Here is an 80,926-nt window from a genome sequence, read left to right on the forward strand (position 1 = left end):
CGACAGTAACGCTGAAGGATGCGCAGGGCAATTCAATAACAACCGGTGGCGAGACGGTAGTCATTACCGCAACGAAGGGCACGATTAGTGCCGTAATAGATGAAGGCGATGGTACGTACACAGCAACGCTGACTGCGCCGACGACAGTGGGTACTTCAACAGTTAGTGCCACAATTGGTGTTAATGCAATCACATCGACAGCTAGCGTACAGATCGTCCCTGGTACGCCATCAGCAACGATAAGTACTGTTACAGTAGACAATAATACGCTGACAGCAGATGGGACAAGTCAGGCAACAGTGACAGTAACGTTGAAGGATGCGCAAGGAAACGCAATAACAACCGGCGGAGATACGGTAGTCATTACGGCTACGAAGGGCACGGTAAGTGCCGTAATAGATGAAGGCAATGGCACTTACACAGCGACGCTGACAGCACCGACGATAGTCGGTAATTCCACGGTCAGTGCCACAATAGGCGGCAACGCAATCGCATCGACAGCTAGCATAACATTTGTAGCTGGTACGCCATCAGTAACGACAAGTACAGTTGCAGTAGATAACAATACACTCACGGCAGATGGAACGAGTCAAGCGACGGTGACGGTAACGTTGAAGGATGCGCAAGGAAACGCAATAACAACCGGCGGAGATACGGTAGTCATTACGGCTACGAAGGGCACGGTAAGTGGCGTAATAGATGAAGGCGATGGCACTTACACAGCAAAGCTGACTGCTCCGACGACAGTTGGTACTTCAACAGTTAGTGCCACAATAGGCGGCAACGCAATCGCATCGACAGCCAGCGTACAGTTCATCCCAGGTACGCCATCAGCAACGACAAGTATCGTTGCAGTAGACAACAATACGCTGACAGCAGATGGGACAAGTCAGGCAACAGTAACAGTAACGTTGAAGGATGCGCAAGGTAACGCAATAACACCCGGTGGCGAGACGGTAGTCATTAACGCTACGAAAGGCACGGTAAGTGCCGTAACAGATAAAGGTGATGGTACGTACACAGCAACGTTGACTGCGCCGACGACAGTTGGTACTTCAACGGTCAGTGCAAAGGTAGGCGGCAACGCAATCGCATCGACAGCGACTGTACAGTTTGAGTCCGGTACGCCATCCGCGTCGACCAGTACGGTCGCAGTGGGCGTTGGCACACTGACAGCGGATGGAACAAGTCAGACGAACGTAACGGTGACGTTAAAGGATGGACAGGGCAATGCAATAACAACAGGTGGTACGTCTGTTGCTATTATCGCAACGAAAGGAATAATAAGTGCAGTAACAGACAATGGCAACGGTACCTATACGGCGACGTTGACGGCTCCTACGACGGTGGGCACATCCACTATCAGTGCAACAATTGGTGGTAGCGCAATTACATCGACGGCGACTGTACAGTTCATCCCAGGTACGCCATCAACAACGACAAGCCTCGTTTCAGTAGACAACAGTATGCTGACAGCAGACGGAGCAAGTCAGGCAACAGTGACAGTAACGCTGAAGGACGCGCAAGGCAACGAAATAACGACCGGTGGTGAGACGGTTGTAATTACAGCAACGTCAGGAACTGTGAGTGCCGTAACAGATAAAGGTGATGGTACGTACACAGCAACGTTGACTGCGCCGACGACAGTGGGTACTTCAACAGTCAGTGCAAAGGTAGGCGGCAACGCAATCGCATCGACAGCGACTGTACAGTTTGAGTCCGGTACGCCATCCGCGTCGACCAGTACGGTCGCAGTGGGCGTTGGCACACTGACAGCGGATGGAACAAGTCAGACGAACGTGACGGTGACGTTGAAGGATGGACAGGGCAATGCAATAACAACAGGTGTTACGTCTGTTGCTATTAGCGCAACGAAAGGGACGGTAAGTGCAGTAACAGACAATGGCAACGGTACCTACACGGCGACGTTGACGGCTCCTACGACGGTGGGTGCATCCACTATCAGTGCAACAATTGGTGGTAGCGCAATTGCATCGACGGCGACTGTACAGTTCATCTCTGGTACGCCATCAACAACGACAAGCCTCGTTTCAGTAGACAACAGTATGCTGACAGCAGACGGAGCAAGTCAGGCAACAGTGACAGTAACGCTGAAGGACGCGCAAGGCAACGAAATAACGACCGGTGGTGAGACGGTTGTAATTACAGCAACGTCAGGAACTGTGAGTGCCGTAACAGATAAAGGTGATGGTACGTACACAGCAACGCTGACAGCACCGACGATAGTCGGTACTTCAACGGTCAGTGCAAAGGTAGGCGGAAACGCAATCGCATCGACAGCCAGCGTACAGTTCGTACCAGGTACGCCATCAGCAACAACAAGTATCGTTGCAGTAGACAACAATACGCTGACAGCAGATGGGACAAGTCAAGCAACAGTGACGGTAACATTGAAGGATGCGCAAGGCAACGCAATAACGACCGGTGGTGAGACGGTGGTAATTACAGCAACGTCAGGAACTGTGAGTGCCGTAACAGATAAAGGTGATGGTACGTACACGGCAACACTTACTGCACCAACGACAGTCGGCACAGCAACACTCAGTGCGACAGTAGGCGGCAATGCAATCACATCGACAACCAGCGTACAGTTCGTCCATGGAACGCCGTCAGCTTCGACAAGCACCATTGCAGTAGATAAGACGACAATGATGGCTGATGGAAAGAGCCAGACCAATGTAACGGTAACGTTGAAAGATGCCCAAGGTAATGCCGTTACAGTCGGAGGCGATTCGGTTTCGATTACAGTGTCAAAAGGAACTGTAGGAACAGTAGTGGACAAAGGTGATGGTACTTATGTCGCGACACTGACATCACCAACTGCACCTTCTAAGGTTTCGGTCACTGCCAAAGTCAACGGAAGTGCAATTGTTTCTCAGGTTGAAGTCCAATTTACAGCTGTTCCTAGCGTATACCCAATGCCTGGGAGCGATAATTCGGTTCCAGTTTCGATTAACGCTTCTCAAGTGTCGGGAATGGCAACAGTCCGTACCAATTCAGATGGAGAGAAGTGGTTGGATATTCAGATCGATTCCACTTCCATTACACAAGCGCTTGAATCACTTACGAATAGCGCTAAGCAAGAAGTAATGGTATCGACTCAATATGAAGCGGACAACTATGTACTGCAGCTTTCGGGAATGGCGGTGAAGTTGCTCAACGAACATGATGCTTCAATTATTTTAGCTACGAAACTTGGCCAGTACAGTCTGCCTCTCAATGAAATAGTGAAACAAGGCTCCGAATGGAATAATGAGGATGTCATTCAAATCACGATACAGACAAGCCAGCTCGATGAGTTGTCTGGACTGCAGGAAGAGGCAGCTGAGAGCGGTCTCCACTTGATTGGCGATCCCGTTCAATTCGAGGTTTACGTGCTTCATAATGGTGAAAGCAAAGAAATCACCACTTTTACAGGTTACGTTGAACGAATCATGTTCCTGCCGACGAATGCAGGAGAAGCATCGACGGTTATGGTGTGGGATGCAACAAAAGGTCTCCGTCCGGTTCCAACACAGTTTGTCGAAGTGGATGGACGTTCGGCTGCTGTTGTTCACAGTATTACAAACAGTGTGTATGTACTTGTATCTAGAACTTCAACGCTTACTGACATTCAGGATCATTGGGCTGCAAATGAAATTAGCGATATGAACCGCAGAATGATCATTAATGGGGTCAATGGCAGCGAATTCGCACCAGATAAGGCGATTACGCGTGCAGAACTTGCTGCATTGCTCGCAAGGGCGTTAGGATTGCCGCAATCGGATCAATCTGCGGGCTTCACTGACGTAAGCGATTCAAGCTGGTACAGTGCGTCCATTGCTGCGGTGAAAGCTTATGGACTAATGGATGGCTATAAGGATGGGACATTCAAACCGAACCAAGAGATCTCGCGTCAAGAAGCGATTGTTACCATGATCCGGGCACTGCAATTGACCAAGGGCGAAGCGGCATCAAGCTCTATTGGGTCGGAAGTTGATTTAGGTGCTTATTCCGATAACGGTCAAGTAGGTGAATGGGCGCGCACAGCCATTCAGACGGCAATCCAAGAAGGCTTAATGAAAGGTTATGGAGACGCACTATATCCGACAAAGTCGTTAACTCGCGCGGAGACAGCCGTTCTCCTGTACCGGATGCTGCAAAAAGCAGGATTTATTAACGAGTAGACGAAATCTTTCAACCAGATTGTTCTATATCTTATTTTGTAAAAGGCACCTAATTTGGTGCCTTTTACTTTTTCCGAAAACAGTAAATGAAGATGAAGTGATGACTTATATATAACGACTTCTAATTTTTCCTTTTGCATCATTTTGGGTATAATACTTGGTAGAAACGACTTGAAGTCATTAAGTTTGTGATTACTAATGATAGAGAATAAAGAAGAGAATGGGGATAGATATGGCGTACATCGTTGATTTTAAAAATGTGTCTACAGTTGGTCTCGAGTCATCGCCTGTAGTTGATGCACTTGCGGGTTTACGTGCGAATGAAGCCCGTTATTTCATGAACAAATACAAGCATGAATTCACGACGGTCCCAGCTAGCGAGGGTCAGAACAACATTGATCGAGTGACTCGTATTTTGAAAGAAGAACGCAATATTGAGTTTGCGGCTAAGCCATTAGAAACGACGAGATTCCAAGTGGAAAATATCGATTGGACCTTCGTGTTCTACGAGGATGGTCTCGCGGTTAACGTCCTGTACACGATTGATGATCCGAAGAAGCGGGCGGTTGGATTCAAGCTTTCAGAGGGAATGGAAATACCGCAGGAGCTGGAAAGTAAGTTTAAGTTCGCTAGACAGAAGTCTAAGCTTGCCGGAACGATCCGTGGCTCGTTTTTTGTGATTAAGGGTGAATATTAATTATTATAAAATCCTCTATTTCGTGTAATGGAATAGAGGATTTATTTTGGAGATGTATCCATGAACAATACCAATTGATTATGGAGAGGACTGATCCTATGAGTAGAATCCATCACGAAGTTCCGATCAGATGCACTGGAATTGCAGCGGTACTGCTTAGACGAACGGATAATGACCACAAAGTTCTTTTATTAAAACGTAACTCTGCAGTCCTTAGGGATACTTGGTGCTATATTGGCGGCGGTATTGAGGAAGGTGAGAAAGCTTGGGAAGCTGCTCTGAGAGAGATTCGAGAAGAAACGAGCATTACCCAAGTAGTCTTATACAATACCAATAAGTTCGATCAATTCTACTCGGCCCAAGCGGACTACATCTATGTTGCACCTGTATTTGTTGGATACGTGGATGACGATCAAGAGGTCATACTGAACCATGAGCATAGTCAATACGAGTGGTTGACGTTTAATGAGGCAATGGATAGAGTCAGTCTACCGGGAAACGATGAGGTACTTGCCTTTATTGAGAAGCATTTTGTAAGGAAGGCTCCTTCTGAATGGCTGCGTGTTAGCATGTAGCACAGTAAAGTGCATGGAATTAACGGTCGCGTGATTTTATAATAAAGAAACCAAAACCGAGTGGAGGTGGAAGGCTGTTGTCAATGGAGAAGCAGAAGGCCAGCTTAATGGGCGATTTTCTCTGTTTCGAGCGAATTCGAATTTATCCGTACTGCCCACCGTTTCAATGATGCGGCCTGCCCCTAACGCACGAGCCACTTGACCAAGCGAACTGCCCACACCGCCAGCAGCGGCGTGGATTAGAACGGTATCACCAGGCTGCATACGTGAGATATTCGATAGAATCATATACGCGGTTGTTGCATTGGAAGGAATCGGCCGCAGCTTCTGCAAGAGAACGACCTGCATGGAAGGCATCGTCAAGCGGGAACGCGAACAACCTCCGCATAACCACCGCTGTCTACAATGGATAATGCCGCGACATGTTGACCCACATGTAATCCGGTGACGTGCTCACCAACGGCGCGAATCGTACCGGATACCTCGATGCTGGGGCTGTATCGCGAACCGTCAAAACTTGAGAATCGCCGAACTGTGGGATAACAATAGCTTTCATATTCATCTTTCATACCTCCGTATTGGAAATGTTCTCGAAGTCCAGTATGGTTCATGGAAGACAAGTCAAACAGTTAAGCATTATACTGGTATTGAAAGTAATAGGCAGTTCATTAAGTCTCAGTCTCAGCATTTTGCTGCTGAGGCTTTTTTTATTTCGGCAGCAAAATAGTTGTTGACTGGACACTGTTCGGTGTCCTATAATCCAATCAGACACCAAATGGTGTCTGATTAATGAAGGTGAACCAATCGCGTAAGAGAGGGAATATGAAATCCATTAAGGAGGAATAGTCATATGTATATCATGTTTGTCATTCTTCAAAGCTTTCTGCTCGTTGCTATGTCATTTGGAGGTGCTACTAAGCTAACCGGTTCGAAAAATTTTGTAGAAATGTTCGATTCACTTAAGCTGCCGCAATGGTTTCGCGTCGTGACGGGAATCGTTCAACTAGCTGGAGCTGTCGGCCTTGTCATTGGTTATTGGGATCGTGAAATTGCGGCTTGGGCCGGGATCTGGCTCGGCGTCACCATGTTGGTTGCATTCCTGACGCATCTCCGGGTGAAACATCCAGTAGGGCAAGCCTTTCCAGCATTATTCCTTACATGCATTGCTGCTGCATTGGTAGTTGTGCAAGCCGTTTAAACCAATAAGAAGGCCCATCCATTGTGGATGGGCCTTCGCATTTAGCATACCTCTTACGTATGTTGGTCGTCTGTAGGTGGATTCAGATCATCACTAGTTGCGGTTTGATCATTCTGCTGCGATGTAGGGCTTGGTGCGGGCTTGGTGCGTTTCTTACGGCGATTTACAATGTAAATGATAAAGATGATGACGCCTATAACTGGGAGCAGCGGGACTAAGAAGGCAGCAACAATAACGATGGCTTTCCCGAGTTCGACAAGCATATCAGCGCTTTTATTCAGTGCATTGCCGGCTTTTTTCATAAGACTTGGCTGCACATCCAAGCTAACTTCGGAGCTATCTCCGTTAAGCGTCTGATACATTTTAATGTTAATAGTTGAGTATTGGACATTCTGGTCGATGTAGCGCATTCTGCCTTTTATCCGTTCAATATCCTCTTGAACCTGGGCAAGTTCATTGGAGAAGGCGACAAGATCTTTGGACGTTTTAGCGCTTTCCATAAAAGCGAGCAGACGAGCTTCGGCTACTTCTTTCGCTTTTAAGCGAGCGGTGAGGTCTGCATACTCTTCGGTTACGTCTTCGCCGTTAATGCTTTTGCTCAGCTTCTTATCTGGCATCTTGTCGATCGCATCGATGAACGTATTGAAACCATTGGCCGGCACCTTGATTTTGAAAGAGCCGCTCATTTCATTGGAGGATTGATCCTCGGTGAACGATAGCAAGAAACCGCCGCTGTTAGTAATTAACTTGTCAATTGTATTGCGTGCATTGGCAAAATCTTTGACCTGCATCCGAAGATCCGCCGTATAAATGACCTGGCGATTGAAGTCCGTCTGTGTGGACGTATCGGCTATTCCGCTGCTCGTCTGACTTGTTTCAGCTGCGGCCGTATCGGCATCGGCTGTTTCCGCTGTTGTTGTATTACTCGTTCTAAATCCATCCACTACTTTAGAATCTGCTTTTGACATCGGTGCTTCCGTAGCTGCTGTTGCTTCTGATTTCGATGAATCCTGACTACTGCTGCAGGCTGCAAGACTTGCTGTAAGCATGATGATTGCAAGCCAAACGCCGATCTTTGACGCAAACCTTTTTCTCTCTGTTCTCATATGGCGCCCCCTATGGCATGATTCGAGATGGAATTATCTAGCTGCATACCTTACAGACGTATGAATTACCATTAGGTTGCAATTCGTAAGTGAAAGATTGGCTATAGAGCATACGTTCTGTTTAAGGGGGACGCAAAAACCCACTCCGTATTTGAAGTGGGTATTGATCATAGATCCTATGAGATTAATGCACTCAGCTCAATGCGGCAGCAGTTTTGTACGGTCTAATGATACCGAATAACAGATGGAAGATGATACAGCCCAGCATGCCGCCGGCTGTGTTCAGAATCAAATCGTCGACGTCGAACATTCCGATACTGCACAGAAGCTGAATACTTTCGAGCAGTAGACATAGCGCAAAGGATAGGACGAATACCCATACATACAACCGAATGCCATGCATGCGACCATTCATGAGGAACGGGATAAACATGCCGAACGGGATGAACAAGCCAATATTTCCGTAGAATTGAATCGAATCGTATAGGGAATGACTATTCAAATTTTCTGTGATCGTACGGAACGGGATCAAGTTCGCCATTTCCCATCGATAATGGAGCCGACCCATGTCAGCAATAGCCCATTTAGCTTGTTTTAATAAAAACATAAGATCCACATGGGCAAATTTGAACAAGATGATTTTTACCAAAATGTACATATATACGACGAACAGCACCGCAGTCGGCATTGCTTTAATCGCTCGTAAACTTCTCATCGATGCATCCCGCCTTTCATAAAGACAGTATAGAGCAAGGCCCTAAATTAAAAATAAGTAAATCCTTAAATTTTCATAAAAATGTTATTCAGCTTGGATTTGACTTTGATGATCGAAGCGGAAATACGCGGAAGCTCACGAAGGACTGAAGAGGTCCTAAGTGAGCTTTTTTGCTGATTGCAAATATAATGCTGCGAGATCGCAAATTTCGATATTTTTCATAGAAGTGAACTAGTTAAATAGTCGCTAATAGTAGGTAAAATTATTCGGTATGATTATTTATGAGGGGGAAGTCGCGAGAAAAACTATTTATTTGCTGTAATAGATTACTAGGTCATCCTCACCAATATCTACATCTAAAGTTTCCACTCCTGCGTTGATCGAGTGTCTATTGCGCAGAAGGAGCGCCATGATGCGAACCATCGGGATGATAGCAGCTGCAATGCTGCTTATGCTCGGAACCGCCTCTTCCATAACTGTTATGCTAGTAATCGATATGTTGGAATTAGATGCAGCTTTAAAGGCGTTGTTAATGAATAGTCTTCTGCTACTAGATATGACCTTTCTCTTGCTTCCTGTGTCTATGTTCTGCTTCATAAATCCAAGTATTCGCAAATGGCTGAAGAATGGAGGGATCGCTGATGTAAAAGACCGTGCGAATGCCGCTCTTCTCGCACAGTTCAACGAAACGCTTCAAAGTCAATCCCGGCATATAGCGCTCGCGAATGAGCGATTGCATCAATTCGCCGAGCAGTTGATTCGTAATGTTAATACTGGGCATTCGGATCGCTGCAAGGATTACGATGCTGATTCAAATCAGATGTACACCGCTGCCGCTATGGAGGAGCTGACCCAATGCCAAGCGGAGGAAGCTGCTGCCGGCGTTGAGGTTGAGCCTCAGATCGAGACCAAACTTCCGGTCAATCTGAACATGGTCGATTGGGAATACAGCGATGTACAAATTCTTGTCGTAGACGGAGAAGTACATCAGCTGCATACGATAACGAGCTATCTAGAACCTCTTCGGTGGACAATAACAACCGCAATGAGCGACGCAGATGCGTTTAGTCAGCTCGAACAGAATCGATATGATCTTGTGCTGTTGGACACCTCGCTGCCAGGGTCTGCGATGTCGGGTTATGAGACTTGCGAGCACATTCGTCAGAAGTATTCGTCCGCGGAGCTGCCGATCATTATGATGATGCCGATGTGTGTGCCTGAGGAAATCATGCACAGTTTCAAATCGGGCGCCAATGATTATCTGCCTAAGCCATTCATCGGTCAGGAGCTGATTGCACGCATGGAGGCACGGCTCCAGCTGCGCAAGCTTGAGCTCCGATCGAAATCGATTTTGTCTAAAGTCGAGGTAGAGGTCCTTCGCTATTACAGCAGCCATCCGGGCTCAACACGTAAGGCCATGCTTGATCGAATAAACATGGAGCGGGAGCATCCGATAACGGAGAAGACATTGGCGAACCATATTACGAGCATTTTGCGCAAAACAGCCGCTTCCCGCATGAACGAAGCTGTCGCTGCTGCGAAGCGTAACCATTGGATTTGAATGTGATGTAGTGGAGTGAAAGATGAAAGCTGTCCCTAACCGGGTCAGCTTTTTCGTCGTTCAATCAGTCCTATTCCGACTAGGACTCCCTTCCGGAATCGCGATCCTAGCAGAATTGGGACTAGAAGGGGGAAGAGGTCCGCCCGTATGATTCGGAAATGGAGGAGCGTGATGCTATGAAGCTATCGGTCATCATACCCAGCTACAATTCAGACCGACTGCTGCTCATGGGTCTGGAGCTGCTTGTGAAGCAGCAAATGAATGAGCGTGACAGCTATGAAATCATCGTCGTGGATGATGGCTCGGACGACAATACAAGAGCCTATGTCGAGCAGCTTCAAGGTCAGTTTGCACAACTGCACTATGTATTCCGCCCTCGGGACAGCGCATCTTGTAGATCGAGAGCGCGAAACCTAGGCATCCAAACAAGTACAGGAGATGTGCTTTGTTTCTTTGACAGCGGAATTCTTGTGCCCTTGGATGGACTGGCCCGGATCGCAGCGTTCTATCGCAATCGTTCGATGGGTCGTCAGGTGTTGATGCATTACACGTATGGATTGAAGGTGGACCCAGCTGAAACCGACATTTCGATTGTGGATGGACTCAGCTATGAGGCAGCCGATAGCTATGTCCCTGTACTGACAGGAGAGGAATGGCAGGACTTCCGTCATGACTTGTTTTGCAGGGATGTAAGTGTTGTCGCCTCGCCATGGTATTACGGTTTCACCTGTGCGATGACCGTCCCGGCGATGCTCGTGGAGGAGGTCGGAGGTTTTGATGAGGCCTATTTGGGATGGGGCGTAGAGGACATTGATTTCAGCTATCGGCTGTACAGGCATGGTGCCTCGTTCCATCATCCGAAAGGGTTAGTTGTGTTTCACTATCCGCATCCGATTCACCATTCTGAGGAGAAACGGCACAATGAGATTCGCAACAAAGCGTATATGCATGCGAAGTTCGATGAATTGGAATCAGAGCTGTATTTGTTCTACGAAGGACCGTACTACACGTTTGTGATGGAGAAGCTGCGAGCGCTGCAGATGACGGATGTACTGCCGGCTCCTTATTCGGAGCGTTCATTGGCAGAGCTGGCTCGCACACATTTGCCAGGAGCTAAGCGATCGTTGTTGATAGGTCCTGATTGTCTGCGAACTGCAGAGCTATTGGGCACAACGCACCTATTCGCACACAGTCGTCCGCTAGTGGAGATGTATCAGCAGCAATTGCCGGATTGTCATGTTGCTTATTTACTCGGCTGCCGAACGTCATACGAGAATCAATATTTCGATGTTGTGATTGTTACGGATCTGTTTCGGTTGTTCTCGGTTGAACTGCAGGAGCATTGGCTGAAGGAGCTGTCGAGAATTGCCAAGCAAGTGGTGCTGCTCGTCTCCGAGCGTTTCAATGATCACCTCAATGTTGTTCTAAATAGTGGAACAGGGGAGGAATATGCCGTCGTCCCCAATCCGTTCCAACGCAAGTTGTTCATGGAGAGAGTGTATCAAACGACCGAGACTGAGCTAAGGCAGCGGATTGCTGCATGGCCTCGTGTTAGTGTCTGGGTAATGCCGAATTCTCATTTTATGGAAAAGGAAGGAGTTGCACATTATGAATAAGCTTGAAGAGCTGCAGTCTTTTATTACGGAAGTATGCGTAACGAAGATGAATATGGAAGTCCCACAAGAGATTAACCCGGAAGACAGTGTGGAGAAGAGCTTTCAGCTCGATTCGATCTCGATGATGGAGCTTATCGTTAATCTGGAGGAGCGCTACGGATGTAAAGTTCCGGATGAGGACCTAGCAGAATTGGGACTGAAGAGCATGCCTGCGCTGCTTGCCTACTTGGAAGGCCGAAGCGTGCATGCGTAATCGAGTTGTTGTTACTGGCTATGGCGTTATTACGCCGTTCGGGTATGGTGATTCGTTCATCCGTTCGCATGTATTCGAAGGCAGACATGCATTCTCGCCGGTTCGGAGCTTCGATACGAGGGGGACTTGTGCCAAATGGGGAGCAGAGGCGCCAATCAAGGAGCGTTCGTACCGGGCATTCAATCAGTACTGCTTGGAACAAGCGCTGAGTATGTCGGGACTAGATCCTGCAGTCGATCGTGAGCTGCTAGAAGATGCGGTCGTTGCAGTAGGCAATCTGGGCGAAGGCAACGTGTTGCTGCCGTATTATGCGCAGTTTCAGACGGATGAGGCGGCAGCTTCGGCGAATCGCGAAATAAGCGGTCGGGACCACGAATTCCAGACGGTTCATGCTAGCGAGCCGCTGTCGATTCATGATTCCATCCCATCTGTTCATGCCGATGAAATTGCCGCTCGGATCGGCTCGAGCGGCAGCTGCGTTGCCTTTACTAACGCGTGTGTAGCTTCGGCGAATGCGATTGGTTATGGCTTCGACCAGATTCGTAACGGAAGAACGAATTGCGCGTTCGTCGGAGGCATTCATGTTCTTTATCCGAAAAACTTTTATCAGTTCGACTCCAGTCGGGCGATGGCTGATCATACGGTTAGGCCGTTCTCGAAGGGACGGACGGGACTGTTGATCGGAGATGGTGCCGCCATACTGGTCCTTGAAAATCTGGATTGCGCCTTGCGGCGCGGCGCTAAGCCACTGGCCGAAATCGTCGGCTGGGGCGTCAGCTCGGATGGCTTCCATGTGACGCAGCCGGAGCCAGAAGGACGCGGACTCGCCTGTGCGATGGAGACGGCGCTGCGCAAGGCAGGCCTTGCACCACGCGACATCGATTATGTGAACGCGCACGGAACAGGCACCCCGCTGAATGACCGCTGCGAGACGAAGGCGTATAAACGAGTCTTCGGCGATTACGCCGGTCAAGTTCCAATCAGCTCGACGAAGTCGACAACTGGCCATATGCTCGAGGCGACTGGAGCGGTCGAGGCGATTATTAGCGTAATCAGCCTGCTGGATCAGCGAATCCCGCCAACTGCCAATTACGAGGAACAGGAAGAAGGAATGGACTTGGATTATGTGACTGAGGGGGCACGTAAGCTGCCTCTGCGGACGGTGATGTCCAATTCCAGCGCGTTTGGCGGGAACAATTGCAGCTTGATTGTGCAAAGGGGGGATTGGAATGTTGACAGTCGGGCTTAGCAGACAGCAGCAGGCCGATCTGGCATGGATGGACCACATGTTCGCGCTGACGGGCTGTTCATTCGTACCGGCTGGCACGGAGGTGCCAGCGATTCGCGGCTTCGTCCGGTCTCCGTTCAACCCACTCATCCATTATTCTGTCATGAACGCGGTAAGAGAATCAGGCGTGCTGGAATGTTCCATTCCTCCGACGCAGCGCGGCATTGTGCTGGGAAGCCAGTTTGTCGACGCTGTTACGGAAGAGGCGACAAGCACGGAGCTGCTGCTCAAGCAGCGAGTCAGTCCGATCCTGTTCCCGCAATCGGTGCCGAGCGCAATCATTGGCTATGTCGCAAAGGAGCTTGAACTGCACGGTCCGATGTCATGTATAGGGGCGACCAAGCTCGGTACGTTCAGCGTACTGCTGCAAGCGGCGGATTGGCTGGAGGAACTGTCCGCGTCATTCGTAGCAATCGTCATGTGCGATGTGCCATCTCGCAAGGCGGAGCAATGGATCAAGGACCGATTGGATTCGAAAGGGTCTGACATCGCCTTCGGTGGAGGCAGTGTCTGCGTGGTAATGGAGAAGAAAGAGACGGCAGCGCTGCGGAACCAGCCGATTCAATCGGTTCAGTCGTTCTATGACCGAATGAATCAACCAGCTGAGACGGTATTCCACGGAATGGCGGGCGGATTCCAGTCGGAGGCGTCATATGCGCATCCATGAGGGAGCGTTTGAACGAGTCGCGCTGCGCTGTGGCTCGGAGCAGCGAACCTACCGTCAATTGATTGATGTAGTTAAATCGAAGGTGAATGAGCTCGATCGGCTCGCGTGCATAAGGAAGCGGGTTGTGGTGGACTTACCGGACTCTTTCACGATGCTGGAATGGGTGTATGCCTTATGGCAAAGGGAGAACAGCTTACTGCTGCTTGATCCAAGACTTACGGCAGCGGAGAAAGCGGATCGTGAACGAATGTTCCGACCTGAGGCTGGAGTGAGCGTGCAGAACGGTGTGGCTTCCGCCGCATTTGGCGTATTCAGCCCTCAAGTCGATGCTGAGCTGGCGCTTTATCACGTAGAGGAGCAGATCAGTCAGACGGAATCGCCAGAACAGGATGCACTCATCCAGTTCAGCTCCGGATCGTCAGGCATTCCGAAAATGATTGTCCGTTCCAAACATTCAATCCTTGCAGAGCTTGAGGACTATGCAACTGAACCGTATTCACCCGGCACTGATAGTATGGTTCTCTGTTTGGTGCCGTTATGCCATTCCTTCGGTTTGCTGTCTTCAGCCATTCATACGCTAAGCCATGGCGGTACGCTCGTGTTTCCTGAGATGCTCAAGCCAGGCATCATCATGCAGACGATCGTCGAACAGCAGATCACCCATGTCTATGGCGTCGCATTCCATTATCAACTGTTAGCAAACGAGTGGGATAAGCAGCTGGAGACAGAGCATCGTTGGCACCCTGAACTCCGTCTTCTTTGTTCCGGTGGACCTTTTCCTGAGACGCTGCTGCAGACGATGTTAAGCCGCGGTTTGCCAGTCGGCCAACAGTACGGAATGAGCGAGGTCGGTTATATCGCGGTACAGTGGTCGGGCCTACCCATAGGCTCTGTCGGTTCCATCGCGAAACGCTTGCAGGCTGAGGTGACTGACGAGGGAGAGCTCGTACTTGCATTGAACCAGTCTCCGTATCGGTTCGAGCAAGCGCAGTGGGTTCCGCATTCAGGTACTGATCGAGAAGCGTATGCGGGAGGCAGACTGTTCACGCAGGATTTGGTTTCCTTGGACGAACTAGGCCGGTTGTATATCGGGAAGCGGAAGAATGACCAAGTGAGCATTGGCGGACTGAAGGTAGCGATATCGGAAATCGAGCAGGTGTTGCGTACACATCCTCAAATTGTTGATGCATGTGTTGTCAGCTATGAGCAGCCGTCGAGTGGTACCGTGCTTGAAGCGTTCGTTGTAAGCCATGAAGCGGCGGAGTTGGCGGAATCTATCATTAAAGAGTGGCTTAGTGACAGGCTGGCTCGTTATAAAATCCCAAGGCGCATTCGATTCATCAACGAAATTCCAGTATCGCCAGCTGGCAAAATCATACGTGGCGTCTTGCTAAAGGAGTATTGCCATGAACCTGCTGCAGCAAATTAGAGAGCTTGTCAGGCAAGCTCGGTTATTCCCGCAAGAGGTGGAGGTGGACGATGATGACGCACCGCTGCTGCTCGATTCCATGTCGACGATTCTTCTTATTACTTCGTTCGAGGATAAGTTCGGGGTTAACATCGATTACCGCACGGTGGATCTGAACAGCTTCCGCTCGATTCGTACGATTGAGCAGCTTATAGCCTCCCATGTGCAAGAGGGCGTCCGATGAAGTGGGCGCTGGCGACGGTTTCGTTCCGCTACCACCTGTATGCGTTGGACGCCATTGAGCAAATGGCGCGGTCATGTGGGTTTCAAGGGATTGAACTATGGGAGCCGCATTATATTCGACATCAGGCCGAGCTAATGCGACGTATCCATGGTGGCAGCGCCACAACGATGCTGCCCTTTGGCGTTCTTAGCGGCTACCTGGATACGACTGATTTCAGTCAGAATGATGCGAAATGGCGGTCAGCACTACAAGTCAAACTCGACAGCTGTTATGCCTTAGGTATTCCGACGCTGCGATTGTTTACGGGCACGAAGTCGAGTGCAGAAGCCACGCCTCGGGATTGGGTACAGTTCTTCGAGCGGATCGCGCAGATGAATGAGCTTGCAGCGCAAGCTGGGACAACCATCGTATTGGAGACACATCCGAATACGCTGCTGGATGCTCCGTCAGCGGTCGACCGTTTGGTCGCCATGATCCGTAGAGAAGGCTGGTCACGAATCGGGATCAACTTCGATGTGTTTCATGTGTGGGAGTTCGGTGACGGTGCCGTCGCACAGCGGCTGGCGGATTGGTATGACGTCGTGAAGCATGTCCATCTCAAAAATGCGGTACGTCCTACAAGGGACTTCGACATGCACAATGTATACCATCCGATGGGGCGGCTGCAAGATTCGGATTCCATCAGTACAGGAGTGGTAGAACTTGCGCCACTGCTGCAGCTGCTGCAGGACCGAGGGTATTCGGGTTACGCCACATTGGAATGGTTCGGCGAGGTGAGTGAGACGTTCTTCCTTCATGAGCTGGACAAGCTGAACCGAATGATACTTGTCGCAAAGGAATGAAGACAATGATCGCGATTACACAGCAATTGCCGCACCGGTATCCGTTTCTGTTCGTGGATCGGATTGTCGAGCAGGTGAATGGACAGCTGGTTCGTGGCTACAAGAATATTACGCACAACGAATGGTTTCTGGAAGGACATTTCCCCGATGAGCCAATTGTACCGGGGGTCATCATTACCGAAGCGATCGCGCAGCTGGCCGCCTTCGTGAACCTTCCGATTGAAGAAGTGGGCAGCAAGCCGAAGAAGGGTATGCTCGTGTCCATGAAGGCAGTCAAATTCTCGAAGCCTGTCGTTCCAGGAGACCGACTGGATCTGCAGTTCGAGGCCACGATGCTGCGGGGACCGTATCTGAAGGGCAATGGCCAAGCTTCCGTTGACGGTAAGGTTGTGTGCACGGTTGATGAAATGCTCATCTATACGCCCGAGCTGGTGGTAAGGAAGGAGACGGCGCGTTGCTGAAGCCAACATGGATCTTAATTTCGCCCGATGCTTTCCCGTTCAGTAAGGCCGGAGGAATCAGTGATTACGTCTACTCGCTGGCCTGCGCGCTGCGCGATAGCGGCTATGAGGTGGACATCTATACACCGTACTATGAGAAGCTGATGCGCGAGCCGTTCGAGCGGCAGCCATTTGAAGTGGTTTCGGATTCTATTTCATTTCGCCGCGAGCAGGTTATCTATGCGATTCATCGGACGAGCTATGAGGGGCTCCGATACCATTTTGTCCGCCAGCCCGAATTTTTTGGTAGAGATGAGATTTATGATCGGGGAGGCCGCTACGACCGGAACCTGAACCATTTCTCTTTACTTGGCAAAACGATGCTGCAAGACCTCGCACGACGTGGGATCGGTACAAGCGAACGTCCGGCGGTCATTCAAGGGAATGACATTTACGCTTCTCTGTTCGCCGCTTATTTGGATGAAAGGATCAGTGCGCAGAATGCTGGCATTACGGCGGTGTTCTGTATTCACAATCTCGGCGAGGGCTACATCGCGAAGAAGGAAGTGTACGACTATTTCAATGTCGATGAGGAGCTGAAGATGCGTTTTCGCGATAGCCATCGAAACTATGCTAGCTGGTGTGAGCTGATGCTGCCGCTCTTCGATCGAGTCGTAACCGTGAGCGACACGTATGCTCGTGAATTGATCGGCGGCCCGAGTGCGTTACACGCCCTGCTTCGGCATCGGTTCGAACAAGGCGACTTCCGAGGCTTTCTCAATGGTATCGACAACCGTTTCTGGTCGATCACCGGCAGTCCGCTGCTTCAAGCGTATCGCGCTGGCGCTTCCGATATACGCGAGATCAAGCATCGCTGCAAGGCTGAAGTGTGCGAACAGACAGGGTTTGATATCGATAAGCCGCTGTTCATCTTCGTTGGACGTATTTGTCGGCAAAAAGGGCTCAACACCATCGGCGCGATTGCCGCTGCTTGTCCCGAAGCCCAGCTGCTGCTGCTCGGCGATGGTGAGCCGCTTGACGCATTCATTGACTTTGAAGCGGACAGCGGGCATAAGCTCGTGCACCTCCGTCCCTATAGCGAGTCTCTGTGCCATCGCGTCATGGCGGCGGGGGATTACATGATCGTCCCTTCGCAATATGAGCCATGTGGACTCGTCGCGATGTACGCGGCGAGGTTCGGTACGATGCCGATCGTGAAGCATACCGGCGGACTGATCGAGATTGCTGCGCGGATTGGGCGGCATATTGGAATCGGAAGCTCCTATACGTTCCACAGCGATGATGAAGTGCTGGAGATTGTGCGTGAAATACACGCCTCAGGTAGAACAATCTCAGTGCCCGTTGAAGCGCTCGCTGCGCTGGAATGGAAATGGACCGACTCGATAGCGGGCATGGAACGTTTTGTATATGGGGGAGAGCAGCTCGTTCATGCTGCTGAGCGTACACAGCCATGACACAGGACATCACAGCCCATACACGATTCCGCACGTTGACGACTGCTGCACTGCTGCTGGCGATGCTGCTCGCTTCGCTGGATCAGGTTATCATCGCCACATCGATCCCTCAGATTGCCGCTGATCTGGGCGATTTGCAGCATTACGCCTGGGTGTTCTCAGCGTACATGATCGCTGAGCTGCTCGGTATGCCGATCTTCGGCAAGCTTAGCGATATGTACGGAAGGAAGCCTTTTATACTAGCAGCGATCGTCATGTTCATTATCGGCTCTATCTTATGCGGCATCGCGCAGTCGATGCCTGCGCTCATCATGTGCAGGGTATTGCAAGGACTCGGCGCGGGCGCGATTATGCCGATTTCGTTCGCGATTGTGTTCGAGATTTACCCACAGAAGCTGCGCAATCGAATGCAATCGGTGATGTCCGCCGTATATGCAATCTCCAGCGTGATGGGGCCGATTATCGGAGCGGTGTTGACTGACTATTTGAACTGGCGATGGATTTTCTACGTCAATCTGCCGCTTGGTCTTGTATCTCTGCTGCTGCTCAAGTTTTATCGCGAGATGAAGGTACAGGAGGAGAAGCCTGTCATTGACTGGCCGGGACTGCTGCTGTTGTTTGCATCGATCGTTAGCCTGCTGCTCCTGTTCGAGCTAAGTGGCAAAACGTTCAGCTGGTATTCATGGCAGATGATCGCTCTCGGTACGGCAGCTATAGCTGCACTTCTTACTTTCATCAGGGTGGAGTTAAGACGACGTCATCCATTCCTTCCAATCGAGCTGTTTCGCGGCCGGATGTTTGCGATTTGTCAGACGATTGGATTCTTCCAGGGAATGGTTATGATGGCGGCCTTTACGTTCATTCCGCTGTTCATTCAGACTGTCAATGGCGGCACGGCAACAGAGACAGGCAGCATGATCATGCCGCTGAGCATCAGCATTGTCGTCAGCTCCTTTCTTGGCGGCAAGCTGGTCTCCATGGTTAGCTTTCGCAACGCCTTGCTCATCTCCAACGGGCTGATCGTCATCTCGCTGCTGCTGTTCGGAAGAATGGATGCAACAACGCCAGATTGGCGCGTCGGTATGGATATGGTGCTGCTTGGACTCGGGATCGGGTTGTCGTTCCCGGTTATTTATAACGTCTCGTTGTCACGGATTAACCCTTCTCAATGGGGGACCGTGAATGCGCTCATCCCGTTCTTCCGCTCGGTCGGCGGCATTATGGGTGTTAGCCTGCTCGGCTCCATTCAATACCGTGATTTCCGAAGGGGTCTAGAGCAGCTGCCAGACACGATTGACCTATCTGTCGATATGACGGATGCGAGCAGCTTGCTGCGTCATATCGGAGAGCAGGGACAAGCGGCAACAGCTGAAGTGTGGCATATCGCTGCGGAGGCATTAATGCGCTCGATCGGTCATGTGTTTGATTGGTCCGTCGTTCTCGCGCTCGTGCCGCTCCTTGCTGGCTTGTGGATCGGCAGCAGCAAGCTACTGCCGGCTCCCGAGATTCCGCCAGAGCTGGCTGGACTGCCGCCGGAAGAGCTGCTGAAGCTGCTGCATCAGCGAGAGGCCTGAAGAGGTACAGCTGTACAAGGCGGCATGTCTTGCAATTACAGAGACAAGGGAGGAAACCGATTGCTGTTCAGCACCTATAACTGTGTGTTGGCGTCTGTGTACAACTACTTGGAGGGCGTTCATAAGCTTACGCCGTCACTTGAGGCTATTTGCTTCGAGCCGTCGCTGTTCGCCCTGCACAGCGTCGAAGGCATCGCAGCCATTGCACATCCGCTGCATATTGCGGAGCGCTATATGGCGAGGATCGGAGCCGACATTGCGTTCCCGGCGTTCGATGACATAGACGAAGCGCTTGCTTATGCCGATGAGCATTTGGCGCTGCGAGGCGGCTTGTCGTTCAGCATAAATTTGCGCTATGACGTGTTGGAGCCGCTGTCTTTCGACAACGATTTGTGGCATTTTCATTGGATGGTCGCGAGTCCGCGCACGCGTACCGGTCCTGACCTTGTTCGCAGCATCGTACCCGAACCGATTCGTGGTACAGGCGATTATCTTATGTTCGATCAATATGAGAATGAGTACTACCGAATGGACGAAGTGCAGCTTCGCCATGCGATCGATACGTCTTTTAATTATCGGGAAGATGGACGGTTCAAGCCATTCATGGAAATCCATTTGCCCGATCCGACACGTACAAAAGCCTTGATGGAGGCGGACACAGATATGCGGGGCAGGTTAGCCGCAGCTGTTGAGCGCTATCCGCTCGCGTTGAATCAAGACGTCTGGAATGCATGTCTCAAGGAGCTTGACCGCTATGCGATGGAGAAGCCTGATCAAGGCGCAATCTACCGTTACATGAACTTCGCTCAAATCATGATTCGCTGCCGTGAGGTCGTATGGCAGTATCTCGACCGGGAAGGATTAGGCGATTTCGAACCTCTGCAACAATGGCGCAATGGCTGGACGCAGTACCGCAGCGTGCTTGGCATTACGTTGTCTCGGAGAACAGCAGACGAGTTCAGACGACTCGTGGACAACTATGAAGGGATGATTGAATTGGAGCACTATGCGCTTGCAGCGATTGTAGAAGAGCTTTCGAGAACGAACAGCGCAATCGTACAAGGAGGGGGGACCACATGAAGCTAACGGGAGCTTATAACTGTGTACTAGCGAGCATCTACAACGCGCTTCGAATCAACTGCAGGCTAGAGTTTCCGATCCAAACAATGGTCGTAGTACCGCAGCTGTTCCGTCTGTACAACTGGAATCATTGGCTGTCTTCGCCGCCGCCGATGGAGATTGCTGAGCCGTTCCTTGCACGAATTGGCGCAGATCTTGGTTTTCCAGAGACAAAGGGGCTTGATGATGCTATTCAACAGGCTCGAGAACGATTACGGCAAGGCGAAGTCATTCCGGCTTCCATTAATCTTCGGTATTCGTATTTTGATCCGACGCCATTCGATAATGACTTCTGGAATTATCAGCTCATCACTGGCGTGACGAAAGAGGATCGCTTCTTGATGTTCGATATGTATCACGCGGAGGCTTACGAGGTGGATGAAGCGCGACTTCGCAGCATGATGGATACGTCATTCAACTACAGGAATGCCGGGGCCTTCACGCCTTTCATGGAGCTGATCGTGCGCAGCGATGAGCATGCGCACGCCGTGCTGCAAGGGATGAATGATCAAGTTGGGATGCTCGCCGCGGTGACTGCATATGACGCAGACGCGAATCTAGAGGCGGGACAGCTGTGGCTGGATCGGCTGCAGGCTCATCTTGCCAAGGTGGAGTCGGATCAATTCCATGCGGAGGTCTATCGGCTGATGGGGCATCTGATGCTTATTCTCAAGAGCCGAACGCAATTCATTCAAGCCGCTGCGACAATGGGACTATACGGAGACGCGGACGATGCGTTCGATGAGGGCTGGAACACGTTCGTGCATGCGGTACCGATGAACCTGTTCCGTCGCAGTCACGAGGCCTATTCGGACATGTTAACAGCCTATCGGGAGCTGATCGGCAGGGAACGAGATGGGCTGAATAGGATCAAGGAGCGGCTGGTTCGGCATGGCGCGATTAGCGGGGGCGTGACGAGTTAATCGGACAGTCGATTAGGAATAGGTGGTGTGAGCTGAATTTGTCATGACCATCGGCATAACCGTCTGCGGGTGAGCCGGATATTCAATCAGGGGGTAAAGCAATGTTCCATACGATCATACAATTCGGCGATCATCGCTATCCGTTCATGACAGGCGTCGGGGTGCTGGCTGAAGCGGGCAACTATGTGCAGGAGCTGCACATTCATCAATATATGATCATTACAGACGAGCATACGCCGGACCACATCGTGAAGGAGACGGAGGCGGCTTTCGGCCGATTAGCTCCGGTTCGCGTACTGACATTCCAGCCAGGGGAAGAGTGGAAAAATCTTAGCACCGTACACGAGCTGTGCAAGCAGGTGATCGATCTTGGCGCTGACCGGAGAACGGCCATCGTCGCACTGGGCGGTGGTGTTTCCGGTAATGTGGCAGGGATGGTGGCGGGCTTGTTATTTCGTGGCTTGCCGCTTATTCATGTGCCTACGACACTCATGTCAGCCTCCGATTCGGTGCTGTCGTTGAAGCAGGCGGTCAATCTAACGCAGGGCAAAAATCTTGTCGGCATGTTCTACACGCCGAAACTGATCTGCGTGGAGCTGCCATTCTTACAGTCGCTTGCAGAGCGGGATCTTCGATCGGGCATGTGTGAGCTCGTTAAGAATTTACTGGCGATATGCCCGGAACGGATTAACGAATATCGAAGGAAGCTTCGCCCTAACAATCAGTATGAACTGGACGAGCTGCAGCAGTTTATTGCGTTTTGCATCGAGGCGAAAACGAAGGTAATGGCGGACGATCCGTATGAGAAGAAGGACGGACTAGTGCTGGAATATGGCCATACGATCGGACATGCGCTGGAGTTGACGTGCAAGGGCAAGTACACGCATGGGGAGTGCATCTCATTCGGGATGCTCTGCGCCGCTTATATCTCACAGCGGCTAGGACTTCTGACTGCAGAGGAGACTGCGATGCATCATGAACTGCTTGAACGAATCGGGTATCAGGTCGAGCTGGAGCCTGAATGGCTTCCGATTATCGAGCAGTATGTGCAGAACGATAACAAGCGTGGATATCGAGAACGTCGTCCTGGCTGTACAGGGATGGTATTGCTTAACGGATTAGGAACCATTCACAGAGAGGATGACGCGTGGATTACGATGGTGGACAACTCGCTCATTAGCGAGGCGATTCGATCGGTGCAGGAGAGGAGGGCAATCATGCATGGAAGCCGAACATAAAGCAGCTGCAGCAACAGTCGTATTGCCACAATGGCCTCAATGGCCTCAATGGCCGATCGCGGATGAACGTACGCTGGAAGCGCTGCAGGAGGTGCTCGACAGCGGACGATGGGCGATTAGTGGTCCGCTGAATGATCCGGCGAAGTACGGCAAAGCGAAAGAGCAGCAGTTCGCCGAGCAATTCGCAGACTATTGCGGTGCCCGACACTGCGTCACGATGGATCACGGAACGTCTGCACTTATTGCAGCTCTAGAGGCGCTCGATATCGGCTTCGGCGATGAGGTGATTGTTCCAGGCTTGATGTGGGTCGCGCCAGCAATTGCGGTTTTATCCGTCAACGGAGTACCCGTGATGGCGGACATCGATCCCGCTACACTGTGCATTAGCGTCAATTCCGTCGAAGCGCATATTACACCTCGGACACGCGCTATTATTGCCATCCACATGTATGGCTGCATGGCAGATATGGATGCGCTTCGGGAGCTGGCGGACAAGCATGGGCTCGTTATTGTGGAGGATGCAGCCCATAGTCACGGGGCAGTATGGCGGGGGAGGAAGGCTGGCACGCTTGGTGATATCGGTGTGTTTTCTATGCAGCAGGGGAAGGTGCTTACCTGTGGCGAGGGCGGTGCTGCGGTCACGAATGATCCTGTGTTGAAGGGACGAATGGAAGCTTCTGCGTGGAATGCTCGTAAGCGAATCGAGGATACCCCGACGTTGCCGTTCTCGATGGGGCTGACCGAAGGCCTTTACCGATTCGGCACGAATCGCTGTCTCTCCGAGTTCCAAGCCGCAGTGCTGCTGGATCAACTGCCTCGACTAGATGGACAAAATGCGCTCCGCGAGTCGAACGCCCGTTATCTGGATCGTGAATTGTCCCAAATCCCAGGCGTGCTCACGGTGGAGCATCCCGAGCAGATCGACAGCCGCACCTATTACGGCTACGTCATTCGTATAGACTCGGAACGTTTCGGCTGCACAGCAGAAGAGCTTATCGATCGATTGCAGTTGCTGCTTGGCATGGGGGACTTCCTGCTTCATCCGGTGTATAAGCCGCTGTATCGCAATCCGTTGTATACGCCACATCCTAGGCGTCATGCAGCAATTGGCGAAGCGTACGCTGATGCGCTGGCAACAGCGGATATCCACCTTCCAGGCTGCGAGTTAATCTACGAGCAAGCCGTTGTGTTCCATCACTCGGTGCTGCTGGCAGCGCGTGATCAGTTGTCGCTCATCGTGGCAGCGATACGGGATTTGCACAAATAGATTGACAGGAATCCAACATATGGATATCGTAGTGGAGTATCACCTATCATTTATTTAATAGAAGAGAGGCTTACGTATGTCACCAGGCATTCATTTCATGAAGTTGAGGAAGTAGAACGATTTTCCTGAAAATCCCGATGAAGTTGGGGTTTATTTGGGTTACCGTTCTAGCTCAATGAATGAGATGGAGGCCTTTTTTGCGTCCAATAATCGATGCAAAGGGACTGTAACGCCCTCGGACTAGCTGTGAGTGACGCTGCATGAAATGCGGGATATTTCCGTCTATTTCGTGGGCTTTATCGATCATCCTCCATCTCATTAAGAAGTAGTTAATAGGTTTCTATAATGAATGAAGGGGAGATCAACAATGGAACAACGTAACAAACAATTAATCATTATCGATGGAATGCCGGGCTCAGGCAAGACCACTTGCGCAAGCATGCTTGGAGAGAAGCTAACGGCGTGGAACATCCCAAGCAGATGTATTCTGGAGCAGGAACCGCAGCATCCGCTCTTCATTCATGGCTATCGGTTTGAATCGCTTGAAGAAGAGGAGCAGGCAGATTTGTATATTGGCCTGCTTCAGCAGCGTTACCGGGATTTCGTGGAGGAGCGGCTTCAGAGCGAACAACAAGTGACGATCATCGAGAGCGTGATGCTTCAAGATACGATTAATTGCGCGCATCATATGGGGATGAACCGCGAGAAGCTGATTGATTTTGTAAACAGCTTGCAGGAGACCCTTGCGCCATTATCGCCGATGCTCGTGTACTTCTACCATCTGAATGTTGAAGGTCAATGGCGATTCATCTGCGGCGTTCGTGGCAATGAGTGGGGACCTGTTTCCTTGCATACGGATGAAGATTTCAGAGAAGCAGGAGCATTGTGGGGAGCCAGTCAAGCCTTCGTGAGATCTGTTGTCGACGAGTGGGATATTCCGAAGCTCATTATCGAGAATCGTGACTATACGTGGGACGAGTATACGAATCGCATCGTCCAATTCGTTGAGGCGAACGTACGTTGAGTTTTTGTTTTAACTAATAATGGTAGAATTCAAGCCATCCTGATAAGGGGTGGCTTTTTCGATTATGTCCGTTTGGCTAATAAATATGGGCAATTGGTTTATCGGATAATATGACAGAATCTTCATCCCTTATGCTATAGACGACGCTGCCGACAGCCACTACACTAGGTAAAGTGTAAAGACTAGACATAATAGGAGCAGGGAAACAACGTGACAACTTTAGATCGCATTCCATCTTGGAAGAAATTAAGTTTATTCGCCGTCACCTGGCCGATCTTTATCGACTCGGTGCTTCGGATGATGTTAGGTACAGTCGATGTGTTCATGCTCAGCCGCATCTCGGATAAAGCGACCGGGGCGGTAGGATTAGCGAATGAAATTATTTTCTTCTGTATTCTTATGTTCGGCTTCGTTGGCGTTGGTACCAGCGTCGTCGTGTCCCAGTACATCGGTGCAGGACGCGAGAAGGAAGCAAGCAAGATCTCGGCGCTCGCGATTACGATTAACCTGGTATTCGGTATTCTAGTGAGCATCGCACTCGTCTCATTCGGCGAGCCGCTCATGCGGTTGATGAATTTGAGTCCCGAACAGATTGATATCGCAAGTAAGTATCTCAAAATCATCGGCGGATTTATTTGGATTGAAGCATTATCCTATGCGGTATCGTCCGTTATTCGCTCGAATGGCAATACGAAGAGTGTTATGTTCGTGACGCTGGGCGTGAACATTGTTCATATGACCGGCAACTATTTGCTTATCTTCGGTAACTTCGGCTTCCCGGAATGGGGTGTAACAGGGGCGGCGGTCTCGACCGTAGTTAGTCGACTGCTCGGCATCATTGTACTGTTCGTCATTCTTTACCGTCGTATTCCTTCTCCAATAATGAAGCGGGATTATGTGACGTGGAACAGCTCTTATGTGAAGTCGATTTTGAGTGTTGGTCTGCCGGCTGCCGGTGAGCATCTATCGTGGCAGTCGCAGTATCTGATGGTCGTTAGCTTCGTCAATATGATCGGCGTTACGGCGCTCAATACGCATGTGTACGTCATGAATGTATCCAACTACTTCATGGCGCTTGCGCTTGCGATCGGGGCAGGAACGGAGATTATCGTTGGCCAAATGGTTGGTTCAGGCGATATGCAAGCAGCGTATAAACGGCTTATGCGGAGCGTGAAATTTAGCTTCCTCGTTACATTCGTCATCGTTGGCATTGCCTCACTGTTCCGGCATCAGATTATCGGGATGTTCACCGATGACCCTGATATCATTACGGTCGGTGCAACGATATTCTTGCTGTCTGTCGTGCTTGAGCCGGGGCGGACATTCAACATCGTCATCATCAACTCGCTGCGTGCCGCGGGCGATGCACGCTTCCCTGTTATGATGGGTGTGGTGTCCATGTGGGGCGTTTCCGTACCGCTGTCGTATTTGCTGGGGGTTCACTTCGGAATCGGGCTGCTCGGCGTATGGATTGCGTTCACCATTGATGAATGGCTGCGCGGGGTCCTGATGCTGCTCCGCTGGAGAAGCCGGAAGTGGGAAAGCAAAGCGCTCGTAAAGCCTGTTTCGACATCGGATACGGCTGTTCCGACGCAAGGATAATCGCTTCAGCGGAATTTACGGTAGTCGTGCAATAAGTGACGAAAGAGACATTCCTGCGAAGGGATGCCTCTTTCTTTGCGGTGTAACGTGCGCTAGCGCTTTTATAGCTCATTAGCGGAGAGAAGTCACTTTGTAAAATCAAACGATTGTCGGCTCACGGGCAGTGTACCGCTCCGACTCCAATCGACCGCTTGCAATACAAGTGGAGAGGCAAGAACGGTACTGCCCGTTTCCTCGCGGAACTCTCTAATATGTAAGGATTCCGCGTTTTCCAGCCTTCCACCTGGCAGATCGTATCGCCCCTTATAAGGACCGCACATTTTTCGAATAACGAGAAGGTGATTATTCTCCATACAAATGCCATAAACACCTATGTGACGATGAAAAAGAGCTTCTTTCTCTGCCATACGATGGCCTCCTGGATGGTCATAAGGAACGACTAAGGTTGGTCGTAATGTGAATTTGATTATAACAACTCCAGAAACTCCAATCGGTTGCCGAACGGATCGGTCATATAGAACCTCTTAATATTCTCATCCAATCTGGCGTTGTCGTCGATGACTTGAACGCCTTGTTGAAGGACATGTTCGCGCAGCGCTTCGATATTGTTTACTTGAAACGCAGGGTGGGCCTTGGTTGCAGGCGTAAAGTCTTTCTGAACGCCAATATGCACCTGATGCGAACCACATTGGAACCAAACGCCGCCACGAGCTTGGAGTGGTTCGGGTTTCGGCAGCACCTGCCAGCCTAACAAGCCAGTGAAGAAGACGCGAGCTTCCGCTTCGCAGCCCTCTGGAGCGGCCAATTGCACATGATCGATTCCAGCGAATGTGAATGACATAGAATCACCTCGTAGTTTTATTTAATGAAACATAGTTTTATTTTTTAATCCTATTGTAATCCAAAATTCCCCAACAGGCTATATCAAAATGTAATTACGAGCACAAGCAAATGATGACCGTGCAAATGCATCGGGTGATGACTTGAGCTGTGATTAACGAACGCCGTCCGAACCAAGTCGCCTTCACGCACCATGAGCATCGGCGTATCCTGGATACTTTGCCGTTGATCGTCAGCGCATAGGAGAAGCTGCCATCATAGGACTCAGGGAATGTATCGAAATGGTGAAGCCTCACTTCAAGGCTTGTTACGTGAACGTGCCGAGTGGTAAAATGCATGAAGTCGTATCATTCGAAATGAAATACATATTTGCATAAAAGGTGGACATATATTGTGGGGAAAATGGACGAGATTATATTAGTGGTACCAAGAGAGAAGCTGTTCGCGAGCGAGACGCTTCATTTTCATGGTGTAGAGCAGGAGGAGTCGAAGATTGCTGTTCTAGCCGCTAACCTTGCAGACAACTATTCCACGATGCGCCGCGGAGATGCAGAGGAGAACACTGCATTCAAACAGCCGATTCCATACTGTGTCATTCGGAGAGGCAGCGAGATTTTCATGTACCGGCGACTTAGCGGTGGTGGGGAAGCGCGTCTGTTCGACAAGCTCTCGATCGGTGCAGGCGGTCATATGAATGATAATGCCGAGCTGCCAACGTTCCAAGCCGTGCTGCAGGATAATCTGTCTCGTGAGCTGGAAGAAGAGCTGGAAATTAAAGCGGCGACACGTACGTTCACGACGGTGGGCTTCATTAATGATGATGAGAACGAGGTTGGCAAAGTTCACATCGGTCTTCTCGTCATTCTCGATATTGACGCTGAAGGTGAAGTGAGCGTTCGCGAAACGGATCAGCTGGAAGGCCAATGGGTAACGGTCGCACAGCTGCGGGAAGAGCCAATCTACTCGAAGCTGGAGTCTTGGTCGCAGATCGTCACGAAAGTATTAGGTTAATGAAGCATGCTAGGGTTAGCACAGATGGAGGCGCAGCAGAGTGATGACAGAACTGACCGTTGAACAACAACAGCTCATGGATCAAGCGGCGGCCTTCATCCGTCAATGTTATGGAGAACTAGCTAGGGACGAAGCTGATACAGAACGGCGGATCACAGAAGTCATGCAGCAAATTGCACGGACTGGGACTTACCGTCATACGACAGATGAACTAACGCATGGTGCGAGGCTTGCCTGGCGCAACAGTAATCGGTGCATCGGCCGATTATTTTGGCAATCCTTATCCGTCTTGGATGCGCGTGACGTCGAGACTGCGGATGAAGCGGTAGAGGCGATTTACGAGCATATGGCTTTTGCTACGAATAATGGACGCATTAGACCGGCGATTACCATCTTCGCACAGGAGCAGGCGTTTAAGCAGGAGAAGGGCCGCAATCTTCGCATCTGGAATCATCAGCTTGTGCGATATGCGGGTTATGAGCAGCCGGACGGGACGATTATTGGCGACCCGCACTCTGTGCCTTTCACGCGTGTGTGTGAATCGCTTGGTTGGCGAGGGAAAGGTACGCCATTCGATGTACTGCCGCTCGTGATCGGTACGGAGGAAGGTACGGCGTCGTATTATGTGATTCCGGAGGAGCTGGTGCTGCAAGTGCCGCTCACGCATCCGACGGAGCCGCGATTCGCAGAGCTTGAGCTGCAGTGGTATGCGGTGCCTTTTATCTCGGAGATGGTGTTAGAAATTGGCGGTATCCGTTATCCGGCAGCGCCTTTCAATGGTTGGTACATGGGGACGGAGATTGGTGCGCGCAACCTGTCGGATGCGAATCGATACAATATGCTGCGACCCATTGCGGAGAGATTCGGCTTCGATATGACAACGAACACGTCGCTCTGGAAGGATCGGGCACTCGTTGAATTGAATGCTGCGGTGCTCCATTCGTACAAACGTGCAGGGGTCAGCATCGTGGATCATCATACGGCAGCCGAGCAGTTTGGACGGTTTGAACAGCAGGAGCATGCGGCAGGACGAACGATTACAGGCAGATGGTCGTGGCTCATCCCGCCTATGTCGCCATCGACGACAGCCGTTTGGCATCGCGGGTTCGACAACACGGAGCGGGACCCTAAGTTCGGCTACCAGCCAAAGCCATATGCAACCGAATGATAACAATGCTTGTCATTATTCGTTATACCGACCGATTCACTGGATTGGGATTCGGGTAAACGATATAGGCACTTGAGCTGCGTACAATGCGAAGCAGGACACTTCACAAACCTATATCGTAGACGTACAATGCTTGTATAACTATTAATGATGCAATTATCGATGTAGGAGGATTCTAATGGATGATCTCGTAAAAGCGGTCATAATGGGCATCGTGGAAGGATTAACGGAGTTTCTGCCGGTATCCTCAACGGGCCATATGATCGTAACAGGCAACATTCTTAATTTCTTAGGCGATCCAGAAGGCAACCGGGCGACAACATTCGAGGTTGTCGTACAATTAGGCGCCGTACTTGCCGTGCTGGTGCTCTATTGGAAACGATTCTTGAAGCTGCTTACCTTCAATCTGAAGGCGCCGGGTTTGAACATTTTACATATCATTATCGGTATGTTCCCTGCCAGTGTGCTCGGCTTGCTGCTGCATGATTTCATTAAAGATTATTTGTTTGGTCCCAAAACGGTCGTTGTCAGCTTAATAGCTGGTGGTTTATTGCTTATCGGGGCTGAGAAGGTTCGTCGAAAACCTTCTTCGGAAACATTGGACGATATTACGTATCGGCAGGCGTTCGGAATTGGCTGCTTCCAGATCTTATCCCTATGGTCTGGCTTCTCGCGTTCCGGCTCGACGATGGCTGGCGGTATCTTCTTCGGTGTAAGTAAGGCTGCTGCGGCAGAGTTTACTTTCCTCATGTCCGTTCCCATTATGCTTGGCGCAAGCGGCGTCGATCTGTTGAAAAACCACGATGCGTTGGTAGCTAGTGACGCTGGTCTGTTCTTGGCAGGTCTGTTCACATCGTTTGTTGTTGCAATGATTGCTATCGTAACGTTCTTGAACCTGGTTAAACGTCTGAGCCTCACTTGGTTCGCATACTACCGTTTTGTACTTGCTATTCTTGTGTTCCTATTGGTTGTGTAATTCAGGAAATGACGAGTTCCTTGAAAGCTGCGTTCGGCTTATGCCGATCGCGGCTTTTTTTGTATTGCGTAGGTTAGATGAGGTGGAAGCAACATTTTCCATGTTCATCCGTCTATGGAGATAGGGTGCGTGAGGGAGGACAGATGGATGAGTGCGAGAGCGATTCTTTTATCGATAGGGATGACCATCGTATTGAGCTCTTGCGGCAGCAACGAAAAGGTGCGGCCGAATGGAGATCGTTCTAGTGAACATCAGACTGCAACGACGATAGATACAGCACGTGACAATGCTGCTCCTACGCAGAACTTAGATGAATGGATGAAGCCGGAGTTTAATTTATCCTACCAACCGATTGAACTTTCGCCGCTGGAGCAGGTGGAGGTTAAGGATAGTTGGAAGCTGACGAAGACGCAGTCTTTTGGTCAAATCAATGGGGAAACGGTTACGTTGTCTGTCTACCAAGAGCAAGATGAGGCTTCTATATGCGGCGCGGGCTATGAGCGGATCGTGCTGCTTGATTATAGGGAAGGGCATTACAAATATATGGGCTGCGGTAATACGAGTCTCGAGTCTGACGATCCTGTACGGGAAGGAACACTGATACTTCTTGACTATAGGTCTGCGGACAAAGCCGCTTCAAAGATCGTTCATGGGGCTATAGATGGTGGAGTTAATGGACCTGGTTTGATGACCTACTATGTATACGATCCTGTGCAAAATCGTTGGTATGGCTTCGATCAGTGGGGCTTGCCAAGTGTAAACGATCTAGACGGGGATGGTACGGAGGAGCTTGTTTTTCAATTTCAGGGTCTGCATATGAATCCTCCGGACGTATCGATCGGGAGATGGAATGGACCAGGGTTGGAGATAAGCGCAACAGTAACTTCACTGTTAGAGCTGCCAGGTCAATATAGAGCAGCCGCAACGGTAGAGGATCATCAGATTGCGTTTTCTATTGATTCAGGTGAAGAGAGTTCCGAGCCGCTATCAACTAGCTATTCGTACAGTCCGGAACGGCTGACTCGAATGGATGTGAGGTAAAGCGGATGCCCTGCAACCTTTCCGCAGCTAATGTCGTTTGGTTGAATAACTGGAAGAGAGAGGGGCAGGGGGAATGAGAAGGCTGCTTGCCGGTGTGCTCGTTGTTTGTATGCTGTTAGCTGCCGCGGCATGTTCGAACGCTTCGAATGCTAACACGAGGGCAGCGGATCGCGGAGAGCTGTACAGCTTGGCATTAGACGCGATGATGCCAGAAGACGAAGGTATGAACAGCGGGATGAAATATATCGCCATCGACATGAGCATGTTAGTAGGCCTCGATGCGGGGGATAAGGCGCAAATGATTAAGTATTTTGCAGAAAAATATAAGATTGAAGCAATGGAAGCAACCTATGAACAGCTAATTGAACAGGGGCGGCGCAACGAGCAGACGCAGGTGCTGGATGGTGTGCTGTTACGTGTGGAGAAAACGGAGATGACAGCGAAGCGATTTACGGTCGAAAGCTCCAAATATCGTGCTGGTGACGGTGCGATAGGAATGAAAGTCGTTGTGGAATATACGCAGGGCAAATGGAAATTGACGCGTGCCGAAAGAACCTGGGTTAGTTAACCCGTTTAGACGCAGATAGAAAGGACGATGCGTTCCAGTGAAGAAGAGAGCCATAAGTATTGTACTGATGCTGACTGCCATGTTTATTGTAACTCTTGTGTTCCCACTCGTTGGAGCGGAACGGGTATATGCCTGCTCCTGTGCAGCATATCCGGATTTGTCTAGCGAACTCGATGCCAAATCAGCTGTATTCGCTGGTGAAGTGACGAGTATGGATACGGTGAGTAGAGGTGATGTCGTGAGCTCAGCCGATCCAGTTTTTGTAACGTTTGAAGTTGCGAAGGTCTGGAAAGGTTCGATCAAGAAGGAGACGGTCGTTCGGACCGTCCGTGACAGCGCTAGCTGTGGGTATGAGTTTTCTTTGGGTCAATCCTATCTCGTATTCGCCAATGAAGAGGACGGCGTCATTCGAACCGGAATGTGTACGGGAACACAGCCGTTGAACGATTCGAGCGCTCAGCAGCTGGACGATATTGTCCGGTCTTATGATCCACAAGATAATGGCGGGGACACATCAGGTCGTGTCGATTCGGATGAACCCATTTATGATCAAGGACGGCAAGTTGCTGGTGTTCATCAGAACATCCGTCCGGTCGATTTCGTTCATGAAGTCGGCGCTGTTGCAGCGATGCATGAGGATAACGAGAGCGAGAAAGGAACGCCACAGGGCTATATTTTCCTTGGATTTGCGTTTGTAGCGATGCTGTCTGCATTAGTGGGGTTTAAGATTGGCAGTAATCGAAAATAGGGTAGAGCGGCGTGAGTGCCGTTCTACCGTTTTTTTTGTGTGAGCTAAGTTATGCGATTATACGAGGAACATGACGATGATCGTAGTGACGACTAACCCGATGAGTACGGGCTTCAAGTTGCGGCGCGCAAGTTCGAACGGACTGACGCCGCAGATAGCGGCTGCTGGGATGAGTGCGCAAGGCACCAAAGTACCTCGGCCAACCCAAATCGCAGCGATCTGGCCTAGTGATGTGAGCGTCGCCGCTCCATGGCCAAGCGAGGAACATTAGTTCAACGACAGAAGGAGCAGAAACCTTTGAACTGCTCCTTCTGTTATTAAGCTAACGGACAGGATAGCGTGGTTGCGCTATTAAATTACTTGCAGGTCTTTGTTGAAGATACGAACGGTTAGGTAATGAATGCATGAGAGAAAGAACTGGGATGCAACGCAAGTAACGATCTATCTGTTTGTGCTACGTGCTAACAAATGTTTTAGGTTATCATCGATAAATTGATTATCGGCACTGTTGATTCCGCGACCGGCAAAATGGCCCCAGATCGACGGGATTGGTTTAAAGATAGCATTAGGTATAAGCTTAGCTTCGTATTCATTATCATCCGCTGTGCAGAAAAGATCTGTGCTTCCAGGCATGATGCAGGCAAGAGCTTTAATACTCTTAAGTGCCTTATCGAAATCGCCATTATAGGAGGGGTTTGCACTAATATCTGCATGTTGGCCTGTCCATAACATGGCTAGGACATTATGCGGATCCATCTTCATAAAGCTATCTTCCCAGACGCTAGTTACGAAATTTTCCAAGGAGTCAAATCCCATCTCACGATAAAGCTCCTGTCTATAAAACGCATGCGATAATCCCCATCCCGCATAGACCCGGCCAACGGCGCGCATGTCTGCAAAAGTCAGCTGGTTTAGTTTACTTGAATCGAAACCAACTGCAGATAGCAGAGCAGCTTTCATACCGTTCAAGACAACAAATGTATGGGGCCACGGCTTGGCAATTCCTGCGAAAGGTGCAATTCGTTCCACCATCTCTGGATAACTTGCACCCCATTGGAATGCCTGAATCCCTCCCATGGACCATCCAACTACGAGTGCAATCTTTTGAATGCCGAACTTTTCGGTAATCAGCCGATGCTGGAGCTTAACATTATCATAGATGGTCACCTGCGGAAAGTTAGCACGGTCGAATGGCGGAGGCGTGTTACTAGGGGATGAAGATAATCCGTTTCCAAGCAAATTTGGAACGATAATGAAATATTTCTCAGGATCAAGTGCCATCCCACTCCCAATTAACCACTCATTTTGAACATGCTGGTCGCCAAATGCAGTTGGATAGACAATGACATTATCTTTCTTTTCATTTAATTTTCCATAAGTCTTATAAGCAAGAAAAGCGTTCGGTAACGTCACTCCTGTTTGCAAAGATACGTCGCCCAAATCAAAAATTTCATACTCCATCGTGTTGTTTGCTCCTCTCCAAATGAAAGCTTAGATATAAATTGTATTTCTTGTTGTTAGTATAGATCCGTGATATTCTCAATAAAAGTGAATGTAATTCATAGTAGCGTTCAATAATATTGAAAGTTAAGGGGGATCGTATATTGGAGTTGCGCCAACTAAATACGTTCCGCACGGTTGCATCAACATTAAATTTCACAAGGGCTGCTGAAGTGCTGAACTACGTCCCTTCCAACGTCACGATGCAAGTTAAAGCATTGGAGGATGAGCTTGGTGTCCGCCTCTTTGATCGCTTGGGCAAGCAACTCGTTCTCACTACTGCGGGTAAGCGCTTTTTAACTCATATCCAAGGCGTTCTTGATAAATTGGACGAGGCTCATAGCGTCGTTCACGACAATGAAAATTTAAGCGGCACCATAACAATAAGTGCCAATGAGGTTATTTGCGCCTATCGGCTTCCAGCTGTCTTTCAACAGTTTCGTTCGCAGCATCCGGGAGTACGTCTGATTTTTCGATCCGTTCCAAATCAAGAGCTCAAGCAGACACTCTTTGAAGGAGCCGCAGATATCGTTTATATGTTGGACGAACCCATTCGCTCGACCGGACTCACCGTGGAACCGTTGCTTGAAGAAACTTTTCGCTTGTTCGCTGCTCCAGATCACCCGCTCGCAATACGAACTGTGCTAAAGCTGGAGGATTTTCACGGGCAAGTTTTCCTAACAAATGAGAAAGGTTGTCCCTATCGAACCATGTTTGATCGGTCATTTGAGAAAGAGGGCATTGATAGCATTACTTATTTAGAATTTCAAAGTGCTGAGGCCATTAAACAATGTGCAATTTCAGGAATCGGTATTGCCTTTCTTCCAGAAATCGTAACGGTAGCCGAAGTTGAACGCGGGGAACTAGTTCCCCTTTCATGGCAAATTCCTGACTTGCACGTGTATACACAGATGTTGTGGCATAAGGACAAGTGGCTTTCACCAATCGTGTTATCTTTTATAGAAGCAGCAAGGGAAGTACTTACCTTTCAAAATGAAAATAAAACCGTTTAGTATATGTATATAATATCTTTTAAGTTGGCACCGTTCGAACCTGGATAAACAAGAACTATTCTCTTCCTCTGTGGTGCAACTCTGCTTTCCCAGCAGGGATATAAGGTGCGTCAGTTCAATAAGACAGCAGCAAAACTTTAATCTCCCGTCTTTGGCTGCGCTTTTTTTATTGCAGGATAACTAGTGGAGTAACAATCGGATAAAAGTTTCGGACATATCCTATCCTGTTATTAAGAAATAAACTGCAACCCGTAAGATAGATTCAACAATAGGATTGACGTCGGTAAGAAATTGAAAATTTTTGTTCTGTTAATGTTGATGTGCCACGACTTGTCTATCGTCTGTATGGTTGTGAGGGGTCTCATTGAGACGGAAAGTTTAAGCGATTCTATTAGCAGTGTGTACGATTGACGGCAATCGAAAAACGGGTAGGACGGCGACATTGCCGTTCTACCCGTTTTTTCTTGTGTGCGCTAGGTGTTGCGGATTATACCAGGAACATGGCGACGATGGTGGTGACGACTAACCCGATGAGCACGGGCTTCAAGTTGCGGCGCGCAAGTTCGAACGGACTGACGCCGCAGATAGCGGCTGCTGGGATTAGTGCCCAAGGCACCAATGTACCTCCGCCGACCCAGATCGCAGCGATCTGGCCTAGCGATGTGAGCGTCGCCGCTCCATGGCCGAGCGCAACGGCGAACAAGTGAGCGACGGAGCCTGCAAGCGAGATGCCTGAGAAGCCGGAGCCGTCAAGACCGGTAATCGCGCCGACCGTTGTCAGCGTTGCGGAAGCGACGGCGCTGTTCATCGGTGCTTGATGAGCGAGTGCTAAGCCGAGATCGTTGACGATACCTTGCGAGCCCTGCGGCAGTGCGTCGCCGAAGATAGCGGTAAAGCCGGAGTCGCCGAGATAGAAGAATGCTGCGATTGGAATGACGGGACCAAATACTTTGAAGCCAAAGATGAAACCATCAATAAGGTAGCTCGTAGTTTTTTCGAGTCCTGCATTACGATGTGCAAACAGCGAGACGAGCAGAAGGATTAGAATCGCAGTTCCGCCAATCAGTGCTGTTGCGTCTCCACCTTGCAAATCGAACATGAACATGGCGACGACATCGCCTGCGAAAAGGAGCGGGATCAGAACAGCGAACATCCGGCGTAAGCCGAGCGATAGTTGGATCGTTGCCCCCGTACCGCTTCCCGTTCCTGGAACAGTCGAATCATCACTAGCCTGTTCGGCTGTTGCAACGATTCCGTCTCTCCACTTGCCAAGGCGCATATCGCGGCGCATGAACCAGAAGGCAGCAATTGTGGTGACAAGGCCCATCACAATGACGAGTGGAACGCTTGCTTGCATGACATCGGTGATGGGAAGGCCGGCAGCATCGGCAGTGAGCTTGGGCGCACCTTGAATAATATAGTCGCCGGATAGGGCAATGCCATGACCGAACAGGTTCATTGCCATGGCGGCGCCAAGAGCCGGGAGGCCGACACGCACGGCAACCGGCAGCAGCACTGCCCCGATGAGCGCAACGCCTGGTGATGGCCAGAAGAACCAGGAGGTCACCATCATAATGATCCCGATTCCCCAATAGGCAAGCGCTGGCGAGCGGAGGAAGCGGGTGAGCGGGGCAATCATGACATCGTTAATGCCCGCCGCAATTAAGACTCGGCTCATCGACACGATGACGGATATGATGAGAATGGTGCCGATGAGCTCTTTTATCGCATAGATGAAGCTGTTAAAAATACCGCTTATGGAATCGCTTAAACTTTCGGTCGCAAGAAGACCGATGACAAACACGCCTGCTATGCAGACGATGGACGTATCGCGGCGCATGAGCATGAAGCCGATGATACCGACGATGAACGCCAAATAGACCCAGTGAAGCGCTGTTAGTTCAACAGCCATAAGATTCGCCCTCCCGTGTGTACGGTACTGTATCGTATGCATGGGTAGGCATGGGCGTGTGTCCATCTATAACAAAAGCACATCGTCCGTATTTGGACGATGTGCTTCATCGTTGTAACCAAATTTAAGATAATCTTCTTCGTGCGCGGTATTGCTTCCATTGAAAATACATAAAGCAGCCGAGGCAGAAACCCGATAGTGCCAACACGACAGCTGCAGATAGAAAGGCGAGGCTAATGTAGCCAATGATCGGGATGCTAAGCGCAAATGCGATAAGCGCGACGAGCAGGAACAGAATCGCCAACAGCTGATTGAATCGAAGCAGCTCGCGGCTTTCTGTCTTTGTGCTTCTAGGAAACACTGGGGAGAACAAACGGACAAACAGGTTATATTTGACGCCATAAGTGCGGCTAATAAGTAGAACGACCAGTGGAAGGACGAGAATCCACAACTGCTGAGTGACAACTGCAACGATAACGCTGATAAGAATACCAAGCTGGTTGCCGCGTACACGGTGAAGCGGTACTTCATCTACGCAGTCAAAATCGGATGAAATCGGTCGAGTGGTCATGGGCAATCCTCCATTAAGGATAGAAGAATGAGAAGATGATCCCATTATACACTAAATCCGATTAATCGGGTGGGTTTTGTGCAAAACCTTTTAAAACGATTTTTCTACCCACCAAGGATTTCTACCCACCCAAACCCTCTCTGCTAGGAAGGGGGCGGAGGGTTCCACCCCCTGACCCCGGAAAGGGGGCGAGAGTGGGACAGAGGTGGTTGGAACGAGCTGCGTGCTTGGGGTCGAGCGTGTTACTGCGATAGAAGTATCGTCATTCGTAAACCGATATGTAAGGGCTCTGATAGACTACTCTTCGTTTGTTGCCAGTTCTAATGGAAGAAACGCATATTCATTGTGTCTTATGACCTCGCCTTTGCGGACTGCGATTGGGTGTTTGAAGAGGGGGCCGTTAATGACGGTTGTATGGAACTCGCCGCCTTCGCCGCATGGGTCGATGCCGCGGGCTTCGAGCTCATTGATGTAATCCAGAGTGAGTGTTCGTCCAAGATCATCTTCACGCATGCCAAGGGATAGATTTACAGTTACGATCAACGTCTCGAACCCAAGGTTGATGAACGTCTCGACCGCTTCGCGGTGATTCATTTCCCAGAGGGGCATGCCAAGAGAGAGGCCGACCTGTTGGGTTACTTTGTCATGCCAGCAGCCATGCTCGGGCATGTCCAAATCTCCATTCACGAGTACTTCTGCTCCAAGCCGCTTCGCTTCGGTAAGCAGGCCGATGAACTTCTCTTCGTAGGCTTCCCAGCTTGCGGCGGCCATATAGACTGGCAAGCCAATCGACTCGGCTTGTGCGCGAATAAGCGCAGGCGGCATGCCGTGGGAGCGGGAGCGTTGGCCTTCCTCTTCGAGCATGACGATAAGTCCAATGGCTTCTCCGACCTGCATCGATAGATAAAGCGCGAGTGTACTGTCTTTGCCACCGCTGAACGAAGCGATAAACTTGCGCCCGTGAGCGCCATTTTTCCAAGTGGTGCTAGTAGAAATCATCATAAACTCCTTATTGTTTGGTGTGAGATTGATTCCCATGAAACGCTTGCATAATGAATTGGCGATCGGGAACTTGGAGCAGTTCATAAGAGGCAAGGAAATGACTGTTGTCGTAGACAGCATGTCGACACTCCACCTCGATTTGTCCACGCTCAATCGTCAAGATAGCATAGGGCGCAGTTGGTGCAGTGCTGCATCCGAGTGAACCGGGATTTAAATAGATAGTCGTATCGCTCTTGAAATGATGAATCGGATGGTGGTGTCCGAAACAAACCAGATCTGCCGCGTAATCGATGAATAAGGAGGAGAGCTGGTCAAGACTTGGCTGCAAGATTGGACTAAACGGATCTTCACTGATAGGCCTGTCCAATTTGTCATGTTCTATATGATAGTGGATGAACAAGACCGACAAACCATCAATCGTTCTATGGATCACTCTCGGGAGCTTAGCTAGCTTATTTATGTACCGCTCATCAAGTCTCTCGGCTATCCACTGGTGATGCTCTCTTACATGCGCGTGACTCAGTGGGTACGGATCGCCTCTTCGAAGTGCGAGCACGGCCTCGTCATGATTGCCAGTTAGCATGGAAATATCGTCTCTTGCAAAAAGAATTGATAGTACCTCGTTTGTATCTGGTCCGATTCCAATCATATCACCGAGACAGAAGATGTGTGAGATTCCAGAATTGCTGTCAAGCTCATGAAGGACAGCCTGTAGAGCAGCGGCATTGCCATGAATGTCGGTGATGACGCCAAATTTCATCTCACTAACTCTCCTTTTGCCATTGTGGTATGAGAAACTATACCATAAAAACGATGTGTACACCCGACTGTCAGTTACAAACGGATGCAATCCGGTTGTCCACCATCCATCAGATGTTCAGTTTCGGCCCTGCAACGAAAAGTTTTGAATGAAACCTTCTTGACTTAAACCATGGTTTAAGTCGTATCCTATTCATGTCGACATTGAAATGCACAATTCGGAGGCCTCCAAATGAAGTATAATTCCATCGGCGAAGTGTCAGCCCAATTCAATATTCCAGAATCAGCATTACGTTATTATGAAAAACAAGGGCTGCTGCCGCTAATCGAGCGTGATGATGCAGGCAGACGCTTATTTTCAGAACGTCAAGTAGCGCTTCTTCAAGCTGTCGTTTGCTTCAAAAACACGCATATGCCTATAAAAAGCATTAAGCAGTATATGGAAATGATTGTAGAGGGAGATGCAACCCTTAAACGTCGGCTTGCCATGATGAAGGAACACAAACAAAGAATACTGGATGAGATTGCAACATTGACCGAATATTTGCCGGCAATCGATGAAAAAATTGAACGTTATATCAAACAGATTGGGGAGGAACGACCATGAAGCTTTCGGGAAATACGCTATTGATTACAGGCGGAGGCACTGGAATAGGTCTAGCTTTGGCCGAACGATTTGTTAACAACGGCAATACCGTGATTGTATGCGGTAGGCGTGAAAATGTCCTTCAAGATGCGAAAGACAAAGTTCCCGGTCTGATCACTCGCGTATGTAATTTGGAAGAGGTATCTGATCGTCTAGCACTATTTGACTGGGTAACGGCGAACTATCCGGAAGTGAACGTGCTGGTCAATAATGCCGGCATCCAGCAGCGTTTTAATGTGCTCCAATCGGATGCCAGAGACAATTGGGGCTACTTCAGCAAAGAAATCTCGACCAATCTTGAAGCACCATTCCATTTGACGATGCTGTTCGCTCCTTATTTTGCTGCCAAGGATTCGGCGGCAATCATTAACGTCACATCCGGACTGGCCTTTACACCGTTTGCGATTGCTCCCATGTATTCGGCGACCAAGGCGGCGCTTCATTCGTTTACCGTAAGCTTAAGACACCAGCTATCCGAAACGTCAGTCGAAGTTGTTGAAGTTGCTCCCCCAGCGGTAGCAACGGATTTAGGTGGGGCGGGATTGCATACGCAAGGAGAACCGTTGGATGCTTTCGCGGATGCCATTTTCAACGAGTTGGCTTGGGACAGCAAAGAAATCGGATATGGTACTTCTGTAGCCCGCTTGCACATGTCTCGAGACGATATCGACGGGTATACCGAAAAAATGTATCAGTCAACGAAACATTTGATCTAACGATCCAATACGGATGCTCCGCTTTACCATTATTTATCATGCGATTCATCGGACTGTCTATGTTGAACGTTAATTAAAACGGCCCCTTCCACCAATAAGCGGAGGGGGCTGCTTGCTGCAGCAAACAACTCGGGTATCTCCGAAAAACTTGCCGTTACTTATCTTTTGAGAGCTCCTTATTCAAATAATTACAACAAATCAACACAACAATGTCCGCCACTGATAAATAATATAGATCCCAAACGAACTTAAATGTAAAGATATGCAGATGAATAAAAAATAGATAACTTGCCAGCAGAAGAATCGGAGCCAAAGCTTGGAGTGTCCAGTTGAACCTATAGAAACAAACAATTGCAATTAAACATGCTCGTATTGTCTGATATAGTACAATAACCGCTAGGGAGCTTCTGGTAGGATCATTAAACCAATCAACATCAAAATGATAATGGTCGGAAAATACAGGGATAACAATAAGGTCTCCATTCATACTATAGGCAATACAAACCACTGTAATGAAACGAATAAAACGAGAGGATGCTTGAATGATAAAGTTGTACCATTTTTTTGAAATCCAGAAAAAGAGCAGCAAGCCGACGAAGGTATAGCTTGTATCCCACCAATTATTCTTATATATATCCAGTCTAAGAAACAACAATTCAATTGCGGCAATGATTGCCGCAAAAATAAAACTCCATCGAGATGTAAGCCGAAAAGCAACATAATATAAAGAGATAGCTGGAACGAAAAAGTATTGGGAAATAAAGGCGCCCAGCGTCATATCATAATAGGGATTTTTCAATAACTGAGGGTAATACTCGTAGGCATTAAGCCCAAGATAGACCACATTCTCAAAAAAAGCGCCCAAGGCATCTAAGCCCAAAAATAACACCAATAGCTTTAAGTCCTTTTTTTTCCAAAGGGTATAGAAGATAATCATAATGCTCAATACAGCCAATCCAATAAACCAAACAGCATTCGCTTTGATCATAAATTCAATTAGCTGATTTATCTTTTGCAACTCGAATATTCCTTCTCTCGGTTAGTTCGATTTCTATAAGAGAAGTATTGGAGCTTTATTACCAAAGTATGCGTATGAATACTCGCTTTTAGGCATGGCTACTTGAACGGAAGCTTCGTAAACGCGGGAGGGGGAAAGCTAACTGTCGTGGCATCAATAAAAGCAGCCATCCATGCGATGGCTGCTTTTATTGATGAAACATGACGTATGATTACTTGCCTTTAGGCACCGTTACTTGAACGGAAGCTATTGTCGTGTTGCCAGCAAGGTCCGTGATTGTGTACGTAATCGTATAGATGCGGCCATTGCCGTTGCCCGAACGCTCAGCGCGGAGGCTGATGGAAGTGTCGAACGTGCCGAGCGCTGCATCTTGAATGTCGTTCGCCGTATTGCCGTCGCCCGTACCGTTATCCGACTCATTGGATGTGACGGAAGTGAGCACGATTGATGCAATACCAGAGACGTTGTCTATAGCGTTAACGGACACTTTGACAGGAACCATCTTGTGATTGTTCTGGTTAATGACTGGTGTATCGACCGAGAGCGTTGCTGTAGGTGCAGTCTTATCGATATTGTTCACGGTTGCTGTCGCCGAACCAATGTTGCCAGCCGCATCAACAAATTCGAACGTAAAGCTGCCATTATCAGTGAACGTATAGCTCGCGGAACCGCCGTTGTTCGTAATCGTTACCGGCTCACTAGGCGTGATCGTTGCGACTACGTCTTGATTCGTAGGAGCTGTCGTACTGTAAGTAACTGTTGCAGTTGGAGCCGTCGTATCTACAGCCGTTACATCCGATAGCGAGAGCGGCTTCAATTGATACGTACCTTTGAAGATCGACGATACACCTGAGATGTTTACTACCGAACCTGCAGGGTATTGAGCTTGAAAATCGGTTTGGCTAATGCCCGTGCGGACGTCGATTCGAACATGAGTGGAAGTAGAGTCGTTCACGGCATCGAACTCGAAGGAGCCAGCTGGCGTTCCTGTAATATAGTTCTCAATCGTGACGTTATCGAGTTGAACAAGTTGACCTTGATTGTCTTCGCTGAGGGATGAAACAGGACGTACGGCTGGAATTGCGTCAGTTCCTATTTTCTCCAATGCTACAGAATCGCTCAGTTCAACTTCAGTGTTATACACCGTCTTAATTGCGCTGATCTTGATTTTGTCACCGATATGGTAGCCCGTTGAGGTTTGATAGACATAGATACCTGCTGTGCTGTCTTGCAGGTAGAAGCCTTGTCCGCCAAAAGCTCCCGGTTCCGACGTAATAACGCCTTCAATCGTTACTACCGAGTTATCTGCTTTCAGACGTGCATCCGCGATCGAGATCGTTGCCGGAACTGGCGTTTGATCCGCTGGGAGCGGCTCAGCTGCTACATTACCTGCCGTTACGGACTCGGTAATGATGTTGGTGCCATCAACACGAAGTCGCAAGTTTGCACTTCCCGTTGTGGAAGGGTTCAATTGAACAGTCAGGTCTTTGTAGGCATGTCCAGCAGAGTCGGCCGTTAACGAGAAGCTGGCGCTGTAGCCATACGATGTTGGCCAAGTGCCATCCGCATTTTGAGCCTTCGCAACCTGCGTACCACCAGTCAGGTAGATGCCTGCCGTCAGTCCGGAAACCGTTTGGCCAGGAAGAAGATTATCAGCCGTTACGCGGATTTGGAACGGTACTGCGTTTGGCAGCGTCGCTTGATGCACGAGCGCATATTGCGCTTCAACCGCTGGAGCTGTAGTGGAACCATAAGAACCTGGTTTGAACGTGGTAGGATCGTACCATTTGTAGCCTGCATCAGGAGCGGCCCAAGGTTCAGCTTGTGGTTCAGTCGATTGAGCGGGTGCTTCCGAAGCGAGCAGTTGTGTCGGCTGGTCGAGCTGCAGGCCAGATACTTCCGATAAAGTCGTGTAGCTTTCATGATTCGCGAGCCATTTGACCGTATTGACGAGGAACGTCGCATCGTTCGCTTCACCGTTGAAACCGTCGTAGGTCGTTTTCTTTGCGCCATTTTCCTCACGGAGATATTTCGGTGTTGCATCTTCAACAGGGGAGGAGTCGCCGATAAATGCAGCTTTACCAGCACCAACCTTAGATACTGCCGCGAATGGACCTTCGGCACGACCGCCGCCGCTGTACACGCCATTGTCAACCGCGTTTGCCCAAGCTGAAACATTCGTTGGTACATAAACAAGACCTTTTGCCTTGGATGGATCGAGAATCGCTAGTGTTGAACCTGCGTGCATAGCAACAGACGTTACACCAGTCGTAATGCCGAATGCTTGGTTAGGTGCAACAACGTCCGTCATATTGTCTACATCACCAAGCGCATTGTAACGGAAACGTACACCGAAATTCGTTGCAAGCCAGTCGGAGCTTTGAACATCTTGCATGGCAGGGGAAGCTGCTTCCTCTGCGGTCATTCCTTTAGCAGGGTTGGTCCAAGCGCCACGCCGGTAGCCGTTCATAACCTCCGAAGCGTCCCAACGATTTTTGTTGCGGTCGGCATTGTAGTGGTCGGCGATGAAGAAAATACTGCCGCCATTTTGTACATATTGGAGCATTGCGGCTTGTTCTGATGTTTTGTAAGGGATGTTTGCCTCCCCGATAACGAATACATCATATTGACTCAGCTTCTCATAGGTCACTGCCTGCTCACCGAATGTAAAAGGAACAGCACGTTCAAGCGATTCTACCGCAAAGCCAGCACCACGCAAACCGTCGGCGAAGTCCGAGAAGCCGCCATCGATCACCCAGTCCGCTGCACCAGCCGTCTGTCCATGGGATTGGTCGAATAGTACTTTTTTGCCCGTACCGTCTGGCAGTGGAGTGACGACTGGATCGGTTGTACCGCCACCAGTGCCTGGATCTGTCGTGCCACCGCCTGTGCCTGGGTCAGGCGTCATTGTCGTTGTATCATCAATGAATGACAAGGAAGTAGGCGATTTCAAGCCAGCGTAATTGTTGTAAGCACCGAGTGTGCCTGTTACCTTGATTTTCTTGCCGATGAGGCTAGGATTCGTTTGCAGACCGTATTGTGAACGGTATGAAGCTGAGATTTGTACGTCCAGCAGCTTCCCGTTCGTCTGTTCTGTTGTAGAATCTGCGATGAGAACGTTAAAGTCGTTACTGAATGGTGCCTGGAAATTTGCTGTCAGAGATCCTGTCGCATGTCCAACGATGTAGCCTTCAACGGTTTGCGTTCCGGTGTTGCTGGCAATCGCCTCTGCAACCGTCAGCGAACCATCAGCATTAGCAGCGTAAACGGCATTAGGCGCAAAGCCGAGCACGCTCGTCAACAGTAAAGCAGCAGCTAGTACGATCCCAGCCCATTTGTGATGCAAGCGGTGTAACATTGTGTTAATCTCCCTCCGATTCTATTAATTGTTGCGTTGATAGAATAGAGGAGTAACATTTTGAATCTATTAAATAGGCGTTAAACAATTCTAAAGGGTGTATCACTTTGTAACAGAAAACGAGTAATTGAGATGGAAATGATGAATGCTAATGATGGGTTTCCTAAATAAAACAACGGCAGCCGCTGATTGCGACTACCGTATGTGGCTCACTTGACGGTACCCATGGAATTGATTGTGACTTTAACTTCACATTTAATCTCTGCATCCGAGAAGGCTTCTCCCCAATTGTTCTCATTTTCCTTGTAATGACGATACTGATAGGCCCTTGCATAAATGCCAAACCCTACGGGATCAATTTGGTGCTTTTGAAACTTACGAATCAACTTTTCCAATTGTTTTTGCATCTGTTGCGACAGTTTTCTCTCCAGGATATCTGCATGCTGCTGAATATCGAGAGTGAACAACTGTTCGGTCATGGCGGCTGACACCTTCATCCGGATTAGGAAATGGAAATTATTATTTGAATAGGAAGATTTAATTTTTGTATCGATGTCCCGAACGCTGAAGCTAGCTCTATTCAAAGAGAAGAAGTCGGAATTTGGTTCTCCAGGGATAGCGAAGGACAGAGAAACTCCTTTTGTCGCATCTTTCTTTAATAGGTTCAGGAGCACGCTTTCTTGAAATCCAATGGAGGTTGCATACTTTCCTTTGTGTGTTAATAATGTTGTTCCTGATAATCGAAAACTCTTCTGCTTAGCATCGTAGGTTACTTCGCTTAAACTAGGGGTAAGGGCTTCTTCAAAAATCTGCCGATGCATGTCTTGAACGGTAGTAAGTACCGTTGCTCCTCGTTTGCTTTTGGAATCGACCATCCCACGCAATATAACGGGAAGGGGAGGCTGATTATCCGTCTTAACGGTAAACATTTCCTCAAGGGGACCATTGAATGCAACCATGCGGTCAAGAACGGTGTTTCGTGCATCCCTGAAGACGACATCCAGAATTTTGAACCAGTTCTCGTGCTGAAGAAGCTTTCGGCCAACGACGTAAACCTGATAATTCCTTCCTTCCAGGGCTCCTGACGTATACGCATCTTGAATGCTTCTTGATTCACGAAGACTGGTTACCGGGATATTGTATTGTTGTTCTTCATTATTCTTATCCCCGAATACGGGATTGGATACGTAAAACCGAAGCTGATTGTTGTCATCTAGATCAATGCCTGCGGCTAGTGGGACTGCTGCTGCTTCTAGATCAATCTTATCTCCGCACCCTCCAATAATGAGAGCAAGGAAGAGCCAAGTTCCCCTGATTATTGTCTTCATCCCAGCTGTTCCTCTCTACGTACTTTCTCTCTGATTACGAGATAAATCCAAATCACAATCGGAAGTATATATTCAACGACAATTCCGATTCTGGTCATCATATACTCCAGCCAGACACTCTGATTAAATGTCGGAAGGTAAAAGTAAGTTCCGATCCCGATAAAGGCAAGCAGACCGATCAGGTAGCTTCTGACTCTTGCGCCATTCGTTGTCCATTTCAGACAATAAGCCATGAAGTAAAGCGCGGGAATCCAGCTAAGGGAATAAAGCCCGATGTAGAGCGAGATAAAAATAATCTCGATTCTCTCTAAGAATTTGAATTGTATCGTCTTAAGTACGGAAATGACGGGCTGATTGACTTCAATCATTTCGCTTGGGCTGAAATAAACAAAGCAAACAAGCGTAATAAGCAAATTCATCATCATCGTAATCGTATTTGCAAGCAGTACCCCGGCGCCTGCATGCTTCTTATGCGTTAGATGAGGATACAGGAAAAAAACGGCGATAAAGCCCAAATAGGCAAAGAGAACGGTCGGAACGGCAGACAGGATCGGTAGCCAGCCTTCCTTTAGGATAGGGATAATGTTTAACCATTGTCCCTCCTTCAGCGGCAGTAAATAGATAAAAGGAAGCCAGCATAGAAAATAGAAGATCGCCTCGGCAAATCTTCCGAGCATGTTCGTTCCTTCTCTTGTGACGATGTAGGTTGGGATGAACAGAAGTACCAATACGATGAAGGGCGACGTATTCTGCAAGAGCCAAACCCGGATAATTAACAGCGTTCGAAGCAGTCCGATATAGGCCATCCCTCCGAGGTAAGCTGCAAAGACGAGAGCAAAGGGGATGGCCAGCCATCTTCCTAGTTTTTTCTTAATTAAATCCAGGATGGTGCCATCAGGACTTCCTTTCATAATTTGGACGGTCAGCAGGCTTGGGATGCTTGTAATCAACCACCCGAGTACGATTGCGATCCAGCCATCCGTTCCGGCAAAACGCGCCATCTCCCTCGGTATAGATAGAATAGCGATGCCGATTTGAATGCCGGCAATGATAAATACATATTGAAGGAAAGATAGGGGGGACTTAACGAATGGGCTCAATGGCGCTCATCCTCTCTCGGGTGACCGGTATCACCTTGTCTTGTATCCTGCTGTGCATTCGAGCTCGTTGGACGATTCTTCATCAACCAAATCGGTATTCGCACCATCGTATCTTTCCAATCACGGAAACGCACTGGCCCGAATGGCGTGCTGTACGGTACGCCAAGGGATTTCAGGGACAGAAGATGAGCGATCAAAGTCATTAGACCGACGACGATTCCTACAAAACCAAACAGCGAAGCGAATAGCATCATCGCGAAGCGGACAAGTCGAACTGCTGCCCCCATATCGTAGTTGGGCAAAATGAAAGATGCAATTGCGGTAAAGGCAACGACGACGACCATAATATTGCTTATAAGGCCAGCTTGTACGATAGCTTGACCAATGACGATACCTCCGACGATGCCGACCGTTTGTCCGACCGGCGCGGGTAGACGGACACCAGCCTCGCGTAACATCTCAAGCGTCAGTTCCATGAAGACGGCCTCCATGTAAGGAGGGAAGGGGACCTTTGCCCGCGATTGTCCGATCGTCGACAAAAGCTTCATCGGAATGACCTCGAAGTGAAACGATACGACCGAGATGTAGATCGCGGGCAGTAGAATGGCGATGAAGAAGGCGAGCAGCCTCAGCATTCGAATGAATGTCGCGATTGTCCATCGCGTGCTGTAATCATCGACACTCTGAAAGAAAGAAATGAAATTGACAGGGCCGACAAGCGCGCTTGGCGAACGATCTACCACTATGACGAATTTGCCTTGAAGAATCTGAGATGATGCAGCGTCTGGGCGTTCCGTCAATATGAATTGAGGAAAAGGCGAGAAAGGCGAATCTTCGATTAGCTCCGCCAGCTCTCCCGTATTAATGACTGCATCAACGTCCAGCTTGCTTAATCTTTCTTCCAGCACATTCAGAGTTTGAATATTGGCAACGTCAGACAAGTATAGAATAGAAAGCTTGGTCTGACTTCTGGCCCCGATCGTGAATTGTTTAATTTTGAGCTCTCGATTCGGAATATATCGTCGAATTAATGCAACATTGGCGCCTCCTGTTTCGACGAAGCCTTGATGTGCCCCTTTCAGCGAAGTTTCTAATTGAGGGTCCTCAATCGCACGCTGAGGCCACCCTTGAGATCCACAAGCATAAGCGACCTTTTCTCCGTCGATGAACAGGATGCTGTAACCGGCGAATAGCATGTGCTCGACCTGTCCCCAATCTGTTAACTGATGAAATTCGCCGATCGTTGCCGGAAAATCATTGATACCGTTAATTTCAGCTGTTCCTTGTTTAAGCGGTGTAAGGATGTCGCGATTGATGGAGCTTTTGTCCGATAATCCTTCGAGATAAGCGAGAAGAGCTTGACGATTGTCTGCCTTCAGAATAAAACGCCGATTGATCAGGTCCGGAGTATTCGAAAAGATTTCCTTAAGCTTTTCAAAATTTTGTCTAAGATCGACTTCTAAAGGATCGGTTCTCGCAGGCTCCACGCGGGTAGCAACATCACGATATTTTCGAAATCCTCTCGTTAAAGTTTTGTTATCCATACCAGCCACCATCTGTCCCTTAATTTTCCTTATTATCTCCGTGGTGTGGAGGAATATGTATCACGGAGGGGTGTAAAGCAAAAAGGCCAGCCAGAAATCGCTGGCTGACCTGATCATACGAAAGAAACCCGACGTTTTTAAGAAAACGTGGGTTTCGGTTCCGCTGTCTGAAGCCCTCTCGAAGTGGGCTTGTGTATGATTGAATTACACTTTCTCGTACAAATCCTCACTCACACCAACAACAAATAGCGACCAAGCGTCAGTTGGATTATACATACGCAGTCGGTGCATCGGACGTGTACATGCCGTGTAGAAAAGCTTGCGTTCGGACTCTCGGCCATAGCAGCTGGCAGATGCATCATAGATAAGTACCGCATCGAACTCAACACCTTTAGCAAGATACGCCGGGATAATAAGCAGTCCATGCTCAAACTGAGGTGTCGTTTTGTTCACGAGACGCAGTGATTCACCGATAGCAGGAACGGAGCGGAGGCGCTCGTATGCTTCAATCGCTTCTGCCTGTGATTTTGTAATGATAGCAATTGAACCGTAGCCCTCAGCTTGCAGCGCAGCGATATCCTCTACAATCCGTCGATCGCGATCAGCAGCATCTAAGCATTGAATAGCAATTGGCTTGCCGCCAGTTCGATCGAACGGTACGATGCGGTTGCCGTCCGCCAGCATTGCGCGTGTGAAATCGACGATTTCACGCGTCGAGCGGTAGCTTCTCGTTAAGTTCAACCATGCGGTGTCATCTGGTCCGTAAAGATCTTCTAAAGGAGATCCGCTGCGTTCATGCAAGTCACTCGCTTGTGCGAAGATCGCTTGGTTGAAATCGCCAAGCACCGTCATGCGCGCCCGCGGGAACAATCTTTTCACAAATTCGAATTGGAAGGCGGAATAATCCTGCGCTTCGTCCATCAACACATAACGGATGCTGCCGTTCATTTGGAATCCTTCGATAAGTTCCTTCAAATATAAGTACGGCGTCGCATCCTCGGCGGCCAGCTTGCCTTCATCCATCAACCGAATCGTGCGAGCACAAATCTGTTTCCAAAGCTCTTCATTGGGGAAGCCGGATGGATCGTTCGACAAGGCCTCATTCTCATGAAGCAGCGAGGCAACAAGCGAATCATCTTCAAACAACTGCCGATATAACCCTTTCGTATCGACAAAACGGAGCGCCCTGACCTTACGATACAGCGGTCTGAAGTGCGTCCGAACAACACCTTCTCTTAGGAGCTCTTCTTCCTGCTGCGCATCGTCGAACGCTGGGTTTTTGGCTTGCTGACGTTTGGCTAATCGGTTGAAAGCATCCTGATACTGCTCTTGATCCAAATAATCGAGCTCTTCCTTAACCCATTCCGCAGAACGTTCCGCACGTTCGAGCTTGCGCAGCTGCTGCAGAATCCAATCTTTCAGTTCATCGATGCGGTAGGAGAGGGAGGCTGCCGACTTCGAGTTATAAAATTGCGTTTCGATCGCTTGTCGTGACAGCACCGTGCGTCCCTTGAACCGGATGCCTCGGAACTTCATGCCCTCCGTCAGCAGTCGATCGCGGTAGCCGCGCATAAGATGAAGGAAGCGGGAGGATGCCTTGAAGGCAATGCCTGCAATGACTGCGTCATAGTCCGGATCATCTTGTTTCGTCAGCACATATTCCATCTGATCGAACGGGTCTTCTACATCAAAGCTGCTGCCGAGTCGGCGATTGAGATACTCTTGGAACGTCGTCTGCTGAATGTTGTCTTCACCAAGCTCCGGCAGTACCGTTGCGACATAGCTGTTGAACATCGGGTTTGGCGAAAATAGCACCATCTGCTCCGCGGTCAATCGCTCGCGATGTTTATATAGAAGATACGCGGCGCGCTGCAGCGCTGCCGATGTTTTGCCGCTGCCAGCGGCACCCTGCACAACGAGCAGCCTGCTGCTGTCGTTGCGAATAATTTGGTTCTGCTCTTGCTGAATCGTAGCGACGATGGACTGCATTTGCGATCCTGCGCCTTTGCTCAGTACATTTTGCAGAAGCTCATCGCCGATTGTCATGCCGGTATCGAACATCGTTCGAATAACGCCGTCACGGATCGAGAACTGACGCTTCAGTTCGATCGTTCCGCTAATTTCACCACCTGGCGTGTTGTACGCTGCCGGGCCAGGCGGGAAATCATAGTACAAGCTTGCGATGGGCGTCCGCCAATCGTATACGAGAAACGTCTCGTCGTCGTCCGCAAGGAAGGAGGCGACGCCTATGTACAGCTTCTCGCTTGCAGGTGTACCTTTCTCATGAAAATCGATCCGTCCAAAATAAGGCGAAGGCAGCAGTCTGCGCGTGCGCTTCAATTGATTCAATAAATGCCGATGACTGTGCTCGCGCTCGGACAAGATCTGCGCCTGTTGTTTCATACTCATGAATGTCTCAAGAATATCGTCATCATTGCTCAAGTTGACCGTCACGTCATCCCAGAAATTGGTGCGGAAGTCGACAACCTCCGTACGCAATTCGCCAACGTTCGGCTCATACTTCGCGATCCGTTTCTTGAACGCAGCAATCACTTCGTTAACGCGCCGCTGCTCTTTGTCCCATTCCGTAGACCATTCGCTCATCTATATACGACCTCCATCTGGGCGATAGGTAACCTTTATTCAAACCATAATTATATCCGTAAAAAGCCAACCCATGCAAGGTGAACCACCTTGCTGCCTAGGGGCTTGGCCCCTTGGGACCCCAGCTGTTAAGGGGCTTCGCCCCTTTGACCCCATTTTTTATTTACCCGTTACTGAAACATTTCTACCCACCCAAACCAAGCGTTCTACCCACCCAAACCAAGAGTTCTACCCACCCAAACCCTCCCTGCTAGGGAGGGCCCCGGGGGTTCCACCCCCTGGACCCCGGAAAGGGTCGAATGAGGTACGAATGATGAAACAATCTACTCCTAGCAAGGAGTCGCGTGCCCCTTTAGGGCAAAGCTTTTGTTCGTGCGTGCTGCGCTTTTATTTAAGTCTATTCTACCCACCTGAATCCTTCCTGAAAGAGTACCGGGCGGGAAACTTATGGACTCCGGATGGGGGAAATGAGGGGTAAAGTTATTCAAACATGTTCGCGCTAATTATCAAGTAAAGCGTGTCCCGCAGGGACGAAAGCGAGTATTGGCACGATTGATGGGATTGATCGAACAAGTAGGGAAGTCCACTAACCCACCTAGTCACCACATACCTATAGCGTGTCCCGAAGGGACGAAAGCGAGCACGCGTTCAATCGTATCTATACCAGTCCTTCGGGGGTCCAGGGGGCAGAGCCCTTGGGGCCCTCCCTTCCAGGGAGGGTTTGGGTGGGTGGACAATAGAAGATATACGGACCAAGGGGGCGAAGCCCCCTATATTTTATGGGGTCATAAGGGGCAGCGCCCCTCATCCCCGGTAATCGCTTTCATTGGGAGCTAGCCTGCGATCGGGGACGTTTTTTCTATTATTAAATACATTATCCAAATTCATGTAATTATGCAAAAGGGGTTCAAATCTGTAACTGTGCTGTGCTAAACTCAGTCCCAAGCAGCGAGCCGACCATAACGACCGATACGAACAACACAATTCGCATCCTAAGGAAAAAGGGGAGCTCACAACATGAATAACAACATGACGATCAACACAAAGAAGAAAAACATGCCGAAATGGCTGATTGCGGTTTGCAGTATGATGATTGCGTTTAGTGCGATTTTGCCAGCTGCGCAAGCGGCATCGCCATCGACGCTTAAGTATGGTATTACATCGCTTGATGTACCTGACTTGCAATTCCGTCTGAAGGTACTCGGCTACTTCAATAATTCAACGGTTACGACGTACTATGGTTCGATGACGCAAGATGCCGTTGAACGTTTCCAAGCTGATTATGGTATTACGTCAGATGGTGTCGCTGGATCGAAAACATGGTCGCTGCTAAAGAAAGTCTCGGTCAATCAAGAAGAACTCGATCTGCTCGCACGCATCATCTATGCGGAAGCGCGCGGTGAATCATATCAAGGTCAAGTCGCTGTCGGTGCAGTTGTTATGAATCGAGTCCAGTCGTCGGAATTCCCGAATACGGTCCGTGAAGTCATTCTTCAAGCGGGCGCATTCACTGCAGTAGATGACGGCCAATTCAGCCTGACGCCTGATAGCACAGCTTACCAAGCTGCAACAGACGCTGTTCGTGGTGTTGACCCAACGGGTAATGCGTTGTATTACTTCAATCCGAACACGGCAACGTCGAGCTGGATCTGGTCGCGGACACAAACCGTTAAGATCGGCAATCATATTTTTGCCGTATAAGATTAACATCATCCAATAGGATAAGCTGTATAAAAATAGGCCTTGCGAGTCTCCGACTGGAGTATTTCGCAAGGCCTTTTCATACGTTAAGCATACCTATTAGTGCAGGATCAGCAGCCATACATACAATCCGCATAGCGTTATGAATAGAACCGGGATGGTCAATACGATGCCCGTCTTCATATAATCCAACCACGAAATCGTCACACCCTTGCGGCTCAGTACATGGAGCCAGATGAGAGTAGCGAGCGAGCCGATTGGCGTCATTTTGGGACCAAGATCCGAACCGATAATGTTCGAGAATATGAGTGCTTCCCGAATTGCGCCAGTTGTTTCTGTATCCGCGGTCGCAAGTGCGTCGATCATAACGGTTGGCAGGTTGTTCATGATCGAGGATAATATCGCTGCCACGAATCCGCCGCCTATTGAAGCGACGAACAGCCCTTGATCAGCGAACCATTGCAGCAGATCGGCTAGGTGATCGGTTAGACCGACATTGCGCAGCCCGTAGACGACCACGTACATCCCGATCGAAAATACGACGATGGACCACGGCGCCTGCTTCATAATCTCGCTTGTCTTAATGTGTGGGCTTCGTCTTGCCGCCAGAAGCAGCGCAGCGGATGCGATGCCTGCAATTACACAAACCGGAACGGATAGCCACTCGCTCGACATGTAGGCTGCCATCAAGACCGCTAATATGATCCATGACAGCTTAAACAATCGCATATCTTTAATAACCGAATTTGGTTCTGGCAGATCCGATACCGAATACGGATTGCCGATTGAACGGCGATAGTACAAGTAAACGACAAGTAAGCTCGCGCCAATCGAGAAGAGGCCAGGAATGATCATGCGTCCGGCATATTGCGCGAACCCGACGCCGAAGAAGTCCGCTGCAACGATGTTGACGAGATTGCTTATAATGAGCGGGACGGATGCGGTATCCGCGATGAAGCCGCAGGCCATTACGAACGGAAGCACCATGCGATCCTTCATATTTAATGCTCGTACAGTGGCGAGTACGATTGGGGTTAGGATGAGTGCCGCACCATCATTCGCGAAGAAGACCGATACGCCAGCTCCGAGCAAGACCATATAGACGAACAATCGTCGTCCGCTGCCTCTTGCAAGACGAGCCATATGTAAGGCCGACCATTCGAAAAATCCGATTTCATCTAATACGATCGAAATGATAATGATGCCGATAAACGTAAATGTTGCGTTCCACACAATGGATGTAACTTCAACGATGTCCCGCCATCCGACGATTCCGAGTATGACAGCGATTAATGCGCCGCCGCTTGCTGACCAGCCAATGTTAAGCTTGCGCGGCTGCCAGATGACCATACTGACGGTTAATGCGAATAATAAAGGTGCCAGAACTCCCATGTGACTATAGTCTCCCTATCCGTTTGCAATGCTGTCTCCTTAAGCTATTATACGGATTTCCTACCGGACGTAAATGATTTTCGTACAGGGCGCTGGCGACGGCCTAACAGGCAGTGGTATGATGGAAAATGAGATGAATCGATTATCGGTCCAATGGAGGGTACAACCAGTAATGAACTTGAACGTATTGAAGGCAGGAATGACATTTTCGGATGAGGACGGTTACGTTGGCTTCGTCCATTTCGAAGTAGAAGGCCATGTACGCAAGTACGAAATGGCGCTGCAAAGCAAGAAGGGCCGCGACTGGGGCTACAGCCTGTTCTTCCTCGATGGCTCGGGACCAGAAGAACAGATTGAACTCGTCGAGGACGCGATTGAAGAAGATGACGACCTGTATTTCCGACTGATCGGCGAAGCGAAGGCACAGCTTGTGGAAGCGACGCCGGCGTCTGAATAATAGCTGACGGATTGGAAGGGAGCGTGGGCGCATGCTGAAGGTGGTCGTCGTTTCCGACACCCACATGCCGCGAATGGCGAAGAAGCTGCCGGAGCGACTCGTAGAGGCGCTGAAGAAGGCAGATGTTATTTTGCACGCGGGAGATTGGACGGATGTTTCGGTTGTAACGATGCTTCGCAAGTATGCGCCTGTGTACGGCATATGCGGCAACAACGATGGGCCGGAGCTTGTTCGTATGCTCGGTCTGCGCCGTATTGTGACGCTTGAAGGTGTAAGAATCGGCATTGTGCACGGGCACGGACAGGGGAAACGGGAGGAAACGGAGTCGCGTGCTTTCCGTGCGTTCGAGCCAGGCGAGGTGGATGTCATTGTATTCGGCCATTCCCATATTCCGCTGCACAAGCAGCGCGACGGAGTGCTCCTATTCAATCCGGGATCGCCGACGGACCGGAGACGGTCCACGCACTATGCATTCGGACTATTTACGATTCATGAAGGCCGTTTAACGGCCGAGCATGTGAAATATTTGAACAAATGACAGATGAGTGAGGGACTGGACAAGATGCAAGAGATTCGACATTTTTTCTTCGATATGGATGATACGTTGTATGATCAGATGGAGCCGTTCCGCATGTCGCTAATACGCGAGGGGATGTGGACGGACAAGGAATGGGCGGAGTTCGATCGCTTGTTCAAAAAAGTGCGTCATCACAGCGACGAGCTGTGGGACGACTATGTTGCAGGGAAGATGTCGCTGGAGGAAACGCGTCGCTTGCGGCTCATTCTTGCTTTTGCCGAATATGACATCAAGGTGTCCGATGAGCTGGCCGATCGGCTGCAGCTCGCCTATGAAGCAGAACAGCGCGTCATTCAGCCTTCCGAGGGCATCGTGCCGCTGCTCGAAGCGATCCGGGCCAAAGGGCATGACATCGGCATTATTACGAATGGACCGGTCGTCCATCAGACTCGCAAAATCGAGGCGCTTGGCGTTGAACGTTTTGCGAATAAAGGCTGGGTATTCGTCTCCGATGCGCTTGGCATGGCGAAGCCGGATCCTAACCTGTTCGCTGAGGTAAACCGCCGTACGGGTACGAAACCAGAGAACTGCATCTATATTGGCGACAACTGGCGTAACGATGTCGTTGGTTCGTGTGAGTCCGGCTGGAGCTGTGTATGGCTCAACAACCGCGGACGTCAGCCTGAGTCGCATCACCGCCCTACGCACGAAGTGAGCACGATTGAGGACATGGCCCGCAAGCTGCTTGGTGTGGAAGTAACGTCGAAATAGACGTTGAAATAGGCTTAGATCAAAGCTCGTCCTTGCGGACGGGCTTTTGTTTGTATATTTGATGAATAGGTGACTGGCAATGGAACGAAAGGAGCTTAAGGTTGTAACGGTTGCTGAAGAGCTTATTGTGATAGTAATGACCACATTTCAAATCTAATGGTTGCCGTCGAGCTTATTACGTCGTTATTGAGTAAAAGGGGTTCCCTTTATCCGAAATACCCTTTACCACAACCGTTAGCGAACAAATCAACGTATTTTCCATCAAATAAACACGTTGGCAACCATTGCGTCCCCCATTTAAACTCTCGTTTAAATCCTCATTGCTTCATCCATTAGCTCCGCTTCGCACGTTAATTAACGCAAGTTTAACTTCAAGATAGCACTCTTTATACCTATGATGTATTGTAAATGGTAGAATATAATGGTGATATTTACAATAGGAGGTCTGATATGAGTCGGAATCGCAAAATTTTAATTATTGAAGATGATCTGGATATTTCCCGGATTATCAAAGATTACATAGAGAGGAATGGATATGACGTCTATATTGCTAATGATGGTAAAGAGGCTTGGCAATCCATAGAGTCGCTTAATCCTGATTTTATTATTCTCGATATTATGCTTCCCGATATTGATGGCATTGAGATGTGCCGTCAGATTAGGGGGAACAACAATGTCCCTATTCTTATTCTCAGCGCCCGTGGCAGCGATACGGATAAAGTACTGGGTCTCGGGTTTGGGGCGGATGATTATATGACCAAACCGTTCTCTCTCAGTGAATTGCTGGCAAGGGTGAAGTCGAACTTGCGGAGAGTGGAAAGCATGAATCCCACTCCGCAGTTGATGCCGCCTGAATTGGAGGATGTCCTGCGGTTCGGCAATGTTACGGTGGACCGGAAAGGATACAAGGTGTCGAAAGACGGAAAGGAGATATCGGTTCCCGTCAAAGAGCTGGAGCTGTTGTTCTATCTATCCAAGCACAAAAATCAGGTGTTTTCGAAGAGCCAGCTTTTGGATGCCGTCTGGGGTTATACGGCTTATGGAGATGAGAGCACGATTACCGTGTATATCCGCAGATTACGAGAGAAGCTGGAGGATGATCCGTCCAATCCCACCTATATTAAGACCGTCTGGGGAATCGGTTATAAATTTTGCAGCGATGTTTCAGAAGAATAGGGATTCCTATGTACTTGAATGAGTGGATAAGACAATGGCTATTAAAGGTCGTGATTTGTTTGCTTCTTGTGTTTGCGTGCACGACTTATTTCTTTTGGAATCGTGTGAATATCGAACAGGGAACGGAGTCCAAGGCGGTCATCAATCAAGTGAGGTTGTATGTCAATGAGATGCTCTTGTTCTTAGATAACCATTATGCTGAGATCATGAATGATGTCGAACTTCAAGCGTCACTACGTGCCATGGCAGAGGCTTCTGATACAGGCGTCGTCTACACGGATCTCACCGGACAGATTGTGTTTAATTCTTACAGTAACGCTGTCGGCGCTCGGATCAATCCGGGCACGGATCTGCATTATGATCTGTATCAGGCTAGATTGTCGGATCAGCGTTACCGGATCGCCTTTCCTGTAGTTGACGAGGTAACGCAAGCTCAAGTGGGCAATGCTATTTTTACAATACCCGCATCTCTAGTGTTTGCCGGCAGAACGAAGCTGCAAGTGCTTGCACCGTACCTCACGATCGCGTTACTGCTGGTGATTCTGGCATTGCTCGTGATCCAGATTCACAGAAAAATGAGCAGAGATATGGTGAAACCGATTCATCAATTGAAGGATTTCTCCGAGGCGATTCTAAAGGGGGATTTAGAACAAAAATTCACCTATCAGAACATGGATGAAATCGGTGAGGTATATGCGATGTTTGATCAGATGAGGCTGGAAATTATGCATCACAGCCATCGAAGGGATGAACAGGAGCAAGCACAAAAGGAATTGATATCGAACATTTCTCATGAATTGAAGACCCCTTTGACAACGCTCAAAGCGTATATTGAAGCGATCCGAGAAGGCAGCTGCTCGAATATGCAGGAGGTCATGGAATATGTGGAGGTCATGCATAACAGCACCGAAAAAATGAGCCGGTTAACAGAGGATTTGCTGCTTCATGCCTTAAAAGAGCTTGGTCAGATTTCTGTGACGCTGACAGAGCAATACAGTAGAGAAGTATTTGATAAGATATTACGACCGATCGGTCATTATATCCGTACCACCGGCGTTCATTATATTGAACCCGAGGGAATTCCTAATGTGCTGATTCACGTGGATGCGCAGCGGATGGAACAGGTTATCGCCAATCTGATTTCAAACGCGCTGAAGCATACCTCTGCAGGCGATACGATCCGGGTGAACATTGAACTGGAGCAAGGTCAATTGAAGATCACGATTGCGGATACGGGTAATGGCATCCTCCCTCAAGATATGCCATTTGTTTTTGACCGTTATTTCAAAGGAAAGTCCAACGAAGGAGCGCGGAGCAAGGGAACGGGCCTGGGATTGTCCATTTGCAAATACATCATTGAAGCCCATGAAGGCACGATTTACTTCAAAAGCAGGCAAGGGAGCGGAACGGTATTTTATTGTTTGATTCCGATGGGCTAGCCAGTGATACGAGCTCTATCAGCAAGTAATGTTTCATTAATAATTGAATAAGGATTTATCTATAAGTGCCCCTTAGAATAAGATCATCATCTTATTGAAGGAGGCACTTTTTGCGATGAAACGAGCGATCATTCAAGGGAAGAATCTGTGTAAAACCTATTCGACCGGCACGGAGCAATTTCATGCGATTCGGAATTTAGATATTGATGTGTACGAAGGCGATTTCACTGTAATCATGGGGAATTCGGGTTCAGGCAAATCAACTTTGCTCTACATGCTGAGCGGTCTGGATTCCGTTACCGTAGGTGAGGTGTATTTTCAGGGAAAACGTATAGATAAATACTCCGAACGACAATTAGCTGCGTTCAGGACCCGCCAGATCGGCTACATCTATCAGAGCATCAATCTTGTGCCGGATCTGACTTTATTTGAGAATATCGCATTGCCCGGATATATCGCAGGTCAGCCCAAAAACAAAGTGAAGAGTGCCGTTCATTCTCTGATGAATGCCATGGCGATCAGCGAGCAAAAAAACCGGCTGCCGTCACAAACCTCAGGGGGCCAGCAGCAGAGAGCGGCGATTGCCCGAGCATTGATTAATTCGCCGGATCTCATATTTGCCGATGAGCCCACAGGAAGCTTGAATTATGATCACGGGGTGGCTGTGCTCGATATTTTAACGGAAATGAACCGGAAAGGACAGTCCGTGGTCATGGTAACACATGATATCAAGGCGGCGTGCCGTGCGGACCGGCTGGTCGTTATTCGAGACGGAAAGATTGTGGATACATTGGAGTTTGATAAATTTGATCACTCCCAGATCAAAGACAGGGAAGCCGTCATTTTTTCCTGTGTTTCCGGAAAGGGGTAAGCGAGTATGACGGCTGTGCTTACACTTTGTCTTTCCAATCTGAGAAAGAAGAAATTTCACAATGGAATGATCGGCCTGTTGATCCTGTTGTCTACTCTGCTGCTTGCCACCTCTATTACGGTAATGATGAATTCCAACAATCTGTTTACGGATATGCACAAGAAAACGAATGGCTCCCATGAAATGCTGGAGATGCTGAAGGGGCTGCATGACCCTGATCAAGTGTATCAATGGTGGAACAAACAGGATGGTGTCAGTACTTCCAAGCTGCTCCCTTTCCGTAAAGTGGGTGGAATGAAGAAGGAAGGAGAACCTTCGTCTACGGAGCTATCCAGTCTGACGCTATATATGATGGATACCCCGGAACGTCCGTTTGTGGTCGATGAGCTATTGTTTGCACAAGGGAAGGAGAGCGCCGTTCCTGCGAAAGGAGAAATTTGGCTGCCTACTTCTATCGCCTATTTATACGACTTGGCTGTAGGAGACCGGCTAGAGTTCTCTACCGGTAACAAAAAATTTACTTTGCAGGTGTCAGCAGTCGTTGTTGATATTCCTTTCGGCGCACCTTTCCCTACCGACGCAAGAATTTGGATGAATCATGAGGATTATGCCCAGACCGTACAAGGTATTGAAGGAAAAGAGCAATATATGCTTGGTTTGAGATATGAGGGTTACAGCAGCAGCTCAAGCTATTGGGACAAATTCGAGCAAGAGATGGGCACCCCTTTTCTGGAAACGAAAATAAGCTTAGAGCAAATGTCTTCATTCTATTTGATTATTAATAAAATCATTGGTTTTATTATGATTTTTATGGGCATCGTTATGATTCTCGTCGCTTTGTTTACGATCGGATTTACGATATCGGATGATATTTTATCCAATTACAAAACCATTGGCGTGATTAAGGCGCTTGGACTAACTTCGAAAAAAATAGCGAGCGTTTATTTGATGCAGTATATTTTCATTTCAATCATCGGTATTGTTCCAGGTCTGGCCATCAGCCGTCTGCTTTCCGACCTGATTATTAAGAATACGCTATCTTCCTTGAAAGGCATACCGGTGCCTGGAGGTCTGGCCGAAAGTTTGATCACCCTTATTGTAGGTATCTTTGTCATCGTAATGGTCATTCTGTGTGTTGCTTATTACGCCAATAAAGCCCGTTCGATTCAGCCCATGCAGGCGATTCGGTTCGGAATGTCTGAAACGGATAACAGTAAATTGCTCAAGCGTTTCGGCGCCAAACAAAATTCGTTGCTCGCTTTCGGGAGAGCGCCGCTGTCAATCGTTCTTGGGCTAAGAAATGTAATGAAGAATAGGAAAGCTTCCATTCTGATGCTGCTGCTGGCAACTGTGATGTCGGCTGTCCTCGTTCTTGGTTTTGTTCTGCTATACAGTATCGGCAATATCAAGAAAACAGCCGCCGATTGGGGATATGATTCGTCCGATATTTCCCTTGTAGTGGTTAACTCTTCAAGCTTCCCTAAAGGCGAAGTCGACCAGCTCATGCGCTCGGACACGAGAATTAAAAATATAGGCTGGCTGGGGTATGTGAATGCGGTAGTGTCCGACGGGGGAGCTACAGATTTGGATGTAGACACAGTGGATCGCAAGTCTATGAATTTTAGCGTCACCGTCCTTGACGGCAGCTATGATGAAGTCGGTTATACGACGATCAAAGGTAGAAATCCTAAAAATAAAAATGAAATTTCGATTGGCATCCGTGTTGCCAAACAATTGAACAAAGATGTTGGGGATACGATTGAGATTTATATCGAAGGGCATAAACAGTCGCTTATCGTCAGCGGCATCTATCAGTCGATATCGAACCAATCAGAATCAGCCCGGATTATTGCGGACACCCTTCAGGTTAGTGACCCGGACTATGGCGACTATGCTGCAGCTTTTATCAATGTGAATGACCCGCTGGATGCGGACACGATCGTTAGCGAAATTGGAGAGAAATACAAGGATTCCGCTACGGTGGCGACGATGCAGACACTTCTGGACGCCACGTTTAAGCAGGCGTTTGCATCTATTATCCTCCCGATGAGCTTTATGGGGCTGCTGTTCACCGCCGTCACGATGGTCATCATTTACAGCATCAGCCGGACGAACATCCGAAAAGAAAGCAAGACTTACGGCATCTATAAGTCCGTAGGACTAACCTCGAGCCGAATAAGATGGTCCGTTACCAGGGGAATCGTTGCGGTATCGGCTATCGGTGCAGTGCTTGGAATGGTGCTCGGCGTATATTTTCTTCCAGTCATCCTTCGCAGTATTTTCTTGGATTACGGCATTGCGGATCTCCCGCTCATCATTAATTGGGGGGCGATTATTTCGATGGCGTGCTTTACGATGGCCGCGGCAGGCCTCGGCACGTGGGCTTCATCGAGAGTAGTGGCCCGCACATCCCCACGGATTCTGGTTATCGAATAAAGGAAACCCAAAATCACACTGGCGCTTAGCTGGTGTAATTTTGGGTTTCCTTGTATTTACATTTATGGAAATATATATTATTATAGCACTGACATAACATTATAGTTTCTCTAGTACACGGGTTCGATCAGGAGGTTCGTAATGAGGAAAGTGGTATTTCTGTTTCCCGGACAATCTTCGCAGAAACAGGGCATGTTACGGGAATTGTATCAGGAAAGCAGCACCGTACGACAAACGTTTGAGGAAGCTTCAATGCTTACGAACTATGATTTTCGCCGCATATGTTTTGAGGATCAGCAGGAGATGCTTCGTGACATTTCGATCAGCGCTCCGATTTTATTGACGGCAAGCTTGGCTACCTTCAGACATTTTATGGAAAACTATCAAGCAACCCCTTCCTTTATGGCAGGCCACAGCCTGGGTGAATACAGTGCATTGACATGTGCCGGCGTGTTTTCCTTTGAAACTGCACTATCCATCGTCATATTCCGCGCCAAGCTCGCGCAGAGCGTAATGGAAGAGAAGAAGGGGGTTATGACCGTTATCTACAATACTCCCTATCAAGAAATCGAAGAGTTATGCAGAACGATGCGGAGAAATGGAAGAAAGGTCTGGGTAAGCTGCAACAATTCCAGCGTTCAATGCTGTGCTTCTGGAACTGAAGAGGATATCGCTCTTTTGGAGAAAAAGGCTGCTAAGCGTGGAGCGTCGTATCGTAGAATCGTTGGCAACGCTCCGTTTCATAGTCCAATGATGGACAATGCTGCCGAGCCGCTGGCTGAATTTATCGGGCAGTGCAAACAGCATCCGCCCCAATACCCGGTCATTAGCAATTGGTCCCAGAAGCCGTACCATCAGTCGTCCGTGACGGGTAATTTATTTCATCAACTGGTCCATCCGGTGAAGTGGTTTCAAAGTATGGATTACATAAAACGGCAGCACACCGACATCTGGATTGAGCTTGGCAGCGGACAAGTCTTGTCCAAACTGATGAAAACGGACGACTACAAAGTACATAGCTATGAGTTAAGCGGGGATCGGAAACTGATCGAGACTGCTTTCCATGAGGGTAGGTGAGAATAGATGAGACTTTACGCGATACCTTACGCCGGAGGTTTCTCGTTTACCTACTTGAGATGGAAGAGATTATTGGATAGAAGAATAGAACTGTTTCCGGTTGAGTTTCCGGGAAGGGGGTCAAGATCGGAAGAGTCGCTATGTTACAGCATTGAAGATATGGCTGCAAGTGTAATCGATCAACTGGATACAAAAGATGATGAGTATACACTGTTTGGTCATAGTATGGGCGCCTATGTGCTTCTAGAATTGTACCGGCAAATACGCGTTGCTAAACAACCGCCCCCTAAACATATTGTGATATCGGCGATGCGACCACCTCATTTATACCAATGCCGAGGGTATCACTATCTTGATGATACAAGCTTTCACAGCAAAACCATTGAGATGGGGGGCATTCCGCCGGGCATTATGGAAGATCCTTCGTTTTCAGCGTATGTGTTTGATTTGTTGAGGAATGATTTCAGAGCGGTGGAACAGTACGTTTCCGCTGCAAAGCCCCCCTTTATAACGAGTAAAGTCAGTTTATTCAACAGCGAATTCGATATTCCCCGTGACCAAATGATGGAGTGGAATCATTACATCCTCGGAGAAGGCCGCTATCACTCATTTGAAGGTACTCATTTCTTCATTAATGAACAGATCGATGAAATTGTAAGCACGTTGAACCGTATTCTGGTCGGAAGCCAACATTTGATTAAACTCTGAATATGATCAAGAAGGATGATAACTATCAGAACATTTGAGAAATATGAATCCAATGTGCGTTCCTATTGCAGGTACTTTAACGATGTGTTTGTAAAGGCCAAGGGTTCGCTTATCTATGGCGAGTCAGGTAAAGAGTATATCGACTTTTTCGCTGGTGCCGGCGCTTTGAATTACGGCCACAATCCTGAATTTATTAAGGATCGGCTTATTGAACATATCCAAAGGGATGGGGTCTCTCATGGCTTGGATATGTACACGGATGTAAAACGGAGGTTTATCGACTATTTTGTCGAGCACATTCTTGAGCCGCGGGGATTGGATTACAAGCTTCAGTTCTGTGGGGCTACGGGCACGAACGCCGTCGAAGCGGCACTCAAGCTGGCGCGCAAGGTGAAGAAAAGAACCAATGTGTTCTCATTTATGGGAGCCTTTCATGGAATGTCGCTGGGAAGTCTGGCGGCAACAAGCAACAGGGATAGCCGGGAAGGTGCAGGAACACCACTGAACAATGTGACATTTATGCCGCATCCGTCCGGCCCTCTGCTCTATCTGGACACGATCGAATATATGGAAAGAGTCCTGTCCGACGACCATTCAGGAATCGACAAGCCGGCAGCGATCATTTTTGAGACGGTGCAGGCTGAGGGAGGAATCAATCCGGTTTCGGAGCAATGGCTTAGAGCTTTGGCAGATTTATGCGTCAAACATGATATTCTCCTTATCTGCGACGATATTCAGGTCGGTTGCGGCAGAACGGGAACGTTCTTCTCTTTTGAAAGAGCAGGAATTGTGCCGGATATGGTGACGCTCTCCAAATCCATTAGCGGATACGGCTTGCCGATGTCGCTATTGCTGCTGAAGCCCGAGTTGGATCAATGGAAGCCCGGTGAACATAACGGTACGTTCAGAGGCAATCAGATGGCCTTTGTCACTGCAATGGCAGCCCTGGAGCTTAGAGAAATGATGAATCTGGACCTTCTGGTGAAACAGCATGAACACTTTATTCGCAAATTTTTAGAAACGAACATAAAAACCGTCAGCGACAAGATTGAAATCCGCGGAACAGGGATGATCTGGGGGATTGATTTGTCCAACGTCGAAGACAGCGGTATCCCTAAGCAGATCGTTAAGGAGTGCTTCGCCAACGGATTAATTCTCGAAACAGCGGGCCGGGAGGATCAGGTCATTAAAATATTGCCTCCCCTGACGATTGAACAGAGCCAGCTCGAGCGCGGATTTAAAATTCTGAATGAGGCTGTACATTCTATTATTGCCGGCAGCAGCTTGCTTACAACCCATTGATGGAGGTGGATGCGTTGACTGAACATCAGCTAGGATTCGATACTCTGACCGAAATGTTTACGGCTAAAGATATCGAGACAGAAAGGGGGATTACTTTTGTCAGCGGCAAGTCCGAGGAGGTCTATTGTTCCTTTCATGAGATATACCGAAAAGCGCTCAGCATTCTCGGATATCTTCAGAGCGAAGGAATACGGAGCAAAGACAAGCTGGTCTTCCAGCTAGATGAAAATTATGAGTTTATTCATGTGTTCTGGGCATGCATGCTGGGAGGAATCATCGCTGTCCCTATCGTTTCCGAGGACAAGAATGAGTATAAGCGGAAGTTGTATAATGTGCTGACCCTTCTGGAGAACGCTTATGTCATCGGCCATGAGGACAGTCTTCCTAAGCTGCGTGAATACGCAGAACAGGAAGGTGCGGACTTTGAGCTCATCAATAAGCGCTTTGTTGATGTGAAAGAGGCGCTGCGTTATGTCCAGGAAGGTCAAATCTATCATTCACTGCCTGAGGATACGGCATTCATACAATTTTCATCCGGATCGACCGGCACCCCTAAAGGTGTAGTACTGACGCATTCGAATTTAATATTCAATTTTGATGCGTTCGGCAGGGGCATACAATTAACGCGGGATGATACGGTTGTCACCTGGATGCCTATGACCCATGATATGGGGCTGATTGGCTTTCACTTGACCATGACGGCGTACGACGTTGAGCAATGCTCCATTAATACGCAGCTCTTTGTCGTGAAGCCCTCTCTGTGGCTTGAAAAGATTACGAAGCATAAAGCAACGGTGCTAGGATCACCTAATTTTGGACTTAAGTACACGTTGTTGGCCTTAGAAAGGAACCGCAATAAAAGCGAATACGATTTGTCGGCTGTGCGGGTTATTATCAATGGCGCTGAGCCAATCTCTGTTAAAGTATGCGACGAATTTAATAGCAAATTGGCACCGTACGGATTACGAGAATCAGCCATGTTTCCGGCATATGGTCTGGCGGAAGCGACCCTTGCCGTCGCTTTCTCAGAGCTGAATGAACCTAAAATTATCAGGCACATCATCCACCGTCATTCATTAAAGATCGGGGAGCCGGTTCTTTACCTAGAAGATGCCGACCATCCGGCAGCCATTACGGTTGTTGATGAGGGATATGCGGTAAGACACTGTGAATTCCGTATTTGTGACTTGAATAATCAAGTGCTGGAGCAAGATTGCTTTGGAATGATTCAAGTCAGAGGCGCTTCTGTCTCGGGCCATTATTATTCCAATCAAGAGGCCACGGACGCAGCAAGAACTGAGGATGGTTGGTTTATTACAGGAGATCTGGGGTTTATGCGCAATGGAAGATTGGCATGTATCGGCCGTTCGCAGGAAATGGTTATCGTTAACGGACAAAATTATTACTCCAATGATCTTGAACGAATAGCAAGTGAAGTAGATAAGATCAGCTTGAACAGAGTGGCCATTTGTTCAACAATCGACCCGGATACACAGTTAGAGCAAATTCTGGCTTTTGTCGTACATAAAGGCAATCCTGCGAAATTCATACCCGTGATCCATTCGCTAAGAGAACATTTCACAAAAGCTGTCGGGATTCGATTGGATCATGTTATTCCCGTCACTCAAATTCCCAAAACCTCCAGCGGAAAGCTGATGCGCTTTTCGTTAAGGGATCAATTTAATAACGGTGATTTCACCGAAGTCATGGATGAGTGCAATCGCCTGATTGCGGAGGAGCGGCAATTCAAGAAGCGGGAGCAGGTTACGCATCCATCCGACACGGATGCTGCTGCAATGAAACCTCGTGCAGCATTGCGGGAGATAGAATTAGAGATTTTATCCATATGCAGCCTGGTCGCACCTGAATTAAACATTGGACTAGATGACAATTTCTTTCAGTATGGGATCAACTCCTTGTCACTGAGCTTAATTACTGCGCATCTAGATGACAAATATCCTGGCCGCATCACCAAAGAGGACTTCTTCAAATATTCCACCGTTCATAAATTAGCGAGTTATATGGCTGGAATTGAAGAACGACAAAGCCCAAAACCAAACGTTGCAGTAGCCAAAACGATCCCTAACAACGATAATCCGAGATTTGCAATCATCGGCATGTCCGCTATTGTGCCTGGGGCATCTAATATTCATGAATTTTGGGGAAACCTCTGCGGAGGCATCGAAAGTGTAGGTTCCCTTCCCAATTCCCGAGTGAAGGATATCGAAGACTATTACCGCAGCATGGGATATGAGAACGCCCCGAAGATGAAAACGGGCGGATATATCGATGACATTGACACGTTCGATTTTGAGTTCTTCAAGATACTCAAGAAAGAAGCTATTGCGATGTCCCCTACGCAAAGACTGTTTCTGGAGACGGCATACACGGCTATGGAAGATGCGGGATACGGCGGGGCGGCGCTTAAGTCAAGCAGAACCGGTGTCTATGTAGGCTATATCTCCGATTTGGACGGTTATCAATACCAGGATATGCTCAAGCACTCCTTGGATTCCCGTTCTGGAACAGGGGGGTTAAGCGCTAACATAAGCGGAAGATTATCCTATTTTATGGATTTCAAAGGTCCAAGCGTGCTCGTGGATAGTGCTTGTTCTGCTTCGATGTCAGCTCTGAGCATGGCATGCATGGGATTAATCAACGGAGATTGTGAGCAGGCGATTGTAGGTGGCGTACAGCTGAAATTGCTGCCGATCGATGATGGCTATCGGGTAGGAATAGAGTCGTCGGACGGACATACCCGCCCGTTTGCCGAGGAAGCGGACGGCACCGGTGAAGGTGAAGGCGTTGTGGCGATTCTGATCAAACCTTATGAGCAAGCGCTGGCGGATAAAGATCATATGTATGCCATTATTCGGACGCTCAGCACCAATCAGGATGGGCATTCAGTCGGACTGTCGGCGCCTAATCCGCAAGCTCAAACGGAGCTCGTCCTTAAAGCGCTGGAGAAAACGGGGCTTGGCGCAGAAGATATTTCGTACATTGAAGCCCACGGAACCGGAACAAGGCTAGGCGACCCGATTGAAATTCACGCGCTTACTGATGCATTCAAGATACATACCAATCGAACAGGTTTCTGTGCGATTGGATCGGTGAAATCCAATATCGGGCATCTGTACGCCAGCTCCGGATTAACGAGCATTATTAAGTGCTCCATGATGCTCAAACATAAAGCGATTCCTGCAACTATCAATATCGAGACCGTCAACAAACAAATTTCGTTCGAAGATTCTCCATACTACTTGAACCGGGAATATAAGCCATGGCTTACCGAAGCGCTGCCGCGCAGATGCGGAGTAAGCAATTTCGGCTTCTCGGGAACCAATTGCCATACGATTCTTGAGGAGTATGTAGAGGATGAGCAATCCGAGCTGCCGGGTGAATGGTTTCCTTTTGTTCTGTCCGCTTCTACGCGCTCAGGACTGTTGAACCTGGCAAATCAGTATTATCATTTTTTGCTGGCTAATGATGGGACAAGGTTGTCGGATATTTGCTTTACGGCATCGCTGGGCAGAGGGCACGGAAAGTACCGCCTTGCCATTGCTGCTAGAGATACGCGCGAGCTTATATATAAACTCGGGAAATTTGATGGTTCCTCCTCCTTCAGCGATCAGATTTGCGTCGGTGAAGTGAGGGTGGTCGAAGACGTGCGCAATGGCGTGCAATGGGGAGAACTGACCAAAAGTGAGCTGGGTCAATTGAATGCTGCTGCCAAACAGTACATTACAATCTATTTGGAACAGGGGGAAGCTTCAAGCAGGAAGACGCTTATCGAAAGGTTATGCGGGCTTTATGTGCGCGGCTCGGAGCCTTGCTGGGAAGATCTGTTTGCTGGGGTCAATTGTAGAAGAACAAGCTTGCCTACCTTTCTATTCAACAAAACGAGATGCTGGCCGGAGTTCCAAAATATTTTAGTGAAACAGGCGGGGTGCTGATATGGAGAACCAATTGGAGAATGTGGTTGACCGATTAACCACAATAGTTGCAAAGATAGCCAGAATGGACCCGGATCGTATTAACCGGTATGATAACCTGATTGAATTGGGTGCGGATTCCGTTATATTGACGGAAGTAAACAGTTATATTCGAAAGGAATTCCGAGTAGATATTCCGATTACGCAATTTTTTGAACAACTGACTACGATTGCCGATATTTCCGAGCACATTTTGCCGCAGCTTGATCCAGATTATTTTGAACCTCAAGAGCTTCCTCTGAAATTGGAACATCCGATTTCAACAGCAGCTGATGTACCGCACAATATTCACCCCGTTGGTGTGGTTCATGCAGCAAAAGCAGAAGCTGTTCAAACCGCTGTGGATATGAATGTTCATGTGCCTGCTCTAATGATGCAGATGCCGGATGCCACGTTGTCTAGTTTATTCGCCGGTCAGCTGGAGATTATGAACAATCAATTGAGACTGCTGTCAGGAAATCAGGTGGCCGCTACCACTATGGCGCCTACTCCTGCTGTTCAGGCCCAATCCGTACATCATACAGCCGCACGTCACAGCACGGATCCTTCTACTCCAGAACGCAATGTAACGCCGGATAAGAAACCGGCGGAAAAGAAAGACGGATACAAGCCGTACGTCGCACATAAGTCCCTTGATCTATCCGTAAGGGCTAATAGCGAGAAGCAGCAGGAGCATATTCAGGAATTAATGAAGCGTTATACGGCGAAGACGCAGTCATCCAAACAATTTGCCGCAAAGTATAGAATGCCGTATGCCGATTGCAGAAATATATTCGGCTTTCGGCGGGACATTAAAGAGATGGTATACCAGCTCGTGTTCAAGGACAGCCAAGGCTCCCGGATTACAGATATTGACGGCAACAGTTACATAGATTTAACGATGGATTTTGGCGCGACGCTTTTCGGACATAATGCGGATTTCATTAAAGAAGCCATCGCCAAAGAGTTCGACAAGGGGTTCCCGCTGAGTTTAATTACAGATTTATCCGGTGAAGTTGCGGAAATGATCTGTGAGTTTACAGGAGTGGAGAGAGTATCCTTCTTTAATTCGGGCACTGAAGCTGTAATGGTGGCCATGCGTCTTGCGCGAGCGGCAACGGGAAAAAACAAGGTGGTCATGTTCGCCGGTTCTTATCACGGTACCTTTGACGGTGTACTCGGCATGCACGCAATGAACAAAGAAGGGAAAGATGTCGTTAAGCCGATTGCTGTAGGCGTTCCGCAAAGCATGGTGGATGATATTTATATCCTCGACTATGATGATCCTGCTTCTATTACCTTTATTAAAGAACATGCGGATGAGCTTGCCGCTGTATTGGTCGAACCTGTACAAAGCAGACGTCCGGATTTACAACCACGGGCCTTTTTACATGAATTGCGGCAAGTGACGGCAGATGCCGGGATCACATTAATATTTGATGAGATGATTCTCGGATTCCGTCTAGGAGCAGGCGGGGCGCAAGAGCTCTTCGGGGTCCAGGCAGACCTGGTTACGTTCGGGAAGGTTGTTGGCGGCGGAATGCCCATCGGAATTGTTGCCGGCAAACAGTCGGTCATGAATTGCCTTGATGGAGGCGTGTGGAATTACGGCGATGATTCTTATCCGCCTGATGAGGAGAGAAGAACATTCGCCGGCGGCACATTTTGCCATCACCCGCTTGCTATGGCTGCAGCAAAAGCTGTTTTACTTAAAATCAAACAGGAAAAGGATACCATCTATCCTGCTCTTAACGCTAGAACAAAGCATCTGGCCGATACGTTGAATGCATTTTTCAAAGAGAATCAGGTGCCCGTCGAGATTTTATATTGCGGTTCGTTACTCCGGTTTGCGCTGAGAGGCAATATGGAGATGTTTTATTATCATCTGCTGGATAAAGGTGTTTACATTTGGGAAGGGCGCAATTGTTTCCTATCGGCCAGCCATACGGATGAAGATATCGAACAGGTGATCAAGGTTGTCAAAGAAACTTGCCTGCAGATGAAATCGGTTTTTTTTTTAACAGACAAGACGCTTAATAGCCATGACATAAAGACGAGTAATCCGCTCGCACTCAACACGGATCAGCAAAAAATGCTGGCGGCCGAATACATAAATCAAGGAAGCAAGTTTTTCCTGCCTGTCCTCATGCAGGTTGAAGGCGAACTTGATTACGGTTTATTAAATAAAGCGCTAGCCATGATAACGGCAAGGCATGAAGCCCTTCGTTACAGGGTGAATGAACAATTGACCGAGTTTCGGATTGAATCCGACCCTCTCCATCGGGTGAATGTAATCCGTACAACCCAAGATACCGAGGCAGATTCCATTCTTGAGTTGGTCAATCAAGCTTTTGATCTCATGCAAGGACCGTTATTTAAGATTTATATACTAGAGTCTGATCATGCAGGCAGCCGCAGCGTCAAAATGCTGATCAACGCCCATCATCTGATTGCGGACGGATGGTCGATGTCGCTGTTGATCGAGGAATTGGTTGAAGCGTATAACAGTTTGATGACAGGCGGCATGCCCAGATTCAGTGAGGTTATGAGCTTCAGAGAATATAGAGAGCTGAACGAGCAAACTTTACAGACGCTGGATAAAGAAAAAATGTCTGAATTCTGGCGTTCCTATTTGTATGGTTGCGCTCCAGCGCTTCAGCTGCCGCACAAGAAACTGATGGGTGTTGCGGATCAGGCGATAGGAGAACGGCTGACGTACAAAGCGGACGAAACTTTTATAACGAAAGCTAGAAAGCTTGCTGCAGCAGCAAAGTGCAGCACGTTCACCGTATTGTTGTCGGCCTATCAGATCATGCTTCATTTTCTTTCCGATCAGGATGAGTTTGCGGTAGGCGTACCGGTCTCCGGTCAGCAAACGGTGTCTCCTAAAGCTCTTATAGGCAGCTGTAATACGATTATGCCTCTTGTATCGCAAATCTCTGCGGAAACAAACATGAGTCGTTTGGTTAAACAAAATACGAAAGCATTTAGCGAATTTGAGAAGTTTCATTACTTCAACATGGATGCGCTCGAACTTGAGGCCGCTATTCAGCAGCCGCTATTGAATGTGATGTTTAATATGGACCGTGAGCCACAGAGCAAAGAATTTATCCATACAGCCATTGCGCTCATACCTTTAGATGTACAAGACGCCAAATATGATTTGTTCTTTAACCTCATGGAGTTTAAAGGCGAGCTCGTCTTTGATATTGATTTCAATAGCAGTCTCTTTACAAGAGAGACCGTTGCAAGGTGGCTCCAGTTATACCTGGATATCGTTGAACAATTAAGCAAGGATCCGAACCGCCCGCTGCATAGCCTGCATCTTTTCAGAGAGGAAGACGCCCGTGTTACTTTAAGCGCTGGGAATCATACGGACTTGGCGTCACTCGAAAAGAACTTGTCTATTCGTGCGGCAGACTTCGGTATTGTTGGGAGTGAATTCTCCTGCTCCATATGGAGCGGGGAAGGGAAGCCCGTCATCACAAGTCAATTCGGGGAATTATATTTGGGCAGAAATCAATATGAAAGCTTCAATACAGGCTGGGTTGCTAGAATAACGCTGGATGCCAAGCTTGAGCTTGCCGGTCCGCAAGACCGTTTCTTCGTCAGGGACGGTCAACGCTGCAGTTTGTGGTTGATTGAACAAATGCTAAGGGATTGCCCGTTACTCGCAGAAGCGCAGGTAACTTATGATGACATTCACCGACGGATAGAGGCGGACGTTGCGTTCGTGCAATCCGAACCCTCGCTTAACCATCTAATGGATTGGTGTCATTCGTCTCTGCCGAAGGAAATGATTCCGGATCAATTTTATACGGCCGATAAAGATGCAGGAAGAACGTTACTGGTATATGAACGTCAGCTCATGACGGCTGTGGAAGAGACACTTTTTGAGATGGTAAGCGGATTACTGGGCTCAAGTCAGTTCAGAAAAGAGGACAATCTGTTTGTCCTAGGCATGAATTCTCTTAAAGTACTAAATTTGGTTTCCCAAATTGAAGGACATTATGGCGGTATCCGCATCCCGCTTGCACGTCTCGTTATGTCATTGTCCGTCGAGGGAATCGCCGGAATCGTCGGAGAAATGAATCAGAGTGAACAAGTCTCACCTTCGAGAGCCATTTCTCCAATCGCTGACCAGCCTTATTATGAAACGTCATCCGCACAAAAAAGAATGTATATTGTGCATCAGCTTCAGCCAGAAAGTATAAATTATAATCTTCCTTTTATCGTAAAAGTGACCGGATCACTCGATATCGAGAAGTTTAATCGCGCTCTGAGCCTGATCGTGTCGCGGCATGAAAATTTGCGGGCTAATTTTGACCAGATCGAAGGCGAAATCGTACAGTTCATCAAGGCTGCGGGAGCTGTCCAGCTTGAAATGCTTGGTGAACGGGAGGCTGCTAATGACGAAGCTTGGCTGTCCGGCATTCAAAAAGAATTCATAAGGCCTTTCGATCTCCAAAAGGATAGCTTGATGCGGGCAGGCGCTGCCAAGCTCGGCGATAATGAATGGATTCTGCTGTTTGACTTTCATCACATCATCTTTGATGGGGCGAGCGGTTTAGTATTTGCGCAGGAACTGATGGCTGCATATAATGGCTTGGCTTTATTGCCGCTCAAATGCCAATATAAAGATTTTGTCTACTGGCACAATGAGCTGCTGCATTCCGAGGAAATAAAAACTCAGGAAGCTTATTGGCAGAATAGGTTCAATGACGAACTGCCGGTCAGCAGTATTCCGACTGATTTCCCGCGGCCGCTGTCCAGAAGCTACGCCGGAAATATTGTGACGCACCAACTTGACGGGAACATCAAGCAGATGATTACCGAATTTTGCAAAGAGCATGCTTGTACGCCTTATGCTTTCTTTATTTCTATCCTTAAGGTGCTAGTATCCAGGTATTCGATGCAGCCAGAAGTGATAGTAGGCACATTGGTTGAGGGCCGGAATCATACGGATCTGCAATCACTCATCGGAATGTTTGTTAATACGCTGCCAATCCGCAGTACGGTCGAACCAGAGCGGCCATTCAGCGAGTTCGTCCGTGCGGTTCAGCATCTTGCTATGAATGCTTTTTCCAACAGCGATCTCCCGTTTGAGAGAATCAGCCAGCTTGCCGGAGTGAAAAGCGAAGGCAGCCGGAATCCGGTATTTGATATCCTGTTCTCCTATCAGAATTTTGGTTCCATTACGATGGAAGCGGAGGATGTCAATTTCGAGTTCCAGGAGCTGCTGACGGATGATTGTAAATTCGATATCAATTTTGAAATCTTCGAACTAGAAGATGGATATTCAGTGGCGGTGGAGTATTCGACAGAGCTGTATATGCAAGACACGATTGCTTCGCTGATCCAGCACTTTGAGGTTATGCTGCATTCGGCTCTTGCAGATCCGAAATTGTCCTGCGGCGCAATCGAAATACTTACAACGGCCGAGAAAAACCGGCTCTTGTTAGATTTTAATCATACAGCGGTCGAGATACCGAAGGATAAGCTGATTATTGATTTATTTGAGGAACAAGTCGCTAAGTGTCCGGGGAAAAAGGCTGTCATCTGTGGAGATGAGATTACCACCTATATTGAGCTGGATGCAATAGCTAATAAAGCCGCCCATCAGTTACTCTGCAGAGGAATCAGTCAAGGGGATATCGTTGCCGTATCGTTGGAGCGAAGTACGAATCTGATCGCAGCTATTCTTGGCATCCTGAAATGCGGTGCAGCTTTCCTTCCGCTTGCAGATGATTATCCGGAAGACCGCAAACAATTCGTAGCAGCAGACAGTGAGGCTAAACTAATAATTACGGAGCGTGTTTCAGAAAGTTTTACGGTGAACGGCTGCCAACAGATTACAGTGGACGAGCTGCTGGAAGGAGAGAATACAACAAGACCGATATTGCACAAAGATTCTTTCAAGCAGTTATGCTACTGCATCTATACATCAGGTTCTACAGGCACCCCAAAAGGAGTGAAAATAACGAATGGCAACCTGCTGAATTACTTGGTCTATTGCCGCAAGGAATTTGTGAACGGCGATCCGGTAATGCCTTTATTCAGCAATATTGCGTTTGATTTGACGATGACCTCGCTGTTTCTTCCTTTGTGCAGCGGTGGCCAGATCCATGTATACAGCAAGGGGATGGAGACGGATCTGCACGACATTGTCAGCAATCCTGATTTGAATGTCATTAAGTTAACTCCGTCTCATCTCAAGCTGATCACCAGTGCATTTCACGATCTTTCCGTAATGACGAATGTGCAATCACTGATTGTGGGCGGAGAAGAGCTGGAATCCAGAACGGCTGAAGAAACGCTGCGCAAATTGGGAAGACATATTGCCATCCATAACGAATATGGACCTACGGAGACAACCATCGGATGTTGTGATTATGTTTACCAAACCGACATGGACCAAGCACGCAGAACCGTTCTCATTGGTAAGCCGATTGATAACACACAAACCTATGTTTTACAAGGGAATCAGCTGTGCGGGGTCGGTATGATCGGCGAGCTGTGTATCGGCGGTTTAGGCGTAGGCAAGGGATACTTGAATCGGCCGGAGCTGACTCAGGCCAAATTCATCGACAGCCCGTTTAAAGAGGGGGAAGTGCTCTATCGAACAGGCGATCTGGCCAAATGGCAGCCCGATGGGAATCTGGAGTATTTAGGAAGAATAGATGAACAGATCAAGATCCGGGGACACCGGATTGAACCAGGTGATATTGAAGAAGCGATCAGACAGCACATTGGGGTAAAGGATGCGGCAGTCATTGTCCGCGAGGATCAGACGGGTGACAAGCTTCTGTGTGCTTACGTGGTAAAAGAGGATACAGATACACAAGTGACCATCGGACAGCTTAAGCACGACATCAGGAAGTACTTGCCGGCGTATATGGTGCCTGCTGTATTCACGTTCATTGAGCAGCTTCCTGTAACAAGCAACGGCAAGCTGGATCGACGAGCGCTGCCAGCGCCAACGCTGCTGGACAGAGACGATTGCATCCTTCCGAGAAATGAGCAGGAAGAGTGCCTGGTACACATTTTTAAAGAAGTGCTGGCCCTTGAACAAATCAGCATCGACGATAACTTTTTTGAAATGGGAGGACATTCGTTACGGGCGGTCCGATTGATCAATCTGATCGAGGAGAAAACCGGCACCCGGCTGTCACTGAAGACCATATTTGACCGGCCTACCGTTATCGGCTTAAGTGAAGTCTTGAACAACGGCGTCGAGAACAGGTATGAGAAAATTCCACAGGCGGAGAAAAAACGCTCGTACCCGATGTCATCCCAGCAGAAGCGTTTATACATCATCCAGGAATTCGACGAGACACAGACCGCTTACAATGTTCCTGGAGCGATAGAAATTAAGGGCAAATTGGAGCCTGAACGGATCAAAGCTATTTTTGAACAGCTGTCGCAAAGACATGAAAGCCTTAGAACCAGCTTCCATATGATAGCGGGGGAACTGGAGCAGCATATACATGATGCAATAGAACTCGACTTTTGTGTGACCGAAACGGATCAGTTGGAAAAGCTGGATGCCTCGGATGTGCTGAAAGAATTTATCCGGCCATTTGATCTTGGAAAGGCGCCGCTGTTCCGTATCCAATTGCTTCAGGATGGCGCAGACCGCAGCCTCTTCTTGTTTGATATGCACCATCTGATTTCGGACGGGATGACGATCAATATCATTATGAAGGAATTTTCCCGAATTTATAATGGGGAGCAGCTTCAACCGCTGGAGATCCAGTATAAGGATTACAGCGAGTGGATGAGACAGAAGGATATACAAGCACAGGAAACCTATTGGCTGCAGCAATTTAGTGATCAGATTCCGGTATTGGATTTGCCTTTGGATTATCCGCGTCCGCAGATTCAGCAGTTTAGCGGCTCGAACATCGACAGTAAGCTGGACAATGAAATCTTTGCGGGCTTGCAGAAGCTATGCAAACATACGGCTGTAACAGAATATATGGTCTTGTTATCTGCTTTCATGGTGTTATTCAGCAAATACAGCCGTCAGGAGGACATTATTATCGGCACTCCTGTCTCGGGCAGGGTCCATCAGGATACGGAACATGTTTTGGGGATGTTTGTGAATACGCTGGCAATGAGAGGCAGACCGGCAGGGGACAAAGCTTTTGTTGAATTGTTAGACGAAGTCAAAGACATGTGCATCAAGGGATTTGAGAATCAAGAGTACCCGTTCGAGAATCTTGTTGAGAAACTTGATGTAAAGCGTGATATGTCAAGGAATCCGATTTTTGATGTGCTGTTTGTGTTCCAGAATACCGAAGAAGAACAGTTTACTGCGGAAGGGCTGGAATTCGGAGAGATTATAACGGAGTCCGGCATTGCAAAATTTGATCTTACCATCACGGTCAATACGACACCAGAAGGCTATGCGGTGAATTGGGAGTACGGCAATCATTTATTTAATGAAGCAACCATTCAGCGGATGGCTGTACATTACGAACACATTCTCCAGGCGGTTATGCTCCAGCCTACTACGAAAATACGAGATATTGAGATGATCTCATGGCCGGAGAAACAGCAGATTCTATCGGATTTTAATAATACCTTTACACCATATGATCTGGAACGGAACGTCTTCCGATTATTTGAACAATGGGCAGAGGAGACGCCAGAGAAAACGGCTGTCAAGTATGGCGACCGGGAAGTATCGTACCGTGAATTGAATCAGAAAGCAAACCAGCTGGCTCAATATCTGCTTAGCTTAAACCTGAAGGATGAGAATATCGCAGGTATCATGCTGGAAAGAACGCCAGAAATGATTCAGAGCATGCTGGGCATATGGAAAGCCGGCGGAGCCTATTTGCCGCTGGATGTAAGCCATCCGCTCCAAAGAAGACTCGATATTCTGAATGAAGCGAATGTCCAATATGTCGTGACACTTTCTTCCTACGCTACCCCAGAGCTGCTGCATCAATATGAGGGAAATGTGATCTGTCTGGACCTCATCGAAGATCAGCTGCAGGCGCTGGAGCATGACAATATCGAGAAGGCTATTGAACCGTTCAGCCTGGCCTATATTTTGTTCACCTCGGGTTCCACCGGCAAGCCGAAGGGAGTCATGATTGAACATGCCGGCATGCTCAACCACATTTTGGCTGAGAGAGATATGCTAGGTTTGGACGAGCATCTAGTGTTTGCTCAAAATGCGAACCACTGTTTCGATATTTCGGTGTGGCAAATGGTAGGGGCGCTTGCTTTAGGCGGAACGACTGTCATTTATTCGAATGAAATGGTATTAGAGCCACGGGCGTTTGTTGAGAGTGTTGTGAAGGATCACGTTACACTTCTTGAAGTTGTACCATCGTATCTGTCCGTTATGATGGATTGCTTGGAAGAGGATAAATTGAGCCTGCCGAATTTGAAGCATTTGATGATTACAGGCGAGGCTGTGAAACCACATCTGCTGACCAGATGGTCTACACTCGGCTTTGAAGTGCCTATTGTTAATGCTTACGGGCCGGCGGAAGCCTCGGATGACATCAGTCAGTATGTAATTAGCGGCATTGTGCCGGATCACATGACCAGCGTTCCGATCGGTCAGCCTCTCCATAATATACGTATCTACATCCTTGATCCTTACGGGAATTTGTGCCCTGTGGGAGTTACAGGGGAGCTGTGTGTTGCAGGGGTGGCTGTAGGAAGAGGATATGTCAATGACAAGCTGAGAACGGATCAAGTCTTTACGGCTGACCCATTCCAGCAGTGGCTGGCACCGCAATGGGCTCCATTCCAACGGATGTACCGAACGGGAGATCTGGCCCGGTGGCTGCCGGACGGCACCATTGATTATTGGGGCAGAATGGACGAGCAGGTCAAAGTCAGAGGTTATCGGATTGAACTGGGAGAGATTGAAGCCGTCCTCAGAAGACAACCGGAGATTAAAGACGTTGCGGTAATTACAAGACAGGAGTCGTCCGGCGAGCAGTATATTTGTGCATATTTGGTTCCTAAGGAGCTTGGCAGGGGGCTGAATGTGGAGCAGATCAAGTCCGAAATCCGCAAATATTTGCCGGAATACATGATTCCGTCCTATCTGATGGCACTGGACGAGCTGCCGGTTACCAGCAATGGCAAGCTTGACCGCAAAGCGCTCCCTGAACCGTCGGATTGGGGTCACCGGGTTATTATCGCTCCAAGAAACCCTTTGGAGGACATGCTGACCGGCGTGTTCAAGGAAGTGCTGGGGCTGGAAGAAGTGAGCATCGACGACAGCTTCTTCGAGCTTGGAGGGCATTCTCTGAAGGCCGCCAAGGTCGTGAACTTGATTGAATCGATCACCGGTATCCGCCTGCCGCTCCGGACGCTGTTCGAAAGACCTACGGTTGCCGCCATCGGCGAGCTGCTGTCTGAGCAGGGACCTCGGAGCTTCGAGCCCATTCCAGCGGCAGCGATCAAGCGGGATTATCCGATGTCTTCCGCTCAAAAGAGACTGTATGTCATCCATCAAATGGATGACCTGGGCACCGTGTACAATATGCCCGGTGTGCTGAAGCTGGAAGGAAAGCTGGATCCTGCGCGGATTCAGGCCGCCTTCCAAGAGCTGGTCCGTCGGCATGAGAGTCTCCGGACCAGCTTCCATATGATCGAAGGCGAGCTATTGCAGCGGATTGAAGAGCACGCGGAG

The 80,926-nt window shown here is 48.8% G+C and carries 62 protein-coding genes and 1 pseudogene; 43 read left to right on the forward strand and 20 right to left on the reverse strand.

The annotated features are described in order from the left end of the window. The 3 genes from DFQ01_RS31005 to DFQ01_RS07230 form a co-directional block, all read left to right on the forward strand. The coding region (locus DFQ01_RS31005; RefSeq protein WP_181394738.1) for an invasin domain 3-containing protein at positions 1-4,187 on the forward strand (4,187 nt) is incomplete at its 5' end. 232 nt (positions 4,188-4,419) lie between these two features. Next, positions 4,420-4,884 carry a phage tail protein gene (locus tag DFQ01_RS07225; protein WP_110043198.1) on the forward strand — a complete coding sequence of 155 codons (465 nt, stop codon included), beginning with the start codon at positions 4,420-4,422 and terminating at the stop codon, positions 4,882-4,884. Between the two features lie 98 nt (positions 4,885-4,982). After that, positions 4,983-5,459 carry an NUDIX hydrolase gene (locus tag DFQ01_RS07230; protein ID WP_110043199.1) on the forward strand — a complete coding sequence of 159 codons (477 nt, stop codon included), beginning with the start codon at positions 4,983-4,985 and terminating at the stop codon, positions 5,457-5,459. Between the two features lie 36 nt (positions 5,460-5,495). Here DFQ01_RS07230 and DFQ01_RS30815 read toward each other — a convergent pair whose 3' ends face one another. Both DFQ01_RS30815 and DFQ01_RS32100 read right to left on the reverse strand, forming a co-directional pair. Then, positions 5,496-5,822 carry a hypothetical protein gene (locus tag DFQ01_RS30815; RefSeq protein WP_146216839.1) on the reverse strand — a complete coding sequence of 109 codons (327 nt, stop codon included), beginning with the start codon at positions 5,820-5,822 and terminating at the stop codon, positions 5,496-5,498. After that, the gene (locus tag DFQ01_RS32100) at positions 5,819-6,070 is read right to left on the reverse strand and encodes an alcohol dehydrogenase catalytic domain-containing protein (RefSeq protein WP_425452370.1); all 252 of its coding nucleotides are present in this window, start codon (positions 6,068-6,070) and stop codon (positions 5,819-5,821) included. Before DFQ01_RS32100 ends, DFQ01_RS30815 begins: the two co-directional genes overlap by 4 nt. Positions 6,071-6,309: 239 nt before the next feature. Between DFQ01_RS32100 and DFQ01_RS07235 the strand changes: the two genes are divergently transcribed. Next, complete coding sequence (locus tag DFQ01_RS07235; protein ID WP_110043200.1) at positions 6,310-6,657, forward strand: DoxX family protein; 348 nt, start codon at positions 6,310-6,312, stop codon at positions 6,655-6,657. Positions 6,658-6,710: 53 nt separating this feature from the next. Here DFQ01_RS07235 and DFQ01_RS07240 read toward each other — a convergent pair whose 3' ends face one another. After that, complete coding sequence (locus DFQ01_RS07240; RefSeq protein ID WP_110043201.1) at positions 6,711-7,763, reverse strand: DUF4349 domain-containing protein; 1,053 nt, start codon at positions 7,761-7,763, stop codon at positions 6,711-6,713. Positions 7,764-7,956: 193 nt separating this feature from the next. After that, complete coding sequence (locus DFQ01_RS07245; RefSeq protein WP_110043202.1) at positions 7,957-8,478, reverse strand: VanZ family protein; 522 nt, start codon at positions 8,476-8,478, stop codon at positions 7,957-7,959. Positions 8,479-8,887: 409 nt separating this feature from the next. Between DFQ01_RS07245 and DFQ01_RS07250 the strand changes: the two genes are divergently transcribed. The 17 genes from DFQ01_RS07250 (at position 8,888) to DFQ01_RS07330 (ending at position 27,019) form a co-directional block, all read left to right on the forward strand. Next, entirely contained in the window at positions 8,888-10,039 is a 1,152-nt protein-coding gene (locus DFQ01_RS07250; RefSeq protein ID WP_110043203.1) for a response regulator transcription factor, read from the forward strand. 176 nt (positions 10,040-10,215) lie between these two features. Continuing rightward, positions 10,216-11,655: a glycosyltransferase family 2 protein gene (locus DFQ01_RS07255; protein WP_174812712.1), complete on the forward strand. Its 1,440-nt coding sequence runs from the start codon at positions 10,216-10,218 to the stop codon at positions 11,653-11,655. Beyond that, entirely contained in the window at positions 11,648-11,908 is a 261-nt protein-coding gene (locus DFQ01_RS07260) for an acyl carrier protein (RefSeq protein WP_110043205.1), read from the forward strand. The genes DFQ01_RS07255 and DFQ01_RS07260 overlap by 8 nt, the downstream gene beginning before the upstream one ends. Continuing rightward, positions 11,901-13,157, forward strand: coding sequence for a beta-ketoacyl-[acyl-carrier-protein] synthase family protein (locus tag DFQ01_RS07265; protein ID WP_110043206.1), 1,257 nt, complete (start codon positions 11,901-11,903; stop codon positions 13,155-13,157). The genes DFQ01_RS07260 and DFQ01_RS07265 overlap by 8 nt, the downstream gene beginning before the upstream one ends. Then, on the forward strand, positions 13,138-13,863 hold the full coding sequence (locus tag DFQ01_RS07270) for a beta-ketoacyl-[acyl-carrier-protein] synthase family protein (protein ID WP_110043207.1): 726 nt from the start codon (positions 13,138-13,140) through the stop codon (positions 13,861-13,863). The genes DFQ01_RS07265 and DFQ01_RS07270 overlap by 20 nt, the downstream gene beginning before the upstream one ends. Further along, on the forward strand, positions 13,850-15,292 hold the full coding sequence (locus DFQ01_RS07275; RefSeq protein ID WP_110043208.1) for a class I adenylate-forming enzyme family protein: 1,443 nt from the start codon (positions 13,850-13,852) through the stop codon (positions 15,290-15,292). Before DFQ01_RS07270 ends, DFQ01_RS07275 begins: the two co-directional genes overlap by 14 nt. Continuing rightward, entirely contained in the window at positions 15,270-15,515 is a 246-nt protein-coding gene (locus tag DFQ01_RS07280) for a hypothetical protein (RefSeq protein WP_110043209.1), read from the forward strand. The genes DFQ01_RS07275 and DFQ01_RS07280 overlap by 23 nt, the downstream gene beginning before the upstream one ends. Further along, complete coding sequence (locus DFQ01_RS07285; RefSeq protein WP_110043210.1) at positions 15,512-16,357, forward strand: sugar phosphate isomerase/epimerase family protein; 846 nt, start codon at positions 15,512-15,514, stop codon at positions 16,355-16,357. The genes DFQ01_RS07280 and DFQ01_RS07285 overlap by 4 nt, the downstream gene beginning before the upstream one ends. Before the next feature lie 5 nt (positions 16,358-16,362). Next, on the forward strand, positions 16,363-16,818 hold the full coding sequence (gene fabZ / locus DFQ01_RS07290; RefSeq protein ID WP_245946564.1) for a 3-hydroxyacyl-ACP dehydratase FabZ: 456 nt from the start codon (positions 16,363-16,365) through the stop codon (positions 16,816-16,818). Beyond that, positions 16,812-18,272 carry a glycogen/starch synthase gene (locus DFQ01_RS07295; RefSeq protein ID WP_110043212.1) on the forward strand — a complete coding sequence of 487 codons (1,461 nt, stop codon included), beginning with the start codon at positions 16,812-16,814 and terminating at the stop codon, positions 18,270-18,272. Before fabZ ends, DFQ01_RS07295 begins: the two co-directional genes overlap by 7 nt. After that, positions 18,269-19,846, forward strand: coding sequence for an MDR family MFS transporter (locus tag DFQ01_RS07300; protein ID WP_110043213.1), 1,578 nt, complete (start codon positions 18,269-18,271; stop codon positions 19,844-19,846). Before DFQ01_RS07295 ends, DFQ01_RS07300 begins: the two co-directional genes overlap by 4 nt. A 60-nt stretch (positions 19,847-19,906) precedes the next feature. Then, positions 19,907-20,926, forward strand: coding sequence for a hypothetical protein (locus DFQ01_RS07305; RefSeq protein ID WP_110043214.1), 1,020 nt, complete (start codon positions 19,907-19,909; stop codon positions 20,924-20,926). Next, on the forward strand, positions 20,923-21,888 hold the full coding sequence (locus DFQ01_RS07310; protein WP_110043215.1) for a hypothetical protein: 966 nt from the start codon (positions 20,923-20,925) through the stop codon (positions 21,886-21,888). Before DFQ01_RS07305 ends, DFQ01_RS07310 begins: the two co-directional genes overlap by 4 nt. A 101-nt stretch (positions 21,889-21,989) precedes the next feature. After that, complete coding sequence (locus DFQ01_RS07315) at positions 21,990-23,126, forward strand: 2-deoxy-scyllo-inosose synthase (RefSeq protein WP_110043216.1); 1,137 nt, start codon at positions 21,990-21,992, stop codon at positions 23,124-23,126. Further along, a complete protein-coding gene (locus DFQ01_RS07320) occupies positions 23,110-24,393 on the forward strand; it encodes a DegT/DnrJ/EryC1/StrS family aminotransferase (RefSeq protein WP_174812711.1) in 1,284 nt (427 codons plus the stop codon). Before DFQ01_RS07315 ends, DFQ01_RS07320 begins: the two co-directional genes overlap by 17 nt. A gap of 367 nt (positions 24,394-24,760) precedes the next feature. Beyond that, on the forward strand, positions 24,761-25,417 hold the full coding sequence (locus DFQ01_RS07325; protein ID WP_110043218.1) for a P-loop NTPase family protein: 657 nt from the start codon (positions 24,761-24,763) through the stop codon (positions 25,415-25,417). A gap of 210 nt (positions 25,418-25,627) precedes the next feature. Then, on the forward strand, positions 25,628-27,019 hold the full coding sequence (locus DFQ01_RS07330; protein WP_110043219.1) for an MATE family efflux transporter: 1,392 nt from the start codon (positions 25,628-25,630) through the stop codon (positions 27,017-27,019). Positions 27,020-27,144: 125 nt separating this feature from the next. On the opposite strand, the gene DFQ01_RS31855 is transcribed toward DFQ01_RS07330, so the two are convergent. The 3 genes from DFQ01_RS31855 to DFQ01_RS32105 form a co-directional block, all read right to left on the reverse strand. Next, positions 27,145-27,426 (reverse strand): NUDIX domain-containing protein, encoded by a 282-nt coding sequence (locus tag DFQ01_RS31855; protein ID WP_110043220.1) that lies wholly within the window; start codon positions 27,424-27,426, stop codon positions 27,145-27,147. A 59-nt stretch (positions 27,427-27,485) separates the two neighbouring features. Beyond that, positions 27,486-27,860: a VOC family protein gene (locus DFQ01_RS07340; RefSeq protein ID WP_110043221.1), complete on the reverse strand. Its 375-nt coding sequence runs from the start codon at positions 27,858-27,860 to the stop codon at positions 27,486-27,488. A gap of 83 nt (positions 27,861-27,943) precedes the next feature. Further along, positions 27,944-28,060, reverse strand: a complete 117-nt coding sequence (locus tag DFQ01_RS32105) for a multicopper oxidase domain-containing protein (RefSeq protein ID WP_425452371.1) — start codon at positions 28,058-28,060, stop codon at positions 27,944-27,946. A gap of 192 nt (positions 28,061-28,252) precedes the next feature. Here DFQ01_RS32105 and DFQ01_RS07350 point away from each other — a divergent pair, with 192 nt between their 5' ends. The 6 genes from DFQ01_RS07350 to DFQ01_RS07375 all read left to right on the forward strand — a co-directional run bounded on the left by DFQ01_RS07350 (position 28,253) and on the right by DFQ01_RS07375 (position 33,371). After that, complete coding sequence (locus DFQ01_RS07350; protein ID WP_110043222.1) at positions 28,253-28,870, forward strand: NUDIX domain-containing protein; 618 nt, start codon at positions 28,253-28,255, stop codon at positions 28,868-28,870. A gap of 43 nt (positions 28,871-28,913) precedes the next feature. Further along, positions 28,914-30,038 carry a nitric oxide synthase oxygenase gene (locus DFQ01_RS07355; protein ID WP_110043223.1) on the forward strand — a complete coding sequence of 375 codons (1,125 nt, stop codon included), beginning with the start codon at positions 28,914-28,916 and terminating at the stop codon, positions 30,036-30,038. A gap of 178 nt (positions 30,039-30,216) precedes the next feature. Then, the gene (locus DFQ01_RS07360) at positions 30,217-31,014 is read left to right on the forward strand and encodes an undecaprenyl-diphosphate phosphatase (protein WP_110043224.1); all 798 of its coding nucleotides are present in this window, start codon (positions 30,217-30,219) and stop codon (positions 31,012-31,014) included. 147 nt (positions 31,015-31,161) lie between these two features. Continuing rightward, positions 31,162-32,055, forward strand: a complete 894-nt coding sequence (locus tag DFQ01_RS07365; RefSeq protein WP_110043225.1) for a hypothetical protein — start codon at positions 31,162-31,164, stop codon at positions 32,053-32,055. 73 nt (positions 32,056-32,128) lie between these two features. Further along, positions 32,129-32,623, forward strand: a complete 495-nt coding sequence (locus DFQ01_RS07370; protein WP_110043226.1) for a peptide ABC transporter substrate-binding protein — start codon at positions 32,129-32,131, stop codon at positions 32,621-32,623. Positions 32,624-32,660: 37 nt separating this feature from the next. Next, the gene (locus DFQ01_RS07375) at positions 32,661-33,371 is read left to right on the forward strand and encodes a hypothetical protein (protein ID WP_146216840.1); all 711 of its coding nucleotides are present in this window, start codon (positions 32,661-32,663) and stop codon (positions 33,369-33,371) included. Positions 33,372-33,428: 57 nt separating this feature from the next. Here DFQ01_RS07375 and DFQ01_RS31525 read toward each other — a convergent pair. Then, positions 33,429-33,635, reverse strand: a pseudogene (locus DFQ01_RS31525) (hypothetical protein); the annotation flags it as partial. A gap of 177 nt (positions 33,636-33,812) precedes the next feature. After that, the gene (locus DFQ01_RS07385; protein ID WP_110043228.1) at positions 33,813-34,832 is read right to left on the reverse strand and encodes an alpha/beta fold hydrolase; all 1,020 of its coding nucleotides are present in this window, start codon (positions 34,830-34,832) and stop codon (positions 33,813-33,815) included. Positions 34,833-34,975: 143 nt separating this feature from the next. Between DFQ01_RS07385 and DFQ01_RS07390 the strand changes: the two genes are divergently transcribed. Next, a complete protein-coding gene (locus DFQ01_RS07390) occupies positions 34,976-35,884 on the forward strand; it encodes a LysR family transcriptional regulator (protein WP_110043229.1) in 909 nt (302 codons plus the stop codon). 487 nt (positions 35,885-36,371) lie between these two features. On the opposite strand, the gene DFQ01_RS07395 is transcribed toward DFQ01_RS07390, so the two are convergent. The 4 genes from DFQ01_RS07395 to DFQ01_RS07410 form a co-directional block, all read right to left on the reverse strand. Next, on the reverse strand, positions 36,372-37,796 hold the full coding sequence (locus DFQ01_RS07395) for a hypothetical protein (protein WP_110043230.1): 1,425 nt from the start codon (positions 37,794-37,796) through the stop codon (positions 36,372-36,374). Positions 37,797-37,920: 124 nt separating this feature from the next. Further along, entirely contained in the window at positions 37,921-38,367 is a 447-nt protein-coding gene (locus DFQ01_RS07400; protein ID WP_110043231.1) for a DUF4395 domain-containing protein, read from the reverse strand. A gap of 297 nt (positions 38,368-38,664) precedes the next feature. Beyond that, on the reverse strand, positions 38,665-39,369 hold the full coding sequence (locus DFQ01_RS07405) for a Dph6-related ATP pyrophosphatase (protein WP_245946565.1): 705 nt from the start codon (positions 39,367-39,369) through the stop codon (positions 38,665-38,667). A gap of 7 nt (positions 39,370-39,376) precedes the next feature. Then, positions 39,377-40,129 carry a metallophosphoesterase family protein gene (locus DFQ01_RS07410; protein WP_110043233.1) on the reverse strand — a complete coding sequence of 251 codons (753 nt, stop codon included), beginning with the start codon at positions 40,127-40,129 and terminating at the stop codon, positions 39,377-39,379. A gap of 231 nt (positions 40,130-40,360) precedes the next feature. Here DFQ01_RS07410 and DFQ01_RS07415 point away from each other — a divergent pair, with 231 nt between their 5' ends. Then, entirely contained in the window at positions 40,361-40,735 is a 375-nt protein-coding gene (locus DFQ01_RS07415) for a MerR family transcriptional regulator (protein WP_110043234.1), read from the forward strand. After that, positions 40,732-41,490: an SDR family oxidoreductase gene (locus tag DFQ01_RS07420; protein WP_110043235.1), complete on the forward strand. Its 759-nt coding sequence runs from the start codon at positions 40,732-40,734 to the stop codon at positions 41,488-41,490. Before DFQ01_RS07415 ends, DFQ01_RS07420 begins: the two co-directional genes overlap by 4 nt. 154 nt (positions 41,491-41,644) lie before the next feature. On the opposite strand, the gene DFQ01_RS07425 is transcribed toward DFQ01_RS07420, so the two are convergent. From DFQ01_RS07425 to helD, 6 genes are all read right to left on the reverse strand, one after another. Next, on the reverse strand, positions 41,645-42,508 hold the full coding sequence (locus DFQ01_RS07425; RefSeq protein ID WP_110043236.1) for a hypothetical protein: 864 nt from the start codon (positions 42,506-42,508) through the stop codon (positions 41,645-41,647). A gap of 211 nt (positions 42,509-42,719) precedes the next feature. Continuing rightward, complete coding sequence (locus tag DFQ01_RS31350; protein ID WP_219993693.1) at positions 42,720-45,866, reverse strand: DUF6359 domain-containing protein; 3,147 nt, start codon at positions 45,864-45,866, stop codon at positions 42,720-42,722. Between the two features lie 209 nt (positions 45,867-46,075). After that, on the reverse strand, positions 46,076-47,194 hold the full coding sequence (locus tag DFQ01_RS07435) for a Ger(x)C family spore germination protein (RefSeq protein WP_110043237.1): 1,119 nt from the start codon (positions 47,192-47,194) through the stop codon (positions 46,076-46,078). Continuing rightward, entirely contained in the window at positions 47,191-48,294 is a 1,104-nt protein-coding gene (locus DFQ01_RS07440; RefSeq protein ID WP_110043238.1) for a GerAB/ArcD/ProY family transporter, read from the reverse strand. Before DFQ01_RS07440 ends, DFQ01_RS07435 begins: the two co-directional genes overlap by 4 nt. Beyond that, positions 48,291-49,838, reverse strand: coding sequence for a spore germination protein (locus DFQ01_RS07445; RefSeq protein ID WP_110043239.1), 1,548 nt, complete (start codon positions 49,836-49,838; stop codon positions 48,291-48,293). The genes DFQ01_RS07440 and DFQ01_RS07445 overlap by 4 nt, the downstream gene beginning before the upstream one ends. Before the next feature lie 204 nt (positions 49,839-50,042). Next, on the reverse strand, positions 50,043-52,442 hold the full coding sequence (gene helD, locus DFQ01_RS07450) for an RNA polymerase recycling motor HelD (RefSeq protein ID WP_110043240.1): 2,400 nt from the start codon (positions 52,440-52,442) through the stop codon (positions 50,043-50,045). A 1,056-nt stretch (positions 52,443-53,498) separates the two neighbouring features. Here helD and DFQ01_RS07455 point away from each other — a divergent pair. Further along, a complete protein-coding gene (locus tag DFQ01_RS07455) occupies positions 53,499-54,143 on the forward strand; it encodes a cell wall hydrolase (RefSeq protein ID WP_110043286.1) in 645 nt (214 codons plus the stop codon). Between the two features lie 99 nt (positions 54,144-54,242). On the opposite strand, the gene DFQ01_RS07460 is transcribed toward DFQ01_RS07455, so the two are convergent. Continuing rightward, a complete protein-coding gene (locus DFQ01_RS07460; protein ID WP_110043241.1) occupies positions 54,243-55,535 on the reverse strand; it encodes an arsenic transporter in 1,293 nt (430 codons plus the stop codon). Between the two features lie 172 nt (positions 55,536-55,707). Here DFQ01_RS07460 and DFQ01_RS07465 point away from each other — a divergent pair, with 172 nt between their 5' ends. The 12 genes from DFQ01_RS07465 to DFQ01_RS07520 form a co-directional block, all read left to right on the forward strand. Next, positions 55,708-55,992 (forward strand): hypothetical protein, encoded by a 285-nt coding sequence (locus tag DFQ01_RS07465; RefSeq protein WP_110043242.1) that lies wholly within the window; start codon positions 55,708-55,710, stop codon positions 55,990-55,992. Between the two features lie 34 nt (positions 55,993-56,026). Next, a complete protein-coding gene (locus DFQ01_RS07470; protein ID WP_110043287.1) occupies positions 56,027-56,530 on the forward strand; it encodes a metallophosphoesterase family protein in 504 nt (167 codons plus the stop codon). A 24-nt stretch (positions 56,531-56,554) separates the two neighbouring features. After that, positions 56,555-57,280, forward strand: coding sequence for an HAD family hydrolase (locus tag DFQ01_RS07475; RefSeq protein WP_174812709.1), 726 nt, complete (start codon positions 56,555-56,557; stop codon positions 57,278-57,280). Between the two features lie 450 nt (positions 57,281-57,730). Next, the gene (locus DFQ01_RS07480; protein ID WP_110043244.1) at positions 57,731-58,456 is read left to right on the forward strand and encodes a response regulator transcription factor; all 726 of its coding nucleotides are present in this window, start codon (positions 57,731-57,733) and stop codon (positions 58,454-58,456) included. A gap of 14 nt (positions 58,457-58,470) precedes the next feature. Then, on the forward strand, positions 58,471-59,895 hold the full coding sequence (locus tag DFQ01_RS07485) for a sensor histidine kinase (protein WP_245946567.1): 1,425 nt from the start codon (positions 58,471-58,473) through the stop codon (positions 59,893-59,895). A 115-nt stretch (positions 59,896-60,010) separates the two neighbouring features. After that, positions 60,011-60,766, forward strand: coding sequence for an ABC transporter ATP-binding protein (locus DFQ01_RS07490; protein WP_110043246.1), 756 nt, complete (start codon positions 60,011-60,013; stop codon positions 60,764-60,766). A 6-nt stretch (positions 60,767-60,772) separates the two neighbouring features. Then, positions 60,773-63,202, forward strand: a complete 2,430-nt coding sequence (locus DFQ01_RS07495) for an ABC transporter permease (RefSeq protein ID WP_110043247.1) — start codon at positions 60,773-60,775, stop codon at positions 63,200-63,202. Between the two features lie 141 nt (positions 63,203-63,343). Beyond that, positions 63,344-64,279, forward strand: coding sequence for an ACP S-malonyltransferase (locus tag DFQ01_RS07500; protein ID WP_110043248.1), 936 nt, complete (start codon positions 63,344-63,346; stop codon positions 64,277-64,279). 6 nt (positions 64,280-64,285) lie between these two features. Then, complete coding sequence (locus tag DFQ01_RS07505) at positions 64,286-64,987, forward strand: thioesterase II family protein (RefSeq protein WP_110043249.1); 702 nt, start codon at positions 64,286-64,288, stop codon at positions 64,985-64,987. 24 nt (positions 64,988-65,011) lie between these two features. Next, entirely contained in the window at positions 65,012-66,289 is a 1,278-nt protein-coding gene (ectB, locus tag DFQ01_RS07510; RefSeq protein WP_110043288.1) for a diaminobutyrate--2-oxoglutarate transaminase, read from the forward strand. 14 nt (positions 66,290-66,303) lie between these two features. Then, positions 66,304-70,242 carry a beta-ketoacyl synthase N-terminal-like domain-containing protein gene (locus DFQ01_RS07515; RefSeq protein ID WP_174812708.1) on the forward strand — a complete coding sequence of 1,313 codons (3,939 nt, stop codon included), beginning with the start codon at positions 66,304-66,306 and terminating at the stop codon, positions 70,240-70,242. A 1-nt stretch (position 70,243) separates the two neighbouring features. Beyond that, positions 70,244-80,926, forward strand: a 10,683-nt coding sequence (locus DFQ01_RS07520; protein ID WP_110043251.1) for a non-ribosomal peptide synthetase, incomplete at its 3' end; no start/stop codon positions are given.

This window comes from Paenibacillus cellulosilyticus, assembly GCF_003182255.1.
In the GTDB taxonomy this organism is placed as follows: domain Bacteria; phylum Bacillota; class Bacilli; order Paenibacillales; family Paenibacillaceae; genus Paenibacillus_T; species Paenibacillus_T cellulosilyticus.

What these genes read in the sequence shown, in the direction of transcription:
- DFQ01_RS07225 (WP_110043198.1), top strand. Translation starts at nt 4,420, where the DNA reads ATGGCGTACATCGTTGATTTTAAAAATGTGTCTACAGTTGGTCTCGAG.
- DFQ01_RS07230 (WP_110043199.1), top strand. Translation starts at nt 4,983, where the DNA reads ATGAGTAGAATCCATCACGAAGTTCCGATCAGATGCACTGGAATTGCA.
- DFQ01_RS32100 (WP_425452370.1), bottom strand. Translation starts at nt 6,070, where the DNA reads ATGAACCATACTGGACTTCGAGAACATTTCCAATACGGAGGTATGAAA.
- DFQ01_RS07235 (WP_110043200.1), top strand. Translation starts at nt 6,310, where the DNA reads ATGTATATCATGTTTGTCATTCTTCAAAGCTTTCTGCTCGTTGCTATG.
- DFQ01_RS07240 (WP_110043201.1), bottom strand. Translation starts at nt 7,763, where the DNA reads ATGAGAACAGAGAGAAAAAGGTTTGCGTCAAAGATCGGCGTTTGGCTT.
- DFQ01_RS07245 (WP_110043202.1), bottom strand. Translation starts at nt 8,478, where the DNA reads ATGAGAAGTTTACGAGCGATTAAAGCAATGCCGACTGCGGTGCTGTTC.
- DFQ01_RS07250 (WP_110043203.1), top strand. Translation starts at nt 8,888, where the DNA reads ATGATGCGAACCATCGGGATGATAGCAGCTGCAATGCTGCTTATGCTC.
- DFQ01_RS07255 (WP_174812712.1), top strand. Translation starts at nt 10,216, where the DNA reads ATGAAGCTATCGGTCATCATACCCAGCTACAATTCAGACCGACTGCTG.
- DFQ01_RS07260 (WP_110043205.1), top strand. Translation starts at nt 11,648, where the DNA reads ATGAATAAGCTTGAAGAGCTGCAGTCTTTTATTACGGAAGTATGCGTA.
- DFQ01_RS07265 (WP_110043206.1), top strand. Translation starts at nt 11,901, where the DNA reads ATGCGTAATCGAGTTGTTGTTACTGGCTATGGCGTTATTACGCCGTTC.
- DFQ01_RS07270 (WP_110043207.1), top strand. Translation starts at nt 13,138, where the DNA reads ATGTTGACAGTCGGGCTTAGCAGACAGCAGCAGGCCGATCTGGCATGG.
- DFQ01_RS07275 (WP_110043208.1), top strand. Translation starts at nt 13,850, where the DNA reads ATGCGCATCCATGAGGGAGCGTTTGAACGAGTCGCGCTGCGCTGTGGC.
- DFQ01_RS07280 (WP_110043209.1), top strand. Translation starts at nt 15,270, where the DNA reads ATGAACCTGCTGCAGCAAATTAGAGAGCTTGTCAGGCAAGCTCGGTTA.
- DFQ01_RS07285 (WP_110043210.1), top strand. Translation starts at nt 15,512, where the DNA reads ATGAAGTGGGCGCTGGCGACGGTTTCGTTCCGCTACCACCTGTATGCG.
- fabZ (WP_245946564.1), top strand. Translation starts at nt 16,363, where the DNA reads ATGATCGCGATTACACAGCAATTGCCGCACCGGTATCCGTTTCTGTTC.
- DFQ01_RS07300 (WP_110043213.1), top strand. Translation starts at nt 18,269, where the DNA reads ATGACACAGGACATCACAGCCCATACACGATTCCGCACGTTGACGACT.
- DFQ01_RS07310 (WP_110043215.1), top strand. Translation starts at nt 20,923, where the DNA reads ATGAAGCTAACGGGAGCTTATAACTGTGTACTAGCGAGCATCTACAAC.
- DFQ01_RS07315 (WP_110043216.1), top strand. Translation starts at nt 21,990, where the DNA reads ATGTTCCATACGATCATACAATTCGGCGATCATCGCTATCCGTTCATG.
- DFQ01_RS07320 (WP_174812711.1), top strand. Translation starts at nt 23,110, where the DNA reads ATGGAAGCCGAACATAAAGCAGCTGCAGCAACAGTCGTATTGCCACAA.
- DFQ01_RS07325 (WP_110043218.1), top strand. Translation starts at nt 24,761, where the DNA reads ATGGAACAACGTAACAAACAATTAATCATTATCGATGGAATGCCGGGC.
- DFQ01_RS31855 (WP_110043220.1), bottom strand. Translation starts at nt 27,426, where the DNA reads ATGGCAGAGAAAGAAGCTCTTTTTCATCGTCACATAGGTGTTTATGGC.
- DFQ01_RS07340 (WP_110043221.1), bottom strand. Translation starts at nt 27,860, where the DNA reads ATGTCATTCACATTCGCTGGAATCGATCATGTGCAATTGGCCGCTCCA.
- DFQ01_RS32105 (WP_425452371.1), bottom strand. Translation starts at nt 28,060, where the DNA reads ATGCTCATGGTGCGTGAAGGCGACTTGGTTCGGACGGCGTTCGTTAAT.
- DFQ01_RS07355 (WP_110043223.1), top strand. Translation starts at nt 28,914, where the DNA reads ATGACAGAACTGACCGTTGAACAACAACAGCTCATGGATCAAGCGGCG.
- DFQ01_RS07360 (WP_110043224.1), top strand. Translation starts at nt 30,217, where the DNA reads ATGGATGATCTCGTAAAAGCGGTCATAATGGGCATCGTGGAAGGATTA.
- DFQ01_RS07365 (WP_110043225.1), top strand. Translation starts at nt 31,162, where the DNA reads ATGAGTGCGAGAGCGATTCTTTTATCGATAGGGATGACCATCGTATTG.
- DFQ01_RS07370 (WP_110043226.1), top strand. Translation starts at nt 32,129, where the DNA reads ATGAGAAGGCTGCTTGCCGGTGTGCTCGTTGTTTGTATGCTGTTAGCT.
- DFQ01_RS07385 (WP_110043228.1), bottom strand. Translation starts at nt 34,832, where the DNA reads ATGGAGTATGAAATTTTTGATTTGGGCGACGTATCTTTGCAAACAGGA.
- DFQ01_RS07395 (WP_110043230.1), bottom strand. Translation starts at nt 37,796, where the DNA reads ATGGCTGTTGAACTAACAGCGCTTCACTGGGTCTATTTGGCGTTCATC.
- DFQ01_RS07400 (WP_110043231.1), bottom strand. Translation starts at nt 38,367, where the DNA reads ATGACCACTCGACCGATTTCATCCGATTTTGACTGCGTAGATGAAGTA.
- DFQ01_RS07405 (WP_245946565.1), bottom strand. Translation starts at nt 39,369, where the DNA reads ATGATGATTTCTACTAGCACCACTTGGAAAAATGGCGCTCACGGGCGC.
- DFQ01_RS07410 (WP_110043233.1), bottom strand. Translation starts at nt 40,129, where the DNA reads ATGAAATTTGGCGTCATCACCGACATTCATGGCAATGCCGCTGCTCTA.
- DFQ01_RS07415 (WP_110043234.1), top strand. Translation starts at nt 40,361, where the DNA reads ATGAAGTATAATTCCATCGGCGAAGTGTCAGCCCAATTCAATATTCCA.
- DFQ01_RS07420 (WP_110043235.1), top strand. Translation starts at nt 40,732, where the DNA reads ATGAAGCTTTCGGGAAATACGCTATTGATTACAGGCGGAGGCACTGGA.
- DFQ01_RS31350 (WP_219993693.1), bottom strand. Translation starts at nt 45,866, where the DNA reads ATGTTACACCGCTTGCATCACAAATGGGCTGGGATCGTACTAGCTGCT.
- DFQ01_RS07435 (WP_110043237.1), bottom strand. Translation starts at nt 47,194, where the DNA reads ATGAAGACAATAATCAGGGGAACTTGGCTCTTCCTTGCTCTCATTATT.
- DFQ01_RS07445 (WP_110043239.1), bottom strand. Translation starts at nt 49,838, where the DNA reads ATGGATAACAAAACTTTAACGAGAGGATTTCGAAAATATCGTGATGTT.
- helD (WP_110043240.1), bottom strand. Translation starts at nt 52,442, where the DNA reads ATGAGCGAATGGTCTACGGAATGGGACAAAGAGCAGCGGCGCGTTAAC.
- DFQ01_RS07455 (WP_110043286.1), top strand. Translation starts at nt 53,499, where the DNA reads ATGCCGAAATGGCTGATTGCGGTTTGCAGTATGATGATTGCGTTTAGT.
- DFQ01_RS07460 (WP_110043241.1), bottom strand. Translation starts at nt 55,535, where the DNA reads ATGGGAGTTCTGGCACCTTTATTATTCGCATTAACCGTCAGTATGGTC.
- DFQ01_RS07465 (WP_110043242.1), top strand. Translation starts at nt 55,708, where the DNA reads ATGAACTTGAACGTATTGAAGGCAGGAATGACATTTTCGGATGAGGAC.
- DFQ01_RS07475 (WP_174812709.1), top strand. Translation starts at nt 56,555, where the DNA reads ATGCAAGAGATTCGACATTTTTTCTTCGATATGGATGATACGTTGTAT.
- DFQ01_RS07480 (WP_110043244.1), top strand. Translation starts at nt 57,731, where the DNA reads ATGAGTCGGAATCGCAAAATTTTAATTATTGAAGATGATCTGGATATT.
- DFQ01_RS07490 (WP_110043246.1), top strand. Translation starts at nt 60,011, where the DNA reads ATGAAACGAGCGATCATTCAAGGGAAGAATCTGTGTAAAACCTATTCG.
- DFQ01_RS07495 (WP_110043247.1), top strand. Translation starts at nt 60,773, where the DNA reads ATGACGGCTGTGCTTACACTTTGTCTTTCCAATCTGAGAAAGAAGAAA.
- DFQ01_RS07500 (WP_110043248.1), top strand. Translation starts at nt 63,344, where the DNA reads ATGAGGAAAGTGGTATTTCTGTTTCCCGGACAATCTTCGCAGAAACAG.
- DFQ01_RS07505 (WP_110043249.1), top strand. Translation starts at nt 64,286, where the DNA reads ATGAGACTTTACGCGATACCTTACGCCGGAGGTTTCTCGTTTACCTAC.